Source organism: Idiomarina seosinensis, from assembly GCF_003987275.1.
In the GTDB taxonomy this organism is placed as follows: Bacteria; Pseudomonadota; Gammaproteobacteria; order Enterobacterales; family Alteromonadaceae; genus Idiomarina; species Idiomarina seosinensis.
Genome location: NZ_PIQF01000001.1, coordinates 57,672 through 173,014, shown reverse-complemented (window position 1 = coordinate 173,014; position 115,343 = coordinate 57,672). Strand labels below are relative to the sequence as shown.

Annotated in this window: 97 protein-coding genes, 1 tRNA gene and 1 pseudogene; 21 read left to right on the top strand and 78 right to left on the bottom strand. The window is 47.9% G+C overall.

Features of this window, described 5'->3' with window-relative positions:
* Window positions 1-114: 114 nt before the first annotated feature.
* From CWI81_RS00745 to flhA, 12 genes are read right to left on the bottom strand one after another with little or no spacing between them, the layout of a single operon-like run.
* Window positions 115-585 carry a DUF2802 domain-containing protein gene (locus CWI81_RS00745; protein WP_126783338.1) on the bottom strand — a complete coding sequence of 157 codons (471 nt, stop codon included), beginning with the start codon at window positions 583-585 and terminating at the stop codon, window positions 115-117.
* A 23-nt stretch (window positions 586-608) separates the two neighbouring features.
* A complete protein-coding gene (locus tag CWI81_RS00740; protein ID WP_126783337.1) occupies window positions 609-1,112 on the bottom strand; it encodes a chemotaxis protein CheW in 504 nt (167 codons plus the stop codon).
* A 4-nt stretch (window positions 1,113-1,116) separates the two neighbouring features.
* Complete coding sequence (locus tag CWI81_RS00735) at window positions 1,117-1,920, bottom strand: chemotaxis protein CheW (RefSeq protein WP_126783336.1); 804 nt, start codon at window positions 1,918-1,920, stop codon at window positions 1,117-1,119.
* Complete coding sequence (locus tag CWI81_RS00730; protein ID WP_126783335.1) at window positions 1,917-2,702, bottom strand: ParA family protein; 786 nt, start codon at window positions 2,700-2,702, stop codon at window positions 1,917-1,919. Before CWI81_RS00730 ends, CWI81_RS00735 begins: the two co-directional genes overlap by 4 nt.
* Window positions 2,703-2,704: 2 nt before the next feature.
* Window positions 2,705-3,880, bottom strand: a complete 1,176-nt coding sequence (locus CWI81_RS00725; protein WP_126783334.1) for a protein-glutamate methylesterase/protein-glutamine glutaminase — start codon at window positions 3,878-3,880, stop codon at window positions 2,705-2,707.
* Window positions 3,881-3,894: 14 nt separating this feature from the next.
* Window positions 3,895-6,024 carry a chemotaxis protein CheA gene (locus tag CWI81_RS00720; protein WP_126783333.1) on the bottom strand — a complete coding sequence of 710 codons (2,130 nt, stop codon included), beginning with the start codon at window positions 6,022-6,024 and terminating at the stop codon, window positions 3,895-3,897.
* A 13-nt stretch (window positions 6,025-6,037) separates the two neighbouring features.
* Window positions 6,038-6,778, bottom strand: coding sequence for a protein phosphatase CheZ (locus tag CWI81_RS00715; RefSeq protein ID WP_126783332.1), 741 nt, complete (start codon window positions 6,776-6,778; stop codon window positions 6,038-6,040).
* 15 nt (window positions 6,779-6,793) lie between these two features.
* A complete protein-coding gene (cheY, locus tag CWI81_RS00710; protein ID WP_126783331.1) occupies window positions 6,794-7,177 on the bottom strand; it encodes a chemotaxis response regulator CheY in 384 nt (127 codons plus the stop codon).
* A gap of 34 nt (window positions 7,178-7,211) precedes the next feature.
* Complete coding sequence (locus CWI81_RS00705; protein WP_126783330.1) at window positions 7,212-7,937, bottom strand: RNA polymerase sigma factor FliA; 726 nt, start codon at window positions 7,935-7,937, stop codon at window positions 7,212-7,214.
* The gene (locus tag CWI81_RS00700; RefSeq protein ID WP_126783329.1) at window positions 7,930-8,802 is read right to left on the bottom strand and encodes a MinD/ParA family protein; all 873 of its coding nucleotides are present in this window, start codon (window positions 8,800-8,802) and stop codon (window positions 7,930-7,932) included. Before CWI81_RS00700 ends, CWI81_RS00705 begins: the two co-directional genes overlap by 8 nt.
* A 40-nt stretch (window positions 8,803-8,842) precedes the next feature.
* Complete coding sequence (gene flhF, locus CWI81_RS00695) at window positions 8,843-10,249, bottom strand: flagellar biosynthesis GTPase FlhF (RefSeq protein WP_126783328.1); 1,407 nt, start codon at window positions 10,247-10,249, stop codon at window positions 8,843-8,845.
* 14 nt (window positions 10,250-10,263) lie between these two features.
* A complete protein-coding gene (flhA, locus tag CWI81_RS00690; RefSeq protein ID WP_126783327.1) occupies window positions 10,264-12,405 on the bottom strand; it encodes a flagellar biosynthesis protein FlhA in 2,142 nt (713 codons plus the stop codon).
* Window positions 12,406-12,565: 160 nt separating this feature from the next.
* Between flhA and CWI81_RS00685 the strand changes: the two genes are divergently transcribed.
* From CWI81_RS00685 to CWI81_RS00670, 4 genes are read left to right on the top strand one after another with little or no spacing between them, the layout of a single operon-like run.
* A complete protein-coding gene (locus tag CWI81_RS00685) occupies window positions 12,566-12,979 on the top strand; it encodes a prepilin-type N-terminal cleavage/methylation domain-containing protein (protein WP_126783326.1) in 414 nt (137 codons plus the stop codon).
* Window positions 12,973-13,470: a hypothetical protein gene (locus CWI81_RS00680; protein ID WP_126783325.1), complete on the top strand. Its 498-nt coding sequence runs from the start codon at window positions 12,973-12,975 to the stop codon at window positions 13,468-13,470. Before CWI81_RS00685 ends, CWI81_RS00680 begins: the two co-directional genes overlap by 7 nt.
* Window positions 13,460-13,678, top strand: a complete 219-nt coding sequence (locus CWI81_RS00675) for a hypothetical protein (RefSeq protein ID WP_126783324.1) — start codon at window positions 13,460-13,462, stop codon at window positions 13,676-13,678. Before CWI81_RS00680 ends, CWI81_RS00675 begins: the two co-directional genes overlap by 11 nt.
* Window positions 13,656-14,012, top strand: a complete 357-nt coding sequence (locus CWI81_RS00670; protein WP_126783323.1) for a pilus assembly FimT family protein — start codon at window positions 13,656-13,658, stop codon at window positions 14,010-14,012. The genes CWI81_RS00675 and CWI81_RS00670 overlap by 23 nt, the downstream gene beginning before the upstream one ends.
* Here the strand turns inward: CWI81_RS00670 and ispH are convergent.
* From ispH to murJ, 6 genes are all read right to left on the bottom strand, one after another.
* The gene (gene ispH / locus CWI81_RS00665; protein WP_126783322.1) at window positions 13,978-14,910 is read right to left on the bottom strand and encodes a 4-hydroxy-3-methylbut-2-enyl diphosphate reductase; all 933 of its coding nucleotides are present in this window, start codon (window positions 14,908-14,910) and stop codon (window positions 13,978-13,980) included. The two genes, CWI81_RS00670 and ispH, sit on opposite strands and share 35 nt — an antisense overlap.
* A 32-nt stretch (window positions 14,911-14,942) precedes the next feature.
* The gene (fkpB, locus tag CWI81_RS00660; RefSeq protein WP_126783321.1) at window positions 14,943-15,383 is read right to left on the bottom strand and encodes an FKBP-type peptidyl-prolyl cis-trans isomerase; all 441 of its coding nucleotides are present in this window, start codon (window positions 15,381-15,383) and stop codon (window positions 14,943-14,945) included.
* 1 nt (window position 15,384) lies between these two features.
* The gene (gene lspA, locus CWI81_RS00655; RefSeq protein WP_420809711.1) at window positions 15,385-15,903 is read right to left on the bottom strand and encodes a signal peptidase II; all 519 of its coding nucleotides are present in this window, start codon (window positions 15,901-15,903) and stop codon (window positions 15,385-15,387) included.
* Window positions 15,896-18,730, bottom strand: coding sequence for an isoleucine--tRNA ligase (gene ileS, locus CWI81_RS00650; RefSeq protein ID WP_126783319.1), 2,835 nt, complete (start codon window positions 18,728-18,730; stop codon window positions 15,896-15,898). The genes lspA and ileS overlap by 8 nt, the downstream gene beginning before the upstream one ends.
* A gap of 42 nt (window positions 18,731-18,772) precedes the next feature.
* The gene (gene ribF / locus CWI81_RS00645) at window positions 18,773-19,807 is read right to left on the bottom strand and encodes a bifunctional riboflavin kinase/FAD synthetase (RefSeq protein WP_126783318.1); all 1,035 of its coding nucleotides are present in this window, start codon (window positions 19,805-19,807) and stop codon (window positions 18,773-18,775) included.
* A gap of 854 nt (window positions 19,808-20,661) precedes the next feature.
* Entirely contained in the window at window positions 20,662-22,218 is a 1,557-nt protein-coding gene (gene murJ, locus CWI81_RS00640; protein WP_126783317.1) for a murein biosynthesis integral membrane protein MurJ, read from the bottom strand.
* Between the two features lie 196 nt (window positions 22,219-22,414).
* On the opposite strand from murJ, the gene CWI81_RS00635 reads away from it, so the two are divergent.
* Together CWI81_RS00635 and rpsT are read left to right on the top strand one after the other, a co-directional pair.
* The gene (locus CWI81_RS00635) at window positions 22,415-22,762 is read left to right on the top strand and encodes a four helix bundle protein (protein ID WP_126783316.1); all 348 of its coding nucleotides are present in this window, start codon (window positions 22,415-22,417) and stop codon (window positions 22,760-22,762) included.
* 215 nt (window positions 22,763-22,977) lie between these two features.
* Window positions 22,978-23,238: a 30S ribosomal protein S20 gene (gene rpsT / locus CWI81_RS00630; protein ID WP_126783315.1), complete on the top strand. Its 261-nt coding sequence runs from the start codon at window positions 22,978-22,980 to the stop codon at window positions 23,236-23,238.
* Between the two features lie 82 nt (window positions 23,239-23,320).
* Here rpsT and fliT read toward each other — a convergent pair whose 3' ends face one another.
* The 18 genes from fliT to CWI81_RS00540 all read right to left on the bottom strand — a co-directional run bounded on the left by fliT (window position 23,321) and on the right by CWI81_RS00540 (window position 40,884).
* Window positions 23,321-23,617 carry a flagellar protein FliT gene (gene fliT, locus CWI81_RS00625; RefSeq protein WP_126783314.1) on the bottom strand — a complete coding sequence of 99 codons (297 nt, stop codon included), beginning with the start codon at window positions 23,615-23,617 and terminating at the stop codon, window positions 23,321-23,323.
* A 2-nt stretch (window positions 23,618-23,619) separates the two neighbouring features.
* A complete protein-coding gene (gene fliS, locus CWI81_RS00620) occupies window positions 23,620-24,051 on the bottom strand; it encodes a flagellar export chaperone FliS (protein WP_126783313.1) in 432 nt (143 codons plus the stop codon).
* 16 nt (window positions 24,052-24,067) lie between these two features.
* A complete protein-coding gene (fliD, locus tag CWI81_RS00615) occupies window positions 24,068-25,456 on the bottom strand; it encodes a flagellar filament capping protein FliD (protein ID WP_126783312.1) in 1,389 nt (462 codons plus the stop codon).
* Window positions 25,457-25,470: 14 nt separating this feature from the next.
* Entirely contained in the window at window positions 25,471-25,872 is a 402-nt protein-coding gene (locus CWI81_RS00610) for a flagellar protein FlaG (RefSeq protein WP_126783311.1), read from the bottom strand.
* A 208-nt stretch (window positions 25,873-26,080) separates the two neighbouring features.
* On the bottom strand, window positions 26,081-27,496 hold the full coding sequence (locus CWI81_RS00605; protein WP_126783310.1) for a flagellin: 1,416 nt from the start codon (window positions 27,494-27,496) through the stop codon (window positions 26,081-26,083).
* A gap of 226 nt (window positions 27,497-27,722) precedes the next feature.
* Window positions 27,723-28,937, bottom strand: coding sequence for a flagellar hook-associated protein FlgL (flgL, locus tag CWI81_RS00600; RefSeq protein WP_126783309.1), 1,215 nt, complete (start codon window positions 28,935-28,937; stop codon window positions 27,723-27,725).
* Between the two features lie 23 nt (window positions 28,938-28,960).
* Window positions 28,961-30,994 (bottom strand): flagellar hook-associated protein FlgK, encoded by a 2,034-nt coding sequence (gene flgK, locus CWI81_RS00595; protein ID WP_126783308.1) that lies wholly within the window; start codon window positions 30,992-30,994, stop codon window positions 28,961-28,963.
* Window positions 30,995-31,111: 117 nt separating this feature from the next.
* The gene (flgJ, locus tag CWI81_RS00590; RefSeq protein WP_241970311.1) at window positions 31,112-32,098 is read right to left on the bottom strand and encodes a flagellar assembly peptidoglycan hydrolase FlgJ; all 987 of its coding nucleotides are present in this window, start codon (window positions 32,096-32,098) and stop codon (window positions 31,112-31,114) included.
* Window positions 32,079-33,185: a flagellar basal body P-ring protein FlgI gene (locus tag CWI81_RS00585; RefSeq protein ID WP_126783307.1), complete on the bottom strand. Its 1,107-nt coding sequence runs from the start codon at window positions 33,183-33,185 to the stop codon at window positions 32,079-32,081. Before CWI81_RS00585 ends, flgJ begins: the two co-directional genes overlap by 20 nt.
* A gap of 14 nt (window positions 33,186-33,199) precedes the next feature.
* On the bottom strand, window positions 33,200-33,874 hold the full coding sequence (gene flgH / locus CWI81_RS00580; RefSeq protein WP_126783306.1) for a flagellar basal body L-ring protein FlgH: 675 nt from the start codon (window positions 33,872-33,874) through the stop codon (window positions 33,200-33,202).
* A 16-nt stretch (window positions 33,875-33,890) separates the two neighbouring features.
* Window positions 33,891-34,679 carry a flagellar basal-body rod protein FlgG gene (gene flgG, locus CWI81_RS00575; RefSeq protein WP_126783305.1) on the bottom strand — a complete coding sequence of 263 codons (789 nt, stop codon included), beginning with the start codon at window positions 34,677-34,679 and terminating at the stop codon, window positions 33,891-33,893.
* Between the two features lie 38 nt (window positions 34,680-34,717).
* A complete protein-coding gene (gene flgF, locus CWI81_RS00570; protein ID WP_126783304.1) occupies window positions 34,718-35,461 on the bottom strand; it encodes a flagellar basal-body rod protein FlgF in 744 nt (247 codons plus the stop codon).
* A 336-nt stretch (window positions 35,462-35,797) separates the two neighbouring features.
* Window positions 35,798-37,201: a flagellar hook protein FlgE gene (gene flgE / locus CWI81_RS00565; protein ID WP_126783303.1), complete on the bottom strand. Its 1,404-nt coding sequence runs from the start codon at window positions 37,199-37,201 to the stop codon at window positions 35,798-35,800.
* Window positions 37,202-37,216: 15 nt separating this feature from the next.
* Entirely contained in the window at window positions 37,217-37,900 is a 684-nt protein-coding gene (gene flgD, locus CWI81_RS00560) for a flagellar hook assembly protein FlgD (protein WP_126783302.1), read from the bottom strand.
* Between the two features lie 13 nt (window positions 37,901-37,913).
* Window positions 37,914-38,366, bottom strand: a complete 453-nt coding sequence (flgC, locus tag CWI81_RS00555) for a flagellar basal body rod protein FlgC (protein ID WP_126783301.1) — start codon at window positions 38,364-38,366, stop codon at window positions 37,914-37,916.
* A gap of 15 nt (window positions 38,367-38,381) precedes the next feature.
* Window positions 38,382-38,780 (bottom strand): flagellar basal body rod protein FlgB, encoded by a 399-nt coding sequence (gene flgB, locus CWI81_RS00550; protein ID WP_126783300.1) that lies wholly within the window; start codon window positions 38,778-38,780, stop codon window positions 38,382-38,384.
* A 302-nt stretch (window positions 38,781-39,082) separates the two neighbouring features.
* Window positions 39,083-39,916, bottom strand: a complete 834-nt coding sequence (locus tag CWI81_RS00545) for a CheR family methyltransferase (RefSeq protein WP_126783299.1) — start codon at window positions 39,914-39,916, stop codon at window positions 39,083-39,085.
* 23 nt (window positions 39,917-39,939) lie between these two features.
* A complete protein-coding gene (locus tag CWI81_RS00540; RefSeq protein ID WP_126783298.1) occupies window positions 39,940-40,884 on the bottom strand; it encodes a chemotaxis protein CheV in 945 nt (314 codons plus the stop codon).
* Between the two features lie 173 nt (window positions 40,885-41,057).
* Here CWI81_RS00540 and flgA point away from each other — a divergent pair, with 173 nt between their 5' ends.
* The 3 genes from flgA to flgN all read left to right on the top strand — a co-directional run bounded on the left by flgA (window position 41,058) and on the right by flgN (window position 42,586).
* Complete coding sequence (gene flgA / locus CWI81_RS00535) at window positions 41,058-41,771, top strand: flagellar basal body P-ring formation chaperone FlgA (RefSeq protein ID WP_126783297.1); 714 nt, start codon at window positions 41,058-41,060, stop codon at window positions 41,769-41,771.
* An 83-nt stretch (window positions 41,772-41,854) separates the two neighbouring features.
* Complete coding sequence (gene flgM / locus CWI81_RS00530; RefSeq protein ID WP_126783296.1) at window positions 41,855-42,184, top strand: flagellar biosynthesis anti-sigma factor FlgM; 330 nt, start codon at window positions 41,855-41,857, stop codon at window positions 42,182-42,184.
* A gap of 3 nt (window positions 42,185-42,187) precedes the next feature.
* Entirely contained in the window at window positions 42,188-42,586 is a 399-nt protein-coding gene (flgN, locus tag CWI81_RS00525; protein ID WP_241970310.1) for a flagellar export chaperone FlgN, read from the top strand.
* Window positions 42,587-42,794: 208 nt separating this feature from the next.
* Here flgN and CWI81_RS00515 read toward each other — a convergent pair whose 3' ends face one another.
* Together CWI81_RS00515 and CWI81_RS00510 are read right to left on the bottom strand one after the other, a co-directional pair.
* Window positions 42,795-45,041, bottom strand: a complete 2,247-nt coding sequence (locus CWI81_RS00515; RefSeq protein ID WP_126783293.1) for a putative inorganic carbon transporter subunit DabA — start codon at window positions 45,039-45,041, stop codon at window positions 42,795-42,797.
* Window positions 45,038-46,348 carry an NADH-quinone oxidoreductase subunit L gene (locus CWI81_RS00510; RefSeq protein WP_126783292.1) on the bottom strand — a complete coding sequence of 437 codons (1,311 nt, stop codon included), beginning with the start codon at window positions 46,346-46,348 and terminating at the stop codon, window positions 45,038-45,040. The genes CWI81_RS00515 and CWI81_RS00510 overlap by 4 nt, the downstream gene beginning before the upstream one ends.
* Before the next feature lie 95 nt (window positions 46,349-46,443).
* Here CWI81_RS00510 and CWI81_RS00505 point away from each other — a divergent pair, with 95 nt between their 5' ends.
* From CWI81_RS00505 to CWI81_RS00490, 4 genes are all read left to right on the top strand, one after another.
* Window positions 46,444-47,310 (top strand): LysR family transcriptional regulator, encoded by an 867-nt coding sequence (locus CWI81_RS00505; protein ID WP_126783291.1) that lies wholly within the window; start codon window positions 46,444-46,446, stop codon window positions 47,308-47,310.
* A 73-nt stretch (window positions 47,311-47,383) separates the two neighbouring features.
* A complete protein-coding gene (locus tag CWI81_RS00500) occupies window positions 47,384-47,863 on the top strand; it encodes an LPP20 family lipoprotein (RefSeq protein ID WP_126783290.1) in 480 nt (159 codons plus the stop codon).
* An 81-nt stretch (window positions 47,864-47,944) separates the two neighbouring features.
* A complete protein-coding gene (locus CWI81_RS00495; protein WP_126783289.1) occupies window positions 47,945-49,126 on the top strand; it encodes a flagella assembly protein FlgT in 1,182 nt (393 codons plus the stop codon).
* A 276-nt stretch (window positions 49,127-49,402) separates the two neighbouring features.
* Window positions 49,403-49,479 (top strand) — tRNA-Arg (locus CWI81_RS00490).
* 20 nt (window positions 49,480-49,499) lie between these two features.
* On the opposite strand, the gene CWI81_RS00485 is transcribed toward CWI81_RS00490, so the two are convergent.
* The 12 genes from CWI81_RS00485 to CWI81_RS00430 form a co-directional block, all read right to left on the bottom strand.
* A complete protein-coding gene (locus CWI81_RS00485) occupies window positions 49,500-51,248 on the bottom strand; it encodes an EAL domain-containing protein (protein WP_126783288.1) in 1,749 nt (582 codons plus the stop codon).
* Window positions 51,215-51,499 carry a PAS domain-containing protein gene (locus CWI81_RS00480; RefSeq protein WP_126783287.1) on the bottom strand — a complete coding sequence of 95 codons (285 nt, stop codon included), beginning with the start codon at window positions 51,497-51,499 and terminating at the stop codon, window positions 51,215-51,217. Before CWI81_RS00480 ends, CWI81_RS00485 begins: the two co-directional genes overlap by 34 nt.
* Before the next feature lie 11 nt (window positions 51,500-51,510).
* Window positions 51,511-52,767: a sensor histidine kinase gene (locus tag CWI81_RS00475; protein ID WP_126783286.1), complete on the bottom strand. Its 1,257-nt coding sequence runs from the start codon at window positions 52,765-52,767 to the stop codon at window positions 51,511-51,513.
* Complete coding sequence (locus tag CWI81_RS00470) at window positions 52,767-53,600, bottom strand: alpha/beta fold hydrolase (protein WP_126783285.1); 834 nt, start codon at window positions 53,598-53,600, stop codon at window positions 52,767-52,769. The genes CWI81_RS00475 and CWI81_RS00470 overlap by 1 nt, the downstream gene beginning before the upstream one ends.
* A 36-nt stretch (window positions 53,601-53,636) precedes the next feature.
* On the bottom strand, window positions 53,637-54,428 hold the full coding sequence (locus tag CWI81_RS00465; protein WP_420809714.1) for a sterol desaturase family protein: 792 nt from the start codon (window positions 54,426-54,428) through the stop codon (window positions 53,637-53,639).
* A 193-nt stretch (window positions 54,429-54,621) separates the two neighbouring features.
* Window positions 54,622-55,227: a CDP-alcohol phosphatidyltransferase family protein gene (locus CWI81_RS00460; RefSeq protein ID WP_126783283.1), complete on the bottom strand. Its 606-nt coding sequence runs from the start codon at window positions 55,225-55,227 to the stop codon at window positions 54,622-54,624.
* On the bottom strand, window positions 55,220-55,861 hold the full coding sequence (locus tag CWI81_RS00455) for an ATP-binding cassette domain-containing protein (protein ID WP_126783282.1): 642 nt from the start codon (window positions 55,859-55,861) through the stop codon (window positions 55,220-55,222). The genes CWI81_RS00460 and CWI81_RS00455 overlap by 8 nt, the downstream gene beginning before the upstream one ends.
* Window positions 55,848-57,416, bottom strand: a complete 1,569-nt coding sequence (locus CWI81_RS00450; RefSeq protein WP_126783281.1) for an ABC transporter permease subunit — start codon at window positions 57,414-57,416, stop codon at window positions 55,848-55,850. Before CWI81_RS00450 ends, CWI81_RS00455 begins: the two co-directional genes overlap by 14 nt.
* Entirely contained in the window at window positions 57,395-58,459 is a 1,065-nt protein-coding gene (locus CWI81_RS00445) for an ABC transporter substrate-binding protein (RefSeq protein WP_126783280.1), read from the bottom strand. Before CWI81_RS00445 ends, CWI81_RS00450 begins: the two co-directional genes overlap by 22 nt.
* Before the next feature lie 2 nt (window positions 58,460-58,461).
* Entirely contained in the window at window positions 58,462-60,603 is a 2,142-nt protein-coding gene (locus CWI81_RS00440) for an FAD-dependent oxidoreductase (protein WP_126783279.1), read from the bottom strand.
* Window positions 60,604-60,615: 12 nt separating this feature from the next.
* Entirely contained in the window at window positions 60,616-62,919 is a 2,304-nt protein-coding gene (locus tag CWI81_RS00435) for a TonB-dependent receptor (RefSeq protein WP_241970309.1), read from the bottom strand.
* Window positions 62,920-62,981: 62 nt separating this feature from the next.
* Window positions 62,982-63,416: a hypothetical protein gene (locus tag CWI81_RS00430; protein ID WP_126783278.1), complete on the bottom strand. Its 435-nt coding sequence runs from the start codon at window positions 63,414-63,416 to the stop codon at window positions 62,982-62,984.
* Window positions 63,417-63,479: 63 nt separating this feature from the next.
* Between CWI81_RS00430 and CWI81_RS00425 the strand changes: the two genes are divergently transcribed.
* The 4 genes from CWI81_RS00425 to CWI81_RS00410 all read left to right on the top strand — a co-directional run bounded on the left by CWI81_RS00425 (window position 63,480) and on the right by CWI81_RS00410 (window position 66,350).
* A complete protein-coding gene (locus CWI81_RS00425; protein WP_241970308.1) occupies window positions 63,480-64,409 on the top strand; it encodes an AraC family transcriptional regulator in 930 nt (309 codons plus the stop codon).
* 141 nt (window positions 64,410-64,550) lie between these two features.
* Window positions 64,551-65,090, top strand: coding sequence for a carboxymuconolactone decarboxylase family protein (locus tag CWI81_RS00420; RefSeq protein ID WP_126783277.1), 540 nt, complete (start codon window positions 64,551-64,553; stop codon window positions 65,088-65,090).
* A gap of 48 nt (window positions 65,091-65,138) precedes the next feature.
* On the top strand, window positions 65,139-65,540 hold the full coding sequence (locus CWI81_RS00415) for a hypothetical protein (protein WP_126783276.1): 402 nt from the start codon (window positions 65,139-65,141) through the stop codon (window positions 65,538-65,540).
* Window positions 65,541-65,555: 15 nt separating this feature from the next.
* Complete coding sequence (locus tag CWI81_RS00410; RefSeq protein ID WP_241970307.1) at window positions 65,556-66,350, top strand: DUF547 domain-containing protein; 795 nt, start codon at window positions 65,556-65,558, stop codon at window positions 66,348-66,350.
* A gap of 32 nt (window positions 66,351-66,382) precedes the next feature.
* On the opposite strand, the gene CWI81_RS00405 is transcribed toward CWI81_RS00410, so the two are convergent.
* From CWI81_RS00405 to acs, 18 genes are all read right to left on the bottom strand, one after another.
* The gene (locus CWI81_RS00405) at window positions 66,383-67,090 is read right to left on the bottom strand and encodes a DUF1499 domain-containing protein (protein WP_126783275.1); all 708 of its coding nucleotides are present in this window, start codon (window positions 67,088-67,090) and stop codon (window positions 66,383-66,385) included.
* Window positions 67,091-67,149: 59 nt separating this feature from the next.
* On the bottom strand, window positions 67,150-67,731 hold the full coding sequence (locus CWI81_RS00400; RefSeq protein ID WP_126783274.1) for a FlgO family outer membrane protein: 582 nt from the start codon (window positions 67,729-67,731) through the stop codon (window positions 67,150-67,152).
* Window positions 67,732-67,741: 10 nt separating this feature from the next.
* Window positions 67,742-68,299 carry a FlgO family outer membrane protein gene (locus CWI81_RS00395; RefSeq protein WP_126783273.1) on the bottom strand — a complete coding sequence of 186 codons (558 nt, stop codon included), beginning with the start codon at window positions 68,297-68,299 and terminating at the stop codon, window positions 67,742-67,744.
* 130 nt (window positions 68,300-68,429) lie between these two features.
* Window positions 68,430-68,897, bottom strand: a complete 468-nt coding sequence (locus tag CWI81_RS00390; RefSeq protein ID WP_126783272.1) for a hypothetical protein — start codon at window positions 68,895-68,897, stop codon at window positions 68,430-68,432.
* A 108-nt stretch (window positions 68,898-69,005) separates the two neighbouring features.
* Window positions 69,006-69,893 (bottom strand): class I SAM-dependent methyltransferase, encoded by an 888-nt coding sequence (locus CWI81_RS00385; RefSeq protein WP_126783271.1) that lies wholly within the window; start codon window positions 69,891-69,893, stop codon window positions 69,006-69,008.
* A gap of 60 nt (window positions 69,894-69,953) precedes the next feature.
* Window positions 69,954-72,605: a TonB-dependent receptor plug domain-containing protein gene (locus tag CWI81_RS00380; RefSeq protein ID WP_126783270.1), complete on the bottom strand. Its 2,652-nt coding sequence runs from the start codon at window positions 72,603-72,605 to the stop codon at window positions 69,954-69,956.
* Between the two features lie 167 nt (window positions 72,606-72,772).
* On the bottom strand, window positions 72,773-73,687 hold the full coding sequence (locus CWI81_RS00375) for a class I SAM-dependent methyltransferase (RefSeq protein ID WP_126783269.1): 915 nt from the start codon (window positions 73,685-73,687) through the stop codon (window positions 72,773-72,775).
* 76 nt (window positions 73,688-73,763) lie between these two features.
* Complete coding sequence (locus CWI81_RS00370; RefSeq protein ID WP_126783268.1) at window positions 73,764-74,408, bottom strand: 3'-5' exonuclease; 645 nt, start codon at window positions 74,406-74,408, stop codon at window positions 73,764-73,766.
* A gap of 1 nt (window position 74,409) precedes the next feature.
* Window positions 74,410-76,245 carry a DUF294 nucleotidyltransferase-like domain-containing protein gene (locus tag CWI81_RS00365; RefSeq protein ID WP_126783267.1) on the bottom strand — a complete coding sequence of 612 codons (1,836 nt, stop codon included), beginning with the start codon at window positions 76,243-76,245 and terminating at the stop codon, window positions 74,410-74,412.
* A 109-nt stretch (window positions 76,246-76,354) separates the two neighbouring features.
* A complete protein-coding gene (locus CWI81_RS00360; protein WP_126783266.1) occupies window positions 76,355-79,090 on the bottom strand; it encodes a TonB-dependent receptor domain-containing protein in 2,736 nt (911 codons plus the stop codon).
* Window positions 79,091-79,725: 635 nt separating this feature from the next.
* Entirely contained in the window at window positions 79,726-82,464 is a 2,739-nt protein-coding gene (locus CWI81_RS00355) for an Ig-like domain-containing protein (protein WP_126783265.1), read from the bottom strand.
* A 201-nt stretch (window positions 82,465-82,665) separates the two neighbouring features.
* Entirely contained in the window at window positions 82,666-84,381 is a 1,716-nt protein-coding gene (locus tag CWI81_RS00350) for a sodium:solute symporter family protein (protein WP_126783264.1), read from the bottom strand.
* A gap of 6 nt (window positions 84,382-84,387) precedes the next feature.
* Entirely contained in the window at window positions 84,388-84,654 is a 267-nt protein-coding gene (locus CWI81_RS00345) for a DUF4212 domain-containing protein (RefSeq protein ID WP_126783263.1), read from the bottom strand.
* Between the two features lie 110 nt (window positions 84,655-84,764).
* Window positions 84,765-88,214 (bottom strand): PAS domain-containing hybrid sensor histidine kinase/response regulator, encoded by a 3,450-nt coding sequence (locus CWI81_RS00340; RefSeq protein WP_126783262.1) that lies wholly within the window; start codon window positions 88,212-88,214, stop codon window positions 84,765-84,767.
* A 2-nt stretch (window positions 88,215-88,216) separates the two neighbouring features.
* The gene (locus tag CWI81_RS00335; protein WP_126783261.1) at window positions 88,217-88,849 is read right to left on the bottom strand and encodes a response regulator transcription factor; all 633 of its coding nucleotides are present in this window, start codon (window positions 88,847-88,849) and stop codon (window positions 88,217-88,219) included.
* 84 nt (window positions 88,850-88,933) lie between these two features.
* On the bottom strand, window positions 88,934-90,142 hold the full coding sequence (locus tag CWI81_RS00330; RefSeq protein ID WP_126783260.1) for a type II toxin-antitoxin system HipA family toxin: 1,209 nt from the start codon (window positions 90,140-90,142) through the stop codon (window positions 88,934-88,936).
* Complete coding sequence (locus CWI81_RS00325) at window positions 90,132-90,383, bottom strand: helix-turn-helix transcriptional regulator (protein WP_126783259.1); 252 nt, start codon at window positions 90,381-90,383, stop codon at window positions 90,132-90,134. The genes CWI81_RS00330 and CWI81_RS00325 overlap by 11 nt, the downstream gene beginning before the upstream one ends.
* Window positions 90,384-90,682: 299 nt before the next feature.
* The gene (gene acs, locus CWI81_RS00320) at window positions 90,683-92,623 is read right to left on the bottom strand and encodes an acetate--CoA ligase (RefSeq protein ID WP_126783258.1); all 1,941 of its coding nucleotides are present in this window, start codon (window positions 92,621-92,623) and stop codon (window positions 90,683-90,685) included.
* Between the two features lie 159 nt (window positions 92,624-92,782).
* Between acs and CWI81_RS00315 the strand changes: the two are divergent.
* The 4 genes and pseudogenes from CWI81_RS00315 to CWI81_RS00300 all read left to right on the top strand — a co-directional run.
* Window positions 92,783-93,976: pseudogene (locus CWI81_RS00315) on the top strand (DcaP family trimeric outer membrane transporter); the annotation flags it as partial.
* 464 nt (window positions 93,977-94,440) lie between these two features.
* A complete protein-coding gene (locus tag CWI81_RS00310) occupies window positions 94,441-96,480 on the top strand; it encodes a hypothetical protein (protein ID WP_126783256.1) in 2,040 nt (679 codons plus the stop codon).
* Window positions 96,481-96,491: 11 nt separating this feature from the next.
* Window positions 96,492-98,624: a S8 family serine peptidase gene (locus CWI81_RS00305; protein WP_126783255.1), complete on the top strand. Its 2,133-nt coding sequence runs from the start codon at window positions 96,492-96,494 to the stop codon at window positions 98,622-98,624.
* A 67-nt stretch (window positions 98,625-98,691) separates the two neighbouring features.
* Window positions 98,692-99,066: a hypothetical protein gene (locus CWI81_RS00300; protein ID WP_126783254.1), complete on the top strand. Its 375-nt coding sequence runs from the start codon at window positions 98,692-98,694 to the stop codon at window positions 99,064-99,066.
* Between the two features lie 230 nt (window positions 99,067-99,296).
* Here the strand turns inward: CWI81_RS00300 and CWI81_RS00290 are convergent, their stop codons facing one another.
* From CWI81_RS00290 to cysQ, 10 genes are all read right to left on the bottom strand, one after another.
* Window positions 99,297-100,808: a Ppx/GppA phosphatase family protein gene (locus CWI81_RS00290; protein WP_126783253.1), complete on the bottom strand. Its 1,512-nt coding sequence runs from the start codon at window positions 100,806-100,808 to the stop codon at window positions 99,297-99,299.
* On the bottom strand, window positions 100,801-102,858 hold the full coding sequence (gene ppk1 / locus CWI81_RS00285) for a polyphosphate kinase 1 (RefSeq protein ID WP_126783252.1): 2,058 nt from the start codon (window positions 102,856-102,858) through the stop codon (window positions 100,801-100,803). The genes CWI81_RS00290 and ppk1 overlap by 8 nt, the downstream gene beginning before the upstream one ends.
* Before the next feature lie 247 nt (window positions 102,859-103,105).
* Window positions 103,106-104,410 carry an alkaline phosphatase gene (locus CWI81_RS00280; protein ID WP_126783251.1) on the bottom strand — a complete coding sequence of 435 codons (1,305 nt, stop codon included), beginning with the start codon at window positions 104,408-104,410 and terminating at the stop codon, window positions 103,106-103,108.
* A 76-nt stretch (window positions 104,411-104,486) separates the two neighbouring features.
* Window positions 104,487-104,768 (bottom strand): hypothetical protein, encoded by a 282-nt coding sequence (locus CWI81_RS00275; protein WP_126783250.1) that lies wholly within the window; start codon window positions 104,766-104,768, stop codon window positions 104,487-104,489.
* A gap of 4 nt (window positions 104,769-104,772) precedes the next feature.
* Complete coding sequence (locus tag CWI81_RS00270) at window positions 104,773-108,342, bottom strand: PKD domain-containing protein (RefSeq protein ID WP_126783249.1); 3,570 nt, start codon at window positions 108,340-108,342, stop codon at window positions 104,773-104,775.
* Window positions 108,343-108,478: 136 nt separating this feature from the next.
* Entirely contained in the window at window positions 108,479-108,919 is a 441-nt protein-coding gene (locus tag CWI81_RS00265; protein ID WP_126783248.1) for a hypothetical protein, read from the bottom strand.
* A 15-nt stretch (window positions 108,920-108,934) separates the two neighbouring features.
* Entirely contained in the window at window positions 108,935-109,627 is a 693-nt protein-coding gene (locus CWI81_RS00260; RefSeq protein WP_126783247.1) for a 2OG-Fe(II) oxygenase, read from the bottom strand.
* A gap of 2 nt (window positions 109,628-109,629) precedes the next feature.
* Window positions 109,630-110,226 (bottom strand): rhomboid family intramembrane serine protease, encoded by a 597-nt coding sequence (locus tag CWI81_RS00255; RefSeq protein WP_157983283.1) that lies wholly within the window; start codon window positions 110,224-110,226, stop codon window positions 109,630-109,632.
* A gap of 66 nt (window positions 110,227-110,292) precedes the next feature.
* On the bottom strand, window positions 110,293-114,300 hold the full coding sequence (locus CWI81_RS00250; protein WP_198678627.1) for a S8 family serine peptidase: 4,008 nt from the start codon (window positions 114,298-114,300) through the stop codon (window positions 110,293-110,295).
* Between the two features lie 156 nt (window positions 114,301-114,456).
* Window positions 114,457-115,191, bottom strand: a complete 735-nt coding sequence (gene cysQ / locus CWI81_RS00245; protein WP_126783244.1) for a 3'(2'),5'-bisphosphate nucleotidase CysQ — start codon at window positions 115,189-115,191, stop codon at window positions 114,457-114,459.
* Window positions 115,192-115,343: the final 152 nt, after the last annotated feature.

Here is a 115,343-nt window from a genome sequence, read left to right as displayed (position 1 = left end):
TAGGTGGCGAAAATCGTAACAGTTAGTGTCTATACAGCTTGCGCCAGCGAAGCGAGCGCATAAACAGCCCGCCCGCAGGGCGAAATAGCCGCATCACAGATGCAAACAAGTGCTTTACTTCCGCATGGCGGCAATTAATTCGGCTTCCGCGCGGGGTAGATCGCATTCCTGCATAATTTCTTCAACACTGGCACCAGTGGCCACCAACTTTGCAGCACGTTGGTAGAGTTTCGCGCCAGGATCTTGTTGGGAAAGTTGTTCAAACTTCTGCTGCAAAGCATGTTGTTCTTCAGTTAACTGCCGAACTTGTTGTTGTAACCGTTCACTTTGCTGCTCAAGCTGATGCTTAAGGCTTTGCTCTAGACTCTGCTGTAATTGTTCAGTTTGAGCGAAGTCATTACCGCTGCTGTTTAGCTGTTGTTTTAAGGCCAATACCTCACTAGCGCTCTCGGTTAACATCATCAAGCGCTGTTGCTGACGCTCGATGATCTGCGCCTGTTTGCGAGAGGTAATAATGACCGCGGTCAGTGCCAGCAAAGCCAACACTAACGCAGCTATAGCTACCAGCAACGATACTGAGAGCATGATTTGGTTTCCTTAAATCCGACTTAACTTAGACGTGAGATTTCGTCCCACTCTTCGTCGGTTAACATTTTATCCAGATCGACCAAAATCAACAGCTCACCTTCACGGTTACTGACGCCCTGAATAAAGCGCGAGCTTTCATCAGTGCCCACATTTGGCGCTGTGTCAATTTCTGACTTTTTCAGGTAAACCACTTCGGCAACACTATCGACCAGAATTCCAATCACTTGCTTTTCAGACTCGATGATCACTACCCGCGTATTGTCGGTGACTTCCGCCTGGGGCAAACCAAAACGCAGACGCGTATCAATTACCGTCACCACATTGCCACGCAAGTTAATAATACCCAACACGTAGCTCGGGGCTCCGGGAACCGGCGCAATTTCGCTGTAACGCAGAACTTCTTGCACCTGCATTACATTAATACCATAGGTTTCCTGTTCTAGCTGAAAAGTAACCCACTGTAAAACTTCGTCATTACCTTCTGCTTCAACTTGTTTGTTTACGTTACGGTTTTCCGTCGTCATGCTCTCACTCCGGTTTTTCTGATGGTTCGGACTGGATATGTCCCAAACCGTTATCTAGCAGTGTAATCAATGCGTTAACATCCAGCAATGCACACATACGCTGGCGAACCACACCTGCCAACCAAGGACGTTTTTCATTCACTCCCTGACGCCATTGTATAGCCTCTGGCTGCAGCGGCTCACTATCTACCAGCTCCTCGCACAGCAAGCCCCAGGGACTATCACTCAGTGTGATCAAATACTGATAGTTAATTTTCTCTTGCAGCTCAGGCGTTAACTTTTCAGGCATCACCCAGCGCGCTGTATCGACCACTTGCAGTTTTTCGTCACGCTCAGTCATTATTCCCTTGAACCATTTCGGTTTGCCGAAAATAGGACTGATTTTGCCAATGGTGTGGATGCCACCTAAGCTCTTTAACGGAACCGCTAAGGTTAGCCCGGCAACCCGAAAGAACAACGCCTGAAAATCGCCCTGCTGATATTCTTCCATTGCATCAGGTTGCGTCGCCAGCGACTCATCCGCTGCTACAGACTGTTCGGCGGTCTCTAGCGGCTGTTCAAGTTGTTCAATTTCTTCGACTTGTTCAGGCTCTTCAACAGTTTCAACGGGTTCCGCTACCGGTGTGGTTACCGCTATTTCGGGAACCTGAACTTCTTCATTATCGGCCGCAGGCTCAATTTCTAAAATCGTTGCCTGACTGAGCAAACGCTTTACCGGCTCGTCATCAAAGTCAGCAACTGGCTTATGTTCTTCCTCAAGCAATGCATTGAGGTATTCCATCATTGCCTTATCACTGCTTCCACTCATGACAGATCCTGTTCAGCAAGCTGCTGTAAATGGGTAAGTAACGATTGATAAGCCAATACGCCCCTCGCTTTCGGCGCATACAATGACGGTGGTAATTGCTGATTACTGGCATCACGGAATTTAGTGTCGATGGGGATCATACCGTTCCAAACTGAGCGCCCGTATCGCTCGACCAACTTTTTATAAGTATCTAAAGAAGCTCGGGTGCGCTTATCGTATAACGTTGGGATAATGGTGTAACGATAATCCTGACCGCGTGACTTTTGGATCAGCTTAAGCGTCCGCATCATGCGCTCCAGGCCTTTCAACGCCAGAAACTCAGTTTGCACCGGGATCAGTACCCGATGGCAGCAGGCCAGAGCATTAACCATCAGTACACCGAGCACCGGTGGTACATCAATCAACACATAGTCGTAATCCTGCTCGAGCGTTGCCAACGTTCGTTTTAGGATAAGGCCCATGCCGCCCTGACTGCCTAATTTCCGATCAAGTGTTGCCAGCGCCATTGTCGACGGCAATACATCCAGGTTTTTTACCTCACTCGGCACAATCGACTGTTTTACTTTGTCCCGGCTAATTTCTTTGCCCAGTAAAAACACATCGAACGCACTGGTTGGCAGTTCTTCAGAGTCGAAACCAAAGTAATAGGTTAATGAGGCGTGCGGATCGGTATCGATACAAAGTACGCGTTGACCGCGCTCTGCCAGCAATCCGGCCAGTGCCACAGTGGTGGTGGTTTTTCCTACCCCACCTTTTTGATTGGCAACCGTCCAGACCACCATAGTTATTGGTATCCAACCTCTTTCAGGATGGCTTTTGCCATATCTGTAAGGCTAATACTACGACTGGAAATCCCTGCCGAAGCAACGGCTTGCGGCATACCATAGACTACGCAACTTGCTTCGTCCTGAGCCCAGATGGTTGCTCCATGTTGTTGCAACATACGCGCGCCTTCGCGGCCGTCAGCCCCCATTCCTGTTAAAATCACGCTCAGTACTTTGCCGCCAAATAACTTTGACAGGCTGGCAAAAGTAACATCGACACTGGGCTTATAAGTAATACGCCCGCTATCATCTTCGCGTATTCGTAAACGTGTATTACTGGCGCTGCCGTCGACCAACATTTGCTTGCCGCCCGGCGCCAGATAGGCCACACCAGGCTTCAAAACATCGCCCTCTTCCGCCTCTTTTACTTTAACTTTGCACAGGCCATCCAGGCGCTGTGAAAAAGCTTTGGTAAACGCCGCAGGCATGTGCTGAACCATAATAATAGGATATGGAAAGTTCTGCGGTAATTGGGTCAATATTTTCTGTAACGCTACCGGCCCACCCGTCGAGGTGCCAATGGCTAACACCTGATAGTTGCGATTGATGGTGAGATTCGTGGTTGCTGCAGTAGTCCCTTCGCTGGTCTGTTGACGTTGCTGGCGTTCGTCGCTACGTTGACGAATACGATCCAACGCCGACGTACCGGGTTTATCGACTTGTGGCCTTGCTGTACGAGAACTCGGACGACTAACAGGTGCTGGCGGTGGGGTTGCTGCGCGGGCCGAGCGGGCAGCCGGGTCAGTCGCAATTGCCAACACTCTATCTTGTAACGTTCTTACCGCATCGTCGCGGTTTCGGGCAATATCCTCAAACTTCTTTGGCAAAAAGTCGGCAGCACCGGCTTCCAGCGCATTTAACGTCGCTGTTGCGCCGTCATGCGTCAACGAGCTAAACATTAAGATAGGACAAGGGGCCGAGCGCATAATCTCTTTAACCGCGTCAATGCCGTTCATTACCGGCATTTCGATATCCATAGTAATAACGTCGGGGCGAAGAGATTTTGCTTTATCAACGGCTTCGCGGCCGTCATTAGCTGAGCCGATCACTTCGATGCGGCGATTCTGTTCGAGGATCTCAGTAACTCGGCGTCTAAAGAACGCCGAGTCGTCTACCACCAGAACTCGTACTGTCATTGAAAGGGTGTCCGTTAACGTTTAGCGTAATACTTCAGCATGCTCGGAACATCAATAATCAAGGCGATACCACCATCACTGGTGATGGTTGCACCCGCCATTCCAGGCGTGCCCTGTAATAGTTTATCCAGCGGCTTAATCACCACTTCTTCTTGTCCGATAAGAGCGTTCACTACGAAACCAACTTGCTGGTTACCAATTTGCACGACCACAACATGCCCAGTCTCGTTGCGGGTTGAGCGATCGGGGTTACGAACCAACCAGTGCTCAAGGAAGAACAATGGAATAGCGCGATTTCGTACAATCAATGTCAACTGGCCGTCTACGGTATTCGTGCGGCTCATGTCTAAGTCGATAATTTCGCTGACCACTGCCAGTGGTAACGCGAACGTCTGTTCTTTTACCGCGACCATCAATGTTGGCAAAATAGCCAGCGTCAGCGGCACTTTAATCAGCAGTTCGGTGCCTTTACCCAACTCCGATTTAATTTTAACACTACCGTTAAGCTGGCTAATTTTGGTTTTCACCACGTCCATGCCAACACCACGACCAGAGATATCCGATACTTGATCTTTGGTCGAAAAACCTGCCGCAAAAATCAAATTATAGGCGTCTTCATCGCTCATTCTGGCAGCGCTGTCTTGATCCAAAATACCGCGTTTAATCGCGATACCTTTTAGCTTTTCCGCGTCCATACCGGCGCCGTCGTCTTTAATTGACAACATAATGTGGTCGCCTTCCTGCGACGCCGATAAACTGACAGTCCCTTGCCGGGGCTTGCCTTTAGCAACCCTGTCATCAGGCATCTCGATGCCGTGGTCGACTGAGTTACGGACCAAATGCACCAATGGATCGGCCAGAGCTTCAACTAAGTTCTTGTCCAGATCGGTATCTTCACCGTGCATCTCTAAATTAATTTCTTTTTTCAGACTACGTGCTAAGTCGCGCACAACCCGCGGGAAGCGACCAAAAACTTTCTTAATCGGTTGCATCCGGGTTTTCATGACTGCGCCCTGCAAATCACCGGTCACTACGTCCAGGTTAGAAATGGCTTTACCCATCTCATCGCCTTTGCCTTCTTCACTATTGCTAAGGCTCAGCAGCCGGTTCCTGACTAACACCAGCTCGCCGACCATATTCATGATTTCATCGAGACGCTTGGTGTCGACCCGAACAGTAGTTTCTGCCGGCGGTGGCGTCGGTGCTGCGGGCTTATTAGCTGCAGGTTTCTGATCTGGCTGTTTAGGTTCCGGCTTTTTCGGTTCTTGCTTTTTCGGCTCTGGTTTCTTAGGTTCGGGCTTTTTAGGCTCTGATTTTTTCGGGGCCGGCTGCTGACTTTCGGCAGCATCTTTGGTCGGCGCTTTGCCTTTACCGTGCAAATCATCCAACAACGACTCAAACTCGTCGTCGGTTATTTCGTCATCATCGGCTTTTTTCTGAGCTTTAGCCTTTTCCTCTTGTTGCTGCTTTTCTGCACTGACCGGCGCTTTGCCCTGACCATGCAGTTCATCCAACAAGGCTTCAAATTCATCATCGGTTATCTCATCCGAATCTGGTTCGGACTTACTTGCGCTGCTTTCTGCACCAGGGCCTTTGCCCTCTCCGTGCAGTTGATCCAGTAATGCTTCAAATTCATCATCTTGAATTTCGTCAATACCACCATCACCGCTGTCTGACTGTTCAGCTTCAGTTTCAGGTTCTACTGCTTGCTGCTCTGGCTCGTCGGCTGGTGATACCGGCTGCTCATCTTCGCTTTCTGGTTGACTCAACTGATGCAATGCCTGCAGCAAGTCATCTGCCGCGGCTTCGGGTTCTTCACGAGCCTGCAATTGCGCAAACTGGGCGTTAATCGTATCCAGTGCTTGCAGGATAATGTCCATGAGCTCAGAAGTAACCGTGCGTTGACCGTTACGCAGCGTGTCAAACACATTCTCGGCACCATGACAGGTGTCGACTAATGCAGTTACTGACAAGAAGCCAGCGCCACCTTTCACGGTATGGAAACCACGGAAAATGGCATTCAGCAAATCCTTATTTTCAGGATCATTTTCCAGCTCTACCAGCTGCTCTGATAATTGCTCCAGGATTTCTCCTGCTTCTATCAGAAAGTCCTGAAGAATGTCTTCGTCCATCTCAAAGCTCATGCGATTGCTGCTCCTAGAATCCTAAACTGGACAGTAAATCGTCAACATCATCTTGGCCTGAAACCACATCATCGCGCTTATCCGCGTCGATAATCGGACCTTCTGCCTGATCTTTATTGACTTCTTTGGGCTGTCCTTTGGCGGCTTCTTGAGCCTCGTCGCCAAAGAGTTTCAACAGCTCAATCAGGTTTTTCTCTACATCTTCAACCAACTGGATGACGCGTCTGATAACCTGACCGGTAATATCCTGATAATCCTGAGCCATCAATACTTCGGTCATCAGGCTATGGATCTGCGGCATATTATTTCCACAGGTCTTTAATACATCATCGACACCATGGCACAAAGACTTGAATTCTGATAACTCGATATTGTTATCCATCAATTGCTGCCATTGCGGCATAATGCGGTCAATTTTTTGATGCATGTCGTCAGACAGCGGTAAGCAAGCTTCAACCGCGTCCATTGTGCGGTTAGCCGCATCTTCGGTTTTCTGGATTACGTACTGAAGACGATTCTGCGCATCGGGCAATTCATCTTCGGTGAGTTGCAAAATACGCGGATCCAACTGAAAGTCTTGCAGCGCTTCGTGGAGGTCGCGCGTCAATTGGCCAACAGAGGTGAACAATTTATCGTTGCGCCGGTTATAAACTTCATCCAGCTTTTCATTCGCTTTTTTCTGGTTCCCCGCCTCTAACAGCGCAACCAGCTCTCGGGCCTGCTCCAGCGAAATATTATGGGCTTGCTCAGACATGTTTGGCATCGCCCTTTAGCTGATTCGTTCGAAAATTTTATCGAGTTTTTCTTTTAGTGTCGCTGCTGTGAATGGTTTTACGATATACCCATTAACACCCGCTTGAGCCGCTTGAATAATTTGTTCGCGCTTAGCTTCTGCGGTTACCATCAACACGGGTAGGTGCGCCAGGTTATCGTCTTTACGAATCTCTTTGAGCAGATCAATACCCTGCATACCCGGCATGTTCCAGTCGGTCACGACAAAGTCGAAATCGCCTTGCTGCAACATCGGTAGCGCAGTATTCCCATCGTCGGCTTCCTGAATGTTGGTAAAGCCTAAATCGCGCAGTAAGTTTTTGATGATACGTCTCATTGTTGAAAAATCATCAACAACAAGAATTTTCATATTTTTATCCAAAGCTCCCTCCACTGAGGCTCTCGATTACCACAAATTATTCAACCCAACTTTGCATACGCGACTTAAGGCGTAGCATGGCTTGACTATGAATTTGACTGACTCGCGATTCACTCACACTGAGTACTTCGCCAATCTCTTTTAAGTTCAACTCTTCGTCATAATACAATGAAAGCACCAAAGCTTCACGCTCTGGTAACGAAGAAATTGTTTCAGCCAGCGCACGATGGAACGCATTGTTCTCTACATCGCGCTGTGGCTCATAATTTGTCCCGGTTACCTGCTCGGGAATAATCGCGTCTTCTGAAACACCAAGATCTTCGAGACCAATAATACGACCCGAATTAACGTCCCGTAGTATCGCATAATATTCATCCAGTGGCATTTCTAAGCGTTCAGCAACTTCTGCATCTTTAGCATCACGGCCGGTGTCATTTTCCACCTGACGTATTGCTTCTAATACGCGCCGGTGGTTGCGATGTACTGAGCGCGGAGCCCAGTCTCCACGACGAATTTCATCGAGCATAGCGCCGCGTATCCGAATTCCTGCAAAGGTTTCGAAGCTTGCGCCCTTACTATTATCAAAATTGCGAGCAGCTTCCAGTAATCCAATCATGCCGGATTGAATCAAATCATCAATTTGTACACTGGCTGGCAACCGCGCCATCATATGGTGCGCAATTCTCTTCACCAGTCCTGTGTGTTTTTCAATGATCGCCTGCCGATTATCGGCATGGGCACTGTAAACAGCCGCTTTATTCATTGGCAACATCCTGCTTAGTATTGTTATCGGCAGAAGTTATTAATTGTTCAAGAAAAAATTCCATATGTCCGCCGGCTTGTGCCGGAACCGGCCAGTCCAACGCTCTTTTCGCAAGCGCTTTTACCGCCAGCGAAGCGGGTGATTTCGGGTGGGCCACAACCAGCGCTTTCTGTTTTCTAACCGCTAATCTCAGGTTGTCGTCGTAGGGAATAATAGCGGCCAATTCTAACGCGACATCTAAAAACCGATCCGTGACCTTAGTCAATTTATTGAATAAAACCTGACCCTCGCGCAAATTACGGACCATATTCGCGACCACCTTGAATTTGAACACGCCCTGATCGCGACTTAGCACCTTCATCAGCGCATAGGCATCAGTAATCGAGGTAGGTTCATCACAAACAACCAGCATCACATCCTGTGAAGCGCGAGCAAAACTAACTACGGTATTGCCGATGCCAGCAGCCGTATCAATAATGAGCACATCAAACTCATGCTGTAAATCGCTGAAGGCTCGAATTAAGCTGGCATGTTCAGACTCGGTTAATTCAACCATCGACCGGGTGCCCGAAGTAGCAGGGACAATATTAATCCCGCCAGGCCCTTCGACTAAAATATCACGCAATTCAGCCTGCCCGTTTAATACGTGGGATAGGTTTTTTTCCACTCGCAAGCCCAACATAACGTCGACATTGGCCAAGCCTAAGTCCGCATCCAATACCAGCACACGCTTGCCTTGTTGCGACATCGCAATGGCCATATTTAAAGATACGTTGGTTTTTCCAACACCACCTTTACCTCCGGTCACTGCAATTACTTTTATTTTTGACTGTTTCATTCTTCTTAAGCCACTTGCTTGATCCATTTGCGCGCTACTCTTACTGCTGGCGTTATGCTGCTACATATTAGTTGATACTAGTATGCCCATATGATTTTGGCATTTCTGACAAGGTCGAACAAATGCTTTTGTCATACAAGCGTTCCGCCTCGCTCACCAAATAATGAGCGTCGGCTACTTTAATGTCTTCTGGTACTTGCTGGCCATTGGTTAAATAACTCACTGCCATACCTTGCTCTACCGCAACACTAATACTCTCACCCAGGCTTAAACACTCATCTAGCTTGGTAAAAATACAACCGCTGAGCGGCAGCGTTTTAAATTGCTTAACCGCATCATTTAAAACCTGAGTTTGCGATGTAGCTGATAATACCAGATATGGCCGAATTCGCAGACGACTATTATGTAATAACGTCGCGAGTTGATCACTGAGCCTTTTATCACGCTGTCCCATACCTGCCGTATCAATCAATATTAACGACTTATCGCGCAGGGTGAGCAGCGCATCAGCCAGTTCTTTGGCGTTGTTAGCAACTTTAACCGGACACCCAATAATACGACCATAAGTCTGTAATTGTTCACTGGCGCCGATACGGAAAGTGTCCGTGGTTACTAATGCAACTTTATCGGCCCCGTGACGTTGCGCATAACGAGCCGCTAACTTTGCAATGGTAGTGGTTTTACCGACACCGGTTGGACCAACCAGTGCCACCGCACCACCGCGCGTCAAAATATCGTCAGCTGTGGTATTAAGCTGACCTTCTAATAATTGCAGACATTGCTCCCAGCTATCATCATCGTCACCACCTTCGGGGATAAAGCACGCAATCTGGTCGGCAATACGTTCACTCAGCCCCATGCCCATCAGGCGCTTGGTCAACATCGCGCGGATCGGCTCTTCGCGTTCAATTTCTTGCTTCATCAGGCCGCTTAGCTGATGTTGCAACAAGTCTTTGATGCCACGAATCTGAGCTTTTAGGTCAGCAATCTCTTCGGCGCTACCGCCGGAGACGTGCTCGGGGATTTGGTCATGCTGCGCATGGGCCATTTCATGCTGCGCATGGGCTGTGTGCTCCTGCGGAGCGGCTGTTTGTGCCTCCGGTACGGCTGTTTGTGCCTCCGGTACGGCTGTTTGTGCCTCCGGTACGGCTGTTTGTGCCTCCGGTACGGCTGTTTGACGGCTCGCTTCGCTTGCCGTCGGCTGTGAACCGTAGCTCGTGTCTTCGACACGAGGGTTCTGGCGTTGCAGTAATTCGGCTAGTGAGCTGGCTGGTGCGGGCTCCTGCTGCGCAGTCGCCGGTTCCGGCGTGGGAGCAGGCTCGGGTTGTTGGGCGTCGGGGTCGACGGCGGCGACAATTTCAATACCGCCGTTTACTTTTTTGTTGGACATAATCACCGCGTCCGGACCTAAGGCTTCTTTAACCTGTAATAATGCGCGGCGCATATCTTCTGCAAAAAAACGTTTAATCTTCACAAGCGACTCCCGTCTTAGCTATTCTGTCCAACTGGCTGTTGACCACCAATTGAGCTAACGATTCTAATTTGTTTATCATCCGGGATTTCCTGATAGCTCAGTACTCTCATACCTTCTGTCGCATGCCGGGCAAATCGTGCCATGGTCGTGCGTAGTAATCCCGAGGTCAGCAGCACCGACGGCTCACCGTTCATTTCTTGCTGCTGATGCACATCGCGCAGTGACTCTTGTAAACGTTCAGCAAGACCCGGTTCAATACCTGCTCCCTGCTGATTACCGTCACTACCGGCGGCTTGTAAGGACTGATGCAACATCTGTTCCAACTCTGGTGCTAAGGTAACAACCGGCAGCTCTGGCGCGCCTTCGGAGATGTCCTGCACGATCAAGCGACGTAGTGATATCCGCACAGCCGCGGTAAGAACGTCAGGATCTTGACTCCGCCCGGCATACTCCACCAGAGTTTGCACGATGGTGCGCATATCGCGAATGGCTATACCTTCTTCTAATAAGTTTTGCAGCACTTTAACGAAATTACCCAACGACAACAGATCCGGGACCAGCCCTTCGACCAGCTTCGGATGGCTGCGGCCGAGTCGATCCAGCAGCTCCTGTGCTTCTTCGTGGCCCAGTAACTGCGACGCATGATTGGTGACAATCTGACTTAGGTGGGTGGCGACTACGGTGGCCGAGTCAACCACGGTATAGCCTAAGGTTTGCGCGTGCTCTCGCTGCTCCGGGCGGATCCATACAGCATCCAGACCAAAAGCGGGATCTTTCGTCTTTTCACCGTCAAGCTCGCCAAATACCTGGCCTGGGTTAATTGCGAGCTCCCAGTCATGACGAATTTCTGCTTCGCCCATGGTCACACCCATCATGGTAATCCGGTAACTATTCGGGCCAAGATCCAGGTTGTCTCGAATATGCACCGACGGCACTAAGAAACCAAACTCCTGAGATTGCTTTTTGCGCACGCCTTTGATGCGTGATAGCAGCTCTCCGCCCTGCGATTTGTCCACTAAAGGAATCAGTCGATAGCCAACTTCCAGACCAATAGTGTCGACATGGCGTACGTCGTCCCAGCTCAATTCCTTTTGCGTCTGTTGTTGCTGCTGTTCTTGCTGCTCCTGCTCGACTAACTCACCTTCTTGAGTATCTCGTTTCTTAATTTTGTAATAGGCTGCGCCAGCTAACATTGCTGACATGCTTAGGAACGCAAAATGCGGCATGCCGGGAATAACACCCATAGCAAATAATACGGCGCTGGCGATGACCATTACTTTCGGGTTATCGACCAGTTGGAATACAACCGCATCACCCATATCCTTGGTGTCATTCTCGCGGGTGATAATAATGGCAGTGGCAACCGATAATAGCAGTGCCGGAATCTGCGCCACCAGACCGTCACCAATGGTCAATAAGGTATAAACTTCAATCGCCTGGCCAAAGCTTAGGTCGTGCTGGATCATGCCAATCAAAAAGCCGCCGACAATGTTAATCAACAGGATAAGGATACCGGCGATGGCATCACCTTTTACGAACTTGCTGGCACCATCCATTGAGCCGTAAAAGTCCGCTTCGCGGGTTACATCACTGCGGCGCGTTTTTGCTTCTTCCTGGTTAATCAGGCCGGCATTTAAGTCGGCATCAATCGCCATTTGCTTACCCGGCATGGCATCCAGGGTAAAGCGTGCGGTTACTTCCGAGATACGCCCGGCACCTTTGGTGATAACGATAAAGTTGATAATAACCAAAATCGCAAATACCACCAGACCAACGGTGTAGTTACCACCAATCACTACGCTACCGAAGGATTCGATGACGCTACCGGCGGCCCCGGGACCATTATGGCCGTTCAGCAATACAATTCGGGTAGACGCGACGTTAAGCGACAAACGCAGTACCGTCGCAATAAGCAAAACCGTCGGGAACGCCGCAAAATCCAATGGTCTTTGGGTATAAACCGCAACCAGCATGACCACTAAGGAAAGGGTTATCGAGAACGAAAACAAGATATCGAGAGCCAATGGTGGAATCGGCAACACCACCAGTGAAAGGATCGCCATGACAGCCAGCGGTGTACCAAATCCTTTGATAATATAAGAATTTGACTGGGCAAAATTTTTGAAGCTATTGAGCCTTTCAGCACCACTCGCCATACATCGTTTCTCGCGTCAAAAGTTTGAATCTGACTAACCACATACAAGAAGCGTGCCAGTGATTAGCTATCAATACCGCATTTTCTTCCTCCAGCGTCCGAATTTGCCACTGAAACTGGAGAAAAGAACCGGCTACATTTAACTGTTTTAGGATAAGCCAATGGGATTTAGCTTAGTTGAATTATTGGTGGCGCTAGCGGTAACCGCTGTACTCATGGCAGCCGGCTTACCCTCGCTGCGGGAAAGCTCTGAGCGGGTGCAAATGCAGGCAATGGCCGAGCGTTGGCTATTACTACTGCAAGAGCACAAAGCGCGGGCAATGGAGAGTAATAAACCAAAAACGGTCGCGGTTGAGTACTATAACGATCAATGGACCCCACCGGGCTGGCGTTTTGAACACAACTTTCGTTCGCAGGCGCCGCTTATGTTTGAAGGAGCCAGCGGTTTTGCCCGAGCCGGAAGTATCTCCATTACGGCTACCTCGTTAAGTATTAAAATAATTATCAGTGGTCTTGGCCGGATTCGCTACTGTCAGTCACAAGGCGATCGGTTAGCGGGCATGCAGCCATGTTAATACAACAACGTGGTTCTGGCCTGCTGGAGCTTATTGTGGCCGCTGCTCTGGGGCTGTTAATTATTGGCGCATTACAACAAGTATGGGCCTGGCAACAAGGGAAGCAGCAGCAAACAGTCAGTGCTACCCGCAGTGTATTAACCGCGCAATCCTTAATTCAGCAATTAACCAGCGATATTGAGGACTCGATTCCCGAACAAATTAGTCTGCAGGGGCCGTGTTTTTTATTACCACAACACAGCGGCAGACTCATTGGATATCGGGTTAAGAATCGCCAGCTGCAGCGTCATACATTAGCACCCCACTGCCCGAGTAGTGGCTGGCAGTCGTTAAGCCATTACTCGTCACTAGCCATTAAGGAATTGAATTTTTCCCTACAGGAAAATTCGGCTGCACTGCCGGTTCTATCCATTTCGTTATTGGCAAAGAGTCCGAAGAGCGAGGAATACCATGCCTTTAATCGAGAGCTGGTGCTGACTCATGCCGAATAAAATGCAGATTAAACAACGGGGGATGGCGGTACTAATGACGGTCGTCACGCTAACCGGCCTAAGCTCTATGGCGTTAGCTGCTTTGCTGCTGCAAACACAATCTTTACAAGCCCAGCAACACCGACAGTGGCTGCAACTAAAGCAGCGAACCGAATTGAACTTTAACCAACAGCAGCAAGCTTATAATGACAGCTTATCCGCGGATTAACGGCTTCTCTTTAATAGAAATACTGGTTGCTGCAGCTATCTTATCGTTGTGGTTACCCAGCAGCCTGTACACCTTGCAACTCGCTCTGACAAAACAGCATAAAATAGAGCAACAGGCACTGACTGTTGAATCAATAATGGCATTAAAAACAAAGATTACCGCGCAATGGCGGCAAGGCCAGGTCAGTGTAGACCCTGGCTCGTTAGACTGGTCTCTATCTGCCATTGATGAGCAGCATTCGGTCTTGGAAATTTCGGACGCGGACTACCAGCTGCGTTTCTGGCTAACCCGCCAGGTCGTTAAGCACGCAGATCCGGTGGGATCGAAAAGGTAATATTTTCAGCGCGACCATCGCGCTCGGTTACCGTTTCACCGCCCCATTCACGTAAGCGCTTTATCACTGACTGCACCAGCACTTCCGGCGCCGACGCTCCGGCAGTAACCGCAACCCGTTGCTTGTCCTGCAGCCATTCGCGATCGATACAACCCGCATCATCAATCAAGTAGGCAGGCGTACCCATTTTCTCTGACAACTCGCGTAACCGATTAGAGTTAGAGCTATTGCTGGCACCGACGACTAACATCACCTCTGCATCTGCGGCCAATTCCCGTACCGCATCCTGACGGTTCTGGGTGGCGTAGCAAATATCGTCCTTGCGTGGTCCGTTAATGTTTGGAAATTTTTCCCGCAGCGCTTCGATAACATCGGAAGTATCATCCACCGACAGTGTGGTCTGGCTCATGTAGTGCAGGTTATCCGCATCTTTTACCTGCAACGACGCAACATCTTCCGGCGATTCGACCAGGTAAATACCGCCTTTCTGGTTGGCGTATTGACCCATGGTCCCCTCTACTTCCGGGTGCCCCGCATGGCCGATCAGCACACATTCATGGCCCTTACGGCTGGCACGAGTCACTTCCATATGCACCTTGGTTACCAACGGACAGGTCGCATCAAATACTTTTAAACCACGATCTTTGGCGTTCTGCCGAACCGCCTGCGACACGCCATGCGCGCTAAAAATAACGATAGCGTCGTCCGGCACTTCATCCAGCTCTTCGACAAATACTGCACCCGCGTCTTTTAACGAATTGACCACGTATTTGTTATGCACCACTTCGTGACGCACATAAATGGGCGGTTCAAATATTTCCAGCGCGCGTTCAACAATGGTGATGGCACGGTCAACACCGGCACAAAATCCGCGTGGATTGGCTAACAGTATTTGCATGTATTCCTCCGAGAGCCGGGTTTAACAAATAACTACGGCTCTACGCTTATAATTTCGACGTCAAAAATCACCGTCTGGCCTGCCAGCGGATGATTAAAGTCGATGGTCACTGTTGGACCTTCAACTTTCCGAACAATTCCCGGTAAGTCGGTTCCATCAGGCTGAGTAAAGGCCAGAATAGCGCCAACCTCGGGTTTTGTTTCCTCGCTAAACTTAGCCGAATCAACATAGTAATAGTTGTCCGGGTTAGGTTCTCCAAAGGCATCTTCAGGCGCCAGCGTAAACTCGCGCTTCGCTCCGGCACGAAGGCCAATCAGGCAGGCCTCGAAATTCTCGGTTAAATTACCATCGCCGACCCGAAACTTTGCCGGTTTACCAGACATTTTAGTGCTGTCTGCGACCGACCCGTCGGACAATTTGATGGTAAAGTGCATGACCACTTCGCGGCCATCTTCTATCGGTAAACGGCTCATACTACTTACTATTCTCCTCGTCGTCGCGGCGATTATCAACAAACGCCTCGAACAACATTAATGCAGCACCAATGGTAATCGCCATATCCGCCACATTAAAGGCGGGCCAGTGCCAGCCCTGATAATGCACGTCTAAAAAGTCGATCACATAGCCATACATTAAACGGTCTGCCACATTGCCAATCGCGCCGGACAGAATCAATGCAAAGGATAAGTTCTGTCGCCAAAAATTAACCGGGTTACGCCGCAGCCAGATCAACAACACGGCACTAATGGCTATGGCAATGGCGGTAAAAAGCCAGCGCTGCCAGCCACCGCTGTCACTTAAAAAGCTGAAGGCGGCGCCGTAATTATGCACATAGGTAAAATTGAACAAACCGTCGATGACCGCACGGCTTTCGTACAGTTCATACTCTGCCGCTACCCAGACTTTGGTGAGTTGGTCAATCACTACCAGCAGTACGGTGACCCATAGATAACGCAAACCCGAGGCGCGTTTTTTTAGCGTGTCATTAGGCAAAACGGCGTTCCTCACCTTGTCCATCGATATTAGTTACACAGCGTTGGCATAAGTCTTCGTGACCGGCAATAGTGCCAACTTCCTCACGGTGGTGCCAACAACGTTCGCATTTCTTATAATCAGAACCAGCAACTGCAACGGCTAAGCCGAGTTTATCGGCCTTAAGAGCCTCGGCAGGAGCTTCTGCTAATGGCGCCACGGTTGCCTCTGAAGTTAACAGCGCAAACCGCAGTTCTTCGCCTAAGCGACCCAGTTTTTGCGCCAGTTCATCCTCGGCATACAGGGTGACTTCGGCTTGCAATGAACCACCGATTTCGTCGTTGCGGCGAGCCTGTTCCAGAGTTTGGTTAACCACGTCACGAACTTCAAGTAACTGCATCCAGAACTGGTTTTCCTGTTCACTGACGCCAGCAAACTGCTCAAAGCCGGTAAACCAGCTTTCGGTAAACACGTACTTCGCGCGTTTGCCCGGCAGCACTTCCCAGATTTCTTGGGCAGTAAAGCTACAAATTGGTGCCATCCAGCGAACCAGAGCTTCAGCAATGTAGTACAACGCAGTCTGGCACGAACGACGCGCTAAGCTGTCAGACTTAGCCGTGTACTGGCGGTCCTTGATGATATCCAGGTAAAAGCTACCCAGTTCAATCGAACAGAAGTGCATGAGCTTCTGTACCACCGATAAAAATTGATAGCTGTTGTAATGCTCGACTAATTGCTGTTGTAAATCCGCCGCGCGGCCAACAATCCAGCGATCCAGTTCAACCATGTCATCCATCGCCACTAAATGCTGTGACGGATCAAAACCACTCAAGTTGGCCAGTAAGAAGCGCGACGTATTACGAATGCGTCGATATGAATCCGCCGAGCGTTTTAAGATTTCGTCGGAAACGGTCATTTCACCCGAGTAATCGGCGGAGGCTACCCACAACCGCAGGATGTCGCCACCCAACTTATTCATAACGTCTTGCGGAGCGACCACGTTGCCGATCGACTTGGACATTTTGCGGCCTTTGGCATCTACCGTGAAGCCATGGGTCAGCACCTGATGATAAGGGGCTTCGTTATACATAGCGACGCCGGTGACCAATGAGCTTTGGAACCAGCCGCGGTGTTGGTCAGAGCCTTCCAGATACAAATCTGCCGGCCAGCTGAGTCCATCAAACTCGCGCAAAACGCAGTGATGGGTAACGCCTGAGTCGAACCAGACATCGAGTGTATCAGTCACTTTACGATAGTCTTTAGCTTCGTCGCCCAGCAGTGTTTCCGGCTCTAAGTCGAACCATGCCTGAACGCCATCTTGTTCAATAAGCTGCGCCACTTTTTCCATGAGTTCCAGCGTATTCGGGTGCAGCTCTTCAGTGTCTCTGTGCACGAACACGGCAATTGGGTTACCCCAGGTGCGCTGACGCGAAATACACCAGTCTGGCCGGCCCTCTACCATAGAAGCAATGCGGCTTTCGCCCCACTCAGGGAACCAACCGACTTTCTTAATTTGATCCAACGCCCCCTGGCGCAGGCCTTGTTTTTCCATGCTGATAAACCACTGCGGCGTAGCACGGAAAATAATCGGCGTTTTATGACGCCAGCAATGCGGATAGGAGTGGCGATAAGCTTCGGCATGCATTAAGTTGCCCGCATCACGAAGCGCGTCCACGATAGGTTCGTTCGCTTTAAACACATGTTGACCGGCAAACATCGGCGTATCGTCTTTATACACACCATTATCGCCGACCGGGTTATACACTTCGATACCGTATCTTTGGCCGACTAAAAAGTCGTCCACACCATGGCCTGGCGCGGTATGCACACAACCCGTACCACTTTCGGTGGTCACGTGGTCACCCAGTATTACCGGTACATTAAGTTCGAACAACGGATGATTAAGCTGCAGACCTTCCAGCTCTTTACCGGTGGCAAATCCCAGTTTGTGGTAATGCTGAATGCCCCAGCGATCCATACAGTCATTAACCAGATCGCTGGCTAAAATAATTCGCTCTGGCTGCTGCTCGTCATCTTTCTCAATTTGCACTAACGCGTACTCAAGGCCTTCCGCCAGCGTCACCGCCCGGTTAGCCGGAATGGTCCATGGGGTGGTGGTCCAGATAACCATACTGAGTTTGCCTTCTCCGCTATGCCCTTCAGGGGTATTAAAGCGAGTTAAGGCTTCTTCAGTAGCCGCCAGTGGCAGTTTTACGTCAATCGCTGGCGAGGTTTTATCCTGATATTCAACTTCCGCTTCGGCCAGTGCCGAACCACAGTCGGTACACCAATGAACCGGTTTAAAGCCCTGGTGCATGTGACCATTCTCAATAATTTTCGCCAACGCCCGGACACTATCCGCTTCCTGCTTGAAGTTCATCGTCAGGTACGGATTATCCCAATCGCCAAACACGCCTAGACGTTTAAAGTCGGTGCGTTGCTGGTCGATTTGACCCATCGCGTATTCGCGACATTTTTCGCGGAATTCCGCCAGATTTAGTTTTTTGCCGGGTTTGCCGTGTTTTTTCTCGACCTGCAACTCAATCGGCAGCCCATGACAATCCCAGCCAGGCACGTAGGGCGCATCGTAGTCACTTAACGTTTTCGCCTTAACAATCACGTCTTTAAGGATTTTATTAACCGCGTGACCAATGTGAATTTTGCCGTTTGCGTACGGAGGACCGTCATGCAAAATAAAACTTGGCTTGCCCGCTTTGGCTTTACGGATTTCACCGTATAAGTCGTCGGCGTACCAGTTTTCCAGCATCTTGGGTTCGCGCTGCGCCAGGTTGCCGCGCATCGGAAACGCCGTATCTGGCAAGTTTAAAGTATGCTTGTAATCACTCATTGGTCACTGTTTCCATTTCCGCATTGTTACTGACATCACGCGCTACGCTTGGGCTAAAAGCTGCTTGGCGCGAGCGGCATCTTGTTCTATCTGTTGTTTAAGGTGGTCAAGCGACGCAAAGCGTTGCTCGGCACGCAATTTGGCAACGGGGGTTACCGTCATCTGCTGACCGTACAGGTTGCCTGAAAAATCAAATAAATGCACTTCCAGTTGCACTTCATCACCGTTTAGCGTCGGCCGCGTTCCGAGGTTGGCAACACCGTGGTATGTCACGGCTTTGCCGTGACGGCTGTTGGCCTCTTCGGGGCGGCTTTTTTCGGCTTCGCCGAGGCTGTTTGACGGCTCGCTTTGCTTGCCGTCGGTTACACCATTTTCTAAAAAAACCTTTACGGCAAACACGCCGTGCAATGGGCTTTTTAATCGTTTTAACGGGACGTTGGCGGTTGGAAAGCCGATGGTGCGGCCGTTCTTACGGCCGTGAACGACTTTGCCCGCCATCCGGTACGGCCGCCCGAGCATTTGTTCAGCGCTGTCAAAGTCACCATCGTCCAAAGCCTCACGTATGGCGGTACTGCTCACTCGCTGTTGCTGCTGCCGATAGCTACGGGTGTCGACTACTTCAAACCCGAGTTCTTTACCGGCCTTTTGCAGCAGCTCAAAGTCACCCTCGCGTTTATAGCCAAAACGGAAGTCATCACCGACCACCAAAAATTTTACCGCCAGCTTATCAACCAGAATCTTTTCAATAAATTCACGTGCCGGCTGGCTGGCAAATTTTTTATTAAATTCAATAACGATATGGTGATCAAGCTGCTGGCTTTTTAGTGCCAAATATTTTTCACGCCAGTTAGTCAGTCTCGCCGGTGCTTTTTCAGGCTGGAATAATTCCTGCGGTTGCGGTTCAAACGTCATCACCGCGGACGGGACGCCCAGCTCTTCAGCTTTGCTGCGTACCTGCTGTAATACCGCCTGATGACCTAAATGCACGCCGTCAAAATTACCAATAGTCAGCACACAACCGGTGTCTTCACCAAAGTGTTTGGCACGCAAATTGTGTGTCCCGCGAATAAGTTCCATGCCTGGCGATTCCGTACCCAGCTAAATTGGTTATCTGAAAGGCGCGATTATAACTGAAATAATGCCCGCGGAACACCTTTTGCCCGCCCATATCCGAATCGAGGTTGCCGAATAGCAATGCCATTGCGAGCATCCGGGAATCCGAAAAGGGGCTCTCCGGATCCCGCCATCGAGGTAGCCGATGACCTCCTGCCCCTTCGGCGAGCCGAAGGGTACCTACGATCTGAAGGGGTATTGCGGAAGCCCGAAAGAGGTGCCCCGGATCCCACCATCGAGGTAGCCGATGAGCTCCTGCCCCTTCGGCGAGCCGAAGGGTACCTAAGATATGAATTTGTATTGCGGAACGGATAAATGCAGAGGTTTTAACAGCGATGGTGTTCAAAATCCCGTCGCTGGCGGCATCCCGGATATTGATCAGATCGTGGGTAGCCATTGGCTTGCCGATGGGTGCGGATTATTCGTTTTCCTCCGTTGCCGCTATGGAATGCCCCTATTCGCATCCGCGATATCGAATTGGAATGCAATTGCGAGCATCCCGGAATCCGAAAAGAGGTGCCCCGGATCCCACCATCGAGGTTGCCGATGACCTCCTGCCCCTTCGGCGAGCCGAAGGGTACCCACGATCTGAAGGCGGATCCCGGTAGCCATGGACATCAGAGCATTTAACACCAACGTTGTTCAAAAACCGGAACTGCCGGCCACCCCGGAATAAATTCAAATCGTGGGTACCCGTTGGCTTGCCGACGGTGGGATATTTGGCACCATCGTAGATGCGAATTCAGATCGCGGCTTGCCGATGGGGCCGGACCATCCGTTTTCCTCCGCTGCGTCGGGGCGCCGAAGGGGCCGTATTTTTATTTCCCGGCGATATGCCGGGGGCGCATGCCGGTGATGAGGAGTGTGCCGAGGTAGGCTATGATGCCTAGGCCGATGACCTGGGCGAGTAGCCAAGGGCGTTCCAATATCGAGGTAGTGCGCCAGGCTTCGGTGCCCGGGCTGTACCATAAAATAGCGGCTATCATCACTGCGGTGGCAATGAGTACCTGAACAATAAAACGCCAAGTCCCGGGCTGCGCTTTTAATACCCCTTCGCGGTACAGTGTAAAACCAAGCAAACCGGCGTTAATCGCCGCCGAAGCCGCGGTTGCCATCGCCAATCCGACGTAACTAAAGGGGATCGCCAGGGCAATGTTAAACACCATGTTAGCGGCCATGGCAATAATGCCAAATTTTACCGGCCGCTTAGTATCCTGCCTTGAATAAAATCCGGTTGCCAGTACCTTAACCAACATAAAACTCAGTAACCCAGCCGAATACGCCATCAAGCTATACGAGGCCATCCGCGCGTCGTCCGGGGTAAAGGCCCCGTGCATAAACAGCACCATCAACATCGGTTCTGCCAAAAAGAACAAGCCGGCCATGGCCGGAATTCCCAGGATCAGCACCATACGAATACCCCAGTCCAGGGTTTTGGTAAAATGCTCAGGCGACTTATCGACATGTCGGGAGGACAACGCGGGTAATATCACAGTGGCAATAGCAATGCCGAACAAGCCCAGCGGAAACTCTAACAGCCGGTCAGAGTAATACAGCCAGCTGATAGAGCCCGTCATTAAGAAGCTGGCAATTAAGGTATCAAGCAATAAGTTAATTTGACTGACCGATACCCCGAAGATCGCCGGCAGCATCAGCTTGCGAATTTTAGTCACACCCGGATCGCGCCACCCCCATTGTGGCTTAACTAACAGCCCCGCTTTTTTCAGGAACGGCAGCTGGAACAGCATTTGTATCAAACCGCCAAAGAAAACCCCCCAGGCTAAACCGTATTCTGGTTGATCCAGATTCGGAGCCAGCCATATAGCCGCCGAAATAATCGCCACATTTAAAAATACCGGAGTAAACGCCGCCACCGCGAACTTACCCAGGGTATTAAGAATTGCCCCCGCCATCGCGGTGAAGGTAATAAACCATAAGTACGGAAAGGTAATTTGCAGCAGGTCGCTGGCAAGCACGAATTTATGCCCCTGCGGGCCATCGTTCCACCAGTCCAGGAACCAGCCCATACCAAACAGCGCCGTCACGATAGGCGAGGCAATAACACCAAAAATAGTAACCACCGTGATAATGGTGCCCAGGGTCCCTGAAACACGAGCGATTAACAGCTGCTGCTCTGGCAGCTCCCTGCCTTGCTTATATTCAGTCAGTACCGGCACAAAGGCCTGCGCAAAAGCCCCCTCGGCAAACAACCGCCTTAAAAAATTAGGGATTTTATTAGCAAAGAAGAACACATCCGCCGCCGCACCGGCACCCATCAGGTTGGCTATCACCACATCGCGCACCAGCCCAAGCACCCGTGAGATAAGGGTCATAAAGCTGACGATGAAACCTGATCGGAGCAATGACTTCGACAACTGACAAATCCTTCTGCTATTTGTTGGCTACGCCAACGGCTGTTTGCGCCTTTGGCGCGGCTGTTGGCAACCTGCCTTCGGCGGTTGCGGCTATTATGGTGGTACTTCGGTAAAAAAGGTACTGATGGTGTGAGGAATATCGCAAATTTGCGTTGTTATTACAATTGGTTGCTAGTCTTTTGAGTTTGGGTGATTTATGAACTATCACAAACTTTGGGTCTGGCGTGAGTCATTGGCACTCGCTGTCGTCATCATGAAAGACGTCAGTTCATGTAAACATTATTTCTTTAAAGACCAAGTCGGACGCAGTGCTTTATCTGTTCCCAGTAATATTGCTGAAGCTATGGTGCGGGATACCGCTGCAGATAGAAGGCGAATACTTTACTACGCTATTGGCTCCAGTGCCGAATTAGAAACACAGTTAAAAATTGGCAAGGATTTAAATTGGGTCATTCACCCAGATATTTCAAAATGGCTTAATACCAACACCAGAATCCAAATATCTCTGCACAACTTAGTTAAGAATTTGCAACAGTCTCGTTAAAAACGAGACCTACAGCCGCAACCGCCGAAGGCAGGTTGCCAACAGCCGTCGCGTTAGCGACAAACGGCCGTCGGCGTAAGCCGACAAAAAGCCGTGAGCGCAGCGAGCAAAAACCTAATCTTTTTCCATCAAAGCTGTTGACTTTTCCGTCAGAAAAGGCATAATCTGCGGCCTTTACAAGACAAGCATAAGTTAACGAATTTTAGGAGTTCACCTTGGCTAACATTAAGTCTGCTAAAAAGCGTGCGATCCAAGCCGAGAAAAATCGCCGCCACAACGCAAGCCGTCGCTCAATGATGCGTACCTACCTTAAGCGTGCGAACGCTGCGATTGAAAGCAAAGACAAAGAAGCTGCAACTGCGGCTATGAAAAACGTAACTCCACTATTGGACCGTTACGCAACTAAAGGCTTGATCAGCAAAAACAAAGCGGCACGTCATAAGAGCCGTTTGAACGCTAAGATTCAAGCTCTGTAAAAGATTTAATCACCAACGCTCAGGCGCTGGGATAAAAAAAGCCGACCTTAGAGTCGGTTTTTTTGTGCCTTAATAACGCAGATTATTTAGTGTAGGCCTTAACGCCCTTCTTACTCTTACCGATCTTGGTAATGGTTTCCTGGGTTTCGTCACGGGCCTGTTCGAGTTCTGGCTGTATTTCGTTTAGAAAGTCATTAATTTCTGCCACAGTCTCTACCCACTGCTCGGACTCAGTCCAGTGTTCAGGTAGCTGTTCTAAGGCAGTCAATAATTGGGGAAGGGTGTTGGTAGCAGACTCAAAATCAGAGTCTGCTAGTTGCTGCTTTAATTGCTTATAAAGCTGCTGGAGCTGCTGTGGTGAGTCAGTTTGAGCTGACAAAATTAGGCTCCGCTGGCCTGCTGCACTTGACTGTTATCTTTCATTGCGACTTCGCGCTGCTCCACTGGAATCTGATCCCAGGCACTTTTGATATCAATCATCAATCGAGCTACTTCGTCAATAACGTCGATGTCCATTTGAATCGATGCATCGGCAATTCGGGTGCTCATGTACATATACAAGTCTTGCAGGTTTTCAGTCGCGTCTGCGCCTGCACTGTCATCTAAACTATAACGCAATGAATCCACAATAGCCTGAGCTTTACTCAGATAAAGACTCTTTTTCTCGTAATCTTTACGCTGAATCGCACCTTTAGCATAGTTAAGGTTCTCTAATACACCCGCCATAAGCATTTGTACCAGCTGATAAGGGCTAGCTCCCGCAACCCGAGTTTCTAGCGAGCCTTTGGTATAGCCTTTAAGTTTCGCGTTCATAAAACGTTACCTCTATTTAGTCATTATCCCGGGTGAAGCCGGGTAAGTTGGCAAGCTGAGCACTGACGTAATCGCCACGGTCGCGTAACTGTCCAACCAGTGAATCCAGAGCCTGATACTTTGAACGTAAAGTTTCTTCCATTGATTCCATGCGACGCTGTAAGCTCTCTCGGCTGTCCGACACTCTATCCAGGCTATCGTTGATTGAGTCACGGCGCATCTGCAATGACCCGCCCGCTCCAACATAACCATTTAAAAATGTGTCCATGCGAGACGCTAAACCATTTTCACCGCCAAGTACTGACTGCAATGCTGATGGGTTATCTGATAGCACTTCGCTTACATTCGTTATCGGATTTTCCTGAGTTAACTTACCGTCGTTATCAAGGCCAAAACCTAAATCAAATAAGGTCTGGTCATCGCCAAAGGTAGATGTTAGAACGCTATTTAACTGACTTTTCAGACCTCTAACAGTGGCATCCCCCTGCAACATACTTCCTTCAGCGCCCATTTCATTCAAAGAAGACACTACGCTATTATAGGATTTAACAAATTCGTCAACGGACTTTTTAACGCCAGCATCATCACGAGCAATTGAAAGCTGGGCAGTTTCTGTACCTTCACTGTCTTTTAAGGCAGTAATGGTCGAACCCTGAATGACATCCGCAAAAATATTGGTATCATTGGTCGCCTGAATACCATCGACTTCAATAATGGCGTCAGTCGCCTCGTCGTCAACGGCAATTGCCATGCCACCAGCACCGCCAGCGTTGGCCACTGTCGAAACCGCATCAAGCTGAGCATTATCGTTACTGACAATCAAGTCGTTGCCAGCACCACTAACATTAGACCGAAAAACTAATTTGGCTTCAGTTCCGGTGTTAATAATGTCGGCAGTAACACCAAAGTTATCCTCTGAATTATTAACCGCGTTTCGGATATCTTCCAGAGTTGAACCCGCAGCAAGATCTAAGCTAAAGCTCTCTGTACCGGCACCAAATGTTAATGCGCCGGCATTGGTGTTAACGACCGTGTCCGAACTCGCAAAAGCGCCGTCGGCCGATACCGCACGGCTGCCTTTTGCTAACTGCGTTACTGCAATATCAAAGTTACCGGTGTTAGCGTTTTCGGAGCTCTCAACGGATATCACATTGCCAGACTCAGGTTGGCTTACAGACGCTTTCATAGCGCTGAATAAGCTACTCTCGGTTAGCTTTTCTGCTGAGCTTTGAAGATTGGAAAGCACTGACCGCATTTCACCAACAGCTGACAGCTCTACCTGTAGCCGACCTTCCTGCTGGTTCAGTCGGTTCTGTTTAGGAATACGCTGCGCGTCTAGCGTCGCTTTGATTATCCCTTCCAGGTCTAAACCTGAACGGGCACCTGTTGATGAAATCAGTGGCATAACATCACCTCATATTAAATCTGGTTGTCGAATAAGAACCCCATTCGACTACTATCATTATCGGCCATCTCTTCCAGAGCTTTAGATAACTTAACGACTAATTCCGATGGAATTTGACGAATGGTCTCACCGTTGTCCTGGTCAATCACCTTAACAATCGGCGGGTCCCCTTTTTCATCAAACACGAATTGCAAACTGGTATTGCGGATAACCGACGACTGATTCATTTGTTCAACCGTATCCGTCACCGTTTTATTAGTTGCCTGCTGTTCGACCTTCTGTTCAGTCTTTTCTTGAACTTGTTCTACCGTATCCATCACCTTTTGCGCTTGCGGGCGCTGCTCGGCATTGGTAATGCGGCCTTCCTGACTGTTAAGTTGGCTTAATGCACGGCTTTCAACTGACAGCTCTGTCATAATACTCACCATTTCCTTAATTACGTGTAGATTAACACTTAATACAATGCTCCGTGTATGTTATCGACCAACTCAACTGCAAACTTTAGCAATTAACTGAAGTTTTTTTAATCAACTGTAATTTTATTTGTAACATCTTGAATTATAGGCATAAAAAAACCGGAGCCAATGGCTCCGGTTGTTAGTAACGGTTGAGTTAGTTGAGCAATTAGCCCAGTAACTGCAGTGCCGCCTGTGGACGCTGGTTGGCCTGCGCCAGAATAGTTTGTGATGCCTGCTGCAGAATCTGAGCCTGAGTCAGTTTTGCAGTTTCAGCCGCAAAGTCAGCATCTTTGATTCGAGACTTCGCACCTTCCAGGTTTTCAGCAATGTTCGATTGGTTACGAATGGTTGCCTGGAAACGATTTTGAGTAGCACCCAAATCAGCTCGTTGAGAGTCGATTTGCGCGATAGCTTGGTCTATTACTGCTAAAGCATCTTGACCGCCACCGCTTTTTGAGATGTCAATGTCGCCAACAGAATTCAAGCTACCTGACGTTGCACCAAAAACCTCACCGGCGGTTCCATCAGTTGAAACAGTAAAGTCGTCTTTCGCTTCTAGAGTCAGTTTCGCATTGACAACTCCGCTTTCAGTGTCTGCTGGTTGATTATAGGAACCATCAGGTCCAGCAATCTGTAAAGTATCATCAGCGTCATAACCAGATACTTTTACGCCATCGACGTTTTCAGCTCTAATGCTCAAAACTCCACTTCCATCTACGCTAGCTGAATATCCTGCTTTCACTATATCTTCGGCAAGTTTTTGCGACGAGCCTTCATAGTCAGCTAAATTGAACGTATCGCCGCCAATGTCCAATGTTGCAGAATCTAGGCTTGAAAAGTCTTTAATAGATGCGTTTACTTCAGTTGAAGCTTTTACCCCAGTGTTTTCAGCATTTATTTTGTCTGCTACGTCAGTTACTGTATCTGTTGTAGCCAATGTCACACCTGACGCATTTCCATCAGGGCCTGCTATAGATATATCTTGGCCGTTTGATACAGTGCTATAATCGACAGCGCCAGTAACAGACGCGTCTCCACCAAAATCAGACCCTTGGGTATCCAATGTGTAATTACCAATAGCGTTTGATGATACATCTCTCATAGATACAGAGATTGTCTCATTGGCATTAGCACCAACTTGATACTCTTGTGAACCAAAAGTCCCGTCCAATAGATTCTTTCCGCCAAATGAGGTTGTTTCTGCAATTCGAGTTAATTCAAGCTGTAAATTACCAACTTCTTTTTGAAGCGCAGCTTTGTCCTCTTGAGAGTTAGATCCATTTTCTGATTGGATAGCCAAAGTACGCATACGTTGTAGGATGTTAGTTGACTCGTCCAGAGCTCCTTCAGCAGTTTGCGCCATTGAAATAGCGTCATTTGCGTTACGATTGCCCTGGTTCAAACCGTTAATCTGTGAACTCAGACGGTTTGAGATTTGTAGACCAGCAGCGTCATCAGAAGCGCTGTTGATACGGAAGCCTGACGACAAACGTTCGAATGCTTGGTCAAGCTTGTTACCTGATTGCATCAGTTGGTTCTGTGCGTTCAGTGAACTGACATTAGTGTTTACATATAGTGCCATGATAAAGCTCCTCAGTTTTTGACTAAGCTTGGATTCAATCGTTCGTTGTTGCCAAGCTGGAGGAAGTGTCGGCGTCGTGTTTTGCCTGGTTAAAATTTCCTCTCACAAAGGGTATCGGCTGGGTTTCGGGGAGCTTTAGGAATTTTTTAAAAAAATTTAAAACGGTATAAAGGTGTGGAGGGATAGGGAGTTCACGCCTTCGGCGCGAACTCCGGTTTAATAGAGGTTATAAGTAATCGAATAAACTTAGGCGGCTGACGCGGCTAAAAATTTGTTGTGAGGCCGAATAAATCGTTTCATTTTTTATCAAGTCGGTAATTGCGGTAGAATAGTCCACATCCGCAATATCGGCACGCGCTTTTTTATTCACAATGGTAAAGTCTTCGTTACTCGAACGTGAGTTTTCTAACACATTGAGTCGTGCTCCGACTTTTGCCTGGGTGTTGGTTAACGTTTCAATACCTTTATCCAGGTCAGTTAACGCAAAACCGATTTCACTCTCATGAAAGCTTTTCGAACTTTCACCACTACTCTCTAATGCTGACGCTAAATCGCTAATTTGTGTTAAGATATTTCGTGATACTGGCTCACCTAAGCTGTAACTAACTGAATCACCCGCCGCCGGGCGATTGTCTGGATCGAGTTCCAGTTCCATACCGTTGTAACTTATTTTTCCGTCTGTCACAGTTCCGGTAACCGCCGGGTTAACACCATCGCTAATTTCGTAGGTGTCAGGCCCTGTGAAGTTAACGGTAAAATCGGTCGGTTCGCCGGCTTCTAATCTAGTCTCAGTATCTGCGATCAACGTATCACGATCGGCAACATTAACCTTATTGATAAAGTTACTACCGCCAGTCAATTCGAAGTCGACCCGCTTGGACACAGAGCCAAACACCGAGCTCCCGGGGTCTCCCGCCGGAAGCTTCAGCGATGGTGATAACTGTATTTCTCGCTGGCCATCGTCGCTACCATATTGATAAGACTGAGTTGCTTTATCGAATGCCATTGGCTGTATGCGGTTCTGGTAGCCAGCAAAGATATATTCACCGGATTCATCTTGAGCATTGGTTAAGTCAAAAATTGCACTTTCGATATCACGTAGCTCTTGTGCAATAGCCCCTCGGTTTCTCTCGTCGTAGCTACCGTTACCAGCTTGCACTGCAAGAGTACGAACACGTTGCACTGCATCAGTTATATTGGTCAGTACACTCTCTTCACGACTTAAGTTATTTTCTAACGTAATCGAATTACGCTTAAACTGTTCGTTCTGAGCAATTTTTTCGTCCAGCGCAATAACCTGCGAGTTACCGATGGGATCATCGGCTGGACTTAAGATCTTGGTTTGCTTGGTCAACTGCTGCTGAATGTTGTCCAGCCGGGATTGAGAAGTCTGTAAACTGTCCAAACCTCGTTGATAAAATAAGTTAGTACTTAATCGCATAATCTAACTCCTCACTTCCCTTATTAACCTAATGACCGCAGTAACGTATCGAAGATAGTCTGCGAGGTCGAAATTATTCGCGCTGAAGCGGTATACGCTTGCTGGTATTGAATCAAGTTAGCCGCTTCCTCTTCTAAATTCACGCCTGACTTGGATTCGTAAAGTGCTTCGGTCTGACCTTTTACGGCTTCAGCGGAATCTCTTAATACACGATTCTGGCTCACTCGGCTACCGACATCTGATACTAGACGCCCGTAACTTTCGTTAAAGGTCATGGTCGGGTCGGCTTCTTCACCGCCGTCGCGACGCACTAGCTGTTGACGTTGTAACTCGGTCAGTTTTTGGCCGTTGCTGTTGTCGTCAAAACCATTACGGTTGTATTCAATTCGGTACGAATCACCAGCTGCCGGCTCACCAACAACATTAATATCGTAGTCTGGCTCAGTAGTAATCGCCGGCATAGTGCCGTCGTAAACCTGCTGAATAATATTATCCAGATTGCTCGTTGTCAGTGTGTCACCGATCTGATTGCCATTAGCGTCATTTAAACGAACATCATATTGATCGCCGTTCACGGCAACAACTTCAACCTCAGCTGGAGATGTCGCCAGTAAGCCGTCACCTGACGCATTATAAAAATCATCCGGCACATTAACCTGACTTAGCTCAACTTCGGCCGCACCCTGGTTATCAATATCATTAATAGTGCGTACCGGGCTTGCCAGCGCTAAGTCCTCTGGACGACGAATAATCAACTCAATTTCAGAAGCGGCGCTTTCAGCGGGTTTCACCAAAAAGCTGTCGCCTTTATCCGGCGTGCCGCCGCCCAGGTTTACGGTAATGCCCAGCTCTTCGATATCCACGCTACTGTTGGCCGTACCGCTAAAAAAAATTTTATCTGCGCCGTCTGCGTGGCTACCGTCAGACTCCACCGGAATCGCATAGTACTGACTGTCTTCGTAGCCAATCTCGATATTTTCCGACGGGAATGATTTACTGTTCCCTTCCAACACGCTGACTGACACCGATTGATTACCGGTATTGTTGTCATTTGGAAAACCGCTAGCTTCAGTCCGTTTTAAATCGAACAGCTTTTGGCCCAGCTGATTGTCCAGGTCCATACCTTTTTGATTCTGGGTATTCAGCGAGTCAGCAATACGCACCGCTAACTGACCTAAGCGTTGTTGGGTCGGCATTAGAACTTTGTCGCGATAGTCTAAATAACCACCAACAGAGCCGCCAACTTCTTTAGTATCAACAAAAAACTGGCTTACGTCGCCGGTGCTGTTGCGTTTTTGTAGAGCTAATTCGAGTCGTTCCGTATTCGGATTTGATTTCACCGCTACCGCATTAAAACGACCATCTTCTAATACTAATGGCTCGCCGTTTTTCATATTGACCGTTACCGCACCGTTTTTAGCTTCAACGGTTTGAAACTCCACCAACTCTGACAACTGTAATAACTGTTCGTCACGCTTATTCAATAACGCATTGATATCGCCATTCTCGCTGTTGCGCTGATTAGAGGTGGCAATACGCTTATTCAGTTCACCAATATTGGACGCGAGAGAATTAATTCGGTCGGTGGATAACTTTAAGCGATCATTGATAATCTGTTTTTGATCGTCGAGATAGCCTGAAAAGTCATCAAATTTCGTCACCATCGCATCGGCTTCTGCAATGACCAGCTGTCTGGCAGTTACTGAGCCGGGATCGTTGTTCGCGTCCTGCATGGTATTGAAAAAACTTTCCACGGTAGACGCTATATTAGTAGTGCTGTCACCGAGCAGACTATCAAGCTGCTCAGCTTGCTCCAGATTGGCCTCATAAAAAGAGACTTTGGACGTGTCGGTGCGTAATTGACGAGTGGTAAACTGATCGATCATGCGTTCAACACGAACCTGCTCAAGTCCGCCGTATTGGCTCTCAGTGTAGTGCGTGCGTTCACGGACATAGCTAGGAGTATTAGCATTATTGATATTTTTACTGGTGGTCTGCAGGCTTTGCTGATGCGCAAGAATCCCGTCCTTACCAATATTTAATAAATCAAAACTCATTTATTGACTCCCAGACTACCGATGCTTTGTTATCGGCACCCGCGTCATTAAGTTTAATTGCTACCGGCAATTATTTGCCGCTTACTAAAACAATCTGTCTTGCGTCAGGGACGCAAGCTACTTCGCTATCTTATTCATTACCGCCTGAATTTTCGCCGCGTACTGTGGATCGGTGGCATAACCGGCCTGCTGTAGCTGTTCTGCGTACTGCTTTGGATCATCGGCTACTTGCAATGCTTGCTGATAGCGCGGATGTCCTTTTATAAAGTCCACATAATCCTGCAAGCTCTGTTCCACGTTCTGATAACTGCGGAAAGCTGCGCGTTCTTTTTTCGCCACGTTGCCGTCAAACTCCAGGGTACTGACATGAGACTGATCGCCGCCCCAGCGTTGATCCGCTTTGATATTAAACAGGTTATTACTGGAACCACCGTGGCGACCGGGAATAATCCGCTGGCCCCAGCCGGTTTCTAATGCTGCCTGCGCAACTAGTACGTTAGCGTCAATTCCGCTTTCTGCGGCTATTTTCTCGGCCTGAGGTTTTATCGCAGCAATAAAATCCTGTGGTGACTGAAAGCGTGCTTCGCCTTCGTCTAACCTGACCTGGTTAACACGTTTACCGCCATAATAAAGACCTGCATCAATGCCGCCTTGATCACTCACTTCAGGTTTATTAACCGGCATTTTGGCTTCACCCAAATTAGCACCAAAACGCTCAGATTTATCCAGTCCCGCCTGTCCGCTCAATTGCTTGACCATCATATCAGCCAGGCCCAGCGAGCCTTGTGACGATAATTCTGAGGTCAGTTGCTGGTCATGCATATCACGATACATCTGGGTATAGCGGCTGTTTAACGGGTTGTCTTTAGCAAACACATCGTTGGCTTTACGCATGCTACCCAGCACCATATTCAGAAATATCGCTTCGAACTGCTCAGCCGCTTCACGTAAAGCGGCCTCTTTATTGTCACCAAAGGCTTGTTTACGCAAGCCATCGAGCGCATGGGTATCCATCGCCGAGGTAGCTTGCCGTTGTGAGGCAAGCTCAAACATTGCGCTGCCGCCCTGGAGGCTTCCGGCACCATTAGATAACAATGAGCTCACCGGAAATGGCTCCTGCTTGTTTTAATGCTTCCAGCACCGCGATCATATCGCCGGGCGCTGCACCAATTTGATTCACGGCACGGACCAGGTCGTTTAAATTCGTTCCCGGCTCAAACACAAACATGCGGGCGTCATCCTGCTGCACGTCGATAATACTTTGCGGGGTAACAACCGTTTCACCATCAGCAAAGGGGTTAGGCTGATCCACCTGTACGTTTTCAGCAATTGTCACCTGCATATTACCGTGCGCCACGGCTGCCGGCCGCAACTCCACATTTTGCCCCACCACCACAGTACCAGTGCGGGCATTAACAATAATCTTTGCTGAGCCTTGAGCCTGCTGTACTTCCAGGTTCTCCAGAGTCGACATATAACTCACTCGTTGATCGAGGTCGCGCGGAGCTCTGACGCGAACCGAAGTCGCGTCCAGCGCCTGCGCGGAACCTTCTCCAACCAGCCCGTTAATGGTATCAGCAACACGCTTGGCGGTAGTAAAGTCCGACTGATGCAAGTTAAAGGTAAAGTAATCCCCACTGGAAAAAGAAGTCCGGATTTCTCGTTCTACTATAGCTCCGTTTGGGATCCGACCTACGGTGGGCGTGTTAACCACGATCCGAGAGCCATCGTTACCCTCAGCCCCGAGTCCACCAACAATTAAGCTGCCCTGAGCAACGGCATACACTTCACCATTTGCGCCTTTTAGGAAGGTTTGCATTAGGGTGCCACCAGTCAGGCTATCCGCACTGCCTACAGACGACACGGTAATGTCGATTTTTTGACCTGGCTTGGCAAAGGCAGGAATGTCCGCCTGTACCGCAACCGCCGCCACGTTATTTATTTTTGGCCGTTCCCCGGCCGGAATGTTAATGCCAAAGTTTCCCAGCATGGTACGGAAGGTTTGGTCGGTAAACGGCGTTTGTTCACCGGTACCGGGTAAGCCGACGACCAAGCCGTAGCCAACTAACTGGTTATCACGGATTCCTTCGACCGAGGCGATGTCTTTAATACGAGACGCTTGTGCGGGTATCGCTAAAAGGCTAAGCGCAGTTAAGGCCACTATAAAGATTTGTTTAATGCCTGCGTTCATCGTTTCAGTCCCTCTTAGAATGGCCAGATGGAGCTATTAAAGAAGCGAGTTAACCACCCTTGCTCCTGGGTTTGTGCCAGGGTTCCCGTACCACTGTATTCAATTCGTGCATTCGCAACCCGAGTCGAAGGAATGGTGTTATCGGCAGTAATGTCTTGCGGCCGGATCATGCCGGTCAGGCGGATATATTCATCACCAGTGTTTATACGCATCCATTTTTCGCCGCGCACAATTAGATTACCGTTGGATAAAGTTCTGATAACGGTCACGGTTATTTCGCCGTTTAACTGGTTGCTTTGATCTGAGCTGCCGTCACCACTGAATTCGCGGTTGCTATTAAGCGATGCCGAGATAGGGTTACCATTAATGCTTACATCACGCCCCAATACCTGTGGCGTTGGCAAATTGACATTGCTGTCTTTGGTGGTCTCTGTGTTCGCCGACTTACTGGCGGTCGTGCGCTCCTGCAAACTCACCGTAATAATATCGCCAAGCCGCCGGGCTTTGATATCAGAATACAGACTGTCTGCGTACTGCTCCTGAAATAATGAGCCGTTCGGCACTACCGGTTGCGCTCGCTCTTCCGGCAATACCGGTGCATACATCGGATCATCCGGCATTGGCCGCGACTGATTAGAGGCGCAACCGCTGACCAACAAGCCGAGCAACATTAAAGTGAGAATACGCATAACGTCACCTACTCTGTTATAACTGTTGATTGATGTAACTCAGCATCTGGTCGACGGATGAAATCACTTTCGAATTCATTTCGTAACCACGCTGGGATTCAATCAAGTTCACCAATTCTTCAGTTACGTTAACGTTAGAGCTTTCTAACGCGCCCTGAATAGTGGTTCCCATACCATCAACGCCAGGTACCGCTTCTAACGGCGCACCGCTAACGGCAGTCTCTTTATAGAGGTTCTGCCCAATTGGCTCTAACCCGGCGGGGTTAATAAAGCTGGCCAGGTTAATCTGACCAACTACAGCATTATCGGCATTACCAGGCTGACGCACGGTCACTTCGCCTTCTTGCGAAATACTGACCGAGGTAGCGTCTTCGGGAATCTGAATAGCCGGTTCTAGCGGATAACCATTGCCGGAGGTGACCATTTCACCTTCTTCGTTTAACGAAAACTGCCCGTTACGCGTGTAAGACTGGGTGCCATCGGGCATTAAGATTTGAAAGAAGCCTTTACCGTTGATCATAACGTCCAGCGAGTTATCAGTGGTTTGCACATTACCCTGCGTGTGGGATTTTTGCGTTGCCACGACTTTAGTACCGGCACCAATCATCAAGCCGTTCGGCAATTCGACGTCCTGCGCTGACTGCCCGCCCGGCTGATTAATGTTTTGATACAATAGATCCTCAAATACGGCCCGACTCTTTTTAAAGCCAACCGTACTGGCGTTTGCCAGGTTGTTTGAAATCACCGATATATCGCGTTGCTGCGCGTCTAAACCGGTTTTACTGATCCATAATGCTGGGTTCATGGTGTTTCTCCTGTTTCCGCCTTTAACTAAAGCTTCTGTTAACTAATGCGCATCAGCGATTCAGAGCGCTGGGCATTTTCATCGGCGGTTTTCATCAACTTTACGTTCATCTCGTACTGACGCTGCAGTGCAATCATTTGGGTCATTTCGTCAACCGTATTGACGTTACTGCCCTCAAGTGAACCAATCGCCAATTTAACATTGGCATCAGCAATCGCTTGCTGACCATCCTTTAATTCAAATAAGCCATCGCTGGACTTTTTCACATTGCCGTTCGGCGGATTGACCAGCTTAATTCGATCAACCAGCTCCATCGCATCTTCTGGCGCACCCTGCGGGCGAATCGAAATATTGCCATTAGCGCCAATCGTCAGATTATCGATCGGCATTGGAATAAATATCGGACCGGCATCGCCCATCACTGGCTGGCCTCGGTCATTCTTAAGCATCCCGTCAGGACCAATTTCGAAGCTACCGTTTCGGGTATATTTTTCGTTGCCATTAGCGTCTTGTACGGCAATCCAACCCTGCCCCTGAACGGCAACGTCAAGATTGCGACCGGTGGTTTGCAGGGCGCCGCTGGAAAAGTTTTGCCCGGGGCTTTCAGTCATGGAAAACACACGTGTTGGCAAACCTTCACCAAACGCCTGCATTGAACGCGCCTGTTGTAGATCGGCTTTAAACCCTGTGGTGTTTGCGTTTGCCAGGTTATTGGCACGCAACGCAACAGCGTTCATGTTCTCTTTGGCGCCGCTCATGGCTACCCAAAGCATTTTGTCCATAGCTGACCTCCAGCCAAAAATTTGTCGTCTGGGGTATTTAATGCAGAGATCGTGCCAAGTTTGGGGTTTACCACTGGGTGGTGGCTGTTTGTGCCTGCGGCACTGCTTTTTCCGGCTACGCCGAGGCTTGTTGGCGTGCTCGCTTCGCTTGCACGCTGCTGTTAGGGAAAAGATGAAAAAGAAAAGGGCTTGCACAGCAAGCCCTTTCATTATGTTTAAACAGCCTTCGGCAAGCGAAGCGAGCCGAACAATAGCCGCGACAAAGTCGCAAATGGCCGCCACGCAGTGGCAAACAGCCGTACCAAAGGCACTAGCTCCTCGCGCTAAAAGCGCGAGCTACCGGATCTGCAAGACCGTTTGGTTTAGCGTATTGTTTACTTCCAGCGACCGTGAGTTGGCCTGGAAATTCCGTTGTGCCGCAATTAGATCAACCAGCTCTTTCGTTAGGTCAACGTTAGAGTTTTCCAGCGCAGAAGATTCAATCGCGCCAAAAGTACCCGAATTGGCCGCACCTGCTAAAGCTTCGCCAGAATCGCGCGTTTCCTTCCAAGACGTATTACCTACTTGTCTTAACCCCTGTTCGTTGGCAAAGCGGGTTAGCGAGACTTGTCCCAAATACTGAACTTCGCCGTTTGAGTAACTGGCTTGGATTAAACCATCCTCACCGATGTCCAAGTTAGTCAAGCGACCAACGGTGCTCCCGTCCTGTTCCAGTAAGTTCACTTCAAAGTCTGACGCAAATTGAGTCGGAGCAGTGTCCCCTTCTTCATCATTCCGATCACGGAAGAACACATTAACTTGTTGTGTTGGATCTGCACCATTACTTAGTACACCATTCAACGATATTGACTGTTCTGCAAAGGTCGAACCGGTATCTGTATCTATTGGCCCTAACGGGTTACCCGAATCATCAAATTGAATACGATAACCCTGTGCAGGCGTTCCGTCAGGAGCATTAACTCCCGCTTCCGCGCCAGTACCAGTAGCTCCAAGATCAACCGCTTGATTATCGACGGTGGTATACACATCCCAAGTATTACCAGCGATAGAGGCTTGTTCAGAGTCACGTTTTACATAGTATGTCGTGACAACATGTGATTCACCAAGGGAGTCATAAATGGTCGAAGACGTCGAGGATGTATAAGAAGTCGGATCTTCTGGGTCAAACTTGTTTCCAGTTATCGGTGGGGTTGCTCCTGGCTCATCCACCAAAACCCCTGGTGCACGGGAATCCAAGTTAAAAGACTGATACAAGTTATTGGTTGATGCCGGCGCTCCTGCAGAATCAGGAATCTGGATTGGTGATGCCGTCGCTAAGCTTGTTGACTGCAACGCGCCACTGTCTCTGTCCACAGGGAAACCGAGCAAAAAGTTGTTCTGGTTATCTACAATAAAACTTTCATTGTTTAATTTAAATGCGCCAGACCTAGTGTAAGTAAAGTCCTGCGAGCCAAGTTCACTAGTCGTCGCAAAGAATCCGTTACCGCTAATTGCCATATCCAGCGAATTGTCTGTAAATTCCAATGTACCCTGACTAAACTGTTGAGCAACCGTCGCAGTTAATGCACCATCTCCGACTTTAGCGTTACCTGAACTAAAAATACTTGATGCGTAGACGTCAGCAAATTCTGCACGCGATTGTTTAAAACCCGTTGTGCGCACATTAGAAATATTATTTGCGGTGGTATCCAAATCTTTTTGTGCCGCATTGATACCGCTTAAACCTATATTGAATGACATAAATCACCTCACTGATTAACTGATTTCAGTAACATCTGCAAAATTGATGCCACCTAACCCTTTTAAATTAAGAACGATTCCGCGCTCGCCTCCCATGCTGACGCTTTGTACTGTCGCGTTCATTTGCAAGGGTAATTCTTCGTTGCTATTTCCTATGCGTGCATTAGCGGTAAAAGTATAATTGCCCTCCGGCAATGGATTGCCGGCCTCGTCTAAGCCATCCCACTGAAAGTCTTGGGTTCCAGCATCGATATCACCGACATTGATGGTTCGAACAACTTGACCTGAAGCGTCTTCAACCGAAATTCGGACATTTTGCGCAGTTTGCTGTGTTGCAACCATTCCTTTTGCCATTCCACCTTCTTCAACCATTGCTTTATTGGTTGGCACCAGAACACTGCGTCCGACCAACGTCGAAGCTTGCAAGGCCTGGTTAGACGTCATCTTCTCCGAAAACTTCGTGAACTGAGACGACAAGTCGGAAATCCCTTCTGCCATTGAGAAGTTTGTCATCTGAGCAATCATCTGATCATTGTCAGCTGGCTTAGTCGGATCCTGCATGTTTAACTGTTGAGTCAACAGCTTGAAAAAGTCCTCCTGCTCCAGGCGCTGTTGGTCGGCTGGATCAACATACTCCGCCCCCTCGCCTTCTTTCCATCTCATCCTGTCGATATAGGAGTTATTGCTTACACCTTCCATCAGTTATCTCCTGTTAGCCCTGACCTAAACGCAGCAGGCGTTGAGTCATGGTTTTTGCGGTATCCGCGACCTGAACGTTTGTCTGATACGAGCGTGAAGCAGAAATCATGTTGGCCATTTCCTCCATGGTGTTAACGTTAGAGCGATAAATGTAGCCTTTATCGTCTGCCATGGGGTGGTTGGGCGCGTATTCTATTTGCAGCGGCTTGTCGCTCTCGACAATACCCATTACTTTAACGCCAGCCGCTTGACCCGCCTGGGTCTGGTTAGTCAGACTGTTGCCCCGTTGATTGCCCTGAGCGTCCGCCAATGCGGTTGCAAAAACGGGGCTACGAGAGCGGTAGGTTTCATCAACACTACTACTGACCGAGTTGGCATTCGCCAAATTACTGGCAGTGGTGTTGAGTCGCACCGATTGTGCGCTCATTGCTGAACCAGACACATTAAAGATATTAAATAGGCTCATCGTCGGTTACCTCACCTATTGGCCACTAAGTGCTTTCTTAACGCCGCTGATTTTGCCGTCGAGAAAGTTCATGGTCATTTCATATTCCAATGCATTTTGTGCATACAAGTTTTGTTCCAACTGCACATCAACGGTATTGCCGTCGCCAGTATCCGGCTGCGTCGGCATACGGAACTTCTCTTGACCGGTTGGATTTATTTCTACGTTAAAATGTTTATCGTGGGTACGCGCCAGCTTGTGGCTTTCCATTCCGCTTTGCGCTTGCTTTAACGCTTGCTGGAAATCTAACCCTTTGGCTTTGTAGCCAGGGGTATCGGCGTTAGCGATATTATTGGCGATCATCTCAGCGCGTTGGGTACGAACGCCCAAAGTGTGCTGTTGGATGCCAAGGAGTTTATCCATGGTAAGTGCCATTTTTTCGTCTCCCAATGATTCGATGGGAGATATTATGCAGGGATCGTGCCAAGAAATGTCGCTTCGCGACGGAGAGGTGTGGCTTACGCCACGGTGATATGCGGCTAAGTCGCGGCCGTTTGGCGCTTCGCGCCGGTTCTTTCGCCCTGCGGGCGGGCTTTTTTGCGCTTCGCGCCGGCCTTTTACAGCGTGCCTTCGGCCGCTGTGGCTGTTAAAGACGTAATAGCCGCGTGCAAGCGAAGCGAGCACGCAAACAGCCGGCGCGTTAGCGCCAAAAAGCCTGCTTGCGTCAAAGACGCAAGCTACTTCCTTCGATAGATGATGCCTGGATTGCAGCGGATCATTTCAAAATCTTCGGTGAGGCCGGAAATCGATTCTGAGGCGCCGAGGAAGAGGTAGCCGCCGGGATTCAGTGATTGCCGGAATTGGGCAATTATTTTCCGCTTTACGTCGGGGGCAAAGTAAATCAGTACGTTGCGGCAAAAAATAATGTCGAATTTGCCGAGTAAGGAATAACTGTCGAGTAAGTTTAAATGGCGAAATTGAACAAAGTTTTTCACTTCATCTTTTACTTTCATTGCACCGGGTTTGGTGCCTGCGGTGAAAAACTTCTTTTGCCGTTCTGGAGACAAACCGCGAGCAATAGCAAGACTATCGTATTCACCTTTACTGCATTGCTCTAAGACCTTATTGGAAATATCAGTTGCGGTGATACGAATGCCACCCTTTAAAGCGCCCAGCTTTTTTGCCTTATATTCAAGATAACTCATTGCAATAGAATAAGGCTCTTGCCCGGATGAACAAGCTGACGACCAAATTTTTACCGGTCCTGAATTATTTTTAAACTCGGGTAAAACACGGTCGACTAAAATTTGGAACGGGTAGGTATCACGAAACCAGAGGGTTTCGTTGGTCGTCATGGCATCAATCACTGCTGCTCGCAAAGCCCGCTCACTAATTTGCATGGACTTTTTAACCAACTGCGACAGCGAGTCGATTGCAAAGCGAGACATTAGCGGGCTTAGACGGCTTTTCACCAGATACATCTTGTTGTCACCAAGTACGATACCGCACTGGTGTTCTAAAAACTTTCTAAACTCCTGGTATTCCGACTGACTGAGCTCTTTATCTGTCACGGTATCCTACTGCGTTGTTATTCTTATTCAATATTGACGTCTACTTCTGCATTAAGCCATTTTTTGACAGCTGTTGCCAGTTCATCTGGGTGAAATTTAGCGATAAAGTCATCGGCACCCACTTTTTTCACCATGGCCTGGTTAAAGACGCCACTTAAGGATGTATGAAGAATAACATGGACACCGGCTAAATTGGGATCGGCTTTGATTTCGGCCGTTAATGTGTAGCCATCCATGACCGGCATTTCTACGTCGGAAACAATAACAGGCACATGAGAATTCACTTTGCCACCAACTTCTTCCGCTTTCTCTTTTAGCCAGTCCAGAGCTTCTTTACCATTCTTTTTAACTTCCAGCGGTATATCCAGTGACTCCAAAGAACGTTTTATCTGACCTCGTGCCACCGCTGAGTCGTCAGTAATCAAGATGGTTAAATTCTCTTTCGAGACGTTAATCGGCTGATTTGCCACCTCTTCACTGATGTCCGTATTAACCGGCGTTATGTCAGCCAAAATTCGTTCAACATCGATGATCTCAACCAACTCTTTCTCGATTTCGGTAACCGCAGTCAAGTACGCGTCACGCCCTGTCCCCTTCGGCGGCGGCATGATCTCTTCCCAGTTGATATTGATAATGCGATCGACACCACCCACCAGAAAGCCCTGCACCGTTCTATTGTATTCCGCGATAATAATAAAGCGGTTAGAAATATCGGTAAGTTCGGGACCACCGGTTGCCATGCTCAGGTCTATAATAGAAATTGCTTGACCACGAATATGCGCAATACCACGAACCAGCCGATTGCGATGAGGCATAGCCGTCAATTTTGGGCACGGCAACACTTCGCGAACTTTAAAAACGTTAATGCCAAAACGTTGCCTGCCAGCTAACCGAAACAACAATAATTCAAGTCGGTTCTGACCGACCATTTGTGTCCGCTGGTTAACCGAGTCCAGTATACTGGCCATGTTTGCTCCTTTCTTCGATATGCCACATTACTATCTTGGCTGGCATAGTCTTTGCTTAAACTCTATTAGATTCGTTGCGCCGACACGTCACTGACAAACTTTTGACGTTTCACCGTCATTTGCACTGAAGATTATGTCGGCGGAAGACCATAAAACCTTAGTGGAATTACACTATGATAATACGCATTAGTTCATTAATCAGTTTGTTTTTGATCTTAGTTCATTCGTCAGCGTTTGCTAACCAAACCACAAACGCATCAACACGATACGATCATAAAGCACTACAGCAGCTAGCCCATGACTTTGTTGCAACACAAGTGGTGGCTCCGGAGAACGGCCGTACCGAGGTGGTTGCTAATAATTTGGACCCACGCATGGTCGACAAAGTGTGTCAGCAAACGCCTGAGGTCAGTTTTGCCTCAAACTCAGGCTTAGACAGCTATACCACAGTAGAAATACAGTGCAGCGCCGAGCAGCATTGGCGGACCTATGTGCCGGTAAGAATATACCGATATAAACCGGTTATTACAGCTGTCGTACCAATGTCTCCCGGACATTTAATCAGCGAGTCCGATTTAACCGAAACCGAAGTCGATATCAATCGTATCCGATCCAACGTTTTTACCGACCAACAGCTGCTCGTCGGAGCCCGCGTTAAAAAGCGTGTTCGCAGTGGTCAGCCTATCCAGGCTAGCGACACCTGCCTTGTTTGTTCCGGTGAAAAGGTTACAATAGTGGCTAAAAATAAATCGTTACGCATAACGGCCGTCGGTAAAGCACTGGCAGATGGCCTTAAAGGCGAATCTGTAACAGTAGAAAATATTCGCTCTAACAAAGCATTAGAAGCGATAGTCACCGGACTCAACGAAGTTACCGTGCAGCTTTAACTCGATCATTAAAAAAAAGCTAAAGCTTTTGCTAATGGCGCCGATAAGGGCACGAGATCTTCTATCTAGCGAGGCAAAAAAATATGCCAATTAATGTCAATAATACAGGCCTGAAAAATACCAATATCGACACTAAAAACAGTCGTCAGGTAGAACAAGGCCAAAATAACAGCAGTCCAGCCCCTGCTCAGAAAGGCGGCGGTGACTCTGTGTCGTTAACATCTGAAGCGCAGCAGCTAAATAGCTTACAAGAAAAAGCGATGAGCAGCAGCGGCATTGATCAAAGTAAAGTTGATCGGATAAAAACACAAATTGAAAACGGCTCATATTCTGTCGATGTCGACCGGCTGGCGTCCAAACTTGCTCAATTTGAAGGTGACCTTTTTGGTGGCCAGATAGGATCTGACGAATAAATAATGGCGGCAGCAACGGTTAACGAGCTTTTACAGCAGCTGGCAGACTCGCTAGATGCCTTTGCTGTGTCTCAACAGCAAGAACTACAAGCTATTGTAGAACGCCACCACAGCCGTGTCGCCGAACTCGCGCAGCAGAAAGCTCAGTACTTAACAACAGTCAGTGAGCTGGATGCTCAACTGCGCGAACATCCTGATAATAAGCTATTACAAGACGACCCGGAGCTAGCCGAGCAAGTGTCTCTGGTTAAGCAGCAGTTAGTCGAAGTGCAACAGCAAAGCGCCGTTAATGAACGTGTAGTTCAATCAACTTTGAACAGTATTGAGCAACTCAAGCAGGCTATCCTTTCCAACGCCAAAAAAGACAGCCTGACCTACAATGCAAAAGGCAAAATTCGCTAACAACGAAACGTCACCGGCTTATGTAAGAACGGATTATTCCGTTGCCACAAACAATCTTTCATTTCTTGCTCCGAATTAAGCCCAGTGTCAACGCTGCCATCCGCATGGATTAAATCAAACGGTTTGTTGAAAGGTCTGGTGCGTACACAGTCGTACAAATCCCGAAACAGATAGCAGGTTTTAACGATAGGCTTCGCTGACGTCGCTGTTAGTGATTGTTTAACGGGCATAGCTCACCTCTTTCATCTAAACGTAGAACATTAATCCAGCGATTCTTGTACAGCTGGTTAAAATCTTCGGCTTGGTTTAAAGCCTTATTAATAGCGTCTTCGCTGGCCTCTATAACCACTTGTAAACGAACCGGTCTGTGCATCAATTGTTCGCCGTTATGCACGGACTGCCAGGCCAAACCTATTTGCAAGTCACCGCCGTTACCTTCAAATACGCCAATATCATTACAAACCCGGTTATGCAGCAGTTTATTGCCACTACCCAAACGTTGAGGCGCAGTAACCGAACTGTAGTACTGCCAGTTTATCCAGTTAGCAACTAATCCCGGCGCGGACAATAATTGCGTTAACAGGCTGGCGTCATCATCGTTACTAGCGTCGTAGTCATGTAGAAAACTTCTGCCTACCGGGTTATCGCTCGCCAACCGTCGTGCATTACCAAAGAACAACAGACTATTGTCTGCCAGCCCCCATTCGGGCCGCAGCTCGGCCCAATTACTGCTGCGCCGCTTGCGTTCTGTTGCTGACTCCTGACTGGTCTCGGTAAGTTGTTGTGACGCGCGGCTAAACAGCACCTTGGTGGAGTCGGAAATATCATCCGAAAGCCAGACAATGTCATCCGTTACTGTCTCATGCAGAGCGGCGAAAAAGCGGGTTTGTGCCGGAATGTCGATATCACGTTTTGATAACTCAGTTCTAATTTCTGAGCTATTTAACAGGTGACAAAGCACTCTGGCGCTTAACGCGCCAGTCTGGCCACCACAAGCACCACAATTCAGCCCGGCTCGCTGAGCATTATTCGTGTGTTTAGCCCCGTGGCCGACCAGTACGACTTGTTCAGCAAAGTCAGTAAACTGCATACCGGCTAACGCCTGTTGGCAAACATCCGCGAGTTGTTGCAAGTTAGCTTGTTGCTGCCCGCATTGAATAGTCATGGTGGATGGATCAAAGGCTTTATCCAGCGCTCCATCCGCGCCTGTTAGCAACGCCTTAAGTTTCACCAGGCCTAGCGCTTCGATCCCACTGAACATCGAAGTAGGACTGTTAAACAGTTGCGACAATAGGCTTTTGCCGGGAGAGTCCGTTTTTTTACTATTGATATGAAAGCCGGGTTGCAGTAATCCCGGAACATGAGGCACCTGATTGCCGTCTTTGTCCTGCTGCGCCACCGGCACTCCGAAAAACCCGGCAAAACCTTTGGTTTGCACCGCTGAACCGTGACTCTCACCGACGTTTTCTAGTGCTCGACGAAATCGCTCTGAACGAACATCGATACAAAAAACCGCTTGAATTTCAGGTTTATTCGCGGGCGCGGGTTGCGCCGCAAAACGCATTACTGCTAATTGTGATTGTTCGTATGCGGTCTGCCATTGCCATAAGACCTGCTGCTGTTGCTTAAGCTCATCGACTCGCTGTTGGCAGCATTCCAGCTGCGTAGCAAAGTCGTTTTGCAATTTAGCAAAGACACTGCGGTTGGTCTTATCAGCTAATTGCCACACCAGGTACTCCCAGGCGAGGCGTATACAGAGTAATTCGAACACCCAGCGGCTTCCCTGTCGCCGATCCTGATAGGAAAGGCTCGACGCCCAGCCGAGCAAATCGGCGATCAACGCCTGACAATAAAAGCGTAATGCTGGATCAGATGCAGAGCTTAGATAGCTCGAGCGACAGGCCTCTAGTAAAGCCTCCGGCGTATCCGGCAATTCAGCAAACAGTTCATTCAGGTCGCTCTCATCCATCAGCGTTTCAATCCCGCGATCGGCGCGCGAAATCGTTAACCAGTGCTGATACAGGGAAGTGTCTTTACCGTGCCGCTGGAAGCGTTGCGGAAACTGCATAAATAAGCCACAGCTTTGGCTTATCTGAAACACCACTTCATCGTGCCAGCGCATTTTACGGCGACGTTGCTGATATTTATCCACTAATCGGGTTAAGTTCTCCCAGCGTGGAGACATTTTTTTTCCCGCTAACAAAGGCTGTAGGTGCTCATCCATTGCTGTGGTAACAAGCGCCGGGTCGATATTGCCCTGCTGTCGTTGCTGCTGATAGAACTCAGCAGACATTAGCAAACTAGTACCCGAATTATACTGCCAGTCGGCGGCCACCTGTGCCAACGGTTGCTGCCGCTGCTCCCAAAATGGGTTTACTGCAACCCACTGTGGTAATGGCCACTGCGGAGCAACCTCTGACGCCACATTTTGCGCAACTTTTGCTAATTCAATCATGCGGTTACCTGCTTATTGCGTTTTTGATAATAGCGGATCGGGTGGCTTGGCCACAGCCATAAAACCAAACGGGTTAACCATTCGTCCAGATACAAACCCGCGTTTAGGCTGATAAACCAACGTTGACTGAGCCGATATTGTGGGGTGTGATGAATAATCCAGTAACTCACTGCAAAGATGTTCAGAATAGCCGCCACCACCAACTCCAGAGCTGCGATTTGCGGAGCCACCAGGAAGAACGACTTAACGGTGAGCGACAGCGCAAAATAAGCGACAAGCAGAACACCACTCATCCATAAGCGTACGCGCCAATGGCTTAAGTTTAGCCACAACGAGGCGAGCGCCATTGCTAACAACGCCGACGGCACCCATTTAGGCTGACCACTAACCAACAGTGCCAGGGCAATTGTCATTGCCTGAAAACCGATGAAAACCAGCGCGACGCGGAAAATGGAACGCGCTTGCGGCTGCTTAATATAGGCCACTTCGCTAACCGATAAAAAGGCGTGCGCTTTGTAGATGGAATGAGCCACTAAATGCAACAAGGCTAATTCATAATAGCCAAGCCCAATCTCGACTAACATCAGGCCCATTTGTGCGCTGGTGGACCAGGCCAAGCGTACTTTTATACTAATTCGGGTTGTCATAATAAGTGCAGCAACACAGCTGGAAATTGCCGCGACCAGGCACAGCCACCAAACCGCAAGCTGACTATCGCTCCAGACTGGCGTGGTCACTAGCAATAGAAAGCCACCTAGGTTGATGATTCCGGCGTGCAATAAAGCCGACACTGGCGTTGGCGCCTCAACTACCTGGATCAACCAACCGTGCAACGGTAATTGTGCACATTTGATTAACGCAGCCATCACCAGGCTTAGTGCAGCAAACTCGAGATACCAACCGCGCTCTTGCTGGCTTATAATAGCCATCGACTGATCAATAAACAGCGTTTCCGTTTGCAGGTAAATAAGTACTAATGCTGTTGCTAAAAACAGTTCTGAAAAGCGCGCCAGAATAAATTTCTTATGGGCCGCAAGAACTGCCCGCGGGCGTTGTGGGTAAAACATCAATAATTGGTGAAGTAACAGGCTAATGGCAATCCAGGCAGCGAGGAACAACAGGATATGATTGGTCACGATCAGCACAACCACCGCCGTGATACACAAACTTAAGTATGTCATGAACTGGCCACGGCGCGGATCCAGTCGAAAGTTGCTCCATGAATAACGTAAAACGACGAAAGCCAGCATCAGTACCAATAATAAAACAACCGGTCGCACTCCCGACAGTAAAAACCAGTCCGCCATACATCACCTTGAGTTATTTTTAATAAACGAAGTTTGACCAAGCATTAAAGTTAAGTAAAATAGATATTAAATAACTGAACGTTCTTTTTAATAGAATGAATTACAAACATCTCAATTACTTCTGGCACGTGGCTAAGTCCGGTCACCTGACCCAAACAGCACAGAAACTGCATGTCTCGCAGTCCGCATTGTCGTCTCAAATTAAGCAACTCGAAGATTGGCTGGGAACCCCATTATTTGAACGTCGCGGTCGCCAACTGGTGCTGACACAGGCGGGCTATTTGGCCAAGCAACACGCCGACCGAATTTTTGCCGAAGGCGAAAACCTGGTCCAACAAATTAAACAAGGGTCTACTGAACAGCCAATCACGGTGCGTATTGGCCACGCGTCGACCATGTCCCGTAACTTCGTCGAAACCTTTATTAGCGATTTGGTACAACAGCAGAAAACTCACTATCGACTGCACTCTATGGCCCCCGATCAGCTGTTTAATGAGCTGGGCAACCACCAAATTGACGTAGCCCTGACCAATAGTCAGGTACGCGGTGGCGATAAACAGCTTTGGCAGAGCCGGTTGCTGGCTCGACAACCCGTGTCTGTGATTGGCCGACCCGGCCTTAGTGTCAATAATATGGCTGATCCAGAGTTGCGAGAGCAGTCTTGGGTGCTTCCCCCTGAAAATGTCGCACTGCGCTCCGCTTTTGATATGTTAAGTGCGGAATACGACTGGCGTCCGAATATTGTTGCCGAGGCTGACGATATGGCGATGCTGCGGCTATTGGCCCGTGACAGTGGCGCACTTGCCGTTATTCCCGAAGTTGTTGTCAAAGACGAATTACGCAATGGGCAACTGGTGCGTTACCTGCAGCTGCCAAACGTGTTTGAGGACTTTTACGCAATCACACTAAAGCGCCCATTCCAGCACCCTACTGTGATCAAATTATTGCAAGAGTATCACTAAAGAATCAGCTTTCGCGGCCGTTAACTACAGGTATAAGAAACGTCGACAATTAGTTCCTGTTAAAGAGGTTGTCATGAAAAAATTTGCCGCGACTTTTGCTCTAATAGGCTCGGCTCTGCTGTTATCCGGCTGCAGTGCCTATTACGATTTAGCCTATGATCAGCAGCATGTTGAGTGGGAAACCGAAAAACCCGACGAATTTCCGGTATTAACGGCTGTTGGTTACGCACCTATCGCCGAGCAACAGGGTGACAATCAACAGCACAAAGACCTCGCGGCCATGCGTGCATCAAAACTCGCGGCCTACCGCGAACTCGCTGAGCAAGTCTATGGGCAACGTATCGCCGGTGGCAGTTCCGTGGAAAACTGGGCGCTAACCAATGATACTTTTCAGGCTTCTGTTGATGGCGTTATTCGTGGTGCTGAAGTCGTACGCACCTATACCGTCGGCGAATATTATGCGACCGAACTGCGACTCGACTTTCAGAAAGTACATTACATTTATCAAAGCACTAACCGTCAACAAAAGATCAAACGAGTAATCTATTACTAATGCTGGTATAGATTTTGCTTAAATCTGCATAGCTTGTACAAGGTGTGCGAGCCGTCAAAAAACGGTGATACAGGTTAAGCTATGAACTGGAAAGTCTTTTTAATTTCTTCTCTTTTAGTATTGGTGATGAATGTTGCCGAGGCGCGCGTGGTTGAAGCACAAGGCAGCGCCAGGATTGTTAACGACGATACCGACGCGGCCCGCCAGCAAGCTATTCAAAATGCATTACAGCAAGCATTACTAATGACCGGAAGCTCAATTTCCAGTGTTCAGTCTATTGTCGACGGTGTACTTAGCAGCAACCAGACACAAGTTTCCGCGAGTGGTGATGTGGAACGAGTGAATATCATTCGCGAAGAGGTTCGTGGCGGCCGCTTAATTGTTATGATTCAGGCAGAAATCTGGAATCGTGAAAGTAGCTGTAATAAAGACCAATACAAAATAGCAATTTCGGTAGTACCATTTGAACTCAGCAACCGCGAACACGGTGCATTTGGTCAGATATGGGAGTTAGGTAAGGTTGCAGCCAACCGCTTCACCCGAGAGATCTCCAGTCGTAGTGAACGTATTCACGTTAATCACACACTGTCTCGTAACGCCGGCCTTAACGATGCGTTAAAACGACTAAATCTCGAATACCTGGGCTCAATGTCACGAGAGATTGGTCTTGCCAACGATAGTCAATATGTATTGTTTGGCCTATTCAACGACCTTTCTGTCGAAGAGCAACAGCGCGGCTGGGGCTTATTGGATTCAGACTACCGGCGTAATTACGCACTGACCTTGTACTTGATGAATGCCAACAGTGGCGAATTAATGACACGCGCGCGGGTTAACGATATTCAACCATGGACCTACCAACGCAACGAGTCTGTGGACGTCGCTGCCAATGAGTTTTGGAACCAACCATTTGGCGCCGCTTTAATGACCGGGCTTGAAGATTTAGCCGCGGGGGTACGCGAACAGCTACGCTGCGAGCCGACTCGTGGCCGCGTCGTCTGGCAACAAGATAACCAACTGCAGTTTAACCTGGGTCGTCAACATGGCGTCAATGTTGGCGATAAATTGAAAGTGGTCCACCCTTCTAACTTCGTCGATGCCGAGGGAATTTACCGACAAAAATGGCAAGTCAGCCCATTTACAGTAGAAGTCACACAAGTACACCACAACAGCGCCATCGCAGAATATGACGAAGAAGGCATTCTCACCAACGTACAAATCAATGATTGGGTGATTCCGGCGAACAACGAGAATTCTCGGTAGATCCTTCGGCGAGCCGAAGGCTACCCATGATCTGAAGGCGTTTCCGGAAATCATCAGAATCAGAGCTCTTAACACCGATGGTGGTTCAAAACCCGGAAACCGGACCACCCCGGAATATTATTCAAATCGTGGGTACCCGTTGGCTTGCCGATGGGGCTGGGCCATTCGGGTTCCTCCGCGGCCGCATTGGAATGCCCCTTTTCGCATCCTCGATGCCGGGTGGAGGAGCATCGCGGCTTGCCGATGGGTGCGGACCTCTGGCATAATTCGCTGCACGTTCCCGTAGCTCAGCAGGATAGAGCAGCCGCCTCCTAAGCGGCAGGTCGCAGGTTCGACTCCTGCCGGGAACGCCAGGCTTATATTTCGCGCAGCCTTAAATAGCTTCGCGCACCACTTGTCTTAGTTTTTCATCGTCCCAGGGTTTGGTTAAAAAGCGAAACACTTCGCCTTCGTTAACCGCTTTTGATAACGCTTCCTCGTCCTGATAAGCGGTAAGCACAATTCTGGCCGTATCGGGATACATTGAGCGCGTATGTGTCATAAAATCAACGCCGGTCATATTCGGCATACGGTGGTCAGATATCACTACATTAATGCGGTTTTGGGCCAAAATATCAAAGCCCTCTTGCGCCCCATTAGCAGTTAGTACTTGATACCCATCACGCACCAACAGGCGACGTAAAGACTTTCTGACGTTATCTTCGTCATCAACAACCAGAATCCTTGGCGTCAGTTCTTTATCATCCTGTTCAATAGTTGCTTTATAACTCTCTAAAAACTCAGTCAACGTAATCTTTGACATTGGCCTGGCCAACAAGAAACCCTGCATTGCATCACATCCACAGCGGCGCAAATAGTCTCGCTGGGCGCTAGTCTCGACACCTTCGGCTATCACTTTTAACCGTAAATGATGCGCCATCGAAATAATGGCTTCGGTAATCGCCGCATCATGCCGATGGTTTACCAATTCATTAATAAAACTACGATCCACTTTGACGACGTCAACCGGCAACGATTTCAAATAGCTCAGACTGGAATAACCAGTACCAAAATCGTCCAGCGCAATGCGAACACCCATGGCTTTTAATTCTGTTAGTTTTTCAATAGCCAGTTCGGGATGGTCCACCATTACTGTTTCGGTCATTTCAAGTTGCAGATAGCGTGCTTCCAGACCTGCTGCTGCCAGAGCATTTGAAATATCCGTAACAAACTCGGTGCGCAACAAGTGAATGGCAGAAATATTCACCGATATAACCGCTTCCGACGCCATTAAATCCTTAACCTTTTTAAAGTCCTTACAGGCCCGGTGAAGTATCCAACGGCTCAGTGGCACAATCTGCCCTGTGTTCTCTGCCACAGAAATAAAATCTACCGGCGAAACCAGTCCCATTGAGGGATGATTCCAGCGCACCAGCGCTTCACAACCAATTAATTCGTTATTGTGCAAGTTAAATACCGGCTGGTAGTGCAGTTCAAATTGCTTATTATCGATACCAGACTGCAATGCGTTACGAATTTTTAGTGCCTTTAAAATCTCAGCATCTAACGAATTATCAAACCACTGATAATTATTACGTCCTAACTTTTTCGCTTCGTACATGGCCATATCCGCCTGCCGAACTAATAGCAAAGGCTCTTGATCGAATATGTCGGTTGTTGCAATGCCAGCACTCGCTGAGATATGCAATTCATTGTTGCCAATTTCAAACGGCTTAGACATCGCGCCCAACATCCGCTCGGTAACTAAGGCAGCATCGCTGTAGTGAGCCAGATCTGGTAACAAAGCCACGAACTCATCGCCACTTAAGCGTGCCAATGTATCTCCCGGACGAATGGACTGTTTTAACCGTTCAGCAGCGGCCTGCAATAGACTATCGCCCATTTCGTGGCCCAGACTATCGTTAATCGGTTTAAAACTATCCAGATCAATAAATACCACGGCTAATAAAGAGCCTCGCCGCTCACCGAAAGAAAATGCCTGCTTCATTCGGTCTTTAAGCAACTCTCTATTAGGCAAGCCGGTTAACGCATCATAGTTAGCTAAAAAACTAACTTTTTCCTGCAATTCATGTTGATCGGATACATCTTCTAATGCACTAACCGCACTTGCTGATCGTGCCAAAAGGTAGGCACACTAAAATACCGCACCGGACACTGACTACCGTCTGCAATATCCAGCAGCGCTACACTGTTAAAAGAGTCTTGATTATTAAAGCTAAGGGGAAGTGTGCGGTCACGAAGCTCGCTGTCTGACTGCTTCAACAGAGTTTCTGCTGCCGAGTTGGCATACAGCACCTTACGCTTTAAAGTCGTTAATAATGCTGGTGTCGGCATATCTCCCAGCAACTGCAATAGCAAACTACCCGATGTCATTTCTGTTCACCTTACGCGGTTATACTTTTATTAGACGGATGTCGTTGGGCAAGTGGTACAGAAACGATTACCGAAGTTCCTTTGCCGATCTCACTAATAATCTTCAATGTACCATTGTGACGACGAACAATATTGTAAACTAATGAAAGCCCAAGGCCGGTACCCTCACCTTCCGGCTTGGTGGTAAAAAATGGTTCTGTTGAACGTCGTGCAGTCTCCTCAGACATGCCAGTCCCACTGTCGGTTATTGTAATTGTGGCCAACTCACCGTCGGTCTCAGTCTCTATCACTATATCGCCGAAATTCTTCATGGCCTGTACTGCGTTCATCAACACGTTCATCAGCACCTGATTAAGCTGCGCCGGATCAAAAACGACCCAGCAAGGCTTATCACAATATTTGCGTTGAATGCGTGCCTTCTGCTTAAACTCATTTTGCAATACCCGTAGTGTAGTATTAATTTGCTGTTGCAAATCGCACTCTTCAGCAAACCCCGAACGACGGGTAAACTGAGTTAACGCCGAGGTGATATTGGTAATATGCTGAATTCCCTCATTACTTTCCTGCAATAACTCAGTCATATCAGTTTTCAGATAATCGTAATCCTGCTGCCGCAGCTGCTTGGCCAGGTTTTCATCTTTGCACCCATCAACTAGTGCCAACAGCTTATCGGTATAATAACCTAAGGTATTTAAATTGGACTGAATGTAGCCCACAGGGTTGTTAATTTCGTGCGCAATACCCGCTGCCAGCTGCCCGATAGCGGCAAGTTTCTCAGTTTGCAGCATTTCATGGTTCACATCTTCCAGTTTATCCAGTGCCGCTTTTTGTTGCTCGCGCTGAGTAATCAACTGCTGTTGGCGTTGTTTTAACTCGCGGTTGATAGTCTCGGTATAATCACGCTCCTGGATAAGCTGTTGCTGCAGCATTAGGTGTTGGTCGGCAGCCATAAATACCAACCGTGCTCCAGTAGCATAATAAGGCCGGGCATTAGTAAGGTAAGGTAGTTCCCCCTTGGGCCCGTTAAGATAAAGCGTGTGTTGTTCACAGTGTTTGCCCTGTCGCAAAGGCGCATCCAGAGCCGACAAAAAATACAACCGGGAGGCCATGGTGAGTAATTGATCGAGGGACGAGCCGATTAATTGCTCCGGTGTTCTTCTAAAGTGCTCTGCAAAAGCAGCGCTAATCCATGTAATGACACGGCCGTCCAGATCCAACTCGATGGCCATCACCGGCCAGCTTATCCATTGTTCATCCTTGTTATTCATCACCCTCTGACCTGTTGTTCTCGATACTGCTCCTTAACAACTTTTGTGATTTCCTGGCTTACAACGTCGGGGGCACTAACATGCGGATAATGACCGCGCGCATTAATTATTTTTAAGCGCGCATCAGGCAACTGCTGGGTGACATATTCGGCCACCATTTGCGGCACCACAATATCCTTGTCCGCCTGTAAAATGGTCACCGGACAAGCCACCTTTTCCAGCTTACTGCGAACATCCGAGTAAAATGTCGCGCGTGCAAAGGCCCGAACAATACGGCTTTCACCCGCACGAAAATGCTGCTCTAGTTCGCTACTCAACTCTGGGTGTTCAGGATTATCCATTACCTGCGGTGCCATACCCTGTGCCCAACCGTAAAAATTTTGTTCCATCATTACCATTAATTGGTCGACATCGGAGCGGCTAAAACCACTTTTATAACTGGGCTCATCATGAATATATCGTGGCGACGGATTTAACATGACAATATGCAACAAGCGCGACTTAATTTCAGGAAAGGCCAGGGTTGCAATACTGCCACTCACCGAGTGCGCCACCAAAACAATATTATGTAAATCAAGCGCAGTAATGACGTCCACTAGATCGTCTGCATAACCATTAAGATCTTGATAACGCTCTTCGGTATAATGATTAAGATCAGACTCACCACTGCCCACGTAATCAAAAGTCACAACGGTACAGGAACTGTAAAAATCTGGCGTAAGGCGGTCCCAAATCGTCTGGTCGCAACCAAACCCATGCGCCAGCAACAAAGTGACCTCACCGCTACCCTTGATGGTGACATTATTACGCAGTAATACGGTACTCTTGTCCATTGCAGCGCCTTTCTTAAGTCGGCCTAAGACCTCGACTTAACGGTTAGAAAAAGGAATTTTTAGCAATCCCCACAAGCGGGTCGTTAACTTCGCTTCCCGATATTCAGTTAGCCCGATATCGACATTATCAGAGCCAGCTTTAGGCTTTGCGGTAAAACTGTTAAATAAATGATCCCACCAGCTTACGCTAAAGCCATAATTACTGTTAGTTTCGTGCTTGAGCGAACTGTGATGTATCCGATGCAGCTCCTGAGTGATCAGTATTTTCCGTACCCAACGTTCGGCCTTTGGCGGCAACGCCACATTGCCGTGATTAAACAACGAACAAGCGTTTAGAATTACCTCAAAGATAATCACCGCCAATACCGGAGCTCCCAACAAAACGACAGCTCCCGCCTTTATGCCTAAGCTTAATAGAATTTCAAACGGATGGAAACGCAGACCAGTGGTGACATCAAAGTCGGGATCGGCATGATGTACGCGATGTAACCGCCACAGCACCGGAAACCGGTGAAAGGCCCGGTGTTGCCAGTAGATCGCAATATCTAAGCCAATAATGCTAACTACTACAGCAGCCCAACTGGGAACATCTAAATTATTAAAAAGTCCCCACCCCGCCTGTTCAGCGTAAAATGCAGCACCAATCAGGCCCGCTGGTACAAGTAGCCTTACCGCAACTGTATCAATAGCAACAATCCCAAGATTCGCCGGCCAGCGCTGTTTACGGCTGTAACGCGGTTTACGTTTGGGTTTGTAATATTCCCAACCGATCATCAACGCCAGTACGCCCAGAAAGATCGATAACCTGATTGTTGTTTCCGAAAAAATCGCTTCCAAAAGAACGCTCCTCGTTAAAAAGCCTGGGTAAAAGCCGAGCTTTGGGAAAACAGGAGCAGCGCCGCCAGAGGGACGCTGCAAGCTCATCCATGAGCGCTTGACTCAGGCCATCCATGGCCTTCGACACCCTCTGGCGGCGCTACTCCTATTCTCCCGCACGGCTGTTACCCAGGCTTTTATTATTTTACCGGAGCGTTTTGTAACCGCTCCAGAGCCGGGTTATTGCCGTTATCCAACAAGCAACGGCAAAAATATAGGCAAGAACCGGGAAGTGTTGAGGCCAAATACAGAACAAGACAAAGGCCAATATTGTCTCAAAACCCTCGGTTAGGCCACCCATATAATGCAACGACTTATTTGGATAATTGAGATTATCAATGCCGCGTTTAGCGGCAATACTGGCGAAGGCCAGAAATGTTGAGCCCGTGCCCATAAAGGTGACCAGCAGTACACCGGCGGCAATCGCATTTTGCTCCGGGTTGGCCAGCAGGAAGCCAAATACCACGGCGCTGTAAAAAATAAAGTCCAGCACAATATCCAGATAGCCACCGGCATCGGTCATTTTCGTTTGCCGGGCCACGGCACCGTCCAGTCCGTCGCTAATGCGGTTGACTAGAATAAATAGTAGCGCTAAACCGTACCACTCCATTGCCAGTGCCGGTATCGCTAATAAACCCAGAAAGAAACCAAAAACCGTCACCTGATCAGCAGACACCCGCCGCTTAACCAGCTCGCCGGCCATCGGCTCCAATATTTTGCGTGTTATCGGTGTTACGAGCGGGTCAATCATTACGCTTTTTTCCTCCCAGGGTTACTACCGGCCCGTCACTACAGATATCTTCCGGATCGTGGGTGACTAACACCGCCGGTATCTGCCGCTGGGCAAGCTGTGCAAAGGTCCAGCTACGTATCGACTGCCGCAGCTCGGTATCCAGTGCAGAAAAGGGTTCGTCCAATAAAATGGCTTTCGGTTCGGCCAGTAGTGAGCGTAGCAATGCAATTCGGGATTGTTCGCCGCCACTGAGCTGATCGGGCATTGCGCTTAACTTATCGGATAAACCAACATGTTCAAGTGCTTCCGCTACCTTAATGTTAGCTTGCTGCCTGGATAATGAGCGTGGCAGCGCAAACTGTAAATTTTCGGCCACCGACATGTGCGGAAATAAGTCACCCTTTTGATACATCAAACCTAACTGTCTGCGATGAATCGGTAACCCATCAATGCGTTGTTGATCCAGCCACAACTCACCACTACAGCTAAAATCCGCTAACGGCTCGCCCAGCATCCAGCGCAACAGCGTACTCTTACCACTACCGCTAGGACCCATTACCGTCGCAATTTCACCGGGGCCGACCGCTAACTGACCAAGCTCTAATAATTGCTGACCGCTTTTAAATATTGTTAAGTCATTAATCTGCAGCATCGGTTAGCCTTATATCGTCAACAAAGAATATCAGCCCTAACAATACCAACATAGGTAACGCTGCCTGCATTAGCGCATACACCGAGGCCAATCGCCAGTCGCCGCCGGCGGCAATGCTTACCGTCTCAGTCGTTAAGGTGGGCAACGTGCCACCGGCGAGCCATTGGGTGGGTAAGTATTGTGCGATACTTACCGAAAATGCGACGGCAAACGCCATTAATAACGGGGCTTTTAGCATGGGTAGCAAAATTCGCCACCAACTCTGCCAGTAACTGTACCCTAAACTTTGCGCTTGATATAACCAACGTTCATCATAGTTAACCCAGGCTCCATGCAAAACTAAGTACGCATAGGGAAAACAAAATACCGTGTGCGACCAGACTAAAGCAGGACCCTGAGAGCCCTGTCCGAAGCTCTGTTGCCAGCCCAGCACTAACACTAGCTGCGGAATTAACAGCATTAACAATGGCCAGACTTTAAGTTGCCGCTGTTGCCGTTGTCGCTGCCACTCTAAAACAGCCACTGCGGCGATCAGCCCCAGCAACGCACTGACCACCGCCAGCCAGAAGCTGGTCCACAACAAGGGTTGAATATAGGGCCATTCTTTTACCCATCGTTGCCACTGCCAGTTATTCGGAACTAAGTCCGGATAAAACCAACCACCGGCAATGCTATGCAACAGCAGCAGAGCTAGCACTAGCCAGGAAACAACGACCAGAACTGAGCGGACAGAAATGCCAGCGGTCCAACCAAAACGTGGCGATTTAGTCTTAACCCTCCGTTGACGCTGACTAAACCGCAGAAACATCCGGATTGATGCAGCATTAAAGGCCAGCAGCAACACACCAGCTGCGATCAACAAACCAACACCGACCATTATCGAGCCAGCCTGGTTGAACTGATATTGCTGCTCAAAAATCACCATCGCCAGTACGCCGGGAGTATTCGGACCGACCAGCAGTGGAATATCAACCACCGATACGGTGTATATGGCGATTGCAGCCAGTGGAAATTTTAGCCGCGGTAATAGCGCCGGCACCACAATCAACCACCAGCTTCGGCTGCGGGACCAGCCAAGACTTTGTGCTTGCAATAACCACCGTTGATAAGGCAACTGTCGTAACTGAGCCGCTATCATCAACAGGAGAAAAGGCACTTCTTTAGCCACCAGCACCAGCGTCAAAGTTACCATCGACTTTTCCGGCAGTGGCCAGCCAACCGGCGGGCTCGGAAGCCAGCCGGTAACTGCCTCGATAATCCGCACTAAATAGCCGCTGGGGCTGAGTAAAAACATTAAGCCAACAGCAAACGCCACGTGTGGCAATGACAATATCGCGGTGAGTCGAGAAAACCGGACTAGCGAGTATTGTGCCGCCTGCAGCGCCAGGTAAGCGGCCAGCAAGGTGGTGGTAATCGTTAGCAGTAAACTGCTGAACAACGGCTCAAGCCAGGGCTGTATTGAGCCTCCGGAAAATTGGAATAATGATGGCATTACCAGCAGCAGAGGTAATGCCACCAGCAGCAATTGGGCTATTACTGAAAACGCTCTAACCACGCTTGCTCCAGGTAGGCTTGCCAGCTGGCATGAAAGTCTGCTGCCACCGGCAACAGTGTCGGTGTACCACTATCGGTTAATTCAATCACCGCCGGATCGCCCCAGCCGTCGAGCCGGGCTTTTCGCCGCTGGGCTTTGTCGCTCAGCATAAAATTAATCACTTCACGCGCCGCTTCAGCTTGTTGCGCGGTTGTCGGAATGGCCAAATAATGATGATTGGTAACCGCCGCCTCGCCCAGCACAACACGTTGCGTGTTTTCTGGTATACGCCCTTGTTGCACCAATGTTTGCGCCTCGTTCGGGTTAAAGCTTACCGCCACATCCAATGCGCCATTAGCAAACCAATTTAGCTGCTCGGCGGCCGACGCCGGAAAATTCTCCGCCTGCTGCCATATTAATGGATGCAACCGTTGCAGGTAGTTCCAAAGTGGTTGCGTCAGTTGTTGCGCATCGACCTCTGCAACCGGTTGCTGAAACACCTCGCGACGCTCCGATAAAGATAGTAACAACGCTTTTAAAAAGGTAGTGCCGTGAAATTCGGGTGGCTTCGGATAGCTGATTTTTCCCGGATTTCTTTCCGCATAGATCAAAAGCTCCTCAGCACTAATCTGACTACCACTAATGCACCGCTGACAACTTAACAAATGAAACTGACCAACGCCCCAGGGGACTTCTAAGCCATCGACGGGTTCACCAAAATCGACTCGCCAATTAAGCGCATCGCGCAGTTTGCCGGTGTTATCAATATCAGCCACAATTGACTGCAGTTTGCCGGCGGACTTTAATGCATGAAAATTTTCGCCATTGATCCAAACCAGATCGGCATTGCTGCGGCCATCGGTCAGTTGTTTTACCACCTCGGCGATATCGGCCACTTTTACATGCCGTAAATCAATGTCCTGTTGCTTTAACTCACGAGCTGCCCAGCGCAGGTAATCATTGACCGCTGGGTTGCCTCCCCAGGCATAAAAATACACCGTCTGGGAATTCGCCATAGTGCCTAACGACACCACGGCAAGAAGCATAAACAGTAACGCTTTCATGGTTAACCCCGGCGCCAGCGATGGAATTTTTCAACCCAACGCAACACACCTTCTGGTGCATGCGCGCGCTTCCATTCGCCCGCAACATATTTGTTCGCCTCTGCCAACGTTGGGTAGCTGTGAATAGTCCCAAGGATTTTATTCAAGCCCAGTCCATGTTTCATCGCTAACACATATTCAGATAACAGTTCGCCCGCCTGCGGCCCAACAATATTCACTCCTAAAATCTCGTCCTTACCCACCTTAGTCAGTACTTTAACACGACCAAAGGCGCTGTCATCGGCTATTGCCCGATCCAGCTCACCGATATCGTAGGTGGTCACTTCGTAGTCCTGCTGTTGCTTAATTGCCTGCTGTTCGGTTAACCCAACATTCGCGACCTGCGGCGTGGTATAGGTAACCCAGGGAATCACCGAATAGTCAACGCGAAAGGTTTTTAAAGGATCAAACAGCGCATTAACTGCTGCATACCATGCCTGGTGAGAAGCTACATGGGTAAACTGATAAGGTCCCACCACATCGCCACACGCATAGATATTGGGGTAGTTGGTTTGCAACAATTCGTTGGCGTTGATGGTACGCTCTGCCTCAACACCAAGCTCTTCAAGGCCAAAGCCTTTGGTATTAGCCTGTCTTCCCAGCGCGATTAGCACCTTATCAAACGGCAAACTCACTTCCTCGCCGTCATGCTCCGCAATCAATACATGCTCACCGTTACGCTGTTCAAAACGCTTGGCTTTATGGCCTAATTTCAGCTCGATACCATCAGCGGTTAATTGCTGGTGCAGTAACTGGGCGCTGTCTTCATCTTCTGGGCCTAAAATACGGTCGGCCATTTCCACCGTTGTTACTTGCGAACCTAACCGCTGAAATGCCTGCGACAATTCACAGCCAATTGGACCGCCACCAAGCACGAGTAAACGCTGCGGCAACTGTTCTAGTGACCAGAGATTATCCGAAGTCAGATAGTCGACATTCTGCAACCCATCAAAATTAGGTACTAATGGCCGAGCGCCGGTAGCAATAACAATTGCTCGCGTCGTCACCGTTTTGGTTTCGCCGTTCTGAGTTATTTCGACTTCCCATGGAGAAACAATACGCGCTTCACCGATTTCGACGTTAACTCCAAGCTCAGTATAACGTTCGACAGAATCATGTGGCTCAATGGTTTTAATAACGTTTTGAACTTGCTGCATTACTTTTGCAAAGTCGACATTAACGTTGCCAATATTAATTCCCAAATGCTCACTATTACGTGCCTGATGCGCCGCATTAGCTACATGCAACAGAGCTTTAGAAGGAACACAACCGGTATTTAAACAGTCACCACCCATTTTATCGCGTTCAATCAGAGTGACTTTGGCTTTTACGGCAGCCGCAATGTAAGCACTCACCAATCCTGCTGAGCCTCCACCAATAACGACCATGTTGTTATCAAACTGCTTCGGCTTTTTATAGCCTTTGAACGCTTTGCGGCGTTTTAACAGAGCCAACACTGCTTTTGCGATCAAGGGGAATATTCCCAGCAAGACAAAGGCGCCAATAAGATCGGCTGACACCACGTCACCTAAACTCTGAATTTGTGCTAACTGAGTGCCCGCATTAACATAAACCGCGGTGCCTAATAACATACCCAGTTGACTGACCCAGTAGAATGTCCAGGTTTTTATCTGAGTTAACCCCATCACCAGATTGATGACGAAAAAAGGGAACAGCGGCACCAGGCGTAAACTTAATAAATAAAACGCACCGTCACGCTCCATACCCCGGTTAACGGCTTTTAACCTGTCACCGAATTTTTCCTGTACCCAATCGCGCAACAAAAAGCGAGCGCTTAAAAAAGCTAAGAAGGCCCCCAATGACGAGGCAAAACTAGCTAGCAGCAAACCCCAGCCAAGTCCAAAAATTGCCCCGGAGCCAATGGTTAAAATGGCTGCACCCGGTAACGACAGCGCGGTGGTGATCACATAGATCGCAAAATAGACTCCGAACATTTTAAACGGATGCTCGGCAAACAGTTGGTTCAGCTGTTGCTGCTGCTCTTTTAATACATCAAGCGACAAATACTGTGTTAAATCGAAGACAAAGGCGCTAACAAACAGCGCCAGAATAACCAGTAGTAATAATAACTTTTTTATCGACATCACATCCTGTCCTTAAAATTCGTAGTGCACACTCAGCTGAGCATGCCGTGGCAACGATGGAAATGCTAACGTCGCTCCAAAATAGCCACCTTCAAACACCGGCGACCAGTTATCCTGATCAGTTGCATTGAATATATCAGCGCGCACTGTCAATTGCTCGGTAGCCTGATACTGGGCATTTAGATTTAGCGTATGCTGATCACGAATAAATACTGTCTGCAAATAGTCCAGAGGGAAGTGTTTGGTGTAGCTTAAGTCACCACCGACTGACCATTGTTGATTAATTTTATAACCACCAACAACAGATGCCTGCACTTCAGGGATACCCTGTAGTTGCTTTGAAGAAGCCGGGAATAAAGTAAAGTTAGGTGAGCCGACGCCGGTTCCGGCAATAATGTCCGGACGCGAATCATCAAACACATCAGCGACCTGACGAGTGCCCTGTGACGAAGCCGAATTATCCCAGTAAGCATCAATATAACTAGCTGCTGCCGTTAACCAGTAACTTTCGGCCGCAAAGTGCCACTGTGCCTCGAACCCTTCGCTGCGAATACCGCTGTTAGACCCATCCCGGTTGCGCAAACTACGACGCTGATCAAACAGTGTCGCATCGGCATACCAACGGGCATCGTTAGGCGCGTATTTTACCCCAAGCTCGTAAAGTTCGTTCTGGGTCGCAAAATTTTGCGCGTCAATATCGCCGCTGGCGTTTAATACCGTGCCGCCGGCCATCGAGTTTGAAGTTGAATCACTTTGATAAGCCGTCGCATAGACAGTCAGTTGTGGTGTCCACTCAAACTGAGTCGCTAAGCTCACTGCCGTTAGCCAATCGCTATAGCTGTCTGATTGAGCCACAACACCCTCTGGTGCCAGCGGGTCCTTAGCATCAACATCGTAATAATCGGCGCGCAGTCCGCCGATTACACTCCAGCGTTCGGTTAAGTTCTGCTCGTGCTGAACAAAAGCGCCCCATTGACGGCTGGTCGAGTCCGTTGTGTCCGATAAATTAAAATCGCCGGTTCCATCGCCATCGACATCATATTGCCCGCCGGGCGATACCCATAGCCCCGGACGCAACTCAACTAAGCGTGACTTTTGTGCGTCGTTAAGCGGGATACGCCGGTTGCTCAGGGGACCCGTTAAATCAATCGGGTTATCGGCTTCGGTGGTAAATTGGCTGTAACCAAGCACATCATTAACCCGTAGATTAATACCGACTACGGTTTGCTTGTCAATGTGCAGCTCAGTTCGGTTTTCAAAGGTATGGGCGGCATCGATGATTTCGACGAAACTGTTTTGATTAATACCCTCGCGAGTCAGGTATTGGTAATAGGTTCGATTCACCAACACCACATCATCGTTTAACCAATGCTGCAATTTCGCATGCAATAATGTCGTTTCAGCGGTATTGGTATCGGCCGGATCGGTGAGTGTTGTGCTGCGATCGATCGCTACTTCTCCAGTCGGACTCACCACTGCCCCAGCACCCGGCACCGTGGAGCCATTCGGCTGCACGCCCTGACCGGTAATATATAGGTTATTGTCAATCAAGTTCTGAGTGGGTCGGTTAATACCGGCATTATCAGTCCATTCTACGTCGTAATACTCTAACGATACATCAAGTTTGGTATCCTGATTAGGTTGCCATTGATAGGCGACTAACAGGTCGTCGCTGCGGTGGTGGTGGTAATCATAAAAACTATCCTCGTCAACCATTTCGGCACTAACTCGTAATGCTTGTTGGTCCTGTTCAATCACCGCATTATGGTCGAGCTGCAAGCGATACTGGCTCCATTGACCCCACTCTCCGGTCAGCACCGACGCTGACTTATTCACTCGCGCAGTTTTGGGTTGTAAGTTTACAAAACCACCCACCCGCTGGGTGGTCCCCAACATTACCGGCGGCGCACCTTTAACTACGGCAATGCCTTCAATCGCATTAAACGACAAGGGAATACCCAAACCGTTATTACCTGCCTGGCGGCGCATACCGGATTCGAACAACTCTCCCAACTGTCCACGCAACGTCGGCAGCGACGGGTTGCCAAAACCAGCTGCGGCAAAACTGTTGGGGGCAAACCGTGCAATATCGTGCAAATCGTCAATAGCCGCTTCGCGCATTAAGCTCTCATTGATGACAGTGGCAGCGCGGGGAATGTCCTTTAAACTCTCGGCCAGCCCGAATAAGCCTTCGGTTTCCTCTTCCGAAGGCAACACCAGAGTCTCGGTATCACGACCAATAACTTCAATAACTTCCATTGGCTCCTGAGCCAGCACAAGCATCGGTGCTAGCGCGAATACGGCTAATTTTCTCACGAATTATGTCCTTTCCTGTTTATTATCTTCCAAGCTTACGTAAAGTTTGGCAATTTCGTTTGTTACCAGCACTGCAAAAGTTGTTTTAGTTGCTGCCGTCGCTCCGTGTCCTGCAAATCGTTCGCCCAGATATACAGGCAGCTATTGCTTTGTTCGGTACCGCCGACACTTAAAATGGAGGAGTTACGGCCATATCGGGACAGCAAATAGCGCAAATTTTTTTGCTTCTTTTGTAACGGTAACTCGCTGGAAAATATCAGTCGCACATTGGGGTTTAAATATAAAACCATTTGCAACACGCGCTCCACCGAAATTTGTACCGGTGATGTTACCGATAACGAGATAATGACAGCCTCTGTCTCCGCGGTCACTTTTAATGGTAAATCAGCCAGCTGAGTCAACTGTTCAACACCAATTCCAAGCTGCTCAAGGAAGGGTACCATCAAACCAACGATAGCGGGATGAGGCCGAACTACAGTCACTGTTTGTATTGCCAATAGTCGTTACCTCTTTACTGTCGATAGACCCGATGCTTTACTAATACATCATTGCAGCCAAACATGATTAAGAACATGTCCGAAAAGCCGGAATACACAACCAAAACAACAGAGTCCGTCGACGAATTACTAAACCAGGTTGCCCAGGGAACTGAGTTCCACTTTCAGTCGGGCCTCTGTGGTGACTGGACGTTATTGGCTATGGAGCCCGACAAAGCCGCATTACACCTGATTACAGAGGGCGAGTGTTGGTTCGGGTTTCCGGACAGCTCAGCACCGGTAAAAAAACTCACCGCGGGCGATATTGTGTTTATTAATCAAGGCATTTCACATTTTGTCAGTCGTTCACCCGTGCCTAATGATGTAAAGGCATCAGAGTTACCCTCATTTTGCCAGCCCCAGCATAGTGAAGGCGGGGTAGTTTGCTATGACATCAATAGCCCCTCTGCCACGACCCAGTCGGTATTCAGACTGCTTCCACCGTGGGTTATCCTGGCCAGTCAGGAACAGGCACAACGATTAAAATCAATCATTACCATGATTCGCGAAGAAACTAAGTCCTCGGCACCGGGCCACCAGGCCATCGTGCAGCGCTTAAGTGACGTGCTGGCAATTCATTTGCTGCGTGCAGTGGTCAGCCAGGGCGATGGATTGCAGGGACCATTGGCGGCATTACAGGACCGATATCTGCGGCCATTAGTACTCGCTATTATCGATGAACCCGGCGGCGAGTGGTCCGTCAACGAAATGGCGGAAAAGGCCTTTCTCTCAACCAGCGCTTTCGCCGATCGATGCCTTAAACATACAGGGCTCAGCCCGAAGAAATTGGTCGACCAATTGCGTCTGCAACGCGCCCGGGCGCTGTTAAAGAACAGCGATCTACCGCTGGAATTAATTGCAGAGCAATTGGGTTACCAGTCAGCCACGGCTTTTAGTCGGTTTTTTAAAAAGTACGCCAACCAGTCAGCCAGCGAATATCGTAAATCGCCCTAGTGCAGCTGCCGCTAAAACACCGGAATACCCAATCAAAACACCAGACTCACTGACTCTGTCTTTTCAAACAGACGGTTTTACTCCTACTATGAACGATAGTGCTATACCAACAATTGAACCATTAGCAATTAGGAGTTAACCATGAGTGATTTTAAATTACACGATAAAGACTCAGCCCCGGAAGACAGCAAGAAGCTGTTGGAAGGTTCAGAGAAAGAGATGGGTATGATACCCAACCTACATGCCGTTATGGCCGAAGCCCCGGGTTTGCTGAAAGCCTATCAAGACGTTCATGGTTTGTTTGCTGACAGTAGTTTTGACGAGAACGAGCTGACGGTAGTCTGGCAAACCATTAATGTCTACCACAGCTGTCATTACTGCGTGCCGGCGCATACGGCTATTGCCAAGCAAATGGGTGCCGACGATTCAATCACCAAGCAGCTAAAAGACGGTGCCACCTTAGATGACAGCAAGCTACAGGCACTGAGGATATTTACCGAGGCGATGCTCGAGAAGCGTGGCCAGGTATCGGAAACCGACCTGAAAGGTTTTTATGATGCGGGTTATGGCCATCGCCAGGTACTTGAAGTGATTTTGGGCATTGCGCAAAAAACCATGAGCAACTACACCAATGCAATCGCCGAAACGCCGATCGATGAGCCGTTTAAAAAGTTCGCTTAAAAACCTTCGTGCGTCCATGACGCACGTTATCCTCTTCAGGAGAAAACAATGGATAAGTCATTAGAACAAAAACTGCCATGGGTACTATTGGTGCTGCGAGTTGGTATCTTTATTGTGATGTTTGTCTGGGCACTGGATAAATTTTTTAATCCGGGACACACAGCCGCCGTATTCGAAAACTTTTATGGAATTGGCGGACTATCGTCAACTCTGGCAGAAACCCTTGGCGCACTGCAAATTGTATTATGTCTGGCGTTTCTCGCAGGCTTATGGAAAACCGTTACCTACGGGATTATTCTAGTGTTACACGGCGTATCAACGCTGTCCTCGTTTCCACAATACCTTGACGCATTCAATAACTTGCTTTTCTTCGCCGCCTGGCCAATGCTGGCAGCCTGTATCGCACTGTTTATATTACGTAAATTCGACACTAAACTGAGTATTCATTAGTTACCAGGAGGCAGTATGTTGCGGTTAATTACAGGAGTTCTAGTAGCGATCTGGGCCGTAACATCTGCTGCCCAGTCTTTCGATCACAGTCATCAGGCATTCACCGAAGTATTAGAAAAACACGTTGAGGTGTATGACAATAACTTTAAGTCGGTGGTTGATTATCAAGCCTTGTCCGAACGACGCGGCCCTCTAGATTCGTACTTAAACAGCTTATCTGAGGTGACTAATGCTGAGTACAACCGTTGGAACGACCAACAACAGCTAAGCTTTTTAATTAATGCCTACAACGCCTTCACGCTGCAGCTTATTATTGATAACCAACAGCAATTTGCCAGCGGCGAGGCGGATTCAATCCGTGATCTGGGGGGCTTTTTCAGCACGCCCTGGGAAAAATCGTTTTTTAAACTACTGGATAAAGAGCGAACGCTGGATTGGCTGGAACACGAAAAAATTCGGGTCGATTTTGACGAGCCGCGTATCCATGCCGCACTCGTCTGCGCTGCCATCAGCTGTCCTAAACTCCGTAGTACAGCATTTCAGGCTAAAAAGCTGGACGATCAACTCGAAAATCAAATGGTGCTATTTTTAAGCGACCGCGATAAAAATGGTATTGATCAGCACGGTTTATATTTGTCTAAGATTTTTGACTGGTATAAAGAGGATTTTAACGGTCTGCATCAATATATGCAGCAATACGGCCAAGCCCTGGCTGATAACAGCAAAGAGCTTGACCGACTGCGGAATCAGCCTTTACCCATTAGTTATACAGACTATAACTGGGCATTAAACAGTAGCTCGCGTCTTTGACGCGAGCCACAAACGTGCGTCAAGGATGCACGCTACAGTTTGGCTAGGTATTCGCGGATACGTTCCGCGTTTTTGCCGACATCGCTACGACCTACGCGTGACTTACTACGAATATCCAGATGCGTCTGGCCCTCGACTTGCTGAATACGAATGACCACGTCGTCCTTAAAACCGAACCAGGTAGTCGTGTCAGTCGCTTCAATACGACCTTCTTCGGCATTACTGGCGACGACTTCCCAGCCCATATCATTGGCTGCTTGTAGTGCTTTAGCAAATACCGCATCGACATCTTCATCGGTGATATAAGTTTCCAGATCCGGATACGCCTCACGTTGCTGTTCTGCTGTTTCTTCGCCGGGGTATTCAACCGGATTAGAAGCATCAGCTCGCAACGGTGCTATAGCGTCGAATTTAGGAGGATTGATCAAATCCGTAGAAATGTCGTGGATCGGCGGCACCGACTGCGCCGTTTGGTAAAAGCTGTAAGGTAGGTAAAAAGCGATAGCTGCCGCAATAATTGACAAAGCACTTAGCCCAGCTCGCGCACCTTTGGGACGTTTAAAGATGTATAAGATAAGATTAAGAACAACCATACCCGCGGCCAGATATGCCGACCAACGTAACAACGTAAACGACGCACCGAGCGTCAGAATTTCAGCCTGATATAACAAGCCAGAAACAGCCAGTAATATCAGTGACAAGAAGCCCAAAGCAATAAGAAGATTGTGAATAGTTTTCATAGCGTACCTATAGTTTGTTTTTTTAACAGTATAGGTACGCAAACAACAGATAGCGAGATCTAAGGTGCTTTACGAATAATTGCTTTGTCGCCTTGCTCGTGAAGTTGACGAACGACTACCTCTGGAATAAATGTCTGGGCGACACTAACCACGTCCTTTGAATTAATATCGACCAACCGCGCGCTGACCATCACACCCTGTCGATGCTGCGCCATGGTACCGACAACCACATGCGTAATCGGTAGAATCTCATCGATCTCTAAATAATCACGGGTCAGGGCAAAATCGCCGCTATCAGTCACCCGAATAAAATCTGTGGTTTTAAAGTCCATTAGCGGTATGTTTTGTCGATGCAGTTCAGTCATCAACTGCTGAGTTAGGGTCTGGGCAAACGGTGTCCCTTCGTTGTAATCCGACGTCACACCCGACAATGTAGTAACCCCCACCACCATATCAGCACTGGCAGTGGTTGCCTGCGCTGCTAATTGCTCGGCGATGTCAGCGGCGTAACGCGAACTGGCTGGGCTTGCATAAGGGGTTCGCTGCTTGTCCAGTTTTGACGACTCCTGCGGCTTGGGTAATACCGTGCAACCGCTAATAGCCACCAACGCAGTTAATGCCACAATTAAAAGTGATTTCATAAAGCAGCCCCTAGTAGTTACGTTGCAGTTTGCCGTCGACCATTTCCGTGCGACGGTTACTCCAGAAAAGGTGTTTCGGTACAAACCGATTAGCCGCAGCCAAAACCTGTTGCGAGGTGCGATCTACAACACGCAAATTAACAATCACACCACCTTCCTCTCGCGCCATGGTGCCGACCAGTACCCAGTCAAGCAGTGGCTGGTGATTCAGCTTTTCAGCATCCCGAGTTAATAGCGTGGCGCCATGATCTGATAACGAGACAAAGTCCTGTGCCCGATAGTCAATTAACCGTAAGTTACGTTGTTTAAGGTGGGTGTACAGACTTTCACTCAGCTGGTGACTTAAATCAGTCACTGAGTCATGTGGATCCGGCAGTTCCAGGGTGTCTGCCATAACCCAACGTGTCAGCCCCAATTGTGAAAAGCCATCGTCGCTGTTAGAGCCTTTTATCTGTTGCACCAACTGTTCGGCCAGATCGTCCGCGACGCCCTTGTAGGTATTTGGCTGATAGGCCAGCAGCACCGAACTAAACAACACGCCGGTTAATGCAATAGCAACACGCAACATAAAACCACTCCGATAACATCCTGATGTAAACTTATCGGCCGGTTTTAAAATTAATTTAGTGGTGTTGCGTTAAAGGGCTCTACCCACGCTGTATCAGGGGGTTACAGTTATACGACGTTAACCATTATTCTTATAGTTTGGGTGCAAGGTAAAGAGGTTCACTCATACCGATGACAATGTTTTTGCTTTCGGTCTTTTTTTGATGAATAGCGACTCGGTATTTTAGTGGCAATTGCATTTTTTTCAATGCTTTACGTGAATAACCAGCTCTCGTCGATAAAGGTGTAATCCATTTCATTGATACTGACCCGTTCTTAGAATCAATTTGGCAAGGAGCGTTTTCTTTTATTTGCGTCACCAATTCGCTTTTTCCCGTTGCAAACAAGACTGAGCATATATATAAGCCATCAAGTGCTTTGTAATTCTTGATAGTATAATCAAATTTTACATGTAACTGGTGCTCTTCGGTTCTAGGTAGTCCCACTTCAGAAACTTTAAGATTATTAATAACCGCTTCGCTATCACTCACATCCGAATAATTTTGTGATGTACACCCAGTAAATAAAGCAACGGCCGCAATCGCTATAATTTTTTTCATCTTCATCCTCACTGAATAAACCTCGACATTTAAGCTATGAAAGTTAGCATAAAAAAACCAGGCTCTTACAGGTTTACGAAAGCCTCAGACCCTACTATAGTTAAAATTTTAGAGCATCCGAAATATAAAAAACTTGCTTACTATTTTATTTTGACTATCCCTCACTAATTCTTCTTTTAAGCACTCTTCCGAAACGCCTTGGAGTAGATTTAATATCTTTGGTGTTTTTAACGATGCGTTTATTTGAGAGTACAGCCTTGATTTATAATCTTCAAAAACTGAGTGAACCATATCTAATTCACAAGTTTTTTCACCTCTCTGCTGGCTTTTTGAAAGTTGTTGAATAACCCATTCAGTTACTCCTGCTCCTGCAAGCCTCCCTTCAGACTGATCGTTTAGCTGTTTTAATCTTAGCAAGTAATCCTTCGCTAAGGAAACGCTAAAGCCTTGACTTAGCGCAACCTCAAGTTTTTTTAATAAGCGGTCGTTTAAAAATGAATCGAGCGCTTTTATCTCTTCTTTACTGGTAAACGATACTAAAGAGTTATGATCATGACAGTTCGCTATAAATAAAGAACCAGGCCTTGTTTTCGTCTCCAGAATAGTACGTATTTCTTCTAATTCTAAATACTCTATGCCGAAATTTGAAATTATTGCGTCAAAAGATTCTGAGCGTTTAAAGAAAGCATTAAAATTTTCACCATTGTAGAATGAGACAGAATGAATTGGGTTTTCTAGAGAAAAGTCAACGTTCGCTCTATCTATCCCCGTAAATTTGATCTTAACTGACTCACATTCTTTGGATATTTTCGTCGATGCCGCCCCACTACCACATGCTACATCTAAAAATCGTTTCGGAGATGTTTGACCGTTGCCTTCCTTGGTTACTATTTTTGCGCTCTCGCGCCAACATTCTTCTAACCTTGGAGCAGCTCCCAAACCTTCCAGGCAACTTGATGCCGGCTTTGATTTCCAGTAACTATCCCAGTAGTTCATACATCCCCCTAAAAAAAAAGGGCCCGACGGGCCCTTTTAGTTGATTGGCTTATTATAAGCTTAAAAATCTATGCTGTATCCAGCATAAAACTCACGACCAATATGGCCAGCGTTATATAGAGTATCGTCTACCCAGAAACCAGCGTCATCTTTTATTACACCTTTATCGAACAGGTTACGAGCGCCGATATTAAAGCGACCAATATTACCTGCATCATAAACCAAGTTTAGGTTATGAGTGATGTAAGTTCCGTTATGGTTTGAGAACGCATAGCGGAAGTTTTCTGGGTTACCGTCAGCAATATCCAGCACGGAATCTTCAGCTGTTGAAGCAATTGCATCAGTGTTCCAGTTAATAGAGAAATCACCAACGAAGTAATTTAATGTCAACTGAGAACGCCATTCAGGAGTTCCTGGCCCGTTAGTAAAATCTTGAGTCGGACCACCGAAGTACACATCTTCGCCAGTTTCAGTTAAATAGGTTGTCACCAAACCTACTTCAAATAGACCATAGTCGCTTTCGATTCCGTATTCAACGTCAACGTCAAAACCTTTACGCGACAAGAATGATCCATTTTCAGAACGAGTGATAACATCACCTTCAACACTACCGTCAGGAGCACGATTCAACTGAACACCAGGGTAATTACTTTCAAGCTGATCTAAAACGCCACCATATTCCGCGTTTATCAGTGACTGAACGGTGATTTCAGAAATCACGTTGTCAACTTCTAGGTCAAAGTAATCAACTTTAATTGAAAGGTTATCTATGCCTGAGTAAACCGCACCGACGTTTATGTATGTTGACTCTTCTGGGCCTAAGTTCTTATTGCTCTCGATCAGATTATCAAACTGACGTTCAGGACAGTCTGCAGCAGCAATACCATTATCGCGGCACGCTACATAGTCAGTCGCGAATGTTGCACTGAAAGAAGTAGAAGCAAGCAATTCACTTAAAGATGGAGCACGGAAGCCTTCAGACCAAGACGCACGAATTAGCAAGTCTTCGTTCGGACGATATTCTGCCTTCACACTAGGGGTACCTTGGCTACCAAAGTCGCTATAATCATCCCAACGGTAAGCTGCGCTTACATTAATCTGATCAGTTACCGGCAACGAAGCTTCATAGAAGAACGCTGTAGTATCACGTTGGCCTACAGCCGAGTTACCTGCAGAACCGCCAATCAGACCCGCTTCGGACTGAGCGTCATACTTTGATGCAAATTCTTGGTCGTAGAATTCACCACCGAAGTAATGTTGAATAAGGCCGCCAGACAATTCACCAAATGACCAACCAATACCAGCACTGATATGTTCGAAGTCGTTTACGTTCTCTGTGTAAATGGTCGAACGCATGTTATCTACGCCTTCTTCAGAGCCTAATGGAATATCAAAATATTCATTAGTATAAAGACCTGCATAGCTTAAGTAGTAACGACCTACACTGCGATAATCAAGACGTGCTTTGTGGTAGGATACTTCCCACTCTGCGGTTTCACCGAAGTAACCTCGCAGACCCACCATATAATCTTGCTGATAGTCTGTTACTTCACCGTCTCGGTTACCAATTTCGTGCCAACGGAAATATCCATCAACCGGCTCACCGAAACTATTGTGCTCGCTATCAGCAGGAACGCCATCCCAAGGTGCTGCAGGCGGAGCATAGCGACCGAATGAATCGTTACGGCTAAACATACCGCGAGCAAACAACTCTAGATTTTCATTGATATCGTATTGAGCGCTTGTCATAACCGAGTCGCGATTGGTTGATGCTTGGTTAGCAGAAACCCCAGCATAAGCGAAGCCACAGACTTCACCACCACCAACACCACCTAGTGCCGAACCTTGGTCTAGTACACCGACGAATCCATCAACATTTGCGGTTAAGTCACCACAAATTGCCGACGCTGCCAGGCCACCATCAGGGTTTTCAAGTGTCGCACCGTAATAGCTGATACCAACTGTCTCGTCATAAATAGAGATCAAGCCGTCACCGTTGGTGTCTTCCATTGAAGGAGCGGTGTACTCGCGAGCTTTATCAAAGATAGCGCCCCGCTCTTGGTGGTCATAAACAAAAGTGATACTACCTTTATCAGACGTAATGCCGGTGCTAAATGAAAGTTGACGAGTGTCAGCTCCATCTGCTTCTGGACGTCCAACCTGAACACTAAAAGACGCGCCTTCATAATCTTTTTTCAAGATAATGTTAATTACGCCGGCAATTGCATCTGACCCGTAAACTGCAGAAGCGCCATCCTTAAGAATTTCGATACGTTCAATAGCAGCCATTGGAATAGAACTAAGGTTTACTGAAGCGCCTCCCAGAGAAGGTGAGCCAGCCATACGCTTGCCATCCAACAAAATTAGAGTGCGATCAGAACCGGCGCCCAACAAGCTAACTGTCGACTGAGACTGAGCAGAACTTCCTGAGCTTGGAATGAATGAACCAAAGCTGTTCGCAGTAACGTTGCGCAAAGCGTCAGCTACCGAAACACGTCCCTGTTCATTGAAATCTTCAGCAGTGATAACCTGAACCGGTGAAGCGCCTTCAAGATCGACTCGCTTAATGCGTGAGCCAGTAACCTGTATGCGTTCAACCTGCTCCGCACTTGAATCTTCTTGCGCATCTTGTGCAACAGCCAATGCTGGAAAACCTAAAGACGCAGCAACTGCTGCAGCCGTTAAGCTTTTACGAAATGTTATGTTTTTCATGAGTAAAAACTCCCTGGAATATTTTTTTGTTCCGCTTCTTTTTAACGAAGCTAAGTAGAATCTATCAGGAAGTTAAAAGCTTGTAAACTTTTAGAAGGTATTTTGTTGATATTGTTTACAGAGTGTAAAAAAGCCCCTGTTTCTCGGGGCTTTTGCAGGTGGTGTTATTATTTCTTTGCGGCTAAAAAGCGACCCACTATACCGGTTTCAGCAAATTCCGTGGTCGTGATAGCGATGTTTTTAAAGCCGGCGGTCACCAACTTTTCTGTTAACTGCTCAGTATCGCTGACATTTTGGGTGGCGCGCAGCACGCTATTAAGTTGGTGGCGGTGCAACTCAATGCTGTGCAAATAATCGTCAAACACTTTCTCGGATGCTTGCCGTTGTCCCTGGGCCGCTAACTTCAACAGGTGCTGGGTGGCCGGATAAAAGTTAGCCGCATGAAATGCACCGAAACGTTCATTTTTCCGTGCAAATCGATTTAACGCGTCTTGAGCTTGCAGCGAGCTGCGCGATAACTTACCCGGCCCCTCTTTCAACAAACCTTGCTGCAGCGGGTACACCGATTTTTTCAGCTGCTTTATTAATGAAGGAATTAAATCCAGCATGATTTTGCTGTTTTTAACAATGACCGAGTCATCTGAATGCAACATCGTCAACAACCTACCACCCCGCTTAAGTTGCTGGTGTAAATTGGGTAACCCGGCATCAAGATCGCCATACTCCAGGCCGTAGTTAGACACAAAGGTACCGACTTTACGATTGCCACCCAAGGTAAAGTCCTCGTAAGGGGTCTTACCCGATAACTTTAACGCTGGATTCGGTGAGTTAAGCTCGGCGGCATCAATGCCACGCACATCCAGCTTAACGTCATTGTCTTCAGCATACTTAGTCAGCCACTGCACCAACACGCCATTGCCACTACCGATATCCACAACCGGCTGTTTGATTTCATAGTCGCGCATGCACTGAGACCAAAACTTACGCATTTGATAGCTTTGTAACTTAGACTTCTCGTCTAAAAAGCTTGCAGCACTGCCTTTAAGCCAGAACGGACTCCAGGGATTTTTTGTTGTTTTCATTGGAACTCCACTACCTGTTCGCTACGGTTATTTTGAACTCAGCATACAAGCTCTAAATCAGCTTGTCAGCAAAACCTTAAGCTAACTTTGATAACTGCGCCAGGGTCAAGTCAGGCTCTTGCAAACTATAAGCCTGAGCCAGAAAAAGCTCGGCACACGACAAAGTATCAGTAAGCGCATGGTGCGCCTCATAATCCGGCAAGTTGTAGCGCTTACGACAAGCACTTAGGGTTAACTGACCTTTGTCCTTGAGTATCTGCTGCCGTCGATCAAAGCGTTTTTTTTCAAATGCCAGCGTATCGACAATTGCCAATGGCTTAAAAGGCACACCGTATTGTTTTTCAGCGTATTTTAAAAAGCGCCAGTCCATCCCCTGGTGGTGGCAAACCAAAACCGCGCCAGTTAACGCGCGACTTAACATGGCAAAGGTTTGCTTAGGCTCGGAGCTGTGCAGGAAATCCTGTTGGGTTAGCCCGTGAATGGTCGGACTTTGGCCAAGTTCTAATTGTTGCCCGTGCGAAAACACATGGTACTGGGCACTGCCGGTATGCATTACCGGCGGATTAATCGACAACCAGGCAATCGATAACATTTGATGGCGCGCTGGGTCGAGTCCCGCCGATTCGATATCTAATGCCACGTAGCGCTGTTTCAGCCACGACTGTTGCAGCTGCTGGCGACGCTGATACCAATTCGCTAAACGACCAAGCAGTTGTCCCACCTTAATACCCCTGGCGGCTAAACTTCAGGCCAACGCCCTGCTGCGCTTCTTTTATAATTTTAAACGCAGACTTTAACTGGCGTCGTGATAAGGTGCTGAGTTCATCGGGATCTAGTGCGTTTTTAGGCTTATCGGTCCCCCAAACGGTTAATTGATGATTTAACCGCAACTGTGTCAGGAATTGCCACGCCTCCAACAGCGACTGATTATCACGACGATTTAACAGCTTGCTCGACTCTAACGCCTTTAACCGGGCTGGGGTGTTAGGAGTGGTTAGGCCCGCCTGCAGCGAGTAAATACGCGCTATGTCATTAATTAAAGCAATACCGTAGCGTTTAATATCAATGGTATCACCATCATCGGTGTCCTCTGTTCGAAACCGGTTAAACAACCCCAGCGGCACCGAAATACGGTTAACCAGAATGGCCAGGTTACCCAAAAACATATCGTTTTGCGCCAGCTTGGCAACCTGATCCCGGTATTGTTGGTAAAACTTACCGTTCCCGACCACCGCACGACTGTCAAAAAAGATCTGGCAATACATTAGCGCTTTGGGGGTGGGACTCTGTGTCCAACCTTTAAAGCGTTCCAGCCACTGGTCGGTGGTTCCCCGGCAATCCGGGTTAGAAGCCATAATATTGCCCGGACATAACGGGATACCGCATTCATGCAAGCCTTCGCAAACGTATTCACCAAGACCTTTAAACCAAGCTTGTTGCTTATCGGTTAAACCGTTGGCTAACAACAGACCGTTATCCTGATCCGAGCTGAGCGTCTGATCTTCGCGCCCTTGCGAGCCAAACGCCAGCCAACTATATTGCGCCGGCGCTACACCATAGTCTTTTTCGTATAACTGGATCAGCTGTCGGGTCATACCATCGGTCAGCGAGGCCATTAACCGCCCGACCACCGTCGTTCGCTTAACCCGGTTAGCAAAGGTTTGCAAATAGTCGGGAATTTTTTCCGCCTCTTCCACCAGCTTAGCGCGACTGTCCGCCTTGCGGATAGCACTGATCAAATAAACCGGTTCACTGCGCTGCTGTCGAATCAAGTCGGTCGCAGTGAGCATGCCGACCGGCTCATTATTACTGTTAACCACCGGTAAATGGTGCACGTTATTAGCGGTCATCAAGGTAAGCGCATCTAATAATGGGCGAGTTTCTTCCACCGACTCGGGCAACTGTGTCATGACCGCAGCCACGTTAACGTCATAGGATAAACCGGCCGCTATTACCCGATTGCGTAAGTCACGGTCGGTTAAAATACCGACCAACTGACCGTCGTCAACAATCAACACCGATGAAATGCTGTGCTCAGACATCAGCTTTGCTGCGGCGCCAATATTGGTATCACTGGTTAGACTTACGGGAGCTTTACTGATGACTTCAGAAACGGCTTGCTCGGTCCAGTCATCGCTGCCACCGTCATGCTCTGAACGCCGCTCGGTTAACAAGCGCTGCCCGTGTGCGCGAATAAAATATTGTTCAAAAGTTTTTGAAGCATTTCGCAACCGATCAAATGCCGATTGCGGGAGCACATAGACGATACCGTCTTCGATGGTTTTTAATTTGTTGACGATCTCCCGACCGGTCAATAAGGAGGGGTAGCCAAATAAATCACCACTTTCCAGCCGTTCGATCAGACGTCCGTCGCTACCGCGCAAATCGAATGCTCCGGAGCGCACGATAAACAACGCAGGACGCATTTCTTTCAAGATATCGTTGCAGTTTTGTTCGTTCATATAAACCGACTGCAACTGCGACACAGCCCATTGACGCTGCTCAGCCTGCAATTCATCAAACGGTGGACAGTCCTGTAAAAAATTCTGCGGTTCCATAGGTACTCCTCCTTGTACCTTAATACCGTAGCTTGCCCCGTTTAGGCAAGAAAAAACCCGGTTACTTGCAAAAGTAACCGGGTTTTTATGATCGTCATCAAGTGACGTTTTAGAAGCTCAAGCCAACTCGAGCATACCAGTACTGACCGGCAGTATCGTACGACGTGTTCAGCGTGTTCATGTCATTGTTGTTTGACACGTACGGAGGCTGTTTATCGAATACATTACGAATACCCAGAGTCAATGTTGTATTCTGGTTGTAGTAGTACGATGCCTGCATGTCATGATAGACATAGCTACCGACTGAGTTGCTCAGATTACTCTCATCCCAGTTCAGGTCATCAACGCCTGACTGGAAACGTGTGATCCAGCTTAAATCATAGTCGTCGATTTTGTAGCCAGCGGTTAGGTTAGCACGAACCTCAGAGAACGCCGCAATACGACCCGCGAAGTTAGTGTCAGCACCGAACTTACCGGCGAGTTCAAGAGCTTCCACTCCTTCCTGGACTTGGTATTTATACTCATCCAGGTAGCTACCGTCTAAACGCAGAGTCAGCATGCCGCCGGCAACTTCGTCATTCCAATTCACGTCAAAATCGATACCTGAAGTCTGGAACGTTGAAATGTTTTGCGTTCTTGCATCAACACCTGAGATGTAGCCCTGTGCGTCACGATAGTCCGAGCCTGACCAGCTTGATGTTCCAATTGCCTCTGGACCTAAAATATCACCGCAAACTGACGCTGAAAAATCCTCACTGTTATAGCATTGATTTGCTATAAAGCTGGTGCTTGGCGCGCCAATACCGTTTTCGATTTCAATGTCATAGTAATCCAGTGCAACGTTTACGTTGTCCAGGAACTCTGGCTGATAAACAAACCCAAGAGTAAAGCTGTCAGAGGTTTCCGGTTGCAGATTTTCATTGCCTGACAATAATGTCGCTGCCTGGTTATTATCCAGATTGAAGTCCGCTGGCAAGCCTTCTGACTGACAGTTAGCAACTAGGTCTGGATTGTCGCTAGAGCCATACTCGATGCAAGGATCCGCATAACTAGAGAACGAAGTCACTTGAGGCCCATACAAGTCGGTAATAGTTGGCGCGCGGAAACCTTCAGCAAAAGTTGCACGAACTAACATGCCGTCTTTTGGCACGTACTCAAGACCAAATTTAGTGGTTGTCTGAGCATCGGTAAAGTCGTAGTCCGAGTAACGCACGGCTGCCGAGAAGTCCAGTGACTGAACACCTGGCATATCACGCAGCACAGGGATATCAGTTTCTATGTAAGCTTCTTCAACTTCATAAGAACCATCGGTTGGAGTCGCACCTACGTTGTAGATTTGACCCAACAGTGCCGCACCGTCTGGCTGGTTTTCATATTCCTGCCAACGTTTTTCAACACCAACAGCCCAGGCTACGTTACCGGCTGGCAACATGAATTCACCGGTATCACCCGTCAAGTTAGCCATTAGCTGCTTAGTCGTACCGCGAGTAACCGGCGAGTTAGGTACTAATGCATAGTCCATCATTTCCTGAGACAAAGTGCCGGCTTCAAACGGGTTCCACAAGCCAGGGCAGGCTTCGGCCGCCTCACACAGTGCTGGATCCAGCAAGGTTTCAAAGCGCTCAGGGTTAGCGCGACCGTAGTCAATGCTGGAATCGACATAACGTGCGTAGTTATAAGACGCATCCCAGCTCCAGCCGTTATCCAGGTAACCTTCAAAGCCGAACACCATACGGTAATCAGAGAAATCCTGAGTAAACTGACGACCACCGGTTTCCGCCAGACGACGGTACAAGTAGACGTCTTCGCCAACTGGGTTGGCAGGATGATCACCTGCTACTGTAGGTCCCCAGAACGTACCTTCTGCGGCCATTTTTTGGTCTGACTGACGATTTGCGTAACCACCTTCTAAGAATACGGTAAGGTCACGAGTTAAGTCGTAATTGGCGACAGCATTAATGGTGAACAAATCCTGTGGCGTTGACAGATAACTTGCCGGCGCAAAGTTATAGGCATCGCGAGTACCTTGATACTGACGTACTTCACCCGTTTCCGGGTCGACTACGAATGAACCGTTAGCATTAGCCGAATTATAGGGTGAATCCGGGTCAACTGCCGACCAGTTGCCATAAGGAATGGTAGAGGAGCCGCCGGTCACTAACTGACCGTCACGTTCATTCAGCGGGTAACGTGAAAAAGCGCGGTCGCCCTGGCTGATGTCGTTACGGTTTTGATATTCCAACGCCAGAACAACACTGCCGTTATCGCTGGTAGTGCCTACAACACCAGAAAGCTTAGTGGTTTCACCATCGCCTTCACTGGTTTCGTCGTATTGTGCAGTGAACTCAGCACCTTCGAAATCTGTCTTGGTGATAAAGTTAATAACACCGGCAATCGCATCAGAACCATAGATGGTTGATGCACCATCGCGCAGAACTTCAACACGCTCAATCATTGCCATAGGGATTGCGTTCAAATCACCGGATGCGTAACGGCGGCCGTTGATCAAAATCAGAGTACGGTCGCTGCCCAGACCACGCAGGTTTGCACTGGCAAAGCCTCCAGAACCGTTATTGGTGTTAGAGCCGTTAAAACCACCGTTCATCGCAGGCATGTTGTGGATGAACTTCTCCATGGTAGTAAAGCCAGACGCCTCAATGGCCTCTGCGTCAAAAATCGAGATTGGGCTAGCAGTCTCGGTGTCGGTACGCTTAATGCGTGAACCGGTAATCTGAATACGCTCTACGTTATCAGCACCTTCTTGAGCAACCGCCAGGCTGGGAAAACTAAAAGTGGAAGCAATCGCAATTGCTGCTGCACTTTTACGGAATGTACTACCTTTCATAAGAGTTTACTCCCTGAAACATTTCGTGTTTGGCATCACTGAATCGTGCTTGGCCTTTGTTATTAACACAGTCTCTGCAGCTGTGGTGACGGTTTTCTAGCCCTATTGGTTAATTTGTGCAAGAAGCTGAAAGGCTTTTTTTAAGCCCCCCTAAACTGACTGCTGAGAAATTCAGCAAAGCGTCGAAAAAGACATCGGAAAAGTTAAAAATAATCACAGCTGTTGCTGCAATTTTCACATAAGTTTCAACATGTTAATCATTAACAACTATGGTGAAAAATTAGCCTAGGGCCTTGCGTCGTACCTTGCGTCTTCGACGCAAGGCCCTAGGAATGAGGTCGCTTCTGTTGTGCTTCGCTGTCTGCCGTCCGGGAACCGCTACAAGCACGTCCGTGTGCGCTTGACTCAGGCCATCCATGGCCTTCGACATTCCCGGACGGCAGACAGCAAATCCCAACGCGCGAACTCATTCCTCACGCCACAACCTACAGAGAGGGAAGTTGACGGGTGTTTGAAGTACGACCTCCGCCCATGAGGGGGTGTCGGAGGCCATACTTCGATAAGCCCGTCAGCTTACCTTTCCCCATAAAAAAACCCGGCGGCTGCCGGGTTTTAAATTAGGGTAAGTTCCGTGTCTAATTACGACTCTGTCCACCGACGCGAAGGCCTTGTGGATTAACTACCTTGTAACCTGACAGTGAATTAACATTAAGCAACGGCTGATTACTACTCCCATAATTTTGCTTTAGTTCAGTAGGTTCCATGGGAGTTCCAACCTCAGGTTTTTCTTGTATAAACAGTCTTTGCATTCGAGGCGGCATCAGTAATCCGGGCTGATCATAACCGACATCATAATAGTTCCATTCAATTACCGATAAAATGCTCTGCTCACTAACAGCAACAGGTAGCCAGTAACGTTGATTAACACCTGGCCCATAAGGCTCACGATCGATGCCCAACACTTGCTCAAAGTCATTTGTTGACGTTAACTCCCACGTAATCGGCATTTGTTGATCTTGGTTTAACTGGTACTGTCCGCGACAGACATCTTGATAATCCATCGGGGAACCGTCGCATAGCGCACCTCCGAATATTGACCCTTCACCATCAGAGTCAAAATCAAAGCTCCACACATCAATCGGTAACAAGCTATCACCATCCCAGTAACGGGGCGCTTTAAAATTCAACACGCTAGTTAATAGCAAGTCACCTGATATGGCTGATTCAAGTGCAGCAAACGGTAAGCTATTCATCTCAACCTTTCCGCCATCACGAATTTGAGCATATCCCGAGCGCTCGCCGGCAACAATGTACTCCATAATGACGCCTTGTTTGCCAGTGTCATTACCATAGCGTGTAAAATGAGCCCCAAACTGACCAGTAGCGGTTATTACTGACAATGTTTTCGCATCTTCACTTAACGACCAGGTCCCGGAAAAATACTCGGCGCGATAACCTTGGGCAGGCTCACTTTCTGAGTACGTCTTTACATTAAAAGTGCCGTCACCCGAAAACTCATAAACACCGCCAAAAACACCAAGTCGAGCATCCAAAGTATCAGCTAAAGGAAGAAACCAAGTGTCCCCATTTTTAATATCAAAAGATAAGTCGGTTTGCATGGCAGCCTCTACTTCCAGCAGTTGACGTGCGTACTCTGACATTTGCGTTTCACCGGCCTTAGCCGTATAGGTTTTTCCCCCATACTCGAATTCAACGTCACTTGTGACCGTTGTTGTGTTTACTTTTACCGTCAAAGCGGCCTCTGCAACGCTGATTACATCAATATGGTCAAGTGTAGTGCGAGTGGTAATTTCCTCTTGAGAAACTCTAAAAGTCTCCCAACCTTTAAATGCTAGCCAAGCGTCAAATGCTTCTTCGGTCGGAAAATCATCCTCAGTTAAATAAACGTAGCTGGTAGATTCCTCTAATACCGAACTATCGGAATCAGGCACAACACGGTTACCATTTATACTGACGTGTAATGGAGCACTCTCGTTACGATACGGGTAATATTCAATGCCACTCTCATCAATATCCCACAGCACACCGCTGTTTGACAAAATAAAAGGCGTAGAGCTAAACATTTCTGCATAACGACCATAAAGATCATCCATACTTAGTTCTGGCATTACTTCCGGGTCTTCAAGTGTTTCATTTATTGCTTGTTGCAATGGGCTATCGCCACCACCACTAGGAGCCTGACTGACCTCTTCCACGAAGCTATTGTATTGCTCTTCGTCAGCCAAAAAGTCTTCAACACTCTCATACCCTTCTGGCAAGCTGTAGGTTTCCGGATTATCCACAAGTAACTTAACCACAGCAGCCATTTGCACCAGTAACTGTGGATCAATCGCATTACCAAAAGTACTTATGTTGTCTTTAGTGAGCTCTTTGTCTTGCGCCAGCTTCCTAATAAGAGCGTCACGAGCTGTAGTTACATGGGTAACATTAACGTCATTAAATTCATCACGAGTTAGTTCGCCATCTCCTCCAGCTGTTTCAATCAAGTCAGCACTAGACATAAGTAGTGAATTAAGAACAACATGCCCTTGATTTTCGCCTTCACTGCCACGAGCTGTTACCCGAATAATTTCATCACTATCAATCGAGGTAAGCTTTACCGGTAGCTCATATCTTCCTTGCACATCGGCCTGTACTTCGAAAGTTTCACCATCAACGTTTATAACCACTGTTGCATTAGGAATTGGCTCATCGGTCACCAGTCCCACGACGGTTACGGTATCTACAACAGAGAGAGTTACTTCCGCTTGCGCGGTCAATTCGCCATCAGAAACCGTATAGCTGAAGCTATCACTTCCGATATAACTATCGTTTGGTGTATAAGTTATCTGGTTATCGGTAACCTCTGCCGTACCATTAGAAGGAGATGATACTTCTGTAATGGTCAACTCATCACCCGGGTCTGTATCATTTGCAAGTACATCAATGGCTATTGACTCACCAGATTCCGCTTCTGACGAGTCTGGGTTAGCTGTTGGCGGTGCATTAACAGCTACTGTTACCGTGCCCTGCGCGGTCAACTCACCATCAGACACAGTATAGCCAAAGGTATCTTCCCCCTGAAAGCCATCATTCGCGGTATAAGAAACCATCCCATCCGCTAGCGCGGTGGTGCCGTTTTCCGGTGTGCCAACCTCAGACAAGGTCAGTTCATCGCCATCGGGATCCGTGTCATTACCTAATACATCAATCGAGTGGGTTTCTCCAGCAACTACCGAAGCATTATCGGCAGAGGTTTCAGGAGCGTTGTTAACCGGCTCTTCGGGTTGATTATTATTGCCATCGTTGTCACTACCACATGCAGTTACTCCTAGCGCTGTGATAATGGCTAGAGCGAGAGTTTGTTTTTTCATTCTGTTCTCCGTAACAAATAATTTTTAAAGCAATAGTACTAAACGCAGAGTTAATTTCAATGATCTGACACAATTAAATAACATCTTTATATGGTATAAATTTTTCTTTTTGCTAATAAAAAACCCGGCGGGAGCCGGGTTTTTGTTTCTTGGTCTCTTAGTTTCTTGCGTCAAGGACGCAAGGTACGACGCAAGCTACCTTTAGTGGTCAGTAGCTTCACCGGAACCTTTGGGGTAACGGATAGACTCGACCAAATCCTGAATGTCCTGTGGCGCGTCACCTGTCGCCTTATGGACAATTGTTGCTACAACAAAGTTTAGAATCATACCCAGTGTACCGATACCTTCTGGAGAGATACCGAATAACCAGTTATCCGGAGTATTCAACTCTGGCGCTACGAACTTAAAGTAAACGATGTAGCAGAAGGTGAATAGAATACCCACAACCATGCCAGCAACGGCACCTTGACGGTTCATGCGTTTATGGAAGATACCCAGAATGATCGCAGGGAAGAAGCTTGCTGCGGCTAAGCCGAAGGCAAACGCCACCACCTGCGCCACGAAGCCGGGCGGGTAAATACCAAAGTAAACCGAGATTATGATAGCTGTCGCGGCCGCAACCCGGGCGTAGAGCAACTCCTTCTTATCGGTTATATCCGGCATCAGGTTTCGTTTTAACAAGTCGTGCGAAACCGATGTCGAAATAACCAATAGCAGACCCGCTGAGGTCGACAACGCCGCTGCAACACCACCAGCAGCAACCAATGCCACAACCCAGGCTGGTAAGTCCGCAATTTCCGGATTCGCCAATACCATAATGTCTCGGTCAATGGTCATTTCATTACGCTCATCACCTGAATAGAACATACGACCATCGTCGTTCTTATCTTCCCAAGTGATTAGTCCGGTTTTCTCCCAGTTCTTAACCCAGCTCGGTGCATTTTCATACTGAACGCCCTGTAAGTCAGGACCATTAATGGTATTGAAAATGTTCACTTTTGCGAACGATGCGATAGCCGGAGCCGTTAAGTAAACTACTGAGATAAAAGTCAGTGCCCAGAAAGCTGAACGACGTGCATCACGAACCTTAGGTACCGTAAAGAAACGCACGATTACGTGTGGCAGACCGGCAGTACCTACCATCAGCGCAGCGGTAATAAAGAACACGTCGACTTTACTGCGCACACCTTCGGTATAGGCTGCAAATCCGAGCTCCTGCGAGAGGCCGTCCAGTCTATCAAGCAGATAACTGCCACCGCCTGGAACATCCTGCGCTATGGTCGCACCAAAGCCTGTCTGCGGTAAAAAGTGGTCGGTCATTAACAGCGAAATAAACACCGCCGGCACCACGTAAGCGAACATCAATACAACGTACTGAGCCACCTGCGTGTAGGTAATGCCTTTCATGCCACCCAGCACCGTATAGAAGAATACGATAACGGCACCAATAATAACGCCGGTCGCAATGTCGACTTCTAAGAAGCGCGAGAACACCACACCTACGCCGCGCATCTGGCCGGCAATATAAGTGAAGCAGATCAAGATGGCGCACAATACCGCAATGGTACGTGCCGTTTGTGAGTAATAGCGGTCGCCGATAAAGTCCGGCACCGTAAACTTGCCAAACTTACGGAGGTAAGGCGCAAGACACATTGCCAGCAGTACATAACCACCGGTCCAACCCATTAGGTAAACCGAGCCATCATAGCCAGCAAAAGCAACGATACCCGCCATTGAAATGAAAGATGCCGCCGACATCCAGTCTGCTGCGGTTGCCATACCATTGGCAATTGGGTTTACCCCACCACTTGCAACGTAGAAGTCATTGGTTGATCCGGCACGAGACCAAATTGCGATACCGATATATAACGCGAAGGTCAGGCCGACAATAATAAATGTGAGCGTTTGAATATCCATAGCGCACTAGTCCTCGTGAACTTCGTATTTGTTATCGAGTTTGGCCATGCTCCGTACATAAATAAATATGAGCACGATGAAGGTAATAATGGAGCCTTGCTGCGCGAACCAGAATCCTAGCTTAAAGCCAAAGAAACGGATTTCGTTCAACACGTCCACTAACAGAATTCCAAAGCCGTAGGAAACGACAAACCAGACAACCAGCAACTTGAGCATCAAGGCGAGGTTCTCTTTCCAATACGCTTTGGCATCACTTTCGTTTTTAAATGCCATAAACGTCTCCTTCTTGTTGTAACTGTTGTTGTTTGAACTTTTGTTTTTGTTCGCTAACAAATGTAAAGCCAGTTGTTAACAGAAGGAATTGGACTTTGGTCGTACGACCATCATCGCGAAGAAATATATTTAAGGAGGGCCTTCAAAGAGGCGGGTTTAACCGGCTTCGGCAGAAAGTGAAGCTTGGCCTGGCGTGCCGCTTTTTTCACGTTGTCATCGCGCATGGCGGTCACCAATGCGCCGGGTAGCGATTCGCTTTGCCAGATGGTGCGCAGCTCCTGAACCAATTCAAGCCCATTACCTTCACCCAGCTGATAATCTAATAGCAAGCCATCAACCGCCGGATTGTTAGTTGCGTAATCCACCGCCTGCTGGTAACTCTGACAAGTGATTGCAGAGCAGTCCCACTTTTCCAGCAAAGCACGGACAGCGGCTAAGTTTTCTCTGTCATCGTCAACCACCAGCAAGGTTAGCTCAGCTGTTGGTGTTTCCTCGGCTTTATACTCCGGCTTACTCACCACCTGCGTTGGGTTACCCAGCGGTACCGTTACCGAAAAGCAGGAACCGCGTCCTTCTTCCGATGCAATCTGCAGCTCACAGCCCAGTTGTTCCGACATCCGTTGCGCAACACTCAACCCCAGCCCGACACCTTCAACGTTTTGATTCTGGATGCGGTAAAACGCATCAAACACTTTATTCTGCTGCTGCGCTGCTATCCCCGGACCGGTATCCCAAACCGCAATTTGTAAATAATCACCCCGCCGACGAACGCCCAGCAGCACTTTACCGGCCGGTGTATATTTAATTGCATTCGACAAAAAGTTCTGCACAATACGGCGCAAATACGTCGGATCCGAATACACCGCACGGTCTTTATAATATGCGTTAAATTGCAACTGACGCTGCTCCGCAAGTACCGTATATTCCTCCACCAGCGGACCCAGTATTGAACTGAGCTGAACATGCCGGAATTGCGGTTTCAGCGCGCCCTGGTCCATCTTAGCGATGGACAATAGCGTGGATAAAAGGTGCTCGGTCGAACCGAGTGCGGTGTCCAGTTTACCCACCAAGCCAAGATTGCGTTCCGACAGCTCTTTTTCATCAATCGCTGACAAGTAAAGTCGCGCAGCGTTTAACGGCTGCAAGATATCGTGGCTGGCCAACGCTAAAAATCGGGTCTTCGATGCATTCGCCGCTTCCGCCTCGGCTTTGGCTTTTTTCAGCTGCTCTTCTACTTCTCGCCGACGATCAATCTCGGCCGTCAGCTCCTGGTTGATCTCACGAATCTCCTGAGTGCGCGTGTCGACCCGTTGTTCCAGGTCAATGTTGGCATCTTCCAACGCCTGCTGCGTCTCCACGTGTCCGGTGATATCGGTAAAGCTGGTCACAAAGCCGCCACTGGGCAACGGATTACCCACCATCTCGATCACCCGGCCATCGGCACGGCGCCGAATGAACCGATGCGGCGAGGCCTTTTTCATATAACGTAAGCGCTTACTCACTAACTCTTCAATGTCGCCCGGACCACACTCCCCGCGTTCTGCGTTATAACGAATAAGGGTAGCGATCGGCTGGCCCGGCTTTACCATCCCTTCAGGGTATTCAAACAAGTCCAGGTAACGCTTGTTCCAGGCCACTAATTTAAGCTCCGGATCCACCACGCTGATGCCCTGCGCCAGATTCTCCAGCGAACTAAACAAAATCGACTGCTGCGTCTGCAACGCCTGGGTGGTGTCATCAAAAAAGTGCACTACCTCTTCTAAGTTTAGCCGTTTATCACGCAGCGCCGCCTGGATCAAAGATCGAGCAGTCGCCGAGCCCAGAACCCCCGCAATCGAGCGTTCCACATACCGAATTAAGGCACGGTCGGCCACTTCTTCGGCCCGCAGCGACGCATTCGCATCCGGCGCTTGATAATACGACATCAGCTGTTGCGCGCGTTCCGCCCCTAAAAAGGTTTTCAACAACAGCATCATGTCAGCATTGGTCGCATGATGATTTTTATGCAGGTTATTGTCTGGCAGTTCCGCCCGCGGCTTAACAAAGGCAGTCGCCTGAATACGGTCGACCAGACGCGGCTGCGCGAACAGAGAAAAGGCAATGTACCCAATCACATTCAGGCTTAGTGAAACTACCGTACCGCGAGTGATAATTTCGATATCGGTCGCCGCTGTCGACGAATAGAGAGGCACCAGCACCGCGAATATCCAACCGACCGAGCCCGCTGCTAACCCTGCGTATACGCCGCGCGCATGACCTCTGCGCCAATACAAAGCACCTATTAATGCCGGCAGCAACTGCAATACTAGCGAAAACGCCAGCAAGCCGATGCTGACTAAGTTGGTCCGCGCCGCCCAAAAGTAGTAACACAAAAACGACAATGCCATGGTTACTGCAATCGCCCAACGCCGGAACGATAGCAGCGTTCGGTCGTATTCGCGCCGGCGTTCTTTTAGCGGCAACCGCGACTCACGCTGCAATAAAATCGGCATGATAACGTCGTTAGTGACCATGGTACTTAGCGTCACTGACGCGATAATCACCATCGCCGTTGCCGCTGAAATACCACCAATAAAGATAACCAGTGACAGCCACAGCTGATCGCGAAGTAGCGGCAGTTGCAGAGAGAACGTCGAGCCGTCAGCATTACCCGGAAGAAAGTAAGCACCCGCTACCGCTATCGGCACAATCGCTGCGGCAGTAATGGCCAGATACAATGGAAATCCCCAACGTGCCGTCTGCAAATGTTTTACGTTAACGTTATCCACCACAGCAACATGAAATTGCCGGGGGAGACATAGGATAGCGCCAGCAGCCATTAACGTTTGCACAATAAACTCGAATTCACCAAATGCGGCCAGGCTCCATTGTGGTTCATCTATCGACTGAAATGTCTGCACCAGCTGATAGTCGGCGTCGGAGCTAATCAACTCCCATGCAAAAATGCCGCCGGCAACCAGCGCCGCCAGCTTGATCATCGACTCGACCGCAATCGCCAAAATCATGCCGCTGCGATATTCGGTGACTTCCACATGACGGGTACCAAATAGCATGGCGAATAACGCCATTAGTGCCGCAGCACCCATTTCTTTTAAGGAAAACTCGCTGGTAAAACTATCGCTCTCGGTCAATACCGAAAAGCTCAGGCCGACCGCTTTTAGCTGCAACGCGATATAGGGCACGATGGCGAGCGCGGCAATGGTGGTAACCACCACCGCCAACCGGCGTTTTTTGCCATAACGGGAAGAAATAAAGTCAGCAATTGAGGTAATATTCTGCTGTTTACTGACAGAGACTAGTTTTTCGAGGATTTTGATACCGAACAGGAACAGCAATATCGGCCCTAATAGTATCGGGAAAAATGCCCAACCATCGGTCGCAGCATTGCCGACCGCACCGTAATATGTCCAGGAGGTGCAATAAATCGCCAACGACATGGCATACACAAATGGCCGGTGGCTGAGTTTATTCGCCCAGGAACCCTTTCTATCCCCCCAGCTCGCTACCGTAAACAAAAAAACCACATACAGCAGCGAGGCTAAAACCAGTATCCAGGTCATCGCTACAATTGCAGACGTTCGGCGACGAGTACGGCTTGGGTGCGGCTGTACACGCCGAGTTTACGAAAGATAGCGGTGATATGTGCTTTTACGGTCGCTTCGGTAATGTTCAGTTGATAAGCAATTTGCTTGTTCAACAGCCCTTCGTGCAAAAAGTGCAATACCCGGTATTGCTGCGGAGTGAGCTCTGACACTTTGCGCGCCAGCTCCTGATCTTCGTTAGAAATACCGTCCAGGCGACCGCGAGTTTCCTCCGGCACCCAGGTATCACCCTGTAAAATCGTATCAATCGCTTCAGCAATCTTGGCGGACGACATTGATTTAGGGATAAAACCCAGCGCACCAAAGCCAATACACTTAGCCACTATCGAAGCGTCTTCAGAGCCAGAAATAATTGCCACCGGCAATAACGGATAGTCCTCGCGCACCCGGATCAGGCCATACAGATCGCCGCTGCCCGGCATGTGCAGATCCAGCAGCAACAGATCGACATCGTCGTCCTCATTCAGCGCCGCCAGTGTCGAATCGAGGTCTTCCGCCTCGCGCAGAGTTAACTCATCAAAATGATTTCCCAATGCCCCCTGCAACGCCTCACGAAACAACGGATGGTCGTCCGCAATCAAAAATTTAGCCATAATTATTCTTATACTCAGTTAGTTAGCTATAACCTACCGTAGCTTGCGCCCCCGGCGCAAGCATCGTCGCTCGCCCATGATAATTCATCGATACTTACGCTTTTTCTCGTGCCGATAAACTTTTTTAACGTGTTGCTGGTGCATTACCGCGGAAAGGTGTTTAAGCATCGATTCTTTTAAGCCCGGCATAGCTGCAGCTTCTGCCAGAGCAGACAAGCAATCGTTGAGGTTATCCGCCATCTGGTCAATTAAGTCCGCAGCAACACGCGTCGGAATTCCGGCACTGTAAGCAAATTCAACGAGTTGCTGACGGTTTGGGAAAGAGCGACTTTTACGCATCTTCAGCGCCATACTATTATCGATTTCCGGATAAATTAAGGTATGTGTAACGTCGTAAACCGGACTTAACCGAATGTTGTTAAAATCACTTTCATACACCAGCGAAAAGTTCTTTAAATGAGCATCCCCGTTCCCAATCAAACAATTAAAAGCAATCAGTTTAAACACGTTCTCGACTTGAGATAGTGATCCCGTGTTCAACCTCGTTGCTTTTAAAATATTCTCGTAACTGCCTTTATACTTTTCATCACCACTACGACCTAACAAAGTTGCGAAGTCTTCAATACCGAGTTTTTCACCACTTGGCAACGTATCAAAACGTTCCACAACATAATGCTCAAAATTATCGGACAGCCAAACTTGAGGGACTTCAAATCCGCAGCTTTGTGCGCACTTCATACAGACAAACTCGTTGACCGTAAGTAACGGAAATTCTTCATCATAGGTTTTTACTATGACGTCATTTTGTAAAACCGTCGCACGCGCAACCATAACTTTGGGTTGTACGCCTGACGCCATACCATTCAAATAGAAGCGTTCTAATAGCTGTGGAAATAACGGTTGCGACTCATGCCAGTGAAGAATTTCATCGAGAGCGACACCCTCCGCGTCTGGTAACTCAACTTCCGACGGATAACTTAGGTGACCTACCCCCTTATCTTTCATCAAAGCAAGTAAGTACATGTCATCAACCTGCGCATACCGCAGCAATTTCTCATGAATGTAACGTCTTAAAAAACCTTCCGGTAGGTTTTGTGCAAAAATCGGATGTACCACACCGTGATTATACGGAAGCTCACGATAAGGCATGGTTAATGAGACAGGATAATCCTTATTTGTGTAAAAAAAGCTGGCATGAGCTTCTTTCGATAAAATACCCGCTTCATGCTCACCCACATTAACCCCAACCCGCTTCACACGCTCTGGTAAATATTCACCCAAATCAGTCGTCATCGTAGATATCTCCTAACTGTTCAAATACAGGACGAGACGCTCGCCGGGTCTGCGCACACAGCTCCATGTCCAATAAGTTAAGATAGCGCTCCAATAGCTGAAGTGAGCCTTGATATCGACCATTTTCGATAAGGGAAATTCGTGGACGAGCACATCCGATAAGGTCAGCAACCTTCTGCTGACTTAATCCTCGGCGTTTACGCTCCTGCTGTAGCTGAAGACCTATCTGCTGACGACTCATAATACTTAGTCTATTTTGTATCAATATTTATACAAAATAGCGCTTAACGCCAAAATGTTCAAATATAAATACAAATTAAACGGTGGGGCTTGCGTCTCTGACGCAAGGAATGCAAATGCCGGGCCCGGTGAAGTGGCTGTTAATGTTCGAACAGCCCCTCTTCCAAGAGTGTGTGGCGCCAAGGATGGCGCCACCCAAGCCCCCCAGGGATGGGTTCACGGGCGTCTCTTGGAAGAGGGGTGTCGAACATCAGCCACTTCCCCGCGCCCGGCATCCGCTAAGTCGCGTCAGGACGCGACCTACTTGTTTTTGCGGTTTTCTATCAACGAGTCGACCACCGATGGATCGGCGAGGGTTGAAGTGTCACCCAGATTATCAAATTCATTGGCTGCAATCTTACGCAGAATACGGCGCATGATCTTACCGGAGCGGGTTTTCGGCATACCGGTTGTCCAGTGAATTAGATCCGGGGTGGCAATCGGGCTTAGTTCAGAACGCACCCAGTTACGCACCTCTTTGGTCAACTCATCGGTCACCTCAACCCCTTCCACCGGAGTCACGTAAACATAAATGCCCTGACCTTTTAAGTCGTGCGGATAGCCCACTACTGCAGCTTCTGCCACTGACTTATGCGCAACCAACGCACTTTCGATTTCAGCGGTACCCAGACGATGTCCGGATACGTTAAGCACGTCATCCACCCGGCCGGTGATCCAGTAATAACCGTCGCCATCACGACGCGCGCCGTCACCGGTAAAGTACACGTTCTTATAAACAGAAAAGTAGGTTTGTTCAAAGCGTTCGTGGTCGCCCCACAAGGTACGCATTTGCCCTGGCCAGGAGTCTTCAATAATCAGACCACCTTCGGCTTCGCCTTCCAGCTTGTTACCTTCATTGTCGACCAATGCCGGCTTAACCCCAAAGAACGGACGCGTTGCCGAACCCGGTTTAAGATCCGTAGCACCCGGCAGCGGCGTGATCATAATGCCGCCGGTTTCGGTCTGCCACCAGGTGTCCATAATCGGGCACTTGCCGTTACCAATACGCTGGTGATACCACTCCCAGGCTTCGGGGTTAATTGGCTCACCAACACTGCCCATAATCCGCAGGCTATCACGGTTTGACGTTTTAGCGGCTTCGTCACCTTTTGCCATTAACGCACGAATAGCCGTCGGTGCGGTGTATAAAATGGTGATTTGGTGCTTATCAACGATTTCACCAATACGACCCACACCCGGATAGGTTGGAACCCCTTCAAACATTACCGTGGTCGCACCATTCGCAAAAGGCCCGTAAACGATATAAGAGTGGCCAGTAATCCAGCCCACGTCAGCCGCACACCAATAAATATCATCATCGTGGCAGTCGAAGACATATTCGTGAGTCATCGACGCGAATACCATATAGCCACCGGTGGTATGCACTACACCTTTCGGCTTACCCGTAGACCCCGAGGTGTACAAAATAAACAGTGGATCTTCGGCATTCATTACTTCGGCCTGACAGTCGCTGCTGACATCCGCAATCAACTCGTGCCACCAAACATCGCGGCCATCTGTCCAGTTCACCTCACCTTCGGTCACTTGCGCCACAATCACATGCTCCAGTGTTGGGCATGCATCCCCCTCTAACGCGGCGTCGACATTTTTCTTAAGACCCAGGGTACTGCCACCACGACGGCCTTCGTCGGCAGTAATAATGGCTTTGGCACCACAGTCATTAATTCGGTCAGCAATAGCATTTGGCGAAAAACCGCCGAAAATGACTGAGTGCACGGCACCAATTCGGGCACAGGCCAACATCGCGTAAGCAGCTTCAGGTACCATCGGCATATAAATCGCGACCCGATCGCCCTTACCTATACCTAATTTTTTCAGGCCATTAGCAAAACGGGATACCTCTTTATGTAACTCGCGATAGGTGATGTGTTTATCTACACTAGGGTCGTCGCCTTCCCAGATAATCGCCGTTTTGTCGGCCTTGTCCGCCAGGTGACGGTCAATGCAGTTATAGCAAGCATTCAGGGTGCCGTCTTCAAACCACTTGATATTAACGTTACCCGGTTCGAAGGTTGTATTTTTAACGGTGTTATAAGGAGTGAACCAGGTGATACGCTTACCTTGCTCACGCCAAAATTCGTCAGGGTTATCAACGGATTGTTGGTATAGCTCTAAGTATTTGTCGTTATCCAATTTTGCATTTTGCTTAATGTGGTCCGGCACTTTATATAGTTGCGACATTACCGCTTCCTCCTTATTCGCATGATGCATCTTTTGTACGTAATACAAGGTCTGAAGACTATTAGACCATAGTCTAGATTGCGAAATTTTGAACAATTATCGAGAATTACTAGCGTTACTTTTATACAAAAGCTTCGATAAAAAGAACAAGCTACACAATTAGCTGAACGGGAGAACACCATGGCTAAAGCAAGTATGACGAAAAAATTTACGTTATCGACGGCCGGAGCGGCGGTCCTTGCAGCGATGAGCCTGGGCGCTCAGGCTGCCGAAACAGAATATAATTTTGGCGGGTATGTAAAACTGGATATGTTGTTATCCGATTACGCTGACGGTTCGGCTCCTTCGAGCGCCAACATTGGTCGCCAGCAGTATATCCCCAGCATCACCCCAGTCGGTGGTGAGGGCGATGATTTGACCACCGACTTTCACGCGCGCCAGTCACGCTTCATTTTTACCACCAAAACCGCACTTGATAATGGCGAAACTCTGACGGGCCATATTGAAATGGACTTTCAGTTAACCCCGGACGGTGATGAGCGGATTTCCAACTCTTACAACCCGCGCCTGCGTCACGCCTTTTTCAAATACGGTAACTGGACGTTCGGTCAAACCTGGTCAAACTTTCAGGACCTAAACATTCTCGCGGAGTCCGTCGACTTTATCGGCATTACCGACGGTATCGTGTTTAACCGTCAGGCGCAGATCCGCTATACCTCAGGCGGCTTTAGCTTTTCGGTAGAGAACCCGGAAACGACGGTAACACCGGTCGGTGGAGGTCGCATTGAGTCCAGTGACACCGTGGTGCCGGATATTACCGCTAAGTACACCGGCAAATCCGATAATCTGACATGGCAAGCGTCTGCCTTGCTGCGCCAGCTCACCTACGACGTCAGCCAAACCAATGATGACGAAACTGCCATGGGTTTCGGGGTTAGCTTCGGTGCCAAGTACACCTTTGGTATGGACGATATTCGAGCATCGATTACCACGGGGTCAGGTTTAGGTCGTTATTTAGGGTTGAACACCTGGAACGGTGCCTATGTTGACAGCAACGGTGAACTGGAAGCCATTGATTCAACCGGTATTTCGTTTGCCTATCGTCATTTCTGGACGGAACAGCTACGTTCAAACGTTGTTTATTCGCGCGGCTGGGCAGATAACGACAACGAACTGTTGCAACTGTCAGGGGATATGACCGAATCGACGCAACGTCTGGCGTTCAACCTGATGTATTCTCCGGCATCGAGTCTGACTTTTGGTGCTGAAATATCACAAGCTACGCGCGAAACTGAAGCTGGCATCGACGGCTACCTGAACCGCCTGCAGTTAATGGCGATGTATAAGTTTTAGGCTCGTGCTTCCTGACGCACGGGCCAAAACGGGTACCGTGCGTCAGGGCGCAAGTTTCATCAGGCAATCTCACCAGCCACTTTTTCTACTTTTGCACTACTTTGAGAGCATTGGGGATTGAATTAAGATAAAACCGCCAGCTGAAGTTCCGCCGAGTTTCTGGTTAATTATAGACCTCTGATATGCCTGAACGTTACATGCCATAGGAATTCGACGAACAGTCCGTTGAACGCATTTTTGCGCACCTAAACGCTGTTGGTTTCAAACAATTAACCTTCTATACCCAATAAACCAGCCATGGCTGGCGTTAAACACTAACCCCTCTCGCTTGAACTTTGAGCATCCTCTCAAATCACTCGCTCTGCAACGAATCAACAATAAGCAAACATTTCTCCCTTTATAATATTTACTTAGAAATATCGACATGTAAAATACATGTTACGCATAAAAACGGAGAGTTTGTTATGAAATGTTCCTTAAGTCTGCTTTCAGTTCTATTCAGCCTGGCGTTGGTCTCCTGCGGGGGCGGGGAGTCTGGCCCCAACTCTGGAGGAGAAACCAACGGCGGTTCAGGTGGTGGAGATACCGATACCACACAATATACCGTCACCGCATCAGTTGATGGCGCTGGGGGCAGCATCACCCCAACGAAAACCGAAGTCGATGAAGGAGACCAAGCCACTTTTACATTGTCTTCTGAAAACGATTATCAGATAAAGGCTGTGACTGGCACGTGTGGCGGTTCTTTATCAAATAACACCTACCAAACTAATTCGGTCAGTTCAGATTGTACGGTTATCGCGTCTTTTGAGGAGATAATACGGCCTAAAGTTGTACTTGATGGCAGCGACATCACAAACACTGACTTCGTGATTGAGTTAATAAAAAATGGTGCAAAAAAGTTTAGTTTAAATGATGGAGGAACTGAATCAGAAATTACTGTTACGAGCACCGATGGTATTGAATCGAATTATGAAGAGGGCGTGTTAACTGTTTCGACTTACGATAAGACGGACGACAGTGCGGAAACCATCTCGATAACATCAAAAAATAGATTTTCCACTTATGAAATGGATATTGAAGTTGCACTCATTGAAGGAAGCCTCTGTTTAATCGGTTATTGTGAAGGTCAAGAAAAACAAGAGTTTGAAAAATCGCAGAGTTCATCAGATAGTTATAAAACTGTATCTGCACATTTTCAGGGTGTTCATGATGTTAATATGAAGTTTACTTATGACATTGATGAAAGTTTTGGTGAAATTACAGATTTTTCTGCAAAAGTCTATAATGTTTCAGATGGTAGCTTTGCTGGTGATGCACAAGTTAGTTTTGATGAATATTATAAAACAGTAAAGGTTTTAACAAGAAATGTTAGTCATGAAGATTTGATAAGATTGGCAATGACTGTTGAAAACGCAGATGGTGAGAAGCAAACAAAAAGCTATGATGTTTATATCACAATGCCAGTATTAGGCATGGTGGGAACAAAACCATTTGATAGATCTCATGTTATTAAGCTTGGTGAAACATATACCTACAATTTAGAGTTGATGGATGATTTTTATTATGCCGTAGACGATGTAAATATCGTTATTGATAAGGCTTATGTTGATTCAATGGAATACGATATTGGTTATACTACTGCTGAAAAAGAAATTACCTACGATGGAAATTCTGTAACAATAACAGTGACGGATGAAGGTAATGACTTAACCGAAGATGCTATTTTTAATATTTCTCCTATTGTGGCTGGTGTTGAATTTGATATTGTAGATTCTGATGGAAACGATTTAAATCCTGAATATAATGGTGATTCTTATGAATCATATGGTTATTTTGTATTAACAAGAGCTGATTATGATTATGCTGATCTAGTTCAAGAATATGTTGGTTGGTATGATCAGTTTAAACGTTTTTCAAATGCAGAACTTGAAATTGATAATGTTCTTAACTTTTGGGTAAATGTTTTTGAAGTAAACGGTTATCAAGCTATTATTGAAAGTGGCGAGTTGGAAAGAAAAGTTAAGCGGTTAAATAAGCCTATGATTGATACGACTGTAATGTTAAGAAATGCGCTTTTCTTAGAACCACAAAAAACATATAATACAATGTTTGGTATTGCAAACTGGGGTGGAGAAGAACGTGCCAGAGAAGCATTAGAATATGGCTTTCCTTTCTTTACAGAGCAAGTTTTTGATGGAGAAATTGATGGTGTTCGTCAACCTAATGTATTAGAGGCGGCATTAGAAAAGGTAAACTTAATTAATCAGCATATTGAAACCTATAATGATATTAATGGAACAAGTTATGCCTTGCTAAATACTGACTTAGGCACAGATGCATATATGATTAGAAACACCGTTCAAAGTACAGGAATGTATAGTTTCTTTGTTGGAAATAGTGATTATGGTAGCTATGACGATGAAACCGATAAGTTTATTTTTAATCCAGAATATACTTATCTTCGCGGCAGTCATAACGATAATATGAACGAATATTTCTAGGGGAAACAAAAATGAAAAACAGCAATCTATTTAAAATAACTTTACTATTTTCAGCAATCACACTTTCTATTTCTACTGCCAACGCCAGTAAAATCGATAATGATGAATTTACCAGCCTTCAGTACTTAGATAAGGTTACGACTGATGCCTTTGTTGAAGAAAATAAAAACAAAGAATTTTATGATGTTATTGTTGGTATTGAAGACGATCAGTTGGCGACTGCTTTACTAACAAATGATCGTATGCGTAAAGCATTGGAAGTTGGTGAAAGCTTTATGTATAAAGGTCAGGAATATGTAAAAACAGAACATCTTTTAAATGTTGCTGATCAATTCCGTCAAGATATTAAATCAATGCTTGGTTATGATTTTCATGTTGTCCAAACATTTAATGACATTTATCAGGTTTTAGTAACCACTGACGGTTCGGAAGAAAAAGAAGATGTTTTAAAGAACTTAATTCAGACTGGTAAATTTACCTATGTTCAAGAAAATGAACAAATGCAATTAATGGGTTATGATAATGAGGGTGATAATAAGCCAATGTCTGTTGTTAATCCTTCAATTACAAATGACCGTCATTATGCAGAACAGGTTTACTTTGCTCGTCAAGTAGATGGTTATGAGGGTGCGGCTTCAATTGAGGTGGCAAAGCAGATTCTATCTGATAGAGGTGTTTTTGCTTCTGAAAATAAAGTTAATGTGCATGTTCTTGATGGTGGTATGGTGCCACATGAAGATTTGGACTATGCAGAGGCTGTGGATTTTAAATATAGAAATCATCAGGGTAAAGCAACAGATGATGGTGTCATTTGGGTTAAGAAAGACTTTACCCGTGAAGATGATCAGTATGTCTCTCCTGCTTTTGATTGCTCTGGTTTTAGTAGTGATCCAGAAAGTGAGAATGCAACATCATGGCGTCCAGATCCACCACCAGAAGATGAAGCAGATGAGTGGTATCGTTATGATACAAATAAAGGGTTGTCCTTAAACTCTCTTCATGGTCTTCAAGCAGCTGGTATTATTGCTGCTAAATCAGGTAATGGTGTTGGAATATCTGGTATTATTCCACAAGAAAATGTTAATTTAGTTTCTGCATTGGTTGTTGATAAGTGCAGTGGTGGTTCTGCTGATATTATGAAAGCAGTTTATTGGTCTATTGATAATTTAGAATCACCTTATGCTATTGGTAATTCATCTTATGATGGTTTACCTTATGAAAGAACACAATATCCAGCAGATGTAATTAATATGTCTTTTGGTGGCGGTAATGCTATGTGTTTTAAAAGAAGTAATAATTATTGGACTACGGCTTGGACACAAGTTGTTCAAGATGCTGACGAAAAAGGTACGGTTTTAATTTCATCAGCAGGTAATGAAACAACAACAACTTTTAATGTAAGTCCTGCTGGGTGTGAAAATGTAATGTCTGTTGGTGCTATTTATGAAAACGGTAGACCAACTGGTTTTACAAACTTTGGTGATAGCATTGATGTTATGGCTATGGGTTCAAAAGTTTGGTCAACGAGTGGTGAAGTTGTTGATGCAGGTGAGTTTGATGTTGGTTATGGTCCTGTTAATGGAACATCATTTTCTGGTCCTATTGTTGCAGGTCTAGCAGGGCTGCTGAAGTTGGCGGATGATAACTTAACACCAAAACAAGTTGTTGATCTAATTAAGAATGGTGCTAAACCTCTTGATGTCGGTTTCTCTGGTGGTGAAACAACTTGTGGCTGGCTTGGTTGTGGTGCTGGTGCGGTTAACTTTGAAAACTCTGTTAGAATTTTACTTGATGGTGAAATCTTAGGCGAGCCAAAAGCAACCCATTATTTAGCAGATCACAAGCAAAAAGATGACAGTAACTATATTTCTTTACAGTCAGAGTTTAACCCTAATCTTTGCAGTACTTATAAAGTTTATGGTTCTGTAATGAATGACAAGTACGAAGATCTTGAATATACACTTTATGGTCAGGTAGGTAGTGGTGACTACGAAGTAGTAAAAGTTACCAATAACTCTAACTTCACCTTTAATAAAGAGCACGACAATTATCAATTAAGTGCTTGTAATGCAACAACTGGTAATTGCTCTAGAAATGTTAATGTGGAATTGGATAGTAGTTATTCTCCTGCCGCCTGCGGATAAAAAATGCCAGGTAATACGTTCGTCTCTGGCGGACGTATTTTCCTGTCTTAATCAACAAGGACAAGCAATGCGATTTTCCATCATAACGGCTAGCCTTGTCTTATTAGTTGCTTGTCAGCAGCAACTAAAGGCTCCAAAAGACGATGAAAAAGTGCCCCTGTCCCCCACATTAGGCAATATCCAAAGGCTTATCGGTGAGCCCAAAGCCTTTAGCCTTAGCTCATGCTATTTATTAGAAATTGGCAGAAAAGCCTGCGGCGGACCCGAGCGCTATTTAGTTTACAGCGCAGAAACAGTATCTGATGCATCTGAGTTACACCGACTAGTCAGTGCATACAATCGTTTATCACAGGAGCAAGCAAGTGGAAAATACTCCACCTGCGAATTTATACCTCGCCCAAATGTCGCATTAGTCGATAACGTATGCCGGATCGTTCGATGACTGGGAAGTCCAATTTTAAAATCTTAGTTAAAGTATTTTTCCAGTTACAACGCTACACCGAGTTTATCGACTGGGTCTACTAGGGGAAGCAAGAAACACTCTGGAGCAGCACAAAGCTCACTTATTACCCGACGAAGGTGTTGCCGATTTCAACCGGAAAATCCGTATGTCTCAGTTCACAGCACCATTTTAATCCGCTCGGCTGACGCAACATCCAAAGCCCTGCAGGCCTAAGAAAAAGTAAGCTGATAGCCGAATTTCTCGAACAACCTGGCTTCATCAACTAACTGAGCCGTCAGTACCGGATCAAGTCTGGCGGCTTTAGTTAGCTTTAGGCTAACCTGACTGCCGGTTACGCCAATATCCTTTAATAGCTTACGGTCCTGGCGGTCGCTGTTGATGACCACGGCAAGACGCAGGATAAAAATCAGTTTCATCAACTGGCTTTGTTCAAATAAAACAAATTCAGGGAATTCCTCGAGCCTTATTTTTTTCCGAAAAAACCGAACTAAAGTCGCCAGGAAACGTTGCTCATCGGCATTGAAACCCGGCATGTAGGCGTTAGATAATATATAGTCAGAATGTTTTTGTACGCCGCTGGCACTGATGCTTAACCCAACCTCGTGCAGTTTTGCGGCACCCTCGAGTAACAACTCCATATCGTGCGAATCGATCCCCCAGGCGTTAGCTGCTGCGCTATACAGTTGATAAGCTGTGGCCCATACCCGCTCGGCCTGGGGGGTATCGACCGAGTAACGGTGGGCCAGGCTCGAAATCGTACGTTCCCGTACATCTTTATGGCTCAGCACTTCCTGCGCCAGCTCGTACAAAACACCTTCGCGCAACGCCGCATCATGGGCCAACAATCGCTCAATGCCAAGCTCTTCAAAAATACCGGTCAATACCGCAACACCACCGGCAATTGACTGTCGCCGCTCTTCCGAAACGACCTCGGCGGGAAGGTTATTAACGTTTTTAACAGCGATTAATTCATCACGGCACCGGTACAGATGTTCTAAGGTTAAGCCCCTGGGCTGCTGCCCGGCACGATTAACCACCCACTGATAGATTGCTTTTATGGTTCCTGAGGTGCCAAATACGGTTTTAACCGGATGTTTAACCAGATAGTTAGCCACCGGCTCAACTTGTTGTCGCACGTGCACAACCGCTTTTTCAAAGCGTTTTTGGGTTATCTTGCCGCCATCGAAAAACTGCTCCGAGCAGACCAGGCTGCCAACACTGCGCGAACTCAAAAACTGTGGGTGTTTATCCAGCCCAATAGCAAATTCAGAGCTGCCACCACCAATATCAATGACTAACTGTGCTCCCAGATCAGCACTGGTCTCAGCAACGCCCAGATAAATTAAGCGGGCTTCCTCGCGGCCAGAAATCACTTCGATAGGATAAGGCAATACTTTTGCCGCCGCCTGCAAAAATTGCTTGCGGTTTTTGGCTTTCCGTAAGGTGTGTGTGGCCACCACTTTAACGGCTTCTTTATCAAAACCTTCCAGCCGGGTGGCACACAGTTTAAGAGCCTCGATACCGCGCTCGATAACCGCTTCGCTCAGATAACGGCCGTTTAGGCCCAGCCCCAATTGTACCGGCTGTTTAAATTTTAAAATTGGCTGCAACTGGCCACCAACGCTTCGGGCAACTAGCAAATGGAAACTATTAGAACCCAGATCCAGGGCGGCAAAATGTTTTGTCTCTTGAGCAGATGTTGGCGTTTTCGTGTCAGTCATAAACCCGGCGTTTAAAGTAATTGTAGATAGCAACCTGTGAACGCAGTAGCCGTCGATTGGCTGAGCTTTCCTCTGCACAGCAATAATGGTTGCGTTGTTCCGCATCCACAATACGGGACTTTGCCCTGTCCCGCCATTGCAATTCCATCACTTTTAACAAATCCGCGCGTCCGTCAGTGTCGGTAATCGGCGCTGCCACCTCGACCCGGTGATCTAAGTTTCTGGTCATTAAATCCGCCGACGCGATATAAACTTCCTGCGACCCGGCATGATGAAACAGATAAATTCGGGCATGCTCCAGATACCGGTCAACGATGCTGCGAACTTCAATATTCTCGCTCAAGTTATCAACACCGGCTCGTAACGAGCACATCCCCCGCACCAAGCAACGAACTTTTACACCCGCGCGCGATGCTCGGTACAACTGTACAATCAGGCTGCTGTCTTCCAGATTGTTAACCTTTAAAAAGATTTCCGCCGCTTTACCCGCGTGCGCCTGTTCAATCTCAAATTCGATAAGGTCGATCAGTCTTTGACGCATATTGACCGGCGCAATCATCAGGTGCCTGAAGTGGTGACTGCGGTACGGCTGGTCAAGGTATTGAAAAACATGGTCAACATCGGCACAAAGTTCCGGATTACAGGTAAACAAACTAAAGTCGGTGTAGACCTGCGCTGTCCCTTCGTGAAAATTACCGGTGCCTATTACTGCGTAGCGTCTTTCTCCAATGCCTTCCTGGCGGTGTACCAACATCAGTTTTGAATGAACCTTTAGACCGTGAATGCCAAAGCTCACCCGCACTCCTGCTTCGGTTAATTCCTTTGCCCACTCAATGTTTGCTTCTTCGTCAAAACGTGCCTGTAATTCAACCATCACGGTCACTTGCTTACCATTTTGCACAGCGTTTATGAGTGAACGTATTACCCGCGAGTTAGGCGCAACCCGATAGATACACAACGAAATTCGATTGACCTTAGGATCGTAGGCTGCGTGGCGAACAAACTCGGTAAAGTGAGAAAATCGATGATAAGGATAATACAATAAAATATCGCTGGACCGAATCGTGTCAAACACGTTGTCCTGCCGCAAAAACTTTGGATGCTCTATCGCCGGCTGGCGGGCATGCTCAAGTGACGCTGCACCAAAATTCGGAAATTTGGCAAAATCCCGTGTATTCCGGTAGCGACCGCCGGCCACCAGCGAATCAAACGGATTTAATTGCAATTTGTCACATAAAAAGGCCAGCATTTCGTCGGGCATATCCCGGTCATACACCAGCCGCACCGGGTCCGCTTTGATACGTTGTTTTAAGCCCTCTTCCATCCGCTCTAACACGCTTTGTTCGATGTCGTCGGACGGCCGATACTCAGCATCTCGGGTCATTTTAAACGAGAATGCCCGTAGCTTGTTAAAAGGTACAATACCGCGAAATAAGGCCTCTAAATTAAGCTGCAGAACGTCATCTAAAAACAATAACTTATGTCGTTTAGAAGCACTGTCTCCGGGAAGTTTTATAAATCGTTCCAGCGAGTCTGACGGAACTTCAATAAGCGCATAACTACGCCCTTTGGAATGATCAATTTCGACACATAAATAGTTTTCATCTTCGCGCACCACATTAGCCAGGTTAGTTTTTTCGCTGATTAACACCGGCACAATGAAGCGACGCACTTTCTCGACAAAAAATTGATTTAAACGTTGGCGTTCATCATCGCTCAGCAGGCCCGTTTCCATCAACAAAATGTTGTGTTCAGCCAATGCGATTAACACCGCTTGTAGCACTTCATCAAATTGCTGCTGTAACTGCACCACCTTTTGTTGCAGTTCAGACATCAGCAGCTCTTGCTGTTTGCGTTCGGGCTGCTGTTGACTAAAAAATATGCGGCGTTTGACTTCCGCCACCCGAACCTGAAAAAACTCGTCCATGTTACTCGAAAAAATACCCAAAAAGCGCATTCGCTCGATTACCGGAACGGCATCATCAGCAGCTTCCTGAAGCACCCGCTCGTTAAACGACAACCAACTGAGCTCTTTATTGAAAAACTTCATACTCACACAACAATAACGGTCGATTCGTGAGTACAGGGTAGCTTATTGATGGGGCAAAAATATGAAGGAAATGTGACAAGGGATTGAAGGTTTGGGCTTACTCCGTTCGCGGGATGGGCTCGCGGTGCTCGCGGGGTGGCGTGCTGCCTTCGGCGCACGGGGATAGGCGCTTCGCGCGTTAAACCCTACAACGGGCAAAGCCCCTACACCGCGAGCGCAGCGAGCCCACCCCGCGAACGAAGTGAGCCTACTTAACGATTTCAATCAACCGCTGGCCGAGTTCCGTGTTGTTCATATAGCCGCGGAACTGGTCGCTGTTGGGACCCGTTGCGTAAACAGGAACATCAACGCCGGTATGGCCACTAGTCGTCCAGCCGGTGCCGGTAATATCAGCAGTGATATACGCTAGTGCTTTATGTAACGCATCTTCACGATCTTCGCCGTGCTGCTCAGCGGCCATTGCTAGCTCGTCGGTATACTCCTGGGTCAATTCTGCATTAACCGCATCCGCCACAAAACTTGCCCACTGGTCGCTGTCCATCGCCAGCAGTTTTTCTTTCATATAGGCAATAGAGTGTTCAATCTTCATTACCCGATCAGAATACCAGGCGTATTCACCATCGCGGCCAATAGTTAAGCCACCGGTGGAATGGTCAGCGGTCATCACAAACAAGGTATTTGGGTTGTTTTCGATGTACTCGTTAACCACTTCCAATGCTTTGTTCAAAGAATCCATTTCGTGCACAGCACAGGCAATATCGTTGGCGTGACCACACCAGTCAATTTGGCTGCCTTCAATCATCAGTGCAAACGGCTTGTCTTCATTATCCAGCAAGCGCAGTGCCGAAGAGGTCATCTTAGCCAGCGATTCTTTCCCTTCATCAATCGCGTGCGGTAAGCCTTTTTGTGCGAACAGCCCCATTACCGGAGCCTGTTCAACCTGATCCAACATCTGCATGTCCTGGATCACGCGCATACCCTGCTGCTCAATTAATTCAGCCCAGTTTTTATCAGCACGAATAAAGTACTGCTGGCCACCGCCCAGGATCACGTCAAACGAAGCGTTGCCGTCAACAATCTGCTGACCCATTAAGTCGGCAATTTCGTTGTATTCGTAACGCGATGGGTGGTGCGAGAAAAACGACGCTGGGGTGGCGTGATTAATTTGTGAGGTTGATACCGAGCCAGTGGCGTAACCGCTCTGCTTGGCATATTCCATCACCGTCTTCAGCGAGGTCTTATCGTTATCCATACCGATAGCGCCATTGTATGACTTCTCACCGGTAGCTAATGCTGTCGCACTGGCTGCCGAGTCAGTTACCCAGGTGTCATCTTCCGGATAAGTCAAAGCGGCACCGGTTAAATAATGGTCAAACTGAGTTTCTGCCAGCTCTTTGGTCTCGAGATCCGACATGGCATAGCGATAAGCACTGATATATTCAAAACCCATGCCATCGCCAATCACGTAAATAATATTTGGCTGTTGGTGGTCATCCGCCATCGCAGTGCTAGATAACAGTGCGACCGACGCCGCAATTAAAGTACGTTTCATAAAAAACTGCCTCACATCGATAACAATGTAAGGCAGTTTAGCAAAAAATTATGACAATTAGGTAAAAGCGCTGTGATTAAGGTGAAACGTTTCCTAGATCACAGACCCGCTCAACAGCACGCTCAAAACTAAAAGCCGTGTCATTCTGTGCACCTTGACCCTCTATCCACATAAACCAGCTTCCATTGGGCTCCTCATCAACATAACCCAACACATGACCTTCGTCATCGATGACGTTATATTTATTGCCCCCCACCTGCTCAGTACTGCAAGCGGAATTACTTGCCACAACGCTTGTTGCAAATGTTGCGTTAACGAAAAACACCATAGCAGCAGCTGCTAAATTAAATATTTTCATAACTTTATCCTTCAATTGTCACGATAACAGGAATTTCGTGAATTACAGCCGCCCCACCAACGACAATTCTCAGTCGGAAAGAGAAGCTTACCGTTTCGCCCGTCGGGATACCGTCGCCATTAAAGGTCACATCAAAGCTAACTTGATCACCAGGTTGAACGCCCTCAATTGGCTGGCCATTGTTCGCATCGGGTGAATCCGTAGGAACAACTTTCTCTACTAACCCTGCAAAATCACCAAACGGCTCTAGGTTTAATGACAAATTTTGAGTAGTAGAATCGATAGCTTCGATAACAGCGTCGACAATTTCAGAGCTATTACGTGACAGCAGGAATGCCTCACCGCCGGTGACCTCTGTAACATCAAGAACCTCATCAATGGTCCCTCCTGACTGCAAGCCATACACACGGATGTCGTTGTCCTGCAAACGTTGGAGAGTAGCCGTACGTCCAGGACCAGGATAATCAGATTCGTTGTCAGCATCGTGGAATGGCGCGTCCGTTGCTAAGAAAATGATGGGTAGAGCCCCTTCACGCCAACCTGATTCCCTCGAAGCAGTTTGATAAAGCGCCTCATACTGACTTTCCTGACTATCACCACCAAACTCAATCATTAACTCGTCCAGCGCTGCAATTAAGTTGTCGGACTGATTAGTCAACGGAAGATCTAGTCGGAAAGGGTAATCCGTAGAGTCAGCTCCGCCATACCCAGGAAACTCACTGAAACTGGACAAACCGATTTGAACATCACGGCCCGCTGACAAAAATTCATCAATTAAAGCAGTCGCCTGAGTTCGAAAAGTTGATAAATCATCATAATAAGAACCTGAAACATCGACGGTAAAAAAGATATCAACCGCGTCGTAAACATTATCTTCAGGTACTGTAAAGGTTACGGTCTCCACAACAGGCCCGTCTCCGACACCAACACTAATAGGTTCACCAACGGAGCCGGATCCTTCGTCGTAGCGAGTGACCGCGGCCTCTATAGCCCCAGCGACATTCAGTCGTGCACCCGAACCTGCGGCAGAAGGGTTTTCGTCGACAGTCAGTTCCCGAGTAACAACATTGGTAGTTGTTGCTCCTGCTAATGTGTTTTCGATCGGTAACGCACTAGCACGCAGTAGCTGTTTAATTTGAACAGGCGTTAACGTCGGGTCAATTGACTGCACTAACGCAACTGTAGCGGCAACCATTGGTACCGCATATGAAGTTCCGCGGTGACTCACAACATCGCTACCGTCCCAACCGGCGATAGTACCACTGGCAGTGATATCCACTGTTTCGCCATAGTTGGAATAATGAGCCCGTTTCACATCAGTACTGATACTAGTGTCAAAACACGAAGTTTCATAACCAGAGGCTGCTTCTTCATCCTCACTGCGACCGTCGCTATAGAGTCCGCCCGAAGTATGTGCTCCAACAACCACTAGTTGGTTGCTGTCGAACGAGCTCGGTAAGCGATTATCAAAATCACCGGCGTCCGTTGCTCCGTTACCCGCAGATGTTACGATAACCGTTTGCGGATGATTTTCGCGAAATTCATTAAAAAAGTTAGTTAACAACGATTTAACGCCGTCAAACTGACGTTGATTTACCACATTATTTCGGGTGTAACTATCCGCGCAAGTCATTGCACCATCGGTAATTTCATCATTACTGATTGTTCCATCTTCGTTAGAATCCTCAGCAACTAAACGATGGATGCCCCAACTCCAGTTAATAACCGATGCTCCTGCTCGAGCCATACTCATGGTAGAAGACAAACGTCCGACCAAACTACTGGAGCCGGAATTAACCAGCACTGCTGCGCCACCGTGATTATCAGCTAGTGCCGATAACAGGCCTGCATTACCACCATCACCCAACTCACCCGCAATTAATCCGGTCACGTTTGTGCCATGAGAACCACCAGCATCTACTGCAACAGATGGACTGTGCAAGGTCATTTTCGGATGACCTGATTCAGCGCCAGCAAATCCATCAAAATCAACCTGGGTATAGTCAACACCCGCCTCAGAAACACCCAATGCCATAAACATAGGAGTGATATCGGTACCTACTGCTGCCTGGTATGTTTCTGCACCAGCTTGAACATTATTTCGATCACGCTGCTCACCAATAGCAGGATCGCCGCTCCAGTCAATCGCCTCATCCTCAATAATCGGATCCATCATTGCGGAAACAACAGCAGTATGACCTTGCAGTGTCTGTAATTGGCTTTCTAATTCAGCATAGTTGTCAGCACTTACGCCGATCTGATAAACGCCAAGCGTTGAATCGTAACCGAGCACTGTACCGCCGACCGTAGCTGCGACCTCTTCCGCAGTTGCATCGTCGCTTCCATCAACCAGGCTGACGATTAAGAAGTCACTAACAACTTGTTCACCTAAGGTCGAATCAAAGACGCTGTCTGGGTGCGCATTGGTTAAACCGGTTTCACCTATTTCAAGCCAAACGGAATTCGAGTCTTTCGTTTCTCCCTGAACAACTAAAGAACCTGAGCTGCTCTCGTCAGGAACGGTAAACGTCAGTTGATTACCATCTATGCTAGTTGGCGCAATTTCTGCCCCACTAAATAAAACAACATCGCTCGACCTAACATCACGCGTTAACTCTAATACAACATTGCTACCCGCAGCTGCCGATGCCTTTGATTGCCAAGCAATACTGAAATCTAAATCAACAACGAGCAAGTCATGTTGGGCACTATCAGTTCGACCTTTATCATCTGTCACTGTCAATTCGAGCGTGACCGTTTCATTAGCGTTAACTTCAGGTGCCGTGTATTCAGTTAAAGCGTCAGTCGTAGACGAGAATTCGCCTTCGGGGCCAGCGGTCTGCGCCCAAGAATAACTCCAGCCAGTATTAGTGTCAGCTTCGAGCGTTAAGCTATCAAGTTCATCAATTTCTGTAACATCAGAGTTGATCACAGCCTGCGCGGGTGTATTGGTAATCGTTAACGAAACCTCACTGGTGGCAGTGTCACCGTCGTCATCAGTTACTGTGACCTCGAATGTCACTGGTGTATCAGCACTAACGTCTGGAGCCACAAAGGAGCATTGTTCGCTATCCGCTCCTTCTAGAGTAACTTCGACATCTCCGCTTGTTTGAACCCACTGATAATTTGCAACTTCACCATCGGAATCACTTGCATTAGCGTTCATCGTTGCGGTTTCAGTTTCCATGACCTCCTCCGGCTCTGCTGTTGCAGAAACCGTTGGAGCTTCATTAGGAATAGGTTCAAATTCCGCGCTGACTGTACAATCAGCGGTAATAGCGCCAGTGGTATAAGTTGCTCCATCGAGCGAACCATTACAGCCACTAATCGCCTCCAGTGTAAAACCGTCGGTAATGGTGACAGTAAAGTCTGCGCTATCGCCTTCATCGACCGTTTGTTGATCAGGATCTAAACTACCACCGGTAGTGACTTCAGTGCTAACAAGATAAGAAGCTGTTTCCGGAGGCTCCCCTCCGCCCGAATCATCGGAGGACGATCCTCCGCAAGCCACAAGTGACCCGGAAATCAGTGCCGCAAGGACGCTCCGTGTCAAAAGAGTATGTTTTGAACTCATAACCTTTTCCTTTAAAGATAATCTGATTTTTTGTACGCGTTTTCGTACAACGTAATATTCTAGTTAAAATATTACATTTGTCTAACGCATTAATTAAATTTCAGATAATATCTTCTCCGGGTCACAATTTTGGGTGTTACATGGTGTTTTTCTCGGCTGGTATGCAAAACCCATCTCTTACCACTGCCGTTGGCTCAGGTAGCATCTGGCAGTCCGACACCATCCCGGACTTCTCGCTATGGCGGCGGCTCAGCTGGTTGTATTGTTCAAGTTTATTCAGAAACTCAGTCTCTTCCTGCTCATTCATAGTTTTGGTTGAATACAATAAATACCGCTCGGGTCCGCCGCACGGCTTATGCCCCATTGCCACAATTTTACATTGGTCCGGATGATCGGCATTTGGCGTTTGCACCATGCGACGTATCTCTAACCCCAGCTCTTTAATATCCTGAGTCGCAGTCACCTTCGGCTGCTCTGACATCTGCTGCTCTTGCAGGTCTGTCGATGTATCAGGTTGGCCACAAGCTACCATCACACTGCTTGCAATCAGCAATAATCCCACTCGTGTTATTGTCATTTCTCTCTCCTTGTTTTAACCATAAAGCTGTTCTCCCCGGTTATGGAGTATCCAACTTGTTAATATATACTTATCATTTGAAATTGGCATCCGCCCGCGATGAGTATGAGTAAAATAAGCGGGCGCTATCACCAACTGCCCGGCGGTTGGCCTTAACGACCGCTGCTGATAATAAAAGTCGGTTTCGCCGCCCTCTTCAACATCGTTTAAATAAACCATAAATAATAAGGCACGATGCAGCGCTTCGGTGGAGCCTTTTTGCGGAAACTGTTCACAATGCCAGTAATTATAATTACCTTCGGCTTTATCGTACTTCTGCATTTGAATAGCGCCTAGCCGAAACAGCTTTTGCATCAGCAACATTTCGTTGCCCGCAGCTAATTCATCAAAGTTGTCGTCGGTCAGCATCACCGGCTGACCGGTTTGCGGATGTTTTAATGTTAATGACACCGGCGCAATTAAAGCAAACCGGTATTTTTTAAAATACTCTACCGCGCAGCGCGCGGTAGCCTGCTGAATTTGCTGCAACAACGATTGATATTCGCGATGCGAGTTTAAGTATAAATCCGTACTGATCTTCTTTGTTTTGTCGACGCCACCGCCGGTTCTACCCGGGCCGGTATGCGGCGACTGTTCAAACGTATCGATTAACGTCTGACACTGTTGTTTGGATAATGCATTATCATAGGTTTCAATAAAATCATTCATAACTACTGCCTAGCTTGCTTATGCCTAAGATTAAAGCCATAGACCAGAGCACAAAACACACCGGTGATAGCCCCACCTAAATGGCCCATCACAGCCACCCGGTCTACTTCACTAAAGCTTAATATCGGCTGCCCAAGCACCGCCTCTGCTGTTACTTTGCCAATCACCAACAACCAAAGCACCAGACCAAAAGGACGCCGCTTTATAATATCTAACGTCGCTCCACAGGCAAAAAAACCATACAGAGCCCCCGAAAAACCTTTGTTCTCAGTCACTGTCGGCATGACATAAGGCTCTACGGCCAACCAATGCTCAAAAGCGACTGACATTACGGCGGTAGCCACCAGCATCAGCCAAACCGGCAAAGGCTTTATGTGCTCAGCAAATAATAACCACATGACGCCCAGCCCGATAATGCTGGATACCCCATGACTTAGTTCAAAGTGAATAAAGCCAGCGGTTAAAAACTCCCACCAGTCACCGTCACCACGCTGATACGCCAGTAACGACAACCATTGTTGTGGCAATAACAGCAATAGCACCAGCACAATAGCAACTGGCGTTAAAGTTATCAGACACTGTTGAGTTGTTTGCTTCACAATATTCCTCGCTACCATCAAAAAAGGGGGCCGAAGCCCCCTTGGTAAATCACATCAACCGATTACTTATTTACGAGCCACTGCTAAGCGGCGACGTAAGATAGCAAATGGTAACGCTAATAGACCAATCAACAAGCCAAAGCTGCTTGATGAACCAGAGTCTTGCTCAGGTGCTGGAGCTGGAGCTGGCTCTGAAACGGCAACACTAAATGTCTGGCTGACTGTTTCACGGCCATCATCAACGCTAGCTTCAAAGACAACGTCGCCTGCTTCTGCTGGTGCAGTAAAGCTAATTTCGCTGGTGCCCTGACCTTCAAACTCAACTTCTGGACCTGAAACCTGCATCCAGTTATAAGTCAGTTCGTCTTCGTCCGGGTCAGTCGCTGCAACAGACAGAGTCACAGTACCATTCGTCTCAGCCGATACCACGATTTCACCGTCTGCGTTGGCTTCACCGTTTGGCGAAGTAACTTCTGGTGGATCGTTAGGTTCCAGTACATTAACAGTAACCGTTTTCTCTGAAGTTGTTACACCTGCTTCGTCTGAAACAACATAGCTAAAGCTATCTTCAGTGACTTCTTCAACTTCTGGAGTGTAGACATAAACACCAGGCACTGGCTGTTCTGTCTCGTTACCGTCTTCATCCGTAACAACTTCTGTTACTTGTTCCAACGTACCGTGCTGTGGCTGGGCCGTGATTTCTACCGACAGTTCGCCTTCAGCTTCAACCGAAAATGCGCGGTTAGCGTCTAGCTTATTGTCGCCATTAATCAGTGAGACATGAGATTTAGAACGCAATTCTGTTGCTTCAAAGTTCGAACCAATATCAACTTGCGTAGTCTCATCCCAACCTAATTCTAGTGCCAGCTCATCGCCCGTTGCTACTTCAGGAAGCTGCACGCTATAACGAACTTCGGCTGTGCCTAGGTTGGTATTTAACATCGGTTGGAGTGCATCGCCGGACGTAACAGAACTACCACTACCGTTGTAATAGTAGGAACCGCCCAATACTCCGGTGACATCCTGTAGACCAATAGTAACATTTTCCGGCATAGAAGGAATATCAGTATAGTTATAAACAACTAACTCTTGATTAATATTGATAAACACCGAGAAAGTGTAGGTATCTCCAGAGCTATCACCGTAGATGGTTGCATTGTTCCACTCTACTGCAATCCACTCTGGTGAGCCACTTGCATTATTAAAGACGGCAACATAGAGATCCGCATTATTTTCTTGCAAAAGCTCCCAGTCAGACCAGAATGGCGCAACAATATTACTTGGGGCGGCTGGAGCTGGTAACTCCTGATTCAAGTAGGTACCGGTTACCGGTCCATTCCCAAATGCAACAACTCCGTTGGTATTTACCTGAAATGACGGCCAGACAGTACCAGCGTACGGAAGCGGGAAATTATAGAGGAGCGTATTCTCATCACAGCCGCCGTTAAGAGAACAGTTGACAGGTTGAGCTCCCATGTCAGCTAATGACATTCCACCGGTTGGTGAACCTACCATTTCAAAGCTTGATTCAGGTATATTTAACTGACCTGCCCAGCTTATTGTGCTACCTGTTGGCGACACACTAAAGCCATTGCGAGAAGTCTCACCCAACTCTTGCGAGTAAGCCGAACCTTCGACAAGCTCTGTGCCTTCAGGGACTCGTGTAATCAAACTAAATGGAGACTGTTCTCCAGTCGCTTTTGCTACAGTTAACATATCAACAGTTGAGCCTGGAGTGAATTCACCACCCTCAACAACAGTATTAATGTTAGTTTCCGAATCCGAAGCTTTTGCATGGATTGCAACTGGGATATTCGCATCAGGGAATGTCCCTGTAGGATCTGTCAAGGTCACAGTTCCAAAAATCCAGCCGCGCTCAGCGTATGTGGTATCAACCGACATCGCCAATTCAGCTGTTCCATTGGCTTCTATTGCCAGCGTTTCTGGCGCCGAAACCATTGCATTAGCGTCATCAACCTCTACGCTCACCTGCCACTCAACGTCAGCGTCAGCCAGATTGGTGACAACCCGCGTGAACTCACAACCTAACACACAGCCGTTATCTACAAATGATGCTGTGTCCAGTGTCAAACCCGTATTGATCGCGTTGATTACGTCAAGACGGCCTGCGCCACGATCAAATGGTGTTGCTGGGACTACCTCGCCATCTTCCATGTCAGTGACGTTGGTATCTGCAGATGTCATTAGCATCGATTTTATTTGTTCAGCAGACAACTCTGGATAAGACTGGCGCATTAATGCAGCCGCACCAGCAACATGAGGGCTTGCCATACTCGTACCGGAAATAGCACCGTAAGCATTCACGTTGTCATTACTTGCGGCATAGGCGGACAAAATACTTGTTCCTGGTGCTGCAATATCAGGCTTCAGGAAAGAACTGTCACCGTTAGGGCCGCGTGAACTGCTATCGGACATCATGTCCACGGCAGTATCATCTACAACCGCGCTTGCCGAACCGCTAATAGTTGCACTTGCACCCTCGTCGTAAGCATCCAAAATAGCTTTGCCGTCACTTTGGCTCACTTGCACACTTGGCAACGTAGCTCCCGGCATGGACATAACCATACGCCCAAAAGAGTTGTTGTACACTATCATGGCAACAGCACCAGCTGCCTGGACGTTATTGGCTTTAGTTGTAAATAAACAGCCACCGCGTGAAACAAATGCAATATGTCCTTCTAAAGAACCTTCTGCAAAAGCGTCGCAGGCTTCAACGTCACCGTCATCGATTAATTCGACAGGCATCAGTGGACCCGAAATCTCTTCAGTAATCTCAAAATCACCGGCACCGACAGTTGAAATCAGATCTTCAACACCTGCTGCATCAACTAGATGGGCAAAAGTACGTCCATGTTGAGTATTTGCAACAGTTAGTCCTGACTCGATACATCCAGGACAACCAATGGTCCGATCGCCTGGGCCATCATTACCGGCTGCCGTAGCAATTAAAACTCCGGCTTCTTCAGCTGCATCAAATATTGGTGTGTAAGCACTATTCTGTGGCTGACCACCGGCTCCGCCACCCCAAGAGTTGTTAATAACATCGGCACCATCGTCAACCGCATCTTCTAATGCTTGCATTAAGTTAACAGTAGAACCTGAACCTGTGCCTTCTGGAGTAGAAAATAATGCTTTGTAAACCATCAAGGTCGCGCCTGGCGCTACGCCAGATAAGTTTACATCAACCCCTTGATAAGTCGCGCTAACCGCACCACCAGCAGCCGTACCCGCTACGTGAGTACCGTGGCCATTGAAATCTTCGGGACTGATATATTCATCGGGGTGAACAGGGCTGGTCGGCGTATAATAGCGGGCGACAGCAATTTTTCCGTTACAAAACCCAGGGTCGATCATTGCACAATAATCATCGCTAGGTGCGCTTTCAGGACGTTCCTGTCCCGCAGGTTCAAAAATTGGGTGCCGCGAATTGATACCAGTATCAATAATTGCAACATTGATACCTTTACCGGCCTCAGATTGTCCGCCTAAAGCTTCCCATGCTTCAGTCGCATTGATTAACTCAAGCGAAGCATCGGTATTAGTGTAATAGGTTTTATTTTCATAAACCTTTTTTACGCCGTTAGCTGATGCCAGAACTTCTTTGATATTATCTTGTTTCGGCACTTCGACGATCACAGCGTTGATGACCGTATCTAACTGAGAACGTACCTTTAAGCCCGCTACTTTATTACGCAGCTCACTAACAACCGTTTCTTGCTTCGACTTCAAATAGCCGGCATAACTTTTTGCATCAGAAGATTGGGTATCAATCTTATCAGTGCCGGAGATTTTTGGGCTAGTAGCCGAATAACCGGCAATTTCACCTTTATAGGTTGCCAAAGGAGCATCACTAAGCTCTAGAACAAAATATTCTTTTTGTAAAAGCTTCTTATACTCTTGCTTATCAAAAGGTGCACTTCGCTGTACTTTAGTGACTTCTAGTTGAATGTCACTTAAATTGAGATCTTGGGCTCCTGCGCCAAAAGCAATTGCTGACGTTACTAACGTCGCTAATATGCTTTTGCGAGGAAGTTTTCTTGAATCAAAACTCATCCTGGATTCCTCTTTCTTATGGTTATTAGCGCGACGTACTCTCGCATCCATTGCGAACAGCAAGTAGAAGTCGCACTCCTCAAGATTAACCCAGCTGAAGAAACATTTAAATAACATTCTTTGGCGACATGTTACAAATTGTTTCAACAATGTAAGTTACTCAGCAATGAAGTAAGGATTCAAAAAAGATTCTTTTTGGTTATACCGTAAAGCCTTGCCGTCCGTGGTCTTTAGCGAACCGCCTGCAGCATTGAGCACGGCATGCGCAGCGGCAGTATCCCACTCCGACGTTGGCCCTAAGCGCGGATAAATATCGGCTTTCCCTTCAGCGACCAAACAAATTTTTAACGAGCTACCCATCGGTACCATTTCGTAGGGCTTGCCCAGTTGCTCTAGCCAGTCCGTAGTTTCCTGCGAGGCATGTGAGCGCGAGCCGACAATACGTAACGTCTCCGGAGTTTGCTGTTCCACTTGTATCGGCTGACCATTTAAAAAGGCACCTTTGTCACGCTGGCCAACATACATGGCATCAAGCACGGGCGCGTATACAACGCCACAAACTGGCTCACCTTTTTCAATCAACGCGATATTAACGGTAAACTCGCCGTTACGCTTGATAAACTCTTTGGTGCCATCCAGCGGGTCTACCAGCCAATAACGATGCCAGTGCTTCCGCAGCTCCCAGTCGATATCGGCCGACTCTTCAGAAATAATCGGGTATTGCACTGCTAACTTGCTCAGCCCGTCACAAATCACTCGATGAGCGGCCAAGTCAGCCTTGGTGAGCGGGCTATCGTCGCCCTTTAGCTGAACATCAAATTCATCACTGTTATAAATTTCCATGATCGCCGCGCCAGCATCACGCGCAATCTGCTGTAACTCGTCCAACATTAATAATTCTCCCTGGCTTGCGTCTCCGACGCAGGCTTTAAACTCAAACTACGGAAGTTTAACTCCGAAAAAAATAAAAAAAGTCATGAAAACGGTAGCTTAGTTCCGTTATCTGCTCTATTCTTATTCATAAACAGTAACAGACTACCGTA

Excerpts from the sequence above, each read along its gene's own strand:
- CWI81_RS00510 (WP_126783292.1), bottom strand. The coding sequence starts at position 46,348 with ATGGCGGACTGGTTTTTACTGTCGGGAGTGCGACCGGTTGTTTTATTA.
- CWI81_RS00375 (WP_126783269.1), bottom strand. The coding sequence starts at position 73,687 with ATGAAAACAACAAAAAATCCCTGGAGTCCGTTCTGGCTTAAAGGCAGT.
- CWI81_RS00260 (WP_126783247.1), bottom strand. The coding sequence starts at position 109,627 with ATGAATGATTTTATTGAAACCTATGATAATGCATTATCCAAACAACAG.
- CWI81_RS00445 (WP_126783280.1), bottom strand. The coding sequence starts at position 58,459 with ATGAAAGCGTTACTGTTTATGCTTCTTGCCGTGGTGTCGTTAGGCACT.
- CWI81_RS00455 (WP_126783282.1), bottom strand. The coding sequence starts at position 55,861 with ATGCTGCAGATTAATGACTTAACAATATTTAAAAGCGGTCAGCAATTA.
- ileS (WP_126783319.1), bottom strand. The coding sequence starts at position 18,730 with ATGAGTGATTACAAGCATACTTTAAACTTGCCAGATACGGCGTTTCCG.
- CWI81_RS00385 (WP_126783271.1), bottom strand. The coding sequence starts at position 69,893 with ATGAACTACTGGGATAGTTACTGGAAATCAAAGCCGGCATCAAGTTGC.
- CWI81_RS00745 (WP_126783338.1), bottom strand. The coding sequence starts at position 585 with ATGCTCTCAGTATCGTTGCTGGTAGCTATAGCTGCGTTAGTGTTGGCT.
- flgM (WP_126783296.1), top strand. The coding sequence starts at position 41,855 with ATGCCAATTAATGTCAATAATACAGGCCTGAAAAATACCAATATCGAC.
- CWI81_RS00715 (WP_126783332.1), bottom strand. The coding sequence starts at position 6,778 with ATGTCTGAGCAAGCCCATAATATTTCGCTGGAGCAGGCCCGAGAGCTG.
- flgH (WP_126783306.1), bottom strand. The coding sequence starts at position 33,874 with ATGCGTATTCTCACTTTAATGTTGCTCGGCTTGTTGGTCAGCGGTTGC.
- CWI81_RS00505 (WP_126783291.1), top strand. The coding sequence starts at position 46,444 with ATGAATTACAAACATCTCAATTACTTCTGGCACGTGGCTAAGTCCGGT.
- fkpB (WP_126783321.1), bottom strand. The coding sequence starts at position 15,383 with ATGAGCCGTTTACCGATAGAAGATGGCCGCGAAGTGGTCATGCACTTT.
- CWI81_RS00340 (WP_126783262.1), bottom strand. The coding sequence starts at position 88,214 with ATGACCTGGATACTGGTTTTAGCCTCGCTGCTGTATGTGGTTTTTTTG.
- CWI81_RS00725 (WP_126783334.1), bottom strand. The coding sequence starts at position 3,880 with ATGACAGTACGAGTTCTGGTGGTAGACGACTCGGCGTTCTTTAGACGC.
- CWI81_RS00720 (WP_126783333.1), bottom strand. The coding sequence starts at position 6,024 with ATGAGCTTTGAGATGGACGAAGACATTCTTCAGGACTTTCTGATAGAA.
- CWI81_RS00380 (WP_126783270.1), bottom strand. The coding sequence starts at position 72,605 with ATGAAAAACATAACATTTCGTAAAAGCTTAACGGCTGCAGCAGTTGCT.
- CWI81_RS00270 (WP_126783249.1), bottom strand. The coding sequence starts at position 108,342 with ATGAGTTCAAAACATACTCTTTTGACACGGAGCGTCCTTGCGGCACTG.
- CWI81_RS00425 (WP_241970308.1), top strand. The coding sequence starts at position 63,480 with ATGATTAAGAACATGTCCGAAAAGCCGGAATACACAACCAAAACAACA.
- acs (WP_126783258.1), bottom strand. The coding sequence starts at position 92,623 with ATGTCGCAACTATATAAAGTGCCGGACCACATTAAGCAAAATGCAAAA.
- CWI81_RS00350 (WP_126783264.1), bottom strand. The coding sequence starts at position 84,381 with ATGGATATTCAAACGCTCACATTTATTATTGTCGGCCTGACCTTCGCG.
- ribF (WP_126783318.1), bottom strand. The coding sequence starts at position 19,807 with ATGGAACTTATTCGCGGGACACACAATTTGCGTGCCAAACACTTTGGT.
- CWI81_RS00420 (WP_126783277.1), top strand. The coding sequence starts at position 64,551 with ATGAGTGATTTTAAATTACACGATAAAGACTCAGCCCCGGAAGACAGC.
- CWI81_RS00410 (WP_241970307.1), top strand. The coding sequence starts at position 65,556 with ATGTTGCGGTTAATTACAGGAGTTCTAGTAGCGATCTGGGCCGTAACA.
- fliS (WP_126783313.1), bottom strand. The coding sequence starts at position 24,051 with ATGAACGCGAAACTTAAAGGCTATACCAAAGGCTCGCTAGAAACTCGG.
- flhA (WP_126783327.1), bottom strand. The coding sequence starts at position 12,405 with ATGGCGAGTGGTGCTGAAAGGCTCAATAGCTTCAAAAATTTTGCCCAG.
- flgE (WP_126783303.1), bottom strand. The coding sequence starts at position 37,201 with ATGTCATTCAATATAGGTTTAAGCGGTATCAATGCGGCACAAAAAGAT.
- fliD (WP_126783312.1), bottom strand. The coding sequence starts at position 25,456 with ATGCCACTGATTTCATCAACAGGTGCCCGTTCAGGTTTAGACCTGGAA.
- ispH (WP_126783322.1), bottom strand. The coding sequence starts at position 14,910 with ATGCAAATACTGTTAGCCAATCCACGCGGATTTTGTGCCGGTGTTGAC.
- CWI81_RS00405 (WP_126783275.1), bottom strand. The coding sequence starts at position 67,090 with ATGAAAACTATTCACAATCTTCTTATTGCTTTGGGCTTCTTGTCACTG.
- flgF (WP_126783304.1), bottom strand. The coding sequence starts at position 35,461 with ATGGACAAAATGCTTTGGGTAGCCATGAGCGGCGCCAAAGAGAACATG.
- CWI81_RS00355 (WP_126783265.1), bottom strand. The coding sequence starts at position 82,464 with ATGAAAAAACAAACTCTCGCTCTAGCCATTATCACAGCGCTAGGAGTA.
- CWI81_RS00325 (WP_126783259.1), bottom strand. The coding sequence starts at position 90,383 with ATGAGTCGTCAGCAGATAGGTCTTCAGCTACAGCAGGAGCGTAAACGC.
- flgG (WP_126783305.1), bottom strand. The coding sequence starts at position 34,679 with ATGAACCCAGCATTATGGATCAGTAAAACCGGTTTAGACGCGCAGCAA.
- CWI81_RS00675 (WP_126783324.1), top strand. The coding sequence starts at position 13,460 with ATGCCGAATAAAATGCAGATTAAACAACGGGGGATGGCGGTACTAATG.
- CWI81_RS00480 (WP_126783287.1), bottom strand. The coding sequence starts at position 51,499 with ATGACATCGGGTAGTTTGCTATTGCAGTTGCTGGGAGATATGCCGACA.
- CWI81_RS00605 (WP_126783310.1), bottom strand. The coding sequence starts at position 27,496 with ATGGCACTATATGTAAACACTAATGTCAGTTCACTGAACGCACAGAAC.
- CWI81_RS00470 (WP_126783285.1), bottom strand. The coding sequence starts at position 53,600 with ATGGACAAGAGTACCGTATTACTGCGTAATAATGTCACCATCAAGGGT.
- CWI81_RS00475 (WP_126783286.1), bottom strand. The coding sequence starts at position 52,767 with ATGAATAACAAGGATGAACAATGGATAAGCTGGCCGGTGATGGCCATC.
- CWI81_RS00250 (WP_198678627.1), bottom strand. The coding sequence starts at position 114,300 with ATGAGTTTTGATTCAAGAAAACTTCCTCGCAAAAGCATATTAGCGACG.
- CWI81_RS00540 (WP_126783298.1), bottom strand. The coding sequence starts at position 40,884 with ATGGCCAGTATACTGGACTCGGTTAACCAGCGGACACAAATGGTCGGT.
- CWI81_RS00515 (WP_126783293.1), bottom strand. The coding sequence starts at position 45,041 with ATGATTGAATTAGCAAAAGTTGCGCAAAATGTGGCGTCAGAGGTTGCT.
- CWI81_RS00680 (WP_126783325.1), top strand. The coding sequence starts at position 12,973 with ATGTTAATACAACAACGTGGTTCTGGCCTGCTGGAGCTTATTGTGGCC.
- CWI81_RS00400 (WP_126783274.1), bottom strand. The coding sequence starts at position 67,731 with ATGAAATCACTTTTAATTGTGGCATTAACTGCGTTGGTGGCTATTAGC.
- CWI81_RS00305 (WP_126783255.1), top strand. The coding sequence starts at position 96,492 with ATGAAAAACAGCAATCTATTTAAAATAACTTTACTATTTTCAGCAATC.
- flgC (WP_126783301.1), bottom strand. The coding sequence starts at position 38,366 with ATGAGCCTATTTAATATCTTTAATGTGTCTGGTTCAGCAATGAGCGCA.
- flgN (WP_241970310.1), top strand. The coding sequence starts at position 42,188 with ATGGCGGCAGCAACGGTTAACGAGCTTTTACAGCAGCTGGCAGACTCG.
- cysQ (WP_126783244.1), bottom strand. The coding sequence starts at position 115,191 with ATGTTGGACGAGTTACAGCAGATTGCGCGTGATGCTGGCGCGGCGATC.
- CWI81_RS00365 (WP_126783267.1), bottom strand. The coding sequence starts at position 76,245 with ATGGAACCGCAGAATTTTTTACAGGACTGTCCACCGTTTGATGAATTG.
- CWI81_RS00700 (WP_126783329.1), bottom strand. The coding sequence starts at position 8,802 with ATGGATCAAGCAAGTGGCTTAAGAAGAATGAAACAGTCAAAAATAAAA.
- CWI81_RS00685 (WP_126783326.1), top strand. The coding sequence starts at position 12,566 with ATGGGATTTAGCTTAGTTGAATTATTGGTGGCGCTAGCGGTAACCGCT.
- flgK (WP_126783308.1), bottom strand. The coding sequence starts at position 30,994 with ATGAGTTTTGATTTATTAAATATTGGTAAGGACGGGATTCTTGCGCAT.
- CWI81_RS00735 (WP_126783336.1), bottom strand. The coding sequence starts at position 1,920 with ATGAGTGGAAGCAGTGATAAGGCAATGATGGAATACCTCAATGCATTG.
- CWI81_RS00330 (WP_126783260.1), bottom strand. The coding sequence starts at position 90,142 with ATGACGACTGATTTGGGTGAATATTTACCAGAGCGTGTGAAGCGGGTT.
- CWI81_RS00440 (WP_126783279.1), bottom strand. The coding sequence starts at position 60,603 with ATGTCGATAAAAAAGTTATTATTACTACTGGTTATTCTGGCGCTGTTT.
- CWI81_RS00585 (WP_126783307.1), bottom strand. The coding sequence starts at position 33,185 with ATGAACGCAGGCATTAAACAAATCTTTATAGTGGCCTTAACTGCGCTT.
- CWI81_RS00390 (WP_126783272.1), bottom strand. The coding sequence starts at position 68,897 with ATGAAAAAAATTATAGCGATTGCGGCCGTTGCTTTATTTACTGGGTGT.
- CWI81_RS00360 (WP_126783266.1), bottom strand. The coding sequence starts at position 79,090 with ATGAAAGGTAGTACATTCCGTAAAAGTGCAGCAGCAATTGCGATTGCT.
- CWI81_RS00310 (WP_126783256.1), top strand. The coding sequence starts at position 94,441 with ATGAAATGTTCCTTAAGTCTGCTTTCAGTTCTATTCAGCCTGGCGTTG.
- CWI81_RS00265 (WP_126783248.1), bottom strand. The coding sequence starts at position 108,919 with ATGACAATAACACGAGTGGGATTATTGCTGATTGCAAGCAGTGTGATG.
- CWI81_RS00610 (WP_126783311.1), bottom strand. The coding sequence starts at position 25,872 with ATGACAGAGCTGTCAGTTGAAAGCCGTGCATTAAGCCAACTTAACAGT.
- CWI81_RS00290 (WP_126783253.1), bottom strand. The coding sequence starts at position 100,808 with ATGACTGACACGAAAACGCCAACATCTGCTCAAGAGACAAAACATTTT.
- flgA (WP_126783297.1), top strand. The coding sequence starts at position 41,058 with ATGATAATACGCATTAGTTCATTAATCAGTTTGTTTTTGATCTTAGTT.
- flgL (WP_126783309.1), bottom strand. The coding sequence starts at position 28,937 with ATGCGATTAAGTACTAACTTATTTTATCAACGAGGTTTGGACAGTTTA.
- CWI81_RS00670 (WP_126783323.1), top strand. The coding sequence starts at position 13,656 with ATGACAGCTTATCCGCGGATTAACGGCTTCTCTTTAATAGAAATACTG.
- CWI81_RS00730 (WP_126783335.1), bottom strand. The coding sequence starts at position 2,702 with ATGGTGGTCTGGACGGTTGCCAATCAAAAAGGTGGGGTAGGAAAAACC.
- CWI81_RS00635 (WP_126783316.1), top strand. The coding sequence starts at position 22,415 with ATGAACTATCACAAACTTTGGGTCTGGCGTGAGTCATTGGCACTCGCT.
- CWI81_RS00300 (WP_126783254.1), top strand. The coding sequence starts at position 98,692 with ATGCGATTTTCCATCATAACGGCTAGCCTTGTCTTATTAGTTGCTTGT.
- CWI81_RS00415 (WP_126783276.1), top strand. The coding sequence starts at position 65,139 with ATGGATAAGTCATTAGAACAAAAACTGCCATGGGTACTATTGGTGCTG.
- flgB (WP_126783300.1), bottom strand. The coding sequence starts at position 38,780 with ATGGCACTTACCATGGATAAACTCCTTGGCATCCAACAGCACACTTTG.
- CWI81_RS00275 (WP_126783250.1), bottom strand. The coding sequence starts at position 104,768 with ATGAAAATATTTAATTTAGCAGCTGCTGCTATGGTGTTTTTCGTTAAC.
- CWI81_RS00335 (WP_126783261.1), bottom strand. The coding sequence starts at position 88,849 with ATGGCTAAATTTTTGATTGCGGACGACCATCCGTTGTTTCGTGAGGCG.
- CWI81_RS00500 (WP_126783290.1), top strand. The coding sequence starts at position 47,384 with ATGAAAAAATTTGCCGCGACTTTTGCTCTAATAGGCTCGGCTCTGCTG.
- CWI81_RS00345 (WP_126783263.1), bottom strand. The coding sequence starts at position 84,654 with ATGGCATTTAAAAACGAAAGTGATGCCAAAGCGTATTGGAAAGAGAAC.
- CWI81_RS00395 (WP_126783273.1), bottom strand. The coding sequence starts at position 68,299 with ATGTTGCGTGTTGCTATTGCATTAACCGGCGTGTTGTTTAGTTCGGTG.
- CWI81_RS00280 (WP_126783251.1), bottom strand. The coding sequence starts at position 104,410 with ATGAAACGTACTTTAATTGCGGCGTCGGTCGCACTGTTATCTAGCACT.
- flgD (WP_126783302.1), bottom strand. The coding sequence starts at position 37,900 with ATGGAAGGTGTAAGCAATAACTCCTATATCGACAGGATGAGATGGAAA.
- ppk1 (WP_126783252.1), bottom strand. The coding sequence starts at position 102,858 with ATGAAGTTTTTCAATAAAGAGCTCAGTTGGTTGTCGTTTAACGAGCGG.
- CWI81_RS00460 (WP_126783283.1), bottom strand. The coding sequence starts at position 55,227 with ATGATTGACCCGCTCGTAACACCGATAACACGCAAAATATTGGAGCCG.
- CWI81_RS00495 (WP_126783289.1), top strand. The coding sequence starts at position 47,945 with ATGAACTGGAAAGTCTTTTTAATTTCTTCTCTTTTAGTATTGGTGATG.
- CWI81_RS00740 (WP_126783337.1), bottom strand. The coding sequence starts at position 1,112 with ATGACGACGGAAAACCGTAACGTAAACAAACAAGTTGAAGCAGAAGGT.
- CWI81_RS00705 (WP_126783330.1), bottom strand. The coding sequence starts at position 7,937 with ATGAATAAAGCGGCTGTTTACAGTGCCCATGCCGATAATCGGCAGGCG.